This window comes from Undibacterium sp. Di27W, assembly GCF_049340345.1.
GTDB lineage: Bacteria > Pseudomonadota > Gammaproteobacteria > Burkholderiales > Burkholderiaceae_D > Undibacterium.
Map to the genome: position 1 here is coordinate 229,770 of NZ_JBMPOS010000005.1, position 115,343 is coordinate 345,112.

Genomic DNA, 115,343 nt, shown 5'->3' on the forward strand with positions numbered 1-115,343 from the left:
TTATTCAATGACACTTCTTGGCCAGGAGTGTCATTTTCATTTGCGACCATACACCTGATGAGCTGCCATCAGGCATTTCCACATTAAAATACCCGCTTACTTCTTAAAAAATAAAAACACATGGCACACGATTACCCCAGGTTGGTCAGGGCACGCTGGATAGCTGGTTCACTGGCCCTCCTGTCGCTCATCGTATGGCTGAATCATGCTGCTCTTTCCGCCAACCGCATGCCTGCGGCCTTGCCTGTGCATACAGTGCTGGAAACCGTCACTATCGTCATTTTCACTTCTGTATTCATCGTTTGCTGGAACGCCTTTGGAGGAGCTAGAAAAAAAAGCAGCGTCATCCTGGCTGTTGCTTTTCTATGCACTGCCATACTGGGCTTTATGCATGCCATTAGTTTCCAGGGCATGCCTGGCTTTCCCGATGCTGGAGACATGCATAAATCCTTACTGTTATGGCTGCTGTCGCGCTCGTTTATTGCCACTACCTTGTTGGGCCTGGTGCTGGCACCAGAGGATTCCGAGGTTAGCCCGACACAGGCCTATTTTGTATTGATTGCAGGTTTGCTGGCGACTGCCGTCTGGATGACGATAGTGTTCTCCTTGCCACATCTGCTACCGCTAACCTATATCGAGGGACAAGGACAGACTTCTTTTAAAATGGCTTGCGAGGTCGGCCTGATTGCCATTAACCTGTTCACCGCCTATCAGTTAAACAAGCGGGACGACACCATCTCCGGCCCAAATGAGCAGGAGCATCGTTTGCAGATAGAGAGGGCTCCCCTGTTTTTAGCGGCTAGCCTGCTGGCCATGTCGGAAGTGTATTTTGCTATTTATACCGATGGCAATGATGTTTTCGTCGCCATCGGCCATGTTTTCCAATTGCTGGCGGCCATTGCCATTTATCGCGGCATGGTGGCAGTCAATATCCATACGCCTTATGCCAGCCTGGCAGAAACCAGCCAGAACCTGGCCAGCTCTGCCAAAGAACTGAGTATAGAGCGTGAGCGCCTGAGTCGCATGATAGATACCGCCATAGACGGCATCATCACTATCGACGACAGCCAATCCATTATCCTGGTCAACCCTGCCGCCGCTGCCACCTTCGGCTATGAGGTACAGGATTTGATGGGTGCTTCACTTAATCTTGTATTGCCGGAACGGCATCGCAAAGTACATGGGAAACATGTGCAACAGTTCGGTGAGACTGGTGAAACCCGCAGGAAAATGGGGGGCAATTTTGAGGATTTCTATGTCACTGGCGTAAAAGCCAATGGGGAAGAATTTCCTATAGAAGCTTCAATTTCCAGCCAGATAGAAAATGGTAAACGTTTTTACACTGTCATCTTCCGCGACATTACCGAACGCAAGGTCGCCAAGGAAAAAATGGCGCTTTACCATGATGAGCTAACACAATTATCAGCCGCTCTGCAAAGCATACGTGAAGAAGAGCGTAAACATATCGCGCGCGAACTGCACGATGATCTGGGCCAGTTACTGGCTGCGTTACGCATGGATCTATCGTTGCTGCAAAGAGATAGTGTACTAACAGGAAAAACCCAACAAACCCTGAATAGCATGGATCAATTGATACTCACATCCATCACCACCTTGAGGCGGATTGCAAGCGACCTCAGGCCGCGTGCTCTGGATGAAGGTGGCCTTTACTTCGCCTTGCAAAGCTTGCAAAAAGATTTCTCTCAAAGACATGGTATAGACTCTGAATTGCAGGCCAACGAAGAACAACTGGCACTCGACGATGCGCGCAGCACAACCATCTTCCGCATCGTGCAGGAATCACTGACAAACGTGGCCAGACATGCCGATGCCACAGAAGTGCAAATCGTTTTTGAACGCAGTCCCGACATGTTGAGTTTCAGTATTACTGACAATGGCAAAGGCATAGAAGCAGACGAGATGCGCAAGTCACGCTCTTTTGGCCTGGTCGGCATGCGCGAGCGCGTCAAGGCCATGCAGGGAGAATTTCTGGTTGAAAGCCAGCCGGGTGAAGGAACCCAGTTGAAAATTAATTTGCCACTAAGCTAAGTAAATAAATCAAGTCAATAAGTTAAGCAAATAAGTTAAGCCAATACGATAAGCCAATACGATAAGCAAATCAGGTGAGCGTGCAGACTTGCAGAATTCAGTATAAGCTAACGATAAATCGCATCGTACCCGGAGCATCCCATGTCAGTTTCAGCACTCAATAGTGGCCTTTCAGGACTCAAGGCCTATAGCACGGCACTGGACAGTTCTGGCCACAATGTGGCGAATGCCAGTACGGCAGGTTTCATCCCGCAACAAGTCAGTTTTCAGGAGCAGCCTGCAGGTGGCGTCATTGCCAACATCAGCAAGGAAGGCAGCAGTCTGGCCTCTCAAGAATTGAGCAGCACTGATCTGGCAAATGAAATCGTGCAATCCATACAATTCAAAGCAGGTTTTGACTTGTCAGCCAAAATTGTCAAAACTGCAGATGAAGTACTGGGTACGCTGATCGATATCAAGGCCTGATGCCTGCCAGCCTGCCAGTCTTCTATTTCGCAGGCACAAGACATAAGAAGGATGGCATATCCTTCATATCAAAGTAGCAAAGCCCCAGAGTTCCTGTTCCCAGCAAGACTATCGCCGCCAGATTACGCAGGCCTCGCATGATGGTTTTATTCTGCGCTTGCCGCATGACTGCCTGAGTCAATAATAAGTGTGGCAAGGCAAACAAGCCAAAGATCAGCATCAATATCCCGCCCGACCAAGCATCGCCTGACAATAAGGCAAATGGCGCGACGCTATACAAAAGACCACAGGGCAAACAGCCCCAACTCATGCCCATTAAAAATGGATATTTGGTCGCCTGTTGCAGCGATGGCAGCCTCCTGCTAAGACTCACATGTAAATTTGCCAGGGCATTTCGCAGAAAGGCTAATGCTGGCGACAGGCCCAATACGCGCAAACCAAGGAATATCAACATCAAATTGCCGGCCACAAACAGGATTTGCTGGATAGGCAAATAGGGTTTGAACAACATACCTGCAGCACCCAGTCCACCAAAAATGCTACCGGCAATGACATAGGTAAAGATGCGACCACTTTGCAATAAGACTTGATAAAGCAGCCTGTCTGACCAATGATCAAGGGCTTGCCCGGCGACGGTAATCGGAATGATTTTATTCATGGATGCCGCAGGCTGATATCGCACCTGCCCTACCTGTGTCAACAGCATGGAAATACCACCACACATGCCAACGCAATGTACACCACCTATGGCACCGGCAGTCATTGCAGCAAATACCAAAGGCAGGCTCAGCATATCAAATCAGTTTGGAAAACCTGGCACTCGATTGCTGTGACAGATAGCGGTCAAAAACCATCGCCAATGCGCGCACAAACAAGCGCCCCTTGGGCGGGACGCTGATGCTGGCATCATCAATAAGGACGATGCCTTCTTTCGCATAGTCTTGCAGCGTCTGCAATTCAGTGACGAAATAATCAGTAAAAGAAATGCCATATTGCATTTCGATCAATTTGAAATTCAGGGTATTACTACACATCAGACTCATGATGACTTGCCTGCGCAAGATATCATCGGCATCGAGTTGGCAACCTTTTTCGACTGGCAGTATTCCCCGGTCCAGACAGGCATAATATTCATCCAGCGTGCGCAGGTTTTGCCCGTAAGATGCACCTACCTTCGCGATAGCAGACAAACCCAGGGCGATCAGGTCACAATCTGCCCGCGTGGTGTAACCCTGAAAATTCCTGTGCAAAGTGCCGTCCAGCGTCGCCTGTGCCAGGCTATCGTCAGGCTTGGCAAAATGATCCAGGCCTATGTAAACATAGCCCTCTGCCAGCAAGCGTTTGATGGACATCAGAAAAATCTGCAGACGTTGCTCAGCAGATGGCAAATCCGCCTCAGCGATGCGACGTTGTGGTTTGAAGCGCGTCGGCAAGTGCGCATAATTGTAGAGTGCAATACGGGCTGGTGAAAGCGCTATGACTTGATCCAGAGTTTGCGAAAAACTGTCCAGGTTTTGCCTGGGCAAACCATAGATCAAATCGAAATTGATGGATTGAAAACCACAGGCGCGACTGTCAGCTACCGTCTGCGCCACCATCTCATAGGGCTGTAGTCGGTGCACTGCTTTTTGTACATCCACATTAAAGTCTTGCACACCCAGACTGGTGCGATTGAAACCCAGTTCTGCCAATAATTGCAAAGTCGCGGTCGTGACCGTGCGTGGATCTATCTCTATGGAGATTTCTGCATCATCAGAAAAATCAAAGTGCTCGCGCAATAAATGCATCAAGCGCCGCAATTCATCGTGACTCAGAAAAGTGGGCGTCCCCCCACCCAGATGTAACTGGCTCAGAGTTTCACGCGCATGCAAATGACTGGTGACCAGGCTCAATTCCCTGGCCAGATATTCCAGGTATTTGGCAGAACGTCCGTGATCCTTGGTAATGACCTTGTTGCAAGCGCAGTAATAGCAAAGCGAGGCACAAAACGGAATGTGTATGTAGAGCGATAATGGCGGCTTATCAGCCAATCGGCTGCGCTCTTGCAGATAGCGGATATAGGTTTGTGCAGTAAAGCCATCGGCAAACCGGTCAGCCGTCGGATAAGAGGTATAGCGCGGCCCCAGGCTATCGAAACGGCGTATCAGGTCTTCGGGAATTTCTACCGCAGGGAATGCAGCCGCTTCATTCATTTTCATGGTGATGTCTCAATGTGCTTTTTGCACGAGCAAGGCCGTCAAACCACTAGACAAGATTCCTAACAGCCAGAAGGCAAAAAAACCTACTGTATAGACACCGGTTTCATGCATTTGCAGGCGTTGATCCAGTACGATCAATTCCAGAGGATCAACCAGGCTGAAGAACAAACCTGTTGCCGCAGATGCCATCAAAAAAGCGGGCCACAAGACGATCATTAACATAGAGCGTAATTGTGGTTTGTGTTCCTTCGTCGTGTTATTGTCCAAATCTTGTCCCCTTCTAGTGGTTGTCCGGCCTCAGGTAAGCAAGCTTTCAGGGATTACCCTCATTTTGCTGCATTCAGTTGCACCGGTTTTTGTCCTGGATCAAACCAGTCGCCGGTCAAACGCCAGTCTGTGGTTTCCAGTTTGATGTGGAACAATTTCACAGCACCTTGATCGGTATTGGGCATCAGCTTCAAGTCGCCTTCATAATGACCAGGCGCAATCTGTTTCATCGGCAGGCGACGTATGACTTCACTGACCGAATTGCCTCCTGCTGCGGCATTGGCAATGCTGAGTTGCAGGCTTTCTGGCAGCTTGCCCTTGCCACTCAGTTGCAGGCTGATTTTGCCATTGGCAAAGTCGGCATTGATATAGGCATTGAGTTGCAACTCCCTGGCTTTGGCGTCGCGCTGTATGTCTTTATTGATCATCAAGCCTTGCTTGTAGTAATCCTCAGCGACGACCTTGTCGGCGCCGTGCATGGCGATGTAACCCGTGTACAGACTGGCGCATACCACGGTGGCCGGACCACCGACCACCAGTAGCAACCAGGGCTCCTTGTACCAGGCGTCGCGCCTGGATTTTGGGGGCATCAAACTGGCTTCCATTTTATTCTCCTATCGTGGAACGATGAACACGGCTTTTTCTGTCACGGCCACTTCTGGCGAGGCGATATCCTTGATGATGAAACGTATGCGATTAGAGCCGCTACCCAGTACATTGGCCGGTACTCTGACCCGCACAGGGAAAGCCTTGGTGCTCGCTGAACCAACTTCCATATCCCTTGAATTCACTATCATTGCGCCCGCCGCTCCCTGCACTTCCACGCTGAAACGCCGTGGCGACTCCTGGGTATTCATGACTTGCAGGCGGTAGACATTTTCTATCGCACCAGTTTCCGTGACTTTGGGCATTCCTCTGTCCTTGAGTACATCCACTTTCAAGGGTGTATGCAAGGCCAGTGAAACCGCCGACATGACAATAATCATACCCAGCAAACCGCCATAGATCAGGGTGCGCATGCGGAATACTCTTTTCCACATGGCTTTATCGTCCAGTTTTTTAGTCAGCGCATGCTCAGTGGTATAGCGTATCAAGCCACGCGCATAACCCATCTTGTCCATGACCTGATCACAGCCGTCAATACAGGCACCGCAAGCTATGCATTCATATTGCAAGCCTTCACGGATATCAATACCCGTTGGACAAACCTGCACGCAAATTCCGCAGTCGACACAATCGCCCAGGCCCTGAGATTTGTAATCGATTTTCTTGTTGCGGGAACCGCGTGGGTCACCACGTGCCGTGTCATAAGTGACGATCAGCGTATCCTTGTCAAACATGGCACTCTGGAAGCGTGCATAAGGGCACATGTATTTGCAAACCTGTTCACGCATCCAGCCTGCATTGCCGTAAGTGGCAAAGCCATAGAACAGGAACCAGAATGTTTCCCAAGGCCCCAACGTAAAATCGCCCACTGAGATCGCCAGTTCATGGATGGGCGTGAAGTAGCCAACAAAGGTGAATCCCGTCCACAATGCCAATGCTATCCAGATAAAGTGCTTGAGAAATTTAAGTGTGAATTTATGCGCCGACATGGGCGAGGCATCCAGCTTGATCCTGGCATTACGCTCGCCTTCTATCCTGGCTTCTATCCAGAGGAAAATTTCGGTATAGACCGTTTGCGGACAGGCATAACCGCAAAACACCCGGCCCGCAATCGCTGTAAACAAGAACAGGCTCAAAGCAGAAATCACTAGCAAAATGGCCAGGTAAATAAAATCCTGAGGCCACAGGACCAGGCCAAAAATATAAAACTTGCGTGCTACCAAATCAAACAGCACAGCTTGCCTGTCGTTCCAGTTCAACCAGGCTGTGCCATAAAACAAAGCCTGTGTAAAAAACACCAGCACCCAGCGCCAGGAAGAAAACCAGCCTGTTTGTGTACGCGGATAAATTTTTCTGCGTTCTTCAAAAAGCGCCAATTCTGCTTCTTGTATAGGCACCGGGATTATGGGTATGTGCTTCATCGTGATTCTATTTTTCCTGGTTAAGCAAAAAGGCTGCACCTCTCAAGGCAGGCGGGGCATGCTGTATGATCATTTCTGATTGACTATTTGCCCGATGCTGCTTCAGAGGCGCTGACAGCAATTTGTTTGACTGCACTGATATCGGCGTCACTGGCCTGGGCAGAACTATTCGACAAACTCCAGACATAGGCAGCCAGCAAATGTATTTTGCCCTCAGTCAAAATCGCTTTGTGGGCTGGCATCTGGTTATTGCGACCCTTGTTGATGGTTTCCATCACGGTCTCTATACCACCGCCGTACAGCCAGATTTTGTCCGTCAGATTTGGGGCACCCAGGGCTTGGTTACCCTTACCATCTCCGCCATGACAGGCGGCACAGGCTGCAAATTTGGATTTTCCTATTGCAGCCTTGATAGGGTCATGTGCAGAATTTGACAGGCTGAGTACATAGTTGGCGACGTTCCTGACATCATCATCCGTACCCAGTGCAGCACCCATGGGTGGCATCTGGCCATGACGACCTTCACGGATGGTGGTCAATATAGTCTGCGGATCACCACCATACAGCCAGTCACTATCAGTCAGGTTGGGATAGCCTTTACCACCTTGCGCGTCAGAGCCGTGACATTGTGAGCAAGTATTGAGGAACAGGCGCTGACCGATTTCATGCGCTTGCGGATCTTTGGCAATCGCCTTGATATCCATGGCCAGGTATTTATTGAAGATGGGCCCATATTGCGCTTCGCCATCCTTCATTTCCTTTTCATAGGCGCCCTTTTGGCTCCAGCCAAATGTGCCCTGCCATTTACCAAAGCCAGGATAAACTATCAGATAGCCCACGCTATACACCACAGTCAGGTAAAACAACCACATCCACCATTTGGGCAAAGGGTTGTTTTGCTCCATCAAGTCACCGTCCCAGACATGGCCAGTGGTTTCTACAGGCAAGGGCTTGCCGTCACTGCCGACTTTCACCTTGACCTTGGATTGCGACCACAACAGCAAGACACAGGCCAGCATGGACAAGGCGGTGGCAATAGCGATGCCGGTACTCCACCATTCATTAAAAAAGTCTGCCATGGCTATTTTCCATTCTCATTATCAATTGGCAAGCGCGCCATTTTTTCGAATTTTTCCTTATTCCCGGCACTGAATGCCCAGTAAAGAATGCCAAGGAATACGACGAGGCTGATGACCGTCACGACGCTGCTGATTATTGTGAAATTCATGTTATTTCTCCCCGAAAGACTGAGCCGCTCTGGACTCAGTCTTTCCTATATCAATTCTTGTTCTTGATTGCAGTACCCAACACTTGCAAATAGGCGATCACCGCATCCAGCTCAGTCTTGTTGGCCAATTCAGACGGGCCTGCCTTGATTTGCTCTTCTGTATAAGGCACACCCAGGGTTTTCATGGCTTTGAGCTTGGGAGTGATTTCATCAGGAACCAGCTGGGTCTTGCCCAGCCATGGGTAGGCTGGCATATTGGACTCGACCACGACGGAACGTGGATCCGTCAAATGATCCTTGTGCCAGGAATCGCTATAGCGACCGCCTACACGCGCCAGGTCAGGCCCGGTGCGCTTGCTGCCCCATTGGAAGGGATGGTCATAGATGGATTCTCCAGCCACCGAATAATGGCCATAGCGTTCTGTTTCAGCCCTGAAGGGACGGATCATCTGCGAGTGGCAGCCATAACAGCCTTCCCGCAAATAGATATCGCGCCCCGCCAATTGCAAGGCAGAATATGGCAGCATGCCCTGCACCGGTTGGGTGGTTGATTTTTGGAAGAACAGGGGCACGATCTCCACCAGGCCGCCAACACTGATCGTCAGTATCACCAGGACCAGCAACAAGCCCACATTTCGCTCAATCAGATCATGAGTAAAATTACGCATCAAATTTCTCCTTTGATTTCTCTGATTTATGCATGCGCTGCAGCAGCAGGCAGTGCAGGAATTGTGTTGTTCACAGGTTTGGCTGACATCAGCGTTTTGGCAACGTTATAGGCCATGACCAGCATGCCACTGAGATACAGCAAACCACCTGTCATGCGTATCACGTAGTAGGGATAAGTGGCTTTCACACTCTCGACAAAAGAGTAGGTCAAGGTGCCGTCTTCATTCACTGCACGCCACATCAAACCTTGCATGACACCGGCAATCCACATGGAGGCGATGTACAAGACAACACCGATAGTCGCTACCCAGAAATGCACTTCAATAAGACGTTTGCTATACATCTGCGTCTGGCCAAACAGGCGCGGGATCAGGTAATACAGGCTGCCTATAGTGATGAAACCCACCCAGCCCAGCGCACCGGAGTGCACGTGACCAACAGTCCAGTCTGTGTAGTGCGACAAGGCATTCACCGTCTTGATCGCCATCATCGGTCCCTCAAAGGTCGACATGCCATAGAAAGACAGGGACACGATGAGAAAGCGCAGGATAGGGTCAGAGCGCAGCTTGCTCCAGGCACCGGACAAGGTCATGATGCCGTTGACCATGCCACCCCAGGAAGGAGCCAGCAAAATCAGCGAGAACAGCATGCCTATGGATTGCGCCCAGTCAGGCAAGGCTGTGTAATGCAAGTGGTGCGGACCCGCCCACATATAAGTGAAGATCAGCGCCCAGAAGTGGACGATGGACAGGCGATAAGAATAGACGGGACGTTCGATTTGCTTGGGTATGAAGTAATACATCATGCCCAGAAAACCCGCAGTCAGGAAAAAGCCCACTGCATTATGGCCATACCACCATTGCACCATCGCATCCTGCACACCAGAATAGGCAGAATAAGACTTCATGAAAGATACCGGGATAGCAGCGCTATTGACGATATGTAAAACTGCCACGGCAATAATGAAAGCGCCGAAGAACCAGTTGGCCACATAAATATGCTCCACCTTGCGCTTCATCAGCGTGCCAAAAAACACGATGGCAAAAGCTACCCAGACCACCGCGATCAACAGATCGATAGGCCATTCCAGTTCGGCATATTCTTTACCCTGGGTATACCCCATAGGCAAACTGATGGCAGCAGCAACAATCACCAACTGCCAGCCCCAGAAGGTGAATTCGGCTAGACCGTCAGAAAACAGACGCACATTCGAAGTGCGCTGAACGACATAATAGGAAGTGGCAAACAAGGCACAGCCACCAAAGGCAAAGATCACGGCATTGGTATGCAAGGGACGCAAGCGACCATAGCTCAGCCATGGTATTCCCCCCAGAAATTCCGGCCAGGCAAGCTGGGTTGCTATCACCACGCCTACCAGCATGCCGACGATTCCCCACACCACTGCCATGACAGAAAATTGCCGTACAACCCTATAGTTGTATGTGTTTTCTTTAGTTATTGTCATGATCTCACTCTGTTGTAAAAGTACACAGCAAGAATAACAATCAGGTCGCCGGTGACATTGATACACATCAAATATTGCCGGATTCAAAGACGATTACATGCAATAAGCAAAATCCTCAATTTTTTGACAAAAAAAAAGACACTCAGAGAGTGTCTTTTTCCAACCGCAAATTGAACTGGTTTATGGTGCGGCAGTAACCGGTGCTGTAACGGCAGCTTTATTTACCGTGACTTTTGCTCTTTGCTTTAATAATTCAAGATAAGCATACAGATTTTGAGCAGATTGCATACTGGTCAATTGCTGCGCCTCGGAAGCACGACGCTTTTCGTCCGGTGTGCCAGCAGTGACTTTGCCTATGCGGAAAATGACATAGCCAGCAGAACCCAGGTGCGTGCCAACAAAGGCTGGCAATTTCTGCGTATCAGCACGCATCAAATCAACCAAAGCTGCACTAGGAATGTCCTGGTTTTTCAAACGGGATACCATCTTGGCTTCGGTAAATCCTGCTGTTGAATCAGCTGCCTTCAAGGCTGCCAGCTTGGCTATGCCTTCTTTTTCTGCCAGCGCGGCTGCTTCTGTAGCGGTCACTTGTGCAAGTATTGCCGCTTTGACTTCTTCAAACGGACGCTTCGCTGCAGGTTTGTATTCAAGAATACGGCCAGCAATACGCGTGTTCGGAGCAATCTCTACCGCTTCTGTATTGTGCTTTTTCTTGATCACGTCATCAGAGAAAATTGCTTTCAGAAATTTGGAGTTAGTTGCTTCGGCAGCACCCTGCGCACCAGGTTTGCTGTTGCGTGTCAAACCATTCGCTACCTGTATCTTCAGTTTGAGTTTTTCAGCGACAGGTTTCAGGCTATCGGCTTGCTCATACAGGAGATTACCAAAAGTTTCAGCCGCTTCTGTATAAGCTTTGCCAGCCTTTTGTTTTTTGATCTCAGCGGCGATCTGCGTTTTTACTTCGTCCAAAGCTTTCACTGTGGCAGGCTTGATCGCAGTCACGGTAATGATATGAAAGCCATAGTCAGATTGCACCAGCTCACTGATTTCACCTTGCTTGAGCTTGTACGCACTTTCTTCAAACTGTGGAACCATCGCGCCACGTCCAAAGAAATCCAGATCACCGCCTTTTTCCTTGGAACCCGGATCTTCAGAGTTTTCCTTGGCGAGCTTGGCGAAATCTTCTGGTTTTTTCTTCAGCTGCGCCAGAATGCCAGCAGCCTTGGCTTTTGCCTTTTCCTTGTCAGCAGCACTGGCATCCTTGCCAGCGGTGATCAAAATATGGCTGGCACGACGCTGCTCTTCTGTTGTATAGATTTTTTCATTTGCCTTATAGTAGGCTTGAATATCGGCGTCCGACACTGTCGTTTGCTCAGCCAATACATCACTATTCAAAACTACGTATTCAGCATTGATTTGTTCAGGGATTTCAAACTGCGCCGTATTTTTTTCGTAATAGGCCTTGAGCATTTCGTCTGTAACTTTAACGCGTGCAGCAAAGTCTTCAGGTTTGTACATCAACATTTGTACTTCGCGCTCTTGCTCATTGATAGCAGACAAGCGATCCGCTACTGTTTTTGAAACAAAGGCACTCGCCTGAACAGGACTCAGCAATTGCTGGACGATCAAATCCTGGCGCAAACGCTGTTCATACATGGTAGGCGTCAAGCCCTGTATGGACAGCAGGCGATTGTATTCTGCATTATCAAAATGACCGTCAGCCTTGACCAGACCTGGTGTTTGAGAAATATTGTCTCGCAAAGTAATATCTGCAATTGCCAGCTTCTTCACCGCAACCTCGCCAGCCATTGCCTTGCGCGCAATTAAGTCATCCAAAATACTTTGTCTTGCTTCCGCAGTATTGAGCATTTTCGCATCAAATTGCGGACCATATGCCTGGCGCATACGATCTAGCTGATCACGTAATGCCTGATCAAATTCAGCCTGCGAGATAGGAACACCTGCAACTTTTGCAATGCCCTCCTCTTTGCCTATAGACCGCAAAGCGTCAGTGTTGCCGAACAAAACAAAGGACGGCAAGATAAGAACAGCTAACAAAATTTGCATTAAGCGCTGATGGGTACGAATAAATTCAAACATGTTCAACCAATCACGTGGCTAAGTATCACAATAACAATTTGACGAATACAAAAAAAGGCGAACTTTCGTTCGCCTTTTCGATTTTCTGGCGGAGCGGACGGGGCTCGAACCCGCGACCCCCGGCGTGACAGGCCGGTATTCTAACCAACTGAACTACCACTCCTTTTTTTACTGCCTAACTTTATTTTGTCTGATTTTTGGTGGGCGCTGAGAGGCTCGAACTCCCGACCTAAGCCTTGTAAGGGCTCCGCTCTACCAACTGAGCTAAGCGCCCCACGCATACAAACAAATTCCGCGACTCAGTCACCGAGCCACGAAAGAGCGCTAGTTTACCGCATCTTTCAAAGCTTTGCCAGCTTTAAATTTTGGAGCCCAGGCAGCCTTGATCTTGATAGGTTCGCCAGTTTTAGGATTACGACCTGGCCTGGCTGCACGTTTCGCTACCGAGAAAGTGCCAAAGCCAACCAGTGTTACGGTACCTTTTTTCTTCAATGTGGTCTTTACCGCGCCGATCACTGCATCCAGCGCACGCGACGAAGCCGCTTTAGAAATATCCGCTGTCTTCGCAATATGATCGATCAACTCAGTCTTATTCACTTATAGCCCCCTCACAAAAATTTGAATTTCGCGATGATGTATTCGATTATTTTATTGGTCGTGCATCTATCACGGCAAGCAGGAAATCTGCATCCGGTATTAGAGCAAGCCGCAAAGCCTTGTGTCAAGCGGTTTGCATGCTTTCTGTAGAAACTTAAAAAATTTCAGCAATTATCCAGATTTGCTTATTCATTTTTCTTACAGCTTGCTGAATTTTGTCAGAAAAAACCTGCCATAAATCTGCAAGGAATCTGGAATTACAGCATTGCGTAAAAGAAAATCCATGCTCAGTTCTGTCATCTATTTCTATGGCATTTTCTTCAGCTCGCGACAAATGCCGCCCAAGCTCGCCCACCAGATTTCCTGGTCTCTGGCATACTATGACAAATATTGATTAATAGATTGATTAATAGCAGGCTGGATTTTCCACTCGAATGTGACAAATCAAGGTCATCATCTAACCGGGCTGTGCCGAACTGGTCTGCAAACTCAGCACCCCGAGCGTAAATTAACCATCATCACATAATGAAGAATTTTGACGTAGCAATTGTAGGTAGTGGACTGGCTGGCTTATCCGTCGCCTTACATCTGGCGCAAACACGCAAAGTCGCGATTATTTCCAAACGTGAATTACTGGATGGAGCCAGTAATTGGGCACAAGGTGGCATAGCCGCCGTACTCGATTCCCACGATAGCCATGAACAACATATTTCCGACACGCTGATTGCAGGTGGCGGCCTGTGTGATGAAGGTGCTACCCGTTACATCATAGAACATGGGCGCGAAGCCATAGACTGGCTGATAGAACAAGGCGTGCCGTTTACCCGCGATGAAGAGGCGGAGCTGGGTTTTCATTTGACACGCGAAGGTGGCCACAGCCAGCGCCGTATCATCCATGCAGCCGATGCGACTGGCCATGCGGTGCAAGTCACACTGGAACAAAAAGTACGCAACCATCCCAATATTAGCCTGTTTGAACATCACTATGCGATTGATGTGATTACCTCGGCCAAACTGGGGGACAATTCCCCCACCCCTCATTGCCTGGGCCTGTATGTGCAGGACGTAAAAAGCGGCAAGGTCCATACCTTTGCCGCGCAACATACGGTGATGGCAACGGGTGGTGCTGGCAAGGTCTATCTGTACACCACCAATCCAGATACTGCCACCGGCGACGGCATCGCCATGGCCTGGCGTGCTGGTTGCAGGGTCAGTAATATGGAATTTATCCAGTTCCACCCTACTTGCCTGTACCATCCCTTTGCCAAATCTTTTTTGATCACCGAGGCAGTGCGCGGCGAAGGCGGCATCTTGAAATTACCTGCCGAAGCTGGTGCATCAGGGGGCAAGCGCTTCATGACAAATCATGACGCGCGCATGGAGTTGGCACCACGCGATGTAGTGGCCCGCGCCATCGACTTTGAAATGAAAAAACGCGGCCTAGATTTTGTCGAACTTGATATCAGCCATCAACCACCAGAATTTTTGAAAGAGCACTTCCCCACCATCTATGCGCGCTGCCTGGAATTGGGTATAGATATCACCAAGCAAGCCATACCTGTGGTGCCAGCAGTGCACTTCACTTGCGGTGGCATCGTCACTGATACCGATGGCCGCACCGACTTGCCTGGTCTGTATGCCGTGGGTGAAACTGCCTACACTGGCCTGCATGGTGCCAATCGTCTGGCCAGCAATTCCCTGCTCGAATGCCTGGTGGTTGGTCGTGCTACAGCCAAGCATATAGAAGCGCAGGAACGTGCCAGCGTCATTGCCTTGCCAGACTGGGATGAAAGCCGCGTCTCGGATGCGGATGAAGAAGTCGTCATCGCCAATAACTGGGATGAATTGCGCCGCTTCATGTGGAATTATGTAGGTATAGTGCGCACCACCAAACGCCTTGAACGCGCCAAACACCGCATCCGTTTATTGAAGGAAGAGATAGACGAATACTATGCCAACTTCCGCATCTCGAATAATTTACTGGAGTTGCGTAATCTGGTTGAAGTGGCCTCCCTGATCGTCAACAGCGCCTTATCCCGCCGTGAAAGCCGTGGCTTGCATTTCAGCCGCGACTATCCCGACACTTTACCCAAAGCATTGCCTACTGTGTTATCACCAAAACGCAAAAAATAAATCTTTTGCTGACAGCGATGTGGAAGCTGTCAGCATTGAGGCAGCTCCTGGATAGCAGTCGGCCTGGATCTTGGCGTATTTTCTGCACGGCAGGCCGCAGCGACGAACCCAATTGCGGCTTTACGTGCTGACCGTTGATGCGAGATAATCGGCCGCGCTGACGAACGGCTTAATTGCTCGCCTCTGATTATTTCTACAACGGCTACGTCAACTTTTTCATTGACATCACCATATACTATTCACCATCCCATCTCAAGAGATATAACTTTGCTTATTATCCCTTGTCAGAAACTCCTGCTCTAACCCGTTACAATTCTTTTGCGTGCAGGCAAACCAACTTACCTCATTGAACGCGCATTTACCGCCAAGATTATCTTTCAAGAAACTGCAATTTTCAAATTCGCAGTTAATAAACCTGACGCCAGAAAATCCAGTTCCTAGAAAAGTGCAATTTAAAAATTTCACATCAACGAAGATCGCAGTATTGAATAATCCCCAATACCACTCACAATCTGTAAAGCAACATGCCAGAAAAGTCGAAGTGAAGTTACCACCTTCAATTTGCATACCTGCAAATTCGCAATACCGAAAAATATGTTCATCCAGACTGCCTGCTTGCTTCAGCCCGGATGAAAAATCTTGATTTTCGAATAGCATGTATCTGTTTGCGACGTCGCTTAAACTATCCGCAAAGAATAATCCGTCGCCTTGATATCCTTGGTCAGGCTGCCTATGGATATCCTGTCCACACCAGTCTCGGCAATTGCTCTCACCGATGCATGGTCTATACCGCCAGAGGCTTCCAGCAAGGCTCGGCCAGCGGTGATGGCCACTGCTTCGCGCATCATGGTGATGTTGAAGTTGTCCAGCAAAATTGAAGTCGCACCAGCATTCAGTGCAGTCTGCAATTGGTCCAGGGTTTCCACCTCTATTTGTATAGTCACACCAGCATTCAGGCTCAGGGCTTTTTGCATGGCTTCAGCCACGCCACCTGCTGCTGCGATATGGTTTTCCTTGATAAGGATGCCATCGTACAAGGCCAGGCGCTGGTTCATGCCACCGCCTACACGCACCGCATATTTTTGTGCCAGGCGCATGCCAGGCAAGGTTTTGCGGGTGTCGAGTATTGCGGCTTTTGTGCCAGCAATGATGGCGACATATTTGCTGGTGGCTGTAGCCACTGCAGATAATAATTGCAGGAAATTCAGCGCGGCACGTTCGGCTGTCAGCAAGGCCCGGGCTGGTGCCTTGATTTTGCAGACGACGGTGTTTGCCTTCATCCGTTCACCCTCGGCATATTGCCAGTCTACTTCTATGCTTGCATCCAGTGCTGTCATCACGGCGTCAAACCATGGAGCACCACACAGAACAGCATCTTCACGCACGATGACTTGTGCCTGCACGACTTCATCGGCAGGCACCAGCAAGCCTGTCAGGTCAGCAGCGCCGACATCTTCGGCCAGCGCATCGCTGATATTACGTTCAAATGCTTTTTGTAAATCTGCATCAAAAGGGAAATGCGTATTCTTTAAATTACCAGACATGTCCAGATAACCTCAGTGTAATTGTATGGGGCTTGCGCAGCATTCAGGCCGGGCCTATGCCGGAGAACAATTTGGCTTCTTTAGCCAGATCACCGGATGGACGTACATTGGCTTTTTTGGCCGCAGCGAAATCCAGCATGCGGTCTATGCAAACCTTGGCTTTTTGCCCTACTGCCGGGTCAACCTGAATTTCATTATTGCCGTTCTCAAGTACCTGCATCAGATTGCGCAAGCCATTCATCGCCATCCAGGGGCAATGTGCACAGCTCTTGCAAGTCGCGCTATTACCCGCTGTTGGAGCAACGATGAAACGCTTGGTTGGTGCTGCCATTTGCATTTTGTGCAGGATGCCATTGTCAGTGGCGACGATGAACTCATCTGCATCCAGCGTCTGTGCTGCAAGGATCATTTGCGAAGTCGAACCGACCACATCGGCCAGTGCGACGACAGCAGCCGGGGACTCAGGATGAACCAGGATTTTGGCATGAGGATACTCTGCCTTGAGCACATCCAGCTCTATGCCCTTGAATTCATCATGCACCAGGCAGGAACCCTGCCACAGCAACATGTCTGCACCTGTCTGCTTCTGGATATAACCACCCAGATGTTTATCCGGGGCCCAGAGTATTTTTTTGCCTTGTGCATGCAGGTGAGCAACGATGTCCAGGCCTATGCTGGAGGTCACCATCCAGTCAGCACGCGCCTTGACGGCTGCGCTGGTATTGGCATAGACGACGACGGTGCGGTCGGGATGGGCATCGCAGAACGCCGCAAACTCATCTGCCGGGCAACCCAGGTCCAGCGAGCAGGTCGCATCCAGGTCGGGCATTAAAATGGTTTTTTCGGGGCTTAGTATTTTGGCGGTTTCGCCCATGAATTTCACTCCGGCGACGACCAGAGTCTTGGCGGGATGATCTCGGCCAAACCTTGCCATTTCCAGCGAGTCAGAAACGCAGCCACCGGTTTCTTCTGCCAGGTCCTGCAATTCGGCATCGACATAATAATGTGCTACCAGTACAGCCTGCTTTTCTTTCAAGAGCTGGCGTATTCTGGCTTTAAGCTCCAGTTTTTCCATCGCTGAAGGCGCATCCGGGATGCGTGCCCACGCATTAGCGGTACAACTACTGCCCACTTCCATCTGTGGGAGTTCAAATTCGACAACTTTGGTTTCCATATAGCCCTACATATCTGGAGTGCATAGAGTACACATGCAGGCATGCACTCTGATGACAAGAAATATTTGGCAGGCATGGGGTTGCCAGATTTACATCCAGCATCACCCCAACCTGCAGTCTCTACTGCATTTCAGGCCATAGTATACGCTGTTACCAGATATTTACCCGGGTCGTCATTGGACGCAGAGGTGAACGCTCCCCCTTGCACTGGAAAGCATCAGAAAATTCCGTCATATTTGCCAATGGCGCAATGACACGGTATTTGTCTGGTGAGTGAGGGTCAGTTGCCAGTTTCATACGCAACATCTCATCACGGATAAGACTGCGGAAGCTTTGCGCATTGGCGACAAAGAAGCGCTGATCAACCGTCAAGCCATCAATTTCCTTGGCCTGGGGCTTGCGCTCCAGTGATTTGTGCAGCGCTTGCAGGGCTATCTTCATACCACCCAGATCGGCAATATTTTCACCCGCAGTCAGCTTGCCGTTGATGTGCAATTTATCGATAGGATTGAATTCGTCAAACTGCTTTTCTATGGCTTTGACACGGACCAGGAATTTTTTCTCATCTGATTTGGTCCACCAGCTTTTCAGATTGCCTTCGGCATCATATTGACGGCCTTCATCATCAAAGGCATGGGTCAGTTCATGACCAATTGTTGCACCGGTATTGCCGTAGTTGGCCGCCGGATCCGCGTTCACATGATATAGAGGCGGTTGCAGTATGCCTGCCGGGAACACCATTTCATTCATGGTGGGGTTGTAGTAGGCATTCACGGTTTGTGGCGTCATACCCCATTCATTCCTGTCTATGGGTTTGCCCAGCTTGGCCAGATTGCGCTTGAATTCAAACTCAGCGGCGCGTGCCATGTTCGCTGCATAAGGGCCAGTATCGATTTGCAGGCTGCTGTAATCACGCCAGACATCGGGGTAACCAATTTTTACCAGGATAGTGTCGAGTTTTTTATAAGCTTGTTGCTTGGTGGTATCCGACATCCATTCCAGCTTGCCTATACTTTCACGCATGGCCAGTTTGATGTTATCCACCATTTCCAGCACACCGGCTTTGGCTTCAGGGCCAAAGAATTTGGCGACATACAGCTCACCCATGGCTTCACCTGCCATGGCATCGATAGAGCCCAGGACGCGCTTCCAGCGTGGTTGCAATTCCTTGGTGCCTGCCAGTGTTTTGCCATAGAAATCAAAGTTGGCATTAACAAAGGCAGAGCTCAAATCCCTGGCACGTGCGTTGGCCAGTTGCCAGCGCAAATATGTCTTCCATTGATCGAGGCTGACGGCATTGAGCATGCGCCCTGCTTCTGCAATGAACTTGGGATGAGCAAGATTGAATTGACCAGGTTGCGCCAGGCCCAGCTCACTAAAATAAGTCGCCCAGGCAGTTTTATTGTCTGTCTTTTGCAAGGCATTCAAATCAGACAAGTGGTAACTGGCTTGCGGGTCGCGCAATTCCACCTTGGTCAAGGATGCCTTGGCCAAGCGTGTCTCCAGTGTCATGACCACTGCAGCATTTTGTTTTGCCTGGTCTGGTGCATCACCGAGCAAAGTAAAAATTTGAGTGACATAGGCGACATACTTGTCACGAATATCCTTGGTCTTGGCATCAGTCTTCAAATAATAATCGCGGTCAGGCAAGCCCAGGCCACCCTGCATGATTTGCGGGATGTAACGCGTAGTATTTTTAGCGTCCTGATCTACTGCAAAACCAAATAAGGGTGAGACGCCTTGCTTGTGCAAGCTGGCAATCACGGCCAACAACTGCGTACTATCCTTGATGCCACTGATTTGCGCGAACTGTGGTTCCAGCGGTTTGATACCTTCTTTTTCTATCTGCGCTTCATTCATGCCGCTGGCATAAAACGCCCCTACCAGTTGCGCTGCCTTGCTCTTGCCATCACCTTTTGCTGCCGTCTCAGCTAGCAGTTTTAATGCAGCCAGATTTCGTTCAGTCACTTCATCGTAGGCGCTGTAACGCGCACGATCTGAAGGAATGGGATTCGCTTTCAACCATTCGCCGTTTGAATACTGAAAGAAGTCTGTACAGGGGTCGGCTTTTTTATCCATGGTCATGGATTCCAGCACCAGTTGATTTGATGTCGCTGTTTGCGCCATCACTGCATTGCCCATGCATGCCAGGCCAACCAAACTGGCCAGCAGGCTGCGTTTGAAGATATTTTTTGTTTGCATTTTTTATTTCCCTGTTTTTTTAAATTTATTGTGGCAATACCTGCACCGCTATACCTGAATATTGTCCGGGTGAGCGATACACTCTTTGCGTGGCTTTCTGGAAATCTTCAGGATTAGCTTTAGGAATATCCATGAATTTTTGTGGGTTCAAATCCACCAGCGGGAACCAGCTGCTTTGCACTTGCACCATGATGCGATGACCACGGCGGAAGGTGTGCTGGATATCCGGCATGTTATAGCTGATGGCTGCTACTTTGCCTGGCACGAAGGGCTCGGGGGTTTCAAAGCTATTGCGGAATTTGCCGCGCAAAGGCTCGCCCCTGACCAGTTGCTGGTAACCTGCCATGGCAACGGAAGGCGGCTGCACGTCAGTGCCACGCGCCTGCGCTGCCGGTTTTTCCGGGTAAGTCGATGGGTATACATCGATCAGTTTGACGACCCAATCCGCGTCCGTGCCTGAAGTAGACACAAATAATTTGGGATTAACCGGCCCAACAATGGTCACATCTTCTGCCAGTGGCTCTGTCTGGTAGACCAATACATCTGGGCGTGTAGAGGCAAAGCGCTGGTCGGAGACGACATATTCGCGCGGCACACCTGTAGAGGTGTAAGAAATAAAAGGTACTGGTTTTTTAGGGTCGCTGACGTACTCATCAAAAGTATTGAATTCTGTCTGCGGTTCTTTCCAGCTCAGGCTGCCATCATTGCCAAAATACAGCGTACGCTTTTGTGCCTGCTGTGGCGGCCAGCTAGTATATTCACGCCAGACATTGGTACCCGTTTCAAACACGGTCACTTCCGGCAAGGCCTTGCCAGTTGCCCCTTTCAAATGCTGTTCAAAGAAAGGAAAAACAATATTCTTGCGATAGTAATCACCGGTCTTGCTATCAAAGCTGACATTGCCTATGGACTTGCCCTCGGCACCAGCCCAGCCTCCGTGCGACCAAGGCCCCATGACCAGGCCATTGTAATAGCCCTTATTATTGTTTTTGATACTGTGATAGGTTGTGAATGGGCCTTGCGGGTCTTCAGCATCATACCAGCCGCCTACGGTCAGCACAGCCGCCTTGATGTTTTTCAAATGGGCAGCAATATTCCGGCTCTTCCAGAAATCATCATAAGTACTATGCTCTATTGTCGGCATCAGTACTTCACGCTGCTTGTCTGACAGCTGTGCCGTAATATTTTTCAAGCTCATATGCTTGAGAAAATACTGGTAGCCATCCGAAGTGCCAAAATCAAACTCTTCCCAGCGCTTAGGCAAGGTGGTGGGATTTTTTTCCAGAGTAAAATTGGAAAAAAATCCAAAATTGGCGGCCAGCATGAAGGCCCCGCCGTGATAGGAATCGTCCCCCATGAATAAATCAGTCACTGGTGCCTGGGGTGATGCTGCCTTGATCGCCGGATGAGAATCAATGATGCTGGCCGAGGTATAAAAGCCGGGGTAAGAAATTCCCCAGATGCCGACTTTGCCATTATTGCCTTTGACGTTTTTCAATAGCCATTCTACGGTGTCATACATGTCCTGGCTTTCCACGCCCTCGCCTGACCGCCTGTTCGCCTTGATATGCGGCGTCATTTCTTGCCAGGTGCCTTCAGACATATAGCGGCCGCGTACGTCCTGCTTCACGAAAATGTAGCCGCTTTGATCAAACTCCTTTGATGGTCCCAAGTATTGAGGGTAAAAATCCACGCCATAGTGCGACTCCCCACCATCGTGGACGCCACTGCCATAAGGGGAGCGGCTCATCAGGAAAGGGTAAGACTTACTGCCATCCTTGGGAACGTACACAATCGTGAACAAGCGTGTGCCATCACGCATGGGGATTTGGTATTCGTACTTGGTGTATTGTTCGCGTATGGTCGGTTTCGCAGGCTCAGGAGCATCCGCCATGGCCGCTTCAGCAGCGTGGACGGGCAGGCTTACCATTAGGGCAAGAGCGCATAAGGCTGCACATTTTTTCATCATGAATTTCATCATTTCCTTTTTTATAAGACTGCCAGACTAAGTCCATAGGTTTTGCTACGCAAATGGGTCAGCAGCGCCTGCCTCGCCATTGATAAAGAGTGAAATTATCCAGATAAGTTTCCAGATTTCGACCTAAACTGATAAATCCCAGTCAAGTAAAGAACTCGTTGCCGGATTATCATGAAACCATACAAAATATTTGCCGTCATGTTGTTCCTGTTTACATTAAGCACTTCCAGCACCGCCGTATTTGCACGCCCCCATGGATACCGTACTCACTCCAGGGTCAGCATAGGTGTGGCCATCCCGCCACTTTATTTTCACTATGGCAACAGGTATGGCTATGCTGCCAGTTATTATCCTTATGATTACTCCTGGCGCTATTACCCCAGTGTCGTCATTGCCCCCAGCGTGACTTATACCGTCCCAGTGACCAGTACAAGCAATACTGTCTATGTTGATACTTACCAGCAAGGCTATGTAGAAGACAATAATAATGCCAGTCAGAACTACCCTCGCCAGCAAAGCACAACTGGCAGAGATTGGCTGTACTGTCACCAGCCTGACGGGTTTTATCCGGCAATTAAAGCCTGCCCCGGCGGTTGGCAACGCGTCCCAGCCCAAAGCCGCTGATCCCGAGTCAACTCCATGTAATTCTTATTCATTCCAGATACAAAAAGGGTGCAATTATTTCACTAATTGCACCCTTTTTAATACTTTACGGAAAGAATTTATTTTGACAATACATTCCGTATAGTCGCCGCCAGTTCTTCAGCAACAAATTTGGCCACATAGGCATCTGCACCTACGGTTTTGATATGATCTTCATTGGTTGCGCCGGACAAAGATGAATGTATCACCACAGGCAAGAATTTGAACCTGTCATCCTGCTTGATCTTGCGTGTCAGGGTAAAGCCATCCATTTCGGGCATTTCCAGATCCGTCAGCACCATCGCCACCTTGTCGCGCACGCCCTTGCCTTCTGCCTGCGCTGCCGCTGCCAGTGATTGCAGCTTTTCCCAGGCTTCCTTACCCGTCTTTGTCATGATGTACTGTGCCCCCATGGCAGTCAGGGCTTGCTCTATCAAGCCACGGGCCACCGCAGAGTCATCTGCTGCCAGAATGGATGCTCCGGCTTGCATTTTGAGTTTGGCACCTATGGTTTCAGGATCGACATCCTTGGTGTCTGAAGGGGTGATTTGACGCAAAATCTGCTCAACGTCAAGTACCTGGGCCAGGCGTGTATCTTCAGTATCGCCGTCCAGACGGGCAATACTGGTGACCATTCCTCCGGCGGCACTGTTTTCAGCGGACAAGACCTGACTCCAGTCAAGGCGCACGATTTCTTCCACCGATTCGACCGCAAAACCCTGAGTAGTACGCGCATATTCAGTGACCAGCATGATATTCAAGCCGGTCTTGGGTTTGAGCCCAACCACAGAGGGCAGATCAATGACAGGAATAATCTGCCCACGCAAATTCACCACCCCCAGCATATGAGGCATTGCGCCAGCCATGCCGGTAATGGTGGGCATGGCCACTATCTCTCGCACCTTGAAAACATTGATGCCAAACAATTCTGACCTGTCACTGTTTCCATCGGTCCCCAAACGGAAAAGCAATAACTCAAACTTGTTGGACGCAGTCAGGTTGGTACGTTCGTCGACTTCTTGCTGTACGGAACTCATGTCTGTTTTCCTCATAGTGATGGAACAGGATTACACCATTATCCTACTGTTTTACTGCAACACAATTACTTTATAACACGGTAGCAAGGGGTATAAGCTTTACCGGGTAATTTCATGCGATTTTGAGCAACAAAAGATGCCAGCAAGGTATCCATTGATGCCATTATTTCACTATCGCCGCGAATTTCAAAATGTCCATGCTTTTCTATGGCCCGTATGCCCTGGTTTTTCACGTTGCCAGCGACCACACCGGAAAAGGCACGGCGCAGGTTGGCTGCCAGCAAGTGGGTTTCCTGATTCTTATGCAAAGCCAGGTTACGCATGTTTTCGTGGTTAGGTTCAAAAGGCTTCTGGAATTCTGCATCTATCTTCAATAACCAGTTGAAATAATAGGCATCCCCCTTGGCTTTGCGGAATTCTCGCACTTTTTTGATGCCTGCATGCACTTCCTGCGCCACCCTGACTGGGTCATTGACGATGATTTGATAACTCTGCTGCGCCTTTGGCCCCAGGGTAAAGCCAATAAACTGGTCTATCTGGCGGAAATAATCAGCCGCGCCCTCTGGTCCAGTGAAAATCAGCGGGAAAGGCAGATCAGCATTGTCTGGGTGCAGCAAAATGCCCAACAGATAAAGAATCTCTTCCGCCGTACCAGCGCCACCTGGGAAGACAATCACGGCATGGCCCATGCGTACAAAGGCTTCCAGGCGCTTTTCTATGTCTGGCAGGATAACCAGGTCATTGACGATGGGATTAGGCGCTTCAGCCGCAATAATGCCTGGCTCAGTAATACCGAGGTAGCGACCAGTCGTAATCCTTTGCTTGGCATGGCCTATGGTGGCCCCCTTCATCGGACCTTTCATGGCACCAGGGCCGCAACCCGTGCAGATATCCATGCCACGCAAACCCAGTTGATAGCCTACATGCTTGGTGTAATCGTATTCATCACTGGAGATGGAATGGCCACCCCAGCACACCACCATATTGGGATTGACTTGCGGCTTGAGCAAATTGGCATTGCGCATGACGTGGAATACAGCATCACTGATGCCTTCAGTGGTGTTCAAATCAAACTTGCGATCATCTTCGATAGCCGCCTTGATGAACAAGATGTCGCGCAAGACCGCAAACAAATGTTCTTGTATGCCCTTGATCATGACGCCATCTACAAAGGCACTGGCAGGTGCGCCCTTGACATCAAGCTTGATACCACGCTCACGCTGGATGATGCTGATGTCAAAGCCCTTGTACCGCTCCAGCAATTCCTTGCCGTCGTCAAGACCACTGCCGCAATTCAAGACAGCCAATGCGCAACTGCGAAACACCTGGTACAGGCCGCCATGACTATTGTCCAGCAACTGAGCAACCTCGGCCTTGGACAAAACTTCCATACGGCCTTCTGGTGAAATTTGTGTATCGATGACTTCGAATTCCATAACTGCTTTTTCGCTCCTGAAAAATGATCTTTGGCCTGCTGCTGACCCATGGCCATACTGTACTTCCATTATGCATGCAATTTATTCTGTGGATTGCAGCTGTGGCATTATTTTCTGCATTTGTATTGTGAAGAATGGCAAATTGCACCCTTCTGCAAATACTGGATTTTAAGCCCGAGAAAAAATATTTCTATAAATGATTGTAACTATGGCGTCGGCCATGTACAATTCGCCTCCTTCAGACGCGGGGTGGAGCAGTCTGGCAGCTCGTCGGGCTCATAACCCGAAGGTCGTAGGTTCAAATCCTGCCCCCGCAACCAAAGTTTTTGTTCTGGTGCTTTTCGCACAAATTTACCGAGCACAATTATCTTCTCTGGCAAGTGCTTGCCAGAGATTATTATTGTCGCCATTTGTACAAACATCGCCACTACCAACTACCTATACACTGATGAAAGACAACAAAGATCACGCCACCCTGGAATTGCCCGGCTTCGGCGCACCTGCATCTTTATTGCCTGACGTCAGAAAACCAGTCAAGCCAGCACAGCGTCAGCGCGGCAAAAAACAAGAGCAGCTAGAGTTGCTCGACACTCTGGGGCCAACTGACCGCACCGGCCTGCCAGCCTGGATACAGGATGAAAATACTGATTTGACCGGTCTACCGGTCTGGCGCTAAGCTAAACCAGACCCCGGGCTTCATACCCTACACAAATGTTCAAACCCTGACCATGGCCTTGATGACCGGCCATTGTCTGCGTGAGATAGGCAAGCGCTCGGTACAGCCAGTGACGATGACTTGCCAGGACTCAGATACTTTTTCCTGACTGCTCTCGGCATCCACGACTTGCACCGCCCTTTCCACACCATGAATGGCTACGCGTGCAACCAGGGCATTTCTATGTACCCTGACCAACAAATCTCCTAGTTCCAGCTCTATCGAAGTCAAGGACTCTTCCAGCAAATATTCACGCTGTGCAGTATGCAGCGTCACATATTTTTGCTCAGCCTTCAGGAAGAGCACATCTGTGACTGGCACCAGTAAAATCCGCCCCCTCTCCAACACAGAAAAGTGCTTACGCCTGACGCCGGTAGCATCTGTGGCGATGGTGTCAGGCAGGCGATGTTCCAGTCGCAGTTTTTCACAGGCGCGCGTCACCGCGTCCACCAGGCGGCTGGCCCTGACTGGTTTCATCAAATAATCCAGGGCATGGACTTCGAAAGCCTTGACAGCAAATTCATCATAGGCCGTGACAAAAATAATCGCCGGTGTGGCCAAATGCGCCTGGTGATGCGCAAGATGCTGCGCCAGCTCTATGCCATTCATGCCAGGCATCTGCACGTCCAACAAGATAATATCCGGACGCAGGCTAGCGATTTGCTCCAGTGCCTGCATGGCATTCTCCGCCTCACCAACCAGTGTCACTGCACATTCAGCCTGAACATCAGTCAGTAGCGTCTTCAGCCTTATTCTTGCAGGTGCTTCATCATCAACGATCAGTATTCTTGGTGTCATCATCTTTTAGCCGGGAACTGCAATTTAACCTCAAAGGAGGTGCCTACTACGCCATATTGTATGTGCGCTTCAATATCATAAAGCAAACTTAGTCGCTGACGTATATTTTCCAAAGCCATCTGATTACCAGAAACCATACTGGCTTGCTCATGATATGGGTTGCAAATACGGATTTCGACCTTGTCCAGCTGACGCTTTAACTCTACCGTAATGGTAGCCGCATGCACTGAAGGCTCTACGCCATAATGCACCGCATTCTCGAGCAGGGGTTGCAATAGCAAGGATGGGATTTCTATCTCATTCAACTCGCTGGCCGAAATTTTCTCCTTATTCCAGACCACTTGCAAGCGCTCCCCCAGACGTATTTTCTCTATCGCCAGATACTGTTCGCATAGGCGTATTTCATCCTGCAAGCTGGTGACATTGCGCGTGTCGCGCATCAAAACCCGGAATAAATCAGCCAGGTCCTCCAGCACCATTTCTGCCCTGCGTGGCTCTGTGCGTATCAGGGACAAGGCAGTATTGAGGCTATTGAACAAAAAATGCGGGCGTATCCTCGCCTGCAAGGCTTGCAGTCTGGCCTCTCCCAATGCCGGTGAAAAAGCCCTGGTACGCAATTCAAAATATTGCTGACATACCAGCCCCAGGATGCCTGCAGAGGCCACCACAAAAAAAGGATTAAGTCTGGGAAATCCAGCCTCAAACCAGTCTTGCCTGCGCAAATACAAGATGACCAGGCTGGCTACCGCCGTTGGTAACATGCAACATAGTGAGCGCTGGAACCAGCCCGACATGGGAAAACGCATGGCCAGCCTGCGCGTGCCACATAAGAGCATCAGAGATAACAGGCATATGGACTCCAATACCATCGCGCTTTCCAGGAAATTCTGCAAGACCAGTCGCCACTCGTCACCACGCGACCACAGTGCCAGCAAACCGAGTACATTGACGCTGATCAGGATGCGTGAAAACACGCCCAGATTGCAGCAATCCGGTATCAATGGCTCGCTGATACTGTCTTTTTTATCTTTATTCATGCCTGCACTATCTTTATGGTTAAGGGCCTGGATGAGCCTTTGATATTCAATTCACGCTAGGCGGCTTCGAAATCTGGGATAATCAAGGAAATTCTCTCGCAAATGCAGCCAATATGGCAACAATTCACTATGACATCACAATTCAATAAAAAAAGCGAGGCATGGTCTGCCCGTTTCTCTGAACCTGTTTCTGATCTGGTCAAGCGCTACACTGCCTCGGTTTTCTTCGACAATCGCATGGCTGCCTTTGATATTCAAGGCTCCCTGGCTCATGCTGAAATGCTGCAGGCACAAAACATTATCACAGCCCAGGATTATGTCGACATACAACGTGGCATGACGCAAATCAAGTCTGAAATCGACAGTGGCAAGTTTGTATGGTTGCTGGATCTGGAAGATGTGCATCTGAATATAGAAAAACGCCTGACCGAGCTGGTAGGTGATGCTGGCAAACGCCTGCACACTGGCCGCTCACGCAATGACCAGGTTGCCACTGATATACGTTTGTACATGCGTAGTGCCATCGACAATATCCTCGGCTTGCTGCAAGACTTCCGCCTGGCCCTGCTGGATCTGGCAGAAAAAAATGCTGACACCATCCTGCCCGGCTTTACCCATATGCAAGTGGCCCAGCCTATCACCTTTGGCCACCATGTTCTTGCCTATGTAGAAATGTTTGGCCGCGATGCAGAACGCATGCAGGATTGCCGCAAGCGCGTTAACCGCCTGCCACTTGGTGCAGCTGCTCTGGCTGGCACCACCTTCCCGATCGACCGTGAACGTGTCGCCAGGACTTTAGGCTTTGACGAGGTTTGCTATAACTCCCTCGATGCTGTCTCTGACCGCGACTTTGCCATTGAATTCTGTGCTGCCGCTGCACTGGTGATGACGCATATCTCGCGCATGTCAGAAGAACTGGTGATCTGGATGAGCCCGCGTGTCGGCTTCATCGATATCGCTGACCGCTTTTGCACAGGCTCTTCCATCATGCCGCAAAAGAAAAACCCTGACGTACCAGAACTGGCGCGTGGCAAGACTGGCCGCGTGAATGGTCATCTGATTGCGCTCTTGACCCTGATGAAAGGCCAGCCACTGGCTTACAACAAGGATAATCAGGAAGATAAAGAACCCTTGTTTGATACAGTGGACACCGTTATCGACACCCTGCGTATTTTTGCCGACATGGCCGGCGGTATTACGGTCAAACCAGAAGCCATGCGTGCCGCTGCCTTGCAGGGTTATGCAACAGCGACCGATCTGGCTGATTACCTGGTCAAGAAAGGCTTGCCTTTCCGCGATGCCCATGAAGCCGTGGCACTGGCAGTACGCACTTGCGTCGACAAGGCTTGCGACCTCAGTGATATGTCGCTGGAAGAATTGCGTGCTTTCTCCAGCCTCATCAATGAAGACGTGTTCCATGTCCTGACACTGGAAGGCTCAGTTGCCGCTCGCGACCACATCGGTGGCACAGCACCAAATCAGGTTAAAGCAGCGATTGCCCGCTTGCGCAAGCAACTGCAATAACACCACAAACAACAGTTTTCGCCTGAGTCAAGGTATCATGCCAGTCCACTTGCAATAGCAGGTGCTGGCATGTTTTCATTCGTCAGCACTACATTCCCAGATCTTGAAATCACAGACTTAAGTAGTACTACTTAAGTAATCAATATTGCATCGCAGCATGGCGTTTTATTGCTGCTGGGGTTGCGAGCCCATACAATCCTCCGTGACAATAAATATCTAATAAATTTTGCAGCCTGCTTTTTACAGCAATGAACACAACTCAGACACATCTCTGATCCATGTTGCGGGCCACAAAAGCCATAATGTATTTTTCAGGAGAACACAATGTCCTACCGTCTTAAATTGTTAGCCGCTGCCACACTGCTGGCCTATTCCACATTGAACCAGGCTGCTGATATCAAAATTGGTGTTGCTGAAGCCTTGACCGGCCCTGCGGCCAAATATGGCGTCGCCATCAAAAACGGTTTCACCCTGGCTGCAGAGCAGATCAATGCCAAGGGCGGTGTAAACGGCAACAAAATACAATTGGTCGCTGAGGATGAACAGGGCAAAAAAGAAGAAGCCATCAATGTCTTCAAGAAATTACTGTTCCAGGAAAAAGTATTGATGATCTTCGGCCCCACCCTGTCGAACTCTGCTTTTGCCGCGGCCCCCATCGCCAATGCCACCAAGACTGTCGTATTTGGCACCAGCAACACTGCTGATGGCATCACCAATATGGGGCCATTCACTTTCCGCAATTCCGTCATGGAAGCTGACGTATTGCCAGTCACCACGCGCGCAGCAGTCAAGCAATTCAATATCAAGAAAGTCGCCATCCTGTACGGCAACGATGATGCTTTCACCAAGAGCGGTTACGATGTTTTCAAAAGCGCGCTGGCTGAACAAAAAATTCCAGTCACTGATACGGAAACTTACGCCAAGGGCGACGTAGATTTCAAGGCACAACTGACCAAGATCAAGGCCTCCAATCCAGACGCTATCGTTTGCTCCTGCCTGGCAGAAGAAGCAGCGAATATCATCCTGCAAACCCGCTCCCTGGGCATGAAGCAGCCATTCGTAGGCGGCAATGGCTTCAACTCACCAAAATTGTTTGAAATCGCCAAAGACGCTGCCGACAATACCCTGATGGGCAGCCCATGGTCTGCTGAAAACCAGTCCGCTGCCAACAAGAGCTTCATGGCTGACTACAAGGCAAAATTTGGTGCCGACCCTGATCAGTTTGCGGCACAGGCATTTGATGCCATGCACATCGTCGCCGAAGCACTCAAAAAAGTCAGCATCACTGGCAGCCTGGACAAAGATCGCCTGGCATTGCGCGATGCCTTGCCTGCCGTGAAAATTGAAGGTGCAACCGGCAAATTCGCATTCCGCCGCGCCGCCGCCAAGGATGGCAAGGAAGCTGGCTATGATGCGCAGCAAGATGCCATCGTGAATATTGCCAAAGGCGGCAAATTTGTCTTGCTGAAATAAATGCCTGGCCTGCCCGCGACTAAAAAACCGGGGGCAGGCGTATCATGAATTTCATTCCGGGATGAATTGATTTCCATCACATGTGCTGAGGGCTTTTCGCATCAGCACATGTGACCCAAGTAATCCCAAGCAATCCCCATCATCTGGATACCCATGCTGGCACAACAACTCATTAACGCCCTGACCCTGGGCAGCGTATATGCGCTTTTTGCCCTGGGATTCACGCTGGTGTTCGGCGTCCTTGGCGTCATCAATTTATCTCACGGTGCCATCTTCATGCTGGGCAGCTACATGGCCCTGCTATTGGTCAGTTCTTTCCAGATGTCTTTGTGGATGGCGATGTTGCTGTCCATGCTGGCTTGCGGGTTGCTGGGCGTGGTCGTCGATTTCCTGGTCTTGCGCCCTTTACGTAAGCGCAATGCACCGCATCTGGCACCGATGATCGCCACCATAGGCGTGGCGATCATGATCACCAATATATCCCAGGGGATTTTTGGTGCAGAAAACAAGCGTTTCCCCTTTGGCACCATCCCGGAAGAAAGCTTCAGCCTTGGCAATTTGCATCTGACGGCGGTGCAACTGGCGATAGTTGTGATTGCCTTTGTCCTCATGCTGGTGCTGCTGCAAGTCATGCGCCGCACACAGATTGGTCGTGCCTTGCGGGCGATTGCAGAATCGCCTAAAGCCGCCTACCTGCTCGGTATCAATGTCGAGGGCCTGTTCTTCCTGACTTCGTTTGCCGCAGCCGCACTGGGTGGCGCTGCCGGTGTACTGGTCGGCCTGTCGTTCAATGCGATCTCGCCCTTCATGGGGCAACCCATGCTACATAAAGGCATAGCCGTGATTATTCTGGGTGGCATGGGCGATATACGCGGCGCCATGATAGGTGGCCTGTTCCTGGGCTTTGCTGAAGTGATGAGCGTCGCTTATATATCCAGCGATTTCCGCGATGCAGTGGCTTTTGGTTTGCTGTTTATTATCTTGCTGGTACGCCCTTCCGGCATGTTCGGCAGAGTACTGGAAAGAAAGGCGTAAGAATATGCTTGAATGGTGGGATAGTTTTTGGGCTATTTATAGCACAGTCATTTTTGGCATAGGCATCAATGCCATGCTGGCTCTTTCGATTTACCTGACCTTGTCTTGCGGCTTGCTGTCACTGGCGAATGCGGCATTCATGGGCATCGGTGCCTATACCGCTTCCATGATCAGTATGCAGACGGCATTACCCTTCCCGCTGGCTTTGCTGGCGGGTGCCATCATGCCAGCGATTGTTGCGCTGATCATAGGCATACCAACGCTGCGTCTGTCTGGTGTTTACCTGGCCATGGCAACACTGGGCTTTGGTGAAGTGGTACGTGTCGTCGTTTTGAATATGGAAATTACCGGCGGCCCCATGGGCCTGAATGGTATTCCACAAAAAACTGAATGGTGGCATATCGTACTCTTGCTGGCAGCCATATTGTTCATCCTTGCGAGGATGCGGCGCTCCAAGACAGGCCGTGCCTTTGAAGCAATCAAGGAAGATGAGATTGCCGCCCGCCTCATGGGTGTCAATGTCGGCGGCTACAAATTGCTGGCCTTTGTCCTGGGTGCATCCATTGCGGGCATTGCTGGTGGTCTGAACGCGCACTATACCTTTACGATAGGGCCAGGCAACTATGCATTTGAAAATGCAGTGGATATATTGACGATGGCCGTGTTTGGTGGCACCAGCAACCTGATAGGCCCGTTGATAGGCAGCAGCAGCCTGACTCTTTTGCCAGAATTCATGCACTCCCTCAAAGACTTCCGTCTGGCAGCCAACGGTTTGATCTTGATACTGGTCATCCTGTATTTACCTAAAGGTATCTGGGACCCGGCAAGAATCAGAAACTTTCGCAAAAAGTTAACATCGTCAAGCTCCGGAAAGGTTAGCTAAATGCTGGAATTACGTTCTGTCAGTAAAAATTTTGGCGGCCTGCGGGTATTGCAGGATGTCAGCTTTACCATGCCGCAAGGCAGTATCTATGGTTTAATTGGCCCCAATGGAGCTGGAAAAACCACCATCGTCAACCTGATTACCGGCCTGTTGCGCCCCAGCAGTGGCGAGTTGCGCTTCAATAACCATGATCTGACTACGGTCGCCAGCCACAAAATCACGCAACTGGGCGTTGCCCGCACATTCCAGAACATCCGTATTTTCAAGGAGATGAGCCTGCTGGAAAACGTCGTGGTAGGTATGCATGATCATCTCGACTATGGCGTAGCCAGCATGCTGTTCAATCTGGGCGCCTATAAAGACGCAGAAAGAAAAGCCAAGGAACGTGCGCATGAATTACTGTCATGGGTCAGGCTGGACCATAAAGCGCATATGCTGGCAGACAATCTATCATATGGTGAGCAACGCAAACTGGAATTTGCCCGCGCCCTGGCCACCCAGCCCAAACTGCTGTTGCTGGATGAACCTGTAGCAGGCATGAACCCGGCAGAGAAAACTGAACTGATGGCAGAAATCGTCAATATACGTAACCGCGGTTTTTCGATTTTCATGATAGAACACGACATGCGATTTGTGATGGAATTATGCGACCGCATCGCCGTACTCAATTTTGGCAAGATCATTGCAGAAGGCACACCCGAAGAAGTGCGCAATAACCCGGATGTGATTGAAGCTTACCTCGGCAAGGAGGACGCAGAATGAATCAAATCTTGCGCGTCCAGGACTTGCATGTCATGTATGGTCATGTCGCAGCCGTCAAAGGTATCAGCCTGGCCATCAATGCAGGTGAAATCACCGCCCTTGTCGGCGCCAACGGTGCGGGGAAAAGCACAACCCTGCTGGCGATTTCTGGCTTGCTGAAATCAGCATCTGGCAAAATCTTCCTGGAAGATGAAGAAATCAGCCAGACATCGCCGCACCATATCGTGCAAAAAGGTGTGGTACAGGTGGCAGAAGGTCGCGCCATACTGACCACCCTCACGGTCAGGGAAAATCTGGAGCTCGGTGCCTATACCCGCAAGGACAAGACACAGATAGGACAGGACATGGAATGGATATATACCCTCTTCCCTGTATTGAAAAACCGTGCAACTGGCCTGGCGGGCAATTTGTCCGGCGGTGAGCAGCAAATGCTGGCCATAGGCCGTGCTTTGATGGCGAAACCAAAAGTGCTGCTACTGGATGAACCTTCCATGGGGCTGGCACCATTGGTGGTACAAGAGATTTTCCGCATCCTGAAAGAAATCAATGCGACTGGCCTCAGTATCCTGCTGGTGGAGCAAAACGTCAGGCAGGCGCTGAAAATCGCCAAGCATGGCTACGTGCTGGAAAATGGCAATATCGTTCTCAGCGACACAGGGGCCAACCTGCTCAGCAATCCGAAGGTTATAGAAGCTTACCTGGGTGCATAAAAAAAAGACCATCATATAGATGGTCTTTTTTTTGCAATACTCATTGCTAACGCAACAATCTCAGTAAAGACTAGCTACCTGCAATCGTCATGCTCTCTATGAGGATGGAGCCGGTTTCTTTGGTGCCACGCACCAGGCTGTCATTACCAATAGCGACAATTTGCTGGAACATTTCACGCATATTGCCGGCAATCGTGATTTCTTCCACAGCGTATTGAATCACGCCATTTTCCACCCAGTAACCAGATGCACCGCGTGAATAATCACCCGTCACATAATTGACACCTTGTCCCATTAATTCCGTCACCAGCAAGCCCGTACCCATTTTTTTGAGCATGCCAACAAAATTATCTGCACGCTTGGTCAGGCTGGATGTCAATGACAGATTATGCGAGCCACCGGCATTGCCCGTCGTTTTCATGCCCAGTTTGCGGGCGGAATAAGTGGACAGGAAATAGCCTTGCAAGACACCGTCAGTAACGACATTGCGCTTTTGGGTTTTTACACCTTCATCATCAAATGGTGAAGAACCAACAGCGCCGATGACATGCGGGTCTTCTACTACTTGTATATGGGATGGGAAAATCTGTGTGCCCAGCGAATCCAGCAGGAAAGTCGATTTGCGGTACAAAGCACCACCAGAGGTTGCCTGTACCAGTGCGCCCAGCAAACCGGCAGCCAGTGGCGCTTCAAACAAGACCGGGCATTTGCGGGTATCCAGCTGGCGCGCATTCAGCTTGGCCAAGGCACGCTCGGCAGCATAACGACCTATGGCTTCTGGATTTGCCAGTTTTTTAGCACTGCGTTGAGAAGAATACCAATCGTCTCTTTGCATTTTTGCACCCTTGCCAGCAATAGGTGCTACCGAGATGGTATGGCGGGAAATCGGGTAGCCACCCATGAAACCACGTGAATTGGCAGCCACAAAATGCGACTGCTGGGCATGTACGCTGGCACCTTCGCTATTGGTGATGCGCTTGTCAACAGCAAAAGCGGCTGCCTCTGTGCGTTTTGCCAGTTCTATGGCTTCTTCTGCAGTGACCAGCCATGGATAACACAGCTTGAGATCACGCGGTGCCATTTCCAGCAAATCAGCTTCTGGCAGACCAGCGCAGTCATCTTCTGCTGTAAAACGGGCAATATTGTAGGCTGCATCAACTGAGTCACGCAGGGCTTGCTCGGAGAAGTCCGAGGTACTGGCATTGCCGCGGCGTTGACCGATATACACCGTAATACCTATGCCCTTGTCACGATTTTGCTCTATGGTCTCGACTTTGCCCTTGCGTACGCTGATGGACAGGCCACCACCTTCACTGATCTCAACGGCCGCATCCGATGCCCCTTTTTCGCGGGCGAAACGCAACATATCCTGCGCGATTTGCTTTAACTGGTCCTGGCTATGGGTAAAAACTGGTTTGCTCATGAGTGGGGTCTATGTATGTCGATACAAAAAGGCAAAATGGCCAAAGGGAAATATCCTAACTATTTACCTTGATTCACATCTAAATGCGTGTAATCCAGGCTTGATTTTAGGTAATCCTAAGCTAAAAAGGGTATCATAGCAGCCGTTTCATTAAGTTAATAGTAAAGGCGCAGAATTATGCCAAATCCAAATCGCGGCTCATGCGGCTATCAGTCCAGTGAGTTCGAACCAGAATACGACCGTCCATCAAAATCCCAACTGAAGCGTGAAATGACCGCCTTGCAGAAATTGGGGCAGGAATTGGTCGAACAGGCGCGTGAACGTGTCAAACGTGTACCCATGCCAGAAGATGTGCGCGAAGCCATCCTGATTTGCCAGCAAATCAAGGATCATGAAGGCCGCCGTCGCCAGATGCAATATGTAGGCAAGAAAATGCGTACCCTGGATGAGGAAGAAATTGCCCTGATCCAGAAAACCATAGACAGCTGGAAAGGTGCTTCCAAGTCTGAAACTGCCGCCATGCATGCACTGGAACGTCGCCGCGACAAATTGCTGGCAGACGATAATGCGCTGACAGAATTGATGGCAGAACATCCACAGCTCGACGTACAGCAATTGCGCACCATGATACGCAATGCCCGCAAAGAGCAGGCTGAAAACAAGCCGCCTAAAGCTTATCGTGAAATCTTCCAGATTTTGAAGGATTTGCAAAAATCCAAAGCTGCTGCCAATGCTGACGAAGCAGATGATGCAGATCTGGATGAAGAAGACGATGAGTTCGATGACAAGTGAGTCTGAGCAAATGACCAGCACTGATGGCGAAAAACTCAAGATAGGCCTGGTATCGATATCAGACCGCGCCTCTGCTGGCATTTATCAGGACCAGGGCTTGCCCGCCTTGCAGGAATGGTTTGGCAAAGCTCTCTCTAGCCCATGGGAGATGGTGACACGCCTGATCCCCGATGAACGCGCGGCCATAGAACAGGCTTTGATTGCCCTGGTAGATGAAGATCAATGTCATCTCGTGATTACTACTGGAGGCACCGGCCCTTCCAGGCGCGATGTCACGCCCGAAGCGACACTCGCAGTCGCCACCAAGGAAATGCCAGGTTTTGGCGAGCAAATGCGCCAGATCAGCCTGCAATTTGTGCCAACAGCCATCCTGTCACGTCAGGTGGCAGTGATACGCGAGACAGCTGAGCATGCTGCCTTGATCCTGAACCTGCCAGGCCAGCCCAAATCCATCAAGGAAACTCTGGAAGGCTTGAAGGATGCTGAAGGCAAGCAAATCGTCGCCGGGATTTTTGCCGCTGTACCCTATTGCATAGACTTGATAGGTGGCCCGCACATAGAAACGGATGACAGCATCTGCAAGGCATTCCGTCCTAAAAACGCCATACGCGCCAAGACTCCATCTGCCTGAACGGCAAACATCGACAACGATGGCAACCATACTGACGCATCCTGTAGTACCGCTGACTCTGGGCCTGATATTGGGGCAAAAACGCCTGCCCTGGCCTCTGGTGTTAACTGGCATGCTGGCGGCGATCCTGCCTGATCTTGATGTCATTGCCTTCAAGCTTGGTATTGCTTACGAATCTGCCTTTGGTCACCGTGGTTTTAGCCACTCCATCGTGTTTGCCATGTTGATTGCCAGTCTGGCCAGTATTTTTCATGCGCGCCTGCGCAGTTCTGCACTGGTTTGCTGGCTGTTCATTGCCTTCGCCACCATTTCACATGGCCTGCTGGATGCACTGACTACAGGTGGGCAAGGCGTGGAATTTTTCTGGCCGCTGACGGAAGAGCGCTATTTCTTCCCCTGGAAATTCATTGAAGTATCGCCGATAGGCGTAAATCGCTTTCTGACAGCGCGTGGCTGGCGTGTAATACAATCTGAACTACTGACCGTCTGGCTACCCTGTGGCCTGCTATTGCTGTCGGCCAGACTGGCAGCTTATTTTTCATCTTCCCGAAAATCATCATGACACAAGATATTTTAGAAACCGTAGAACTGGAAAGCGCACCGAATCCCACTGTTGCCATCATCTGGATGCATGGCCTGGGTGCGGATGCGAATGATTTTGTCCCCATCGTCAGAGAACTGGATTTGCGTGGCAACCCTGGTATACGTTTTGTCTTCCCGAATGCACCGACCATGCCCGTGACGATCAACGGTGGCTATGTCATGCGCTCCTGGTACGATATTCTGGGTGCAGACATCGCCAAGCGTGAAGATGAGTCTGGCTTGCGCCTGTCACAAAAACGCATAGAGCAATTGATCGCTCGCGAAAATGCACGTGGCATCCCGTCTGAGCGCATCATCCTGGCTGGCTTCTCACAAGGCTGCGCCATGACTTTGCAAACTGGCCTGCGTTATCACGAAAAACTGGCTGGCTTGCTGTGCCTGTCTGGCTATGTACCCTTGCGTGATGTGATTACAGAAGAACGCCATGCGGCAAACCAGGATACCCCCATCTTCCAGGCCCATGGCCGTGGCGACAACGTCATCCAGATACAGCGTGCCGAGCAATCACGCGATCTGCTGAAAGAACTGGGTTATCAAGTGGAATGGCATGAATACATAATGCCGCATTCTGTCTGCCCTGAAGAAGTGGATGACATCAGCCTGTGGCTGAAAAAAGTCTTGCAGGCTTAATGAATCACCTAGCTCAAAATATCGCAGTAACCCTGGCAAGCCAGGGTTTTGTCGTTTTACCCAATTTTCTTGAGCAATCTGAACTCACGCAATTGCAGCAAGCCTGCCAGCCCATCGCTGATCAATATGGCGTGCGCCAGGTCCTGCACAGTTACCCTGCCATACACCATGCATTAAACTGGGGCAAATTGCAGGCACTATTGAGCGCCGTGGATATGGTGCAAGCACAGCCAGTACGCAGTATCTTTTTCAATAAAAATGCTGATCATAATTGGCTGGTGCCCTGGCATCAGGATATGACGATTTGCGTCGACCAAAAAGCCGAACTCCCGGCTTATAGCAAATGGACTTACAAGAAAAATGTCCATCATGTTGAGCCGCCGGCAGCAATACTGGAAACCATGCTGACATGCCGCATCGCCCTTGATGATGCCGGTGTTGATAATGCAGCCCTGAAAGTCATCGCCGGCAGCCACAATGCAGGCAAGCTTAGTGAGGCTCAAATCCAGCATATCAGCCAGACATCCAGGCATGAGACCTGTGTCATGCGCGCGGGTGATATCTTATTGATGAAGCCCCTATTACTCCATGCGTCCGACAAGGCAAGACTCGCCACTCAACGCCGGGTTTTGCACCTGGAATTCAGTGCTGGTATGCTTCCACCACCTTTGCAGTGGGCAGAAGTTGAGCGCAACTCATGAACGACAGGCGCAGGATGTAGCAGCACCGCAATGCGTGCAAGCCACCACCGCACTGTATCCTGGCGTGCGCCTTGGCAGCAGTCGCGGCAAATAGGCCTGCAAGCGCATCACTGTAGCTGACTTCAAAGCCAGGGCTGGTTTTTCTATCCTGTGCCAGGAGAATATGGCCAGTGACATCGTCACAAAAGCCGAGACCAGCACCATGCTCCACACCGCGATACCAGGAAACAAAGCAGCAATTGCCTGTTGCACTGGAAAAGCATAGATATAGACTCCATAAGAATAATCACCCAGGGCGTTGTAACGCCTTATCCATCCTGCGGGCAAATAGGCAAAGCAGACCACCAGATAAGCAATCGCCAGGGTATAGATGGTGAAGAAGACAGATTTATCGATGAAGGCTGCCAGCAATACCAAGGCCAGCAAGGGATAGAAAAAAAGCCTTGCCAATACCAGCTTTTCTTTCAATACAAACAGGCTGGCACCCGAAAAGAACATGAAGAGCAAACGGGTAAACTGGCTATCATCATGCAAATAAAAATGACGCACAAACACCAACACCCCAGCCAACAAAGTCAGCGCAGGCAGCAGATACTTTAAAATCTGCAAGCGTTTTTTCTGCGAGAATGCCAGGCCACACCAAAACACCAATAAGAGCAAATACATCTTGATCTCATTTGGCATGGTCCAGAGTGAACCGTTGACTGCATCTGGATAAGGATTATGCGCAAAGACACCGGGCAATTTATAGGCCATACCAAATAACAAACTGCCGCACTTGAGCAGATATTGCCATGTCTTTGCAGTTGAAAAATAGTCATACAGGGACAAGCTAGTGAAGCAAGGTCCCAGCACAAATACCGTCAGCAACAACATGACTGTCAGCGCCGGAAAAATCCGCAATACCCGTGCGCAGACATAATCGATCACGCTTTGCCTGCTCATCAGACTGGCAGTCACCAGCATGCCGCTGACGATAAAAAATACATCAACGGCGACCGAGCCCGGCGTCATACCAGTCAGTACACCCCAAGGCTCGGGCTGAGCCAGCAAGGCAAAGCTATGGCCGAACAATACGGCCAGTGCCGCGACTATGCGGAACAAATTCAGATTATTGTCGCGGCTAGCTATACAGGCAGACAAACGCATTCAGGCAAACTCTTTTAATACTTCCAGATCGATTTGTACAGGGACATCTCCAGCTGACAGCCAGATTTGCCCATCCTGTAGCATGCATTGCAATTGCATGCTACGTCGTATCAGCTCTTCCTAAGTCCCGTTGACCAACGTCTATCAACATGCGAGTACTGCACCTGTATTTTTGTAATAAACCTCTCCGAATAAGGCTAGGTTGTGCAGAATCAGAAGGCGATTGATTTCCTGACTCAAATAGTCTATTGAGCATGCCTAGTCGGTTTTTTTAACTTGGAGGGCCAATACTTGCGCAAGCGAGCAACTGTTTCCACCCTCAAAGCCAACGAAGGTTTTTCTATTTTGTGCCATGAAAATATGGCCAGCATCAGTGTTACCGTTGCAGATGCGCCCACCATGCCCAAGACAGGAATTCCAGGAAATGAGGCTGCGACAGCCTGTTGCACAGGAAAGGCATAAATATACACGCCGTATGAATAGTCACCCATGTTGTTATAACGCCTTATCCATCCTGAGGGCAAATAGGCAATGCAAACTACCAGGTAAGCAATAGTCAGGTTATACAGTACGAAAAACACAGCCTTATTGACAAATGCCGCCCCCAATACCAACAGCAATACAGGATAAAAAACCTGGCGGGTCAGCACCAGTCTTTCTCTCAACACAAACAAACTGACACCAGAGAAAAACATGAAGAACAGACGAATAAATTGGACCTTATGATTAAGGTAAAAATAATTAACGAATACCAGTATTGCAGCCACTACCGTGATGGGTAATATCAGGTACGGCAGACTGTTTTTTCGTCTCCGGTTCAATAATACTGAACCATACCAAACTACCAACAATATAGCGTACATCTTAATTTCAACTGGCATGGTCCAGAGCGAACCATTGGCAAAATATGGATAGGGATTTTGCTCAAATACTCCTGGCAATCTATATACCACTCCAGAGAATAAAGTTGCGCACTTGAGCAGATACAAGCGCGTCTCTGGTGCCAAGAAATACTTGGCCAAAGGCACAGTGGTGTAAATAGGGAACAATATAAATACTGTCAACAGCAACATAAAGAGCAAGGCAGGATAAATACGCAATATCCTGGAGCACGCATAATCTACTACGCTATTACTCTTGACCAGACTACCCGTCACCAACAAACCACTGATAATAAAAAAAACATCCACTGCAATGTTGCCTAAGGTCGAACCAGTCGATGCCTCTATAGGCTCAGCTTGAAGCAACAGGGAAAAGCTGTGTGAGAACAACACTACCAAAGCAGCAGTGATGCGCAACAAGTTCAAGTTATTGTCACGGCTAGCCAAGCAATCAAACAAGCGCATTTATGTAAACTCCTTAAGGACTTCCAGATCAATTTGTACCGAGGCATCTCCGGCTGACATCCAGATTTGACCATCCTGTATCGTGCATTGCAATTGCATATTGCGTTGCGCGAGTTTTTCCAGTGCCTGGCTTTGCGCAGCAGGCACATTCATGACGCGCAAATTCTTGGCGCGATCAAGACGGCTGTTCATTGCCTTCCACCAGATATCACTGGCACTGGCAAAGCTGTAGACGATGACTTGCTCAGAACGGCCACAAGCCTTCAGCAAGCGCCTGTCGTCTGGCTGACCAACTTCTACCCATAGCTGTATGGCGTCGGTGTAATCCTTGAGCCAGATATCCGGTTCTTCCGTGTCGGATATACCCTTGCCAAATTCCAGGCGCTCAGCCGCATGAATGGCGAAAGCCAGCACGCGTATCATCATGCGCTCATCCGTTTCAGATGGGTGGCGGGCGATAGTCAGGCTATGGTCGGCATAATAGCCGCGGTCCATGTCCGAAATATTCAGGTCGGCTTTATAGATGATGGATTTGAGCGCCATTATTTAAACACCACCGTTTTATGACCATTCAATAAAATGCGATGTTCAACAAAGCATTTAACAGCGCGTGCCAGCACCACGCATTCCACATCACGGCCTATGGCGGTCAGGGTTTCTGGTTCCATGGAGTGATCAACGCGCTCCACATCCTGTTCAATAATCGGGCCTTCATCCAGGTCTCCTGTCACAAAGTGCGCAGTAGCGCCTATCAGTTTGACACCACGTTCATGCGCCTGATAGTAAGGCTTGGCTCCCTTGAAACTGGGCAGGAAAGAATGATGAATATTAATCGCCTTGCCTTTCAGGGCATCACACATTTCCGGTGACAAGATTTGCATGTAACGCGCCAGCACCACCAGCTCGATATCATTGCCAGCAACAATATCCAATACCTTTTGTTCTTGCACGCGTTTGGCTTCTGCTGGCGCACCTGCCGCCAATGGCAGGTGATGAAATGGAATGTTATAGCTGGCCGCCAATTGGTAAAAGTCTGTGTGGTTCGAGACTATGGCCTTGATCTCCACAGGCAATAAACCACTCTTGTAGCGGAACAGCAAATCATTCAGACAATGACCTATCTTGGACACCATCAACATCACACGCGGCTTGTGGTGAGCATCATGCAATTGCCAGTTCATTTGCAAATTTGCACCCAATGCGGCGAACTCTTCGCGCAAGGTACTATCGCTCACGCTGGAATCTTCCACCGCAAAATGCACACGCATAAAAAAAGTTGCGGATTGTGCATCACCAAACTGGGCAGAGTCGATAATATTGCAGCCATGGTTGACCAGGAAGCCCGATACGCTATGCACAATACCGCGCTGATCGGGACAGGATAAAGTCAGGATATATTCGGGTCGTATGCTCATAATTTCAGTGGTTTGGCCCGGATTTGCAGCTTTCCGTGGCCAGAGACAAATTAAATTCGTAAATTTGCTAACAAAGCTTAAAAATTAACCGGGTATTGTCGCATATCGGACGCATAATTCATAATTATCACGCTCAATTAAATAATTACAATAAAAAGCACGATCGTTCTTATTCGTGTATAGTCATTCTTCTGGAAACCCAATTTTGATTTAGTCACACCGTCACAACCTTAGTAACAACCTTAAGCAGACAAAGACCAAGAACACAACATCAAGGAGACAATATGAGCACACTCAGCAATCAACAATATCGCCTCGCCGCCCGTCCGGTTGGCAACCCCAAGCACAGCGACTGGAACTTGACGACGGAAGAAGTGCGCGACATCAGCGATGGTGAAATCGTCGTACAAACCATCTATATCTCGCTGGACCCTGCCATGCGTGGCTGGATGAATGAAGGTAAATCCTATATCCGCCCGGTTGCCATCAATGAAGTCATGCGCGCTGGCGGCATAGGCAAGGTCATCGCATCCAAATCCCCAAAATTTGCAGTCGGTGATTATGTCTCTGGTGGTACAGGTGTACAACAATACTGGGTAGGTGCAGCCGATGACAAAACCGCTGGCTTTTACAAGGTCAGCCCAAAACTCGCCCCTTTGCCAAAATTCATGAATGCACTGGGTATGCCAGGCATGACGGCTTACTTCGGTCTGCTCGATGTTGGTCAACCCAAGGCAGGTGAAACTGTCGTGGTATCTGGCGCAGCAGGAGCGGTTGGCCAGACAGTGGGCCAGGTTGCCAAGCAAAAGGGTTGCCGCGTCGTTGGTATCGCCGGTGGCAAGGACAAATGTGATTTTGTCGTCAATGAGCTGGGCTTTGATGCGTGCATAGATTACAAATCCGGCTCAGTCAAAGATGGTTTGAAAGAACATTGCCCGAATGGTGTTGATATTTATTTTGACAATGTCGGTGGCGAGATACTTGATACCGTGCTGACCCGCATCAATCTGAAGGCACGCATCATCATTTGCGGCGCCATCTCCCAGTACAACAATACTACGCCAGTCAAAGGCCCGGCCAATTATTTGTCATTGCTGGTGAACCGCGCCCGCATGGAAGGCATAGTCGTATTTGATTACGCAGCCCGCTATGGCGAAGCCGTCGCTGAAATGGGTAAGTGGATGGCGGAAGGTAAATTCCAGACGCGTGAAGATATCGTCCAGGGTCTGGAAACTTTCCCTGATACCCTGATGATGCTGTTTGAAGGTAAAAACTTTGGCAAGCTGATCTTGCAAGTAGCTGAAGAATAAATCTCGCGTTGTGCGTCGATATATAAGGCCTGGTTTGGAAAAGATCAGGCCGTTAACATGAGGCGCTTAACTTGTCTTGGGGGTGACTGCCGGAAAACAGAAAAACAGTCTTACCCCCTGATCAATTTCACTATCCAGCCGTATACTGCCCTTGAATATGCCTTGCACCAAATTGTGCACGATATATAAACCCAGACCAGAACCACCCTGCCCCAGGCGGGTCGTGTAAAAAGGTTCAAACACTTTATGCTGTAATGCTGGGGCAATGCCTATCCCATTATCAGCATACTCAAGCTCAATTACCCCAGCATTGCTCTGCGCGCGGATGTTAATGCGTTTTCCCTGTACGCCGTCAAAACCATGAGTCAAAGAATTCATGATGAGGTTATTGATGATCTGCTCAAGATGCCCAGGAAAACTATCCATCATCACCCCTTGCGGGACGCAATTATCGACCATGACTCCAGCACGAGTAATCACGCCACCCAAAGCATTGATACTATCCTGTACTGCAATACGCACGTCGAACTGACGTCTGCGCTGACTGGTCTGATCCACCGAGACACGCTTGAAACTATCGATCAACTCACTGGCACGACCACCACTACGCACTATCAACTGACTGACGCCTGCACACTCATCAAGTGCGTGGACCAGGCCAGAGCGCGTCATTTTTCCAGTATCAATCAGCCCAGCTACTTCCTTTAGTTTTTCCGCCAGAGATGAGGCTGCCAACAGCATATTGCCTATCGGTGTATTGAGTTCATGCGACACACCAGCCACCAGCACGCCTAATGATGCAAGTTTTTCTGACTCTATGATCTGGGACATGGCACGACGCAATTCACGAGTGCGTTCTTCCACCCGCAACTCCAGTTGCTCATTCAGGAGACGCAATTCTTCCTCTGCCTGCTTGCGTTCAGAAATATCCACATGGGTGCAAATCATGCGCGTGCCAGCGCCATGCTCATCATGGCTGACTATCATGCCGCGGTCTATGACCCATTTCCAGCTACCATTTTTACAAAGAATTCTGTGCTCACTATGGTAGCGTGACATGGCCCCGGCAAAATAATCGCTTAAAGCCTGCCTGACCAGTGGTAACTCATCCGGATGCACCAAGTCCATGCCGCCATCCACAGTAGGAGCGATCTCATGGTTGTCATAGCCATGCATGCTGGCCCAGCAGGAGGAGTACAGTACCTGACCAGTCTTGATATTCCAGTCCGATACACCGTAGCCTGCTCCCTCCAGGGCAAAACTCCAGCGCTCCTCACTCTCACGCAATGCTTCTACTGCCAGCCTGTGCGCCCGCCTTTGCGCAGCCTCGCTCATTTCACGCTTGATGGCAAGTGGCAGACGCGCCAGGTTATCTTTCATGACATAGTCATGCGCACCTGCCTTCATCAGGGCGACTGCCGCGCTCTCACCCAGCTCTGCCGAGACAACAATGAAAGGCAAGTCCAGCCCAGACTCTTTTAACAAGGCCAAGGCCTCATTGGTATTAAAGTGAGGCAAATTATAATCTGAGAGTATGACGTCCCATGTACCACTGGCCATGGCCAGGCGCATTTCTTCATCAGTCTCGACGCGCATCATGCGGACATCGAAGTCAGCACGCCGCAGACACAGCATGACCAGCTCTGCATCCATATCAGAGTCTTCAACCATCAGCAAAGCCAGCGGTGTCGCCATGTTCGCCCTACTTTATGTTCATCAGCCAGATCATGATTGATGCGGACTTTCGTTAATCACCAGCCAATACATGCCCAATTGCTTGATGACTTCAGCAAACTGTTGAAAATCAACTGGTTTGCGTATGTAACTATTGACTCCCAAGTCATAGCCGGCTGCCACGTCCTGCTCCTCGCGAGAAGATGTCAGTATCACTACCGGCACCCTGTGCGTGCGCGGGTCCTTGCGAATCTGCCTTAACACTTCCAGGCCATCTACCTTGGGCAATTTCAGATCCAGCAGCACCAACATGGGAGGGGTGACATCTTCCCGGTTGGCATAATTCCCCTGACAAAACAGGTAATCCAGTCCCTCCTGCCCATCCTGGGCGATCACCAGATTATTGGAGATATGACTTTTCTTGAAGGCGCGTTCGGTCAGGCCTATATCACTGGGATTGTCCTCTACCAGCAGGATGGTTCCTATGCTCATTGAAGCTCCTTCAAGGTAAAATAAAATGTCGCGCCCTCACCTGGGCTTGAATCAGCCCAAATGCGTCCGCCATGGCGAAAGACTATGCGCTGCACTGTCGCCAGCCCTATGCCAGTACCACTGAACTCACTGGCTTTATGCAGCCTTTGAAACACGCCAAAAAGCTTGTGGGCATAGCGCATGTCAAAACCCGCACCATTGTCCCTGACATAGAATGCCAGCACCTCGGTCTGCGATAGCGGCTCCTGTATCCGCAGGCTGCCAAATGCAATCTCAGGCGACGCTTTCATTTTAGAAAATTTGGCCGCATTTTCGAGTAAATTAGTCAAAACGACTTCCAGCAAACGTTTGTCGCCCAAGGCATGCAAATCTGGGGCTATAAGGAAATGATATTGACGCTGCCCGCTCACCTCCTGTATTCGCGTCGCAATGCTGAGCGCCAGTTCACTGAGATCGACGTCACGCATAACCAGGGCGGCACGCCCCAGCTTGGAAAATTGCAGCATATCGTCAATCAACTGCCCCATGCGCTGACTCTCAGCCCTGACTCTTTCCAGATATTCCTGCCCTGTCGCATCAAGTTGCGGCCCATAATCTTCTTGTAAGGCCAGGCTCCAGCCATCGATGCCACGCAAGGGGCTGCGCAAGTCATGGGAGACTGAATAGGAAAATGCCTCCAGTTCCTTGTTCGCTGCTTCCAGCTGCGCGGTACGTTCTTGCACCTGTCTTTCCATGCTGTCATTGGCAAGACCTAGTTCCGCCCTGGCCTGTTCATTCTCAGCCAGTAAAGTCCGCATCTCTTCCGCTGCCTGTAATTGTTCGCTGATATCAGTATGCGTACCTATCATGCGTATGGGCCTGCCTTGGGCATTTTTATCCACCACCATGCCGCGTGACATTACCCATTTCCAGCTACCATCCTTGCACAACATTCTTTGCTCTATACTGAAAAAATCCGTTTTCCCCGATAAATTATCTTTCAGCTGCACGACTGCACGGGCGGCATCTTCTGGATGTGCCAAGCGGGTATAAGTATCCAGATTACCAGGCAATTCATCCTCTTTATAGCCCAGCATTTCTTTCCAGCGCCGTGAATAAACGACTTCATTGGTATCGAGATTCAGGTCCCAGACGCCATCGCCAGCACCTTCGAGGGCAAATTTCCAGCGGAATTCACTCTCCTGCAATTCTTCGACAAACTGATCGAGGCGCTGCTGCATGGCATTGAGAGCGCCGACCACTTGCTCTAACTCATCACCAGCCACCCTGGCTCCATCTTTACGATCCAATTGCAATCTGCCAGCCTTGCTGCCCGCAAACAGGCGATCCGAAAACAGGGCGATTTTTTTTAAATGCCTTCCCACCATGTATTGAAACAGCAGCAGAATGAACAAAGACACCAGGAAAGTCTTGATGGTCTGTGTAATCAGTATCACCACGACCTTGTCACGCAAGCGTTGATAAACCCCTTCCAGATTGGCGATGAGCAGCACGCTGCCTATATGTACCTGGCTCTGCCTGTGGGTAAATTGCAAAGGAAACTCATGACGTATGACATGGCTGCTGATCGCCTGGCCCGCTCTGGCAAGCAAAGCCCCCTGATCATTGCGTACCTCGGCATATTGCATATCCGGCAACCTGAGTATGCCGTTCAATTGCAGCTCCAGATCGCGTATGCTGGTTACCCATAAACTTGATGACAGGCTTTCTTCGTAGCTAGCCTGTATCTGTGTCATCTGTGACTCGATATCACCAATTTCGCGCCGATAATCAAGTGCCAGCTGGAAGGCGGTAGCAACCAGGGTCACTACCGAACTGAACATGAGGATGGCAATGGCTATCCTGCGCCCCAGGCTATTGCTGCCAGTGACCAGGAATTTGTTGAAGAGTGAGCGCATTCAAGTACCATCCACGGCTTGATAGCGCTTCAGCACTGAATCAAAAATCCGTTTTTGTGTACCATCCTGTTTCATCTTGCGAATTGCTTCGGTCAGCCTGGGTACCAGCGCCTCATGCTTTTTATGCAAGTATAAAAACCAGTCACCCTCAACGAAAGCCGGTTCCATGATCTTGATGTCTTTCAAGCCCAGACTCTGAATGAAGTGCAGGCCTTCCAGCTTTTCAATGACAGCGACATCTATCCTGCCTTTATCCAGCATGGAAAACAATTGTGCACCGGTCTCCAGTTTCAACAGGGAACGGGTATCGACAATATTACGCTCAAGAATTTTCCAGCCTGTGAGTATGCCTACATCGAAAGGCTTGAGACTGTCAGCTCCGGTTACAGTGAAACGTGGCTTGCGGGTGAAAACCACCATTTGATAAAACATGACAGACTCAGGCACACGCACAAGATTGGGATAGGCTTTGTCTATACCCAGCACGCGCGACACATCGCCATCATCAATGCCACTATTGACATTAAGCAGACTACGCTCGGCTGACATGGGCTGGATCTCCAGCTTCAAGCCTGCACGCTTGAATAATTCGGCGTAAAACAAATCAAGTACGCCATCGCGACCGGGAGAAGTAATCGGTGCGAAAAATGGCGTATTTAATACCAGGGTCGTTTCAGCATGAACTGACCCGGCCAACATCAGCCCCAGCAAAATTGGCAGCCAAATCTTGATGCCCATGCTCATGATCGCCTCCATTACACTACAAGGAGTAAGGACGCAAATAAATCATCTGCCCCCAAGCACTTTCCGCCGTTTTTTTATCTATGTCAATCCATGCTCAAATCACAATACGGCATTGACACGACCAAACGGGGATCAACGCAACCACGGAGCCAGCCAGCCCAGGCCGGCACTGGTGCCAGCTTTAGGCCGGTACTCGCACCCTATCCACCCCTGATAGGCAAGCTCATCGATCAGGTCAAACAAATAAGGATAATTGACTTCACCCAAATCCGGTTCATGTCGGTCTGGCACGCCAGCAATTTGTATATGGCCTATACCAGCATGGAGGCGTGACATATCACGGCGCAATTTGCTCGTGACATCGCCTTCAACAATCTGGCAATGGTAGATATCAAACTGTACACGCAGATTTTCGACGCCAATTTCCAGGCATATCTCTTGCGCCTCATCCTGACGGTTTAAAAAATAGCCAGGTATGTCACGGGTATTGATGGGTTCTATGACGATAGTGATACCCTCTCTGGCAGCCAGCAAAGCCGCATAAGCCAGATTGCGCAAATAGACGGCCCGGTGTCTTTCTCTATCCTGTTCAGGCTGTATCAAGCCAGCCATGACATGCAAAGTACGGTTACCAAGTACGCGGGCGTAATCAAGTGCAGTATCAAAAGCCTGCTTGAATTCTTCTTCACGGCCAGGCACAGAGGCTATGCCGCGCTCGCCCAGGGCCCAGTTGCCGGGAGCAGTATTGAACAGGACTTGCTCAAGTCCATGCGTATTTAATAAGTCGCGCAGGTCTGTGGCAGGATACTCATAGGGAAACAGATATTCAACTGCCTTGAAGCCATCTTTCGCCGCAGCGGCAAAACGCTCAGGAAAAGCAAATTCTGTATACATCATACTGAGATTGGCAGCAAAACGTGGCATGGCTGGCTCCTTATCTTTTGGCGTAATGTTGCGCCATAACGGCGCACACCATTAACTGTAGCTGGTGAAACAGCATTAGTGGCAATAAAACCATGCCCACTGCGTGGCTGGCAAATAAAACTTTGGCCATGGGCACCCCGCTGGCCAGACTTTTCTTGGAACCGCAAAACACGATGGTGATTTCATCTTCCTTGTTAAACCCCATGCGGCGACTGATGATAGTAGTCAGTGCCATGATCAGCGCCAGCATCAAGGCACTGATACCCAGCAAACTGAACAGCATCACCGGTGGCAGTTGCTGCCATAAACCTTGCACGACGGCCTCGCTGAAGGCGACATAGACCACCAGCAAAATCGAACTCTGATCGACCATTCTCAGTGTGCCTTCATATTTGCCCAGCCAGACTTGCAACCAGGGGCGAGCGATTTGCCCCACTACAAAAGGCAGTAGTAATTGATACACAATCTTCAACATGGCATCCAGTGACGCATGGTTTTCACCGTGAGCGACCACGACCATACTGACCAGCAAGGGCGTCAGGAATATCCCCAGCATATTGCTGGCTGAAGCACTGCAGACCGCAGCAGGCACATTGCCACGGGCGACAGAAGTAAAGGCGATGGACGATTGCACTGTCGATGGCAACACACATAAAAATAGTATGCCCACATACAATTCAGGCGTAAGCAGATATAACAACAAGGGTTTCAGAGCTATACCCATCAAGGGGAAGATGGCAAAAGTAAACGCCATCACCAGCAAATGCAGCCGCCAGTGAGTGAGCCCGGCCACCACTGCCTGACGTGACAATCTGGCTCCATGCATAAAAAACAGCAAGGCGATCATCCCGGTAGAGACATGCTCAAAACCCCGGGCTACTGTGTCGCGAGCCGGAAACAGACTTGCCAGAGTGACCACGCCAAACAGCAGGAGGGTCATGTTATCGGGTAGAAAACGCGGGCGCTTCATGTGGGGAAAGCAAGAAATGTAGGTAATTGATTGTACTTGATTAATGCGCAGCAATTTGCGGGCAGCATCAGCTTAAAGTGAAAGCGTAGCCTGATGCCAACAAACACAAGTAGCCTTGTAAAATAAAAATACATTACAACCTAATACCTATTACGCCAGACCTGCACGCCATTAATCAGACCCAGCCAGTGTGGGGACGATGGCAGGCAGGTAAATATCACAAAATTCAGGCGGCATGCGCCGTGCGCGGCCGCTGCTGAGTTCTATGCAAACCAGGTCCCAGCGCCCCCTGAGCACGGTCGCACCATCGCTATCGCGTATCAATTGAAAACGCCTGTCCATGGTGAGTTTGCCATCGCTGGCAAACAGCCAGGTTGCCAGCGTCAGCGATTCACCAAGCAAGGTTGGCAAGACATAATCATATTCCCCACGCCTGATCGCCATGGCGCGATCAAGGCGGTGGTAGTCAGCCAGATTCAAACCCAGCGCTTCAGAATGTCCCCATGCGACTTCTTCACACCAACGCACATAGACTGCATTGTTGGTGTGATTCAAACCATCGATATCACTCTGTTGCGGCGTCACTGCCCGCGTGAAGGCTTGTGGGTAATCCCAAACGATAGAAACACTCATATATATACACGCAAAAATTGAATCGCTAAAACACCGAGTTTACAAACCCAGCTCTTGCCAGATCTGATCTACCTTGGCCTTTACTTCTGGCGTCATCTCTATGGTCGTGCCCCACTCGCGACTGGTCTCGCCTGGCCATTTATTTGTGGCATCTATACCCATCTTGCTGCCGAGACCGCTGACGGGCGAAGCAAAGTCCAGGTAATCAATCGGCGTATTATCGACCAGCGTGGTATCGCGCAATGGATCGACGCGGGTAGTGATTGCCCAGATGACTTCTTTCCAGTCGCGGATATTGACATCTTCATCAACGACGATGATGAACTTGGTATACATGAACTGGCGCAAAAAACTCCAGACCCCGAACATGACACGCTTGGCATGACCAGCATAAGCCTTTTTCATTTGCACCACGGCCATGCGGTAACTACAGCCTTCTGGTGGCAAATAAAAGTCGGTGATTTCACTGAACTGTTTTTGCAAGAGAGGGATAAAGACTTCATTCAATGCCACGCCCAGCACTGCTGGTTCATCTGGTGGTTTACCTGTATACGTAGAGTGGTAGATAGGGTCACGGCGCATGGTGATGCGATCTATGGTAAACACCGGGAACCAGTCTTTCTCATTGTAATAACCGGTGTGGTCACCATACGGCCCTTCCAGAGCATGCTCATAACCTGTGGGATGATTTTCGTCAAGGTAGATATGCCCTTCCAGCACGATTTCTGCTGAAGCTGGCACGCGCAATTCGCTGCCTATGGCCTTCACCAATTCGGTACGACTGCCACGCAAAAGACCGGCGAACTGGTATTCAGACAAGCTGTCTGGCACGGGTGTCACGGCACCTAATATGGTGGCCGGGTCTGCACCAAGTGCCACGGCGATGGGATAAGGTTTACCTTTATTGACGATGCCATGCTCACGAAAATCCAGCGCACCGCCACGATGTGCCAGCCAGCGCATGATGACTTTATTACGCCCCAAAACCTGCTGTCTATATATACCCAGATTCTGGCGTTTTTTATTGGGACCTTTGGTAATCACCAGGCCCCAGGTGATCAGGGGTGCAACGTCACCAGGCCAGCAATGCTGTATGGGCAGACGAGCTAGATCAACGTCGTTGCCTTCCCAGACGATCTCCTGACATTTGGCACCGCGCAGCTCTTTTGGAGACATATCCCAGACCGCTTTGACCAGCGAACCCATGCCTAGAATTTCTTTAAAACCCTTGGGCGGTTCAGGCTCTTTCAGCGCCGATAAAACATGGCCTATCTGGCGCAATTCGCTGAGGTTTTCTGCCCCCATGCCAAGCGCAACACGGCGTGTCGTGCCAAATAAATTACCCAGCACTGGTATGGTATGGCCAACGGGTTTGGTGAATAAAAGAGCCGGACCTTCGGCACGTAATGTGCGGTCGCAAATCTCTGTCATTTCCAAATGTGGTGAAACAGGCAAGTCCACCTGTTTAAGTTCGCCTTTTTCTTGCAGCTGAGAAATAAAATCTCTCAAATCAGAATATTTCATCATTTTTCGCTTTTTCGTATCTCTGCACTAGTCGCACTAGCAATTTCTGCCAAGTGCTTGATTTTATTGAACTTTGCTGCATTGCAGCACAATCCTTTATACATAAAAGTAATCAACTTCTCATTTGATAGTGTTGACTTGATATAAAACCGCCCCTACAATTCGCCCAACTTGATGAAGAGGTTAATGACTTCCGCCACTTTCGACACAAAGAGAGTTTCGCCAAACGGTAACATCATTCACGGGGATCGGGCCCCAACATAACATTGTAAGGATTGTTTTCAAAAGGCGTCTGCCTTAACCCGAAAATAGTTGTTTGTCACTGGACACACCATGAGCAGGTCTGACTGACCTGATTTGACAAACGACTCCGGCGTCTTGCGATCACACTTGTGACGAAGACGATGTTTCTGATTCGTGGATTAGCTGTTTGCATTTGACTTTGAATAAAGGTGGATGTCGCGTCGCGAAAATTCAGGAGGTAACATGTTTCAACGTTTTATTTTAGCTTTACAACAAAGTAGTTTCTCTTCAACGGAAAAGCGCCAGGCGCTCTCCATGGTAGCGCGTGATACCACCAGTGGTTTTTTCACCACCTTGCGCCACTTGCTTATGCTGTCTGGCATCGTTGCCATGGCCATGTTGGTCATGATGTATGTCAAACCAGAACTCACAGACAAATTCAAAGACTTGTCGCCCTATGTCGTTGCAGAAGAAGAGCCTGCCCATGCAGCGCCAGTACCAGCACCTAATCTTGCCCACCTGATGCAAGCACCAAACCAGGCCAATGTTGACCCGGCAATGCAAAAAACGGCCATGTCTGAAGACGAAGCCAAGATGCTGGGTAACCAGCGCCAGCAACAATGGGTCACTACCTGGCTGGCCAAACGCTATCGTGTTGCCAGTGATGCTGCCAATATGCTGGTCTCTGCCGCTTACCTGACGGCCAAGGAAGTCAAGATAGACCCTTTATTGATACTGTCTGTCATGGCAATAGAATCCGGCCTGAACCCCTTCGCGGAAAGCCCGGTAGGTGCACAAGGCTTGATGCAAGTCATGTCCAAAGTACATCATGACAAATTCCAGGACCTTGGTGGCGTCAAAGCTGCGCTGAACCCTGTTGCCAATATCCGTGTTGGTGCCCTGATCCTGAAAGACTATGTCACTCGTGGCGGTTCAGTTGAAGCTGGCCTGAAGATGTACGTAGGTGCAGCTGATTCCGACAATGACTCTGGTTATGGTGCGCGTGTATTGAATGAATATAAGCGTCTGAAAGATGTCTCCGCTGGTAAAAATGTACCAACGGTATTCAATGCGCCAGCGCCTGCCCCGGTACAAGCCCGTCCTGTAGAAGCAGCGCCGGTACACAAGCCAGAGGCAACTGAAGCCAAGGCTACGGTAGAAGCAAAAAAAGACCAGGTTGCAGCACTGTAAATCTGCTCTCCCATAAAAAAGCCGCTTGAACTTCTGGTTCAGGCGGCTTTTTTACTATCAAAGTCAATTATCTGTCGGCCAGGAATTTCTTGAGCCTGGCCACCGCTTCCTGCAAGTTCTCCAGAGTATTGGCATACGACAGGCGCACATAGGATGTTGCTGTCGCCGGGCCAAAATCCAGACCAGGGACAATGACTACGCCAGCTTCATTCAATACCTGTTTGGCAAAGGCATCGGCATCGTCGGTAAAACGGGAACAATCGGCATACACATAAAACGCGCCATCTGGCATGACAGGAATACCAAAACCAAGTTCACGCAAAGCCGGGACTATATAATCTCGCCTGCGCTTGAACTCTGCCTTGCGCTCTTCATAAATGGCAATCGTGGCCGGTTCAAAGCAAGCTAATGCTGCATGCTGGGCTATCGACGATGGGCAGATAAACAGGTTTTGCGCCAGTTTTTCCAGTGCAGGCACGATACGCTCGGGCACGACCAGCCAGCCCAGACGCCAGCCTGTCATATTGAAATATTTGCTGAAGCTATTAATAACGACCACATCCTCATCCAGTGACAAGGCAGAAAATGGCTCCCCATCATAAGTCAGGCCCTGATAAATCTCATCAACGATGCTAAAACCGCCCAATTCCTTGACGGTAGCAAGGATCTTGCTCAGTTCTTCATGCTCTATCGATGTACCAGTAGGATTCGATGGCGAAGCCAGCAAAACACCACTACTGCGTTCATCCCATTGCTGGCGGACGATTTCTGCCGTCAGTTGAAAGCGATGATCCGGCCCGCTGGCGATGAGTTTTGCCCTGCCCTCAAATGCGGCGACAAAATGACGGTTGCAGGGATAACAGGGATCGGGCATCAGCACTTCCCTGCCCGCTTCGACCAGGGCGGCGCAAGCCAGTAACAAGGCAGCCGAAGCACCAGCCGTCACAATAATGCGGGATGCCGGCACATCCAGGCCAAACACATCACGGTAATGCTGCGATATCGCCGTGCGCAAGGCTGGCAAACCCATGGCAGAGGTATATTGCAAACGCCCGGCCGCCATGGCTTTGGCGGCAGCATCAATCACTGCTTGCGGTGCGGTAAAGTCTGGCTCACCTATACCCATATGTATCAGATGGCGGCCCTGTTTTTCCAGTTCCGCTGCCATTTTCATGAGTTCCATCACATGAAAAGGGGCAATGTTGTCCAGTCTTGCTGCAAGATTCTGATGCATGGCACTTCCTAAAAAAACACGGGCTGAAAAAAACCGCCTTATTTATCTTTCAAAATAAGGCGGTAGGTACATGTACAAATATGTTCAGCAAATTACTTACCTGCGGCAACCTCAGTCGCACGCAGTTTGGCTGCCAGTTTGTCGAGTACACCATTGACATACTTGTGCCCATCGAGACCACCAAAGGACTTGGTCAACTCTACCGCTTCATTGATGACGACACGGTAAGGGATTTCTATGTGGTTTTTCAATTCATAGGCACCGATCAGCAAGGCTGCGTGCTCGATAGGCGACAATTCAGCAATGCTGCGGTCTATCAAAGGGGCAATTTGCTCACGCAATTCTATGGATTGTTTGATAGCACCGTGCAACAGGGAGTCAAAATGCTCTCTGTCCGCCTTCTCAAAGCCGTGGGCTTCACGAATATGGGCTTCAATCGCGCCGGAATCTTCATTGTTCAGCAGCCATTGATACATGCCCTGCAAGGCAAATTCGCGCGCACGATGACGTGGCGAACGGTTCTTGCTGGGATTGGCGTGTAGTGTTTTATTATTCATATCTTCTCTTACCGTATCTTACTTAACTTACTTATATTACTTAACTTACCTAATTTAAAGCTAGGTGATCATCGTTCAGACTCAAACTTAAATGCGAATTTAAACTAAAGCCCGAGCAAGACGATCAGGCATCGTAATGCACATCTTCCGTGGCTTCTGCCAGTTCTTCCAGGGCCAGGGTCAGGTTGGCCATTTCTACAGCAACGCGGGCGGCATCACGGCCTTTTTCCTGCATGCGTACTTCCGCCTGTTCATCATTCTCTGTCGTCAGGATAGCATTGGCGATAGGAATGCCTGCATCCAGGCCTACGCGGGTGATGCCAGCGCCGGATTCATTGGATACCAGCTCAAAGTGGTAAGTTTCACCACGGATAACTGCGCCCAGGGCGATCAGGGCATCGAATTGATTGGTTTCTGCCAGTTTTTGCAAGGCCAGCGGCACTTCCAGTGCGCCCGGCACAGTCACGTGCAGGATATCTTCATTAAGTACGCCCAGCAATGACAATTCTGCCAGGCAGGCATCCAACAAGCCCTTGCCGATATTGTCATTAAAGCGTGCCTGCACAATACCTACGCGTACGCCTGCGCCATCCAGATTTGCTTCGTAATGTCCAACTGTCATAATATTCTTTCTTGCGCTTTTCGCGCCTGATGTGATTGAGGTGGTGCAAGCACTGAGCTACAAATCGCTGGCAGTGCCCTGCGTCCTTATTTGTCTGCGCACGGCTTATCGAGATACCCAACAACTTCGAGATTAAATCCTGTCATGGATGGCATCTTACGTGGATTGGCCAGCAATTTCATCTTGCCCACGCCTACATCCTTCAAAATCTGTGCACCTATACCATAATTGCGCAAGTCCATGCGTGCGGCACGGCCGACTGGCTTGGTTTCTGGTGTATCGAGTGCCTTGAACTGGTCAAACAACTGCTCTGCAGTCTCGCCACAGTTGAGCAAGACGATGACGCCGGAATCCGCCTTCTTGATGGCGGCCATGGCTGATGCAACATTCCAGGAGTGCGTAGTGGCCTGGCTTTCCAGCAAATCCATGATGGAAACCGGTTGATGCACACGCACCAGTGCTTCTTTTTCACGGCTGATATCGCCATGCACCAGTGCCAGATGGGCAGAACCGCTAGGCTTGTCGCGATATACCAGGGCCTTGAAGCTGCCATGCACGGTGTGCATTTCACGCTCAGCCACACGGTCAACGATACTCTCTGTCTGGCTGCGATAATGAATCAGGTCGGCAATCGTCCCTATCTTCATATCGTGTTCTTTGGCGAACTCAAACAAATCAGGCAGACGGGCCATGGTGCCGTCGTCCTTCATGATTTCGCAAATCACCGATGCCGGGGTCAGGCCAGCCAGCTCCGCCAGGTCGCAACCAGCCTCAGTATGGCCTGCACGCATGAGGACGCCGCCTCTTTGCGCCTTCAGCGGGAAAATATGACCAGGCTGGACGATGTCAGCAGCAGTGGATTTCTTGTCCACGGCAACCTGTACCGTGCGGGCACGGTCAGCAGCAGAGATACCAGTGGTCACGCCTTCAGCCGCTTCTATCGACACGGTGAAGTTGGTGCCAAAGGAGGTACCATTACGGCTGGTCATCATGGCCAGGTTCAACTGATCGCAACGCTCTTCTGTCAAAGTCAGGCAAATCAGGCCGCGACCAAACTTGGCCATGAAATTGATGGCTTCCGGCGTAACGAACTCGGCAGCCATGATGAGGTCGCCTTCGTTTTCTCTATCTTCTTCATCAACCAGTATCACCATGCGGCCAGCGCGCAATTCGGCAACGATTTCCTGGGTAGTAGACATGCTCATAGGGGGATATCCTGAACCGGGCCACAGACGCAATAACACAAAATCGTCAGGCCACTGGTTTTTCAGTGCAAATGAATGAAGTCGCTATTTTAAAGGATTTACGCCTGCTCTTCCCGTGCTTTATGTCTATTTATATGCTGCCCAGCTTGATTTGAGCCTGATTCAGAAGGATTTTTCTAGATTTGCAGCTGGCCTTGTGCAATTTCTATCACTTTGCCACCTACCTGTATGCTCTTGTCTACAGCCACATCCAGATAAAGCTGGCAGGGCCGTCTGACTTGCGCGCCCTGGGCTATGCGCATGCTGACTGGCAAATCACGACCCTGATGCTGCCACCAGCCGCCCAGATTGGCGCAGGCAGAACCTGTGCCAGGGTCTTCTGCAAAGCCACCAGCCTGCTTGACAAAGAAGTAACGCGCTGTCACGGACAGGCGCTCATCACCTGGCGCCGGATCATCAAATGCAAATACATAGACAGACTTGCGCCCCAGGCTATTGGCAGGCCAGATTGGCAACTTGCTGACGTCTGGTGTGGCCCGCAATACTGCCTCACGCGAATTCAGGGCTAGCAACATTTGTTCGCTACCTGTGTTGATCCATAAAGGTAGTGAATGAACGTCACTCTCATTGAGCCCCAGCAAGGAAGCCGCCTGAGCGATAGACAAGCCACTTGCCCTGACCAAAGGCTCGCCTTTATGCGGCGTTGTCAATGTCCATATGCCATTGTCCAGACGCAGATCTACCGGACCTGCCTTGCATTCCAGATTGACCTCGGTGGACTTGGTAACACTGCCAACCACCTGCGCCGTGCCCAGGCTGGGATGTCCGGCAAAGGGCATTTCTGTATCCGGCGTAAAAATGCGCATTTTTGCAGTAGCAAAGTCAGACTGCACAATAAACACTGTTTCTGACAGATTGAATTGCAGAGCCAGTGCCTGCATTTGCGCATCCGACATGCCCGTGGCATTTTCAAACACACAAAGCGGGTTACCCCCTAGCGTTTCTTCGGCAAACACATTCAAGAGGCGAAATGCGTAGTTAGTCATCGTTTTTCACTATTCTTTCTTCAAATAAATCAGACCAGGGTCGATTTGGCATGGGCGACATTGACTTCTGCCGGTAGCAAAATGCTGTTTTTTACCGCCGTCAATTCAGCCAGTATGGAAATCGCTATCTCGGCAGGCGTCTTGCTGCCTATATACAAACCTATGGGACCGTGAAGTTTTGCCAGTTGCTCATCATTGAGATCAAACTCCTTCAATCTTTCCCTGCGTTTGGCATTATTAATGCGGGAGCCTATGGCACCAACATAAAACGCCTCTGACTTCAAGGCTTCCATGAGCGCCAAGTCGTCAAGTTTGGGGTCATGCGTCAGGGCGACGACGGCGCTACGACTATCCAGTTGCATTTCCAGCACCAGATCATCAGGCATGGCATGAATCAATTGCACACCCTCAACTTGCCAACCACTACGGTATTCTTCACGCGGGTCACAGACTGTGACCTGGTAATCCATACCGACCGCGATACTGGCCAAAAAGCGCGATAACTGCCCTGCTCCTATGATGAGCAAACGCCAGCGTGGGCCATGTACGGTAGTCAAAGCTTCATCACTAATCTGCAATTGCTGGCCTGGCTCGGCCCTGTCCAGCGTCACTTCACCGGTACGCAAATCCAGCCGCCTTGCCAGCAATTCATGCCTTTGCAGGCCCTGCAATAAAATGTCAAGCTTGCTGCGTGAGGACAAGGGCTCTATGGCCAGTTCTATCGTGCCGCCACAAGGCAGGCCAAAACGGTGCGCTTCATCTGCGGTAATGCCATAGGTAACAATCTCTGGCAGGTGACGCTGCATACCTTCACGTTGCACTCTTTCTATCAAGTCGTCTTCTATACAGCCGCCAGAAACAGAACCCACTACCTGCCCATTGCCTGCAATAGCCAGCGTGGCTCCTTCCGGCCTGGGGCTGGAACCCCAGGTCTTGATGACGGTGACCAGCTCACAGGGTTGCCCTGCTTTGATCCAGGCGTCGCAGGTCTTCAGTACTTCGAGGTCTATGCTGTCCATTGTTTCCCAGTAAATTCAAACTGCGCAGGCAAGCTTGGCTACGCCAGCCTTCAGATATTTCAGTTAAACCAGAAGTTCCCCGATATGCTGGGAAAACTTGCTCATGGATCATTTTCGCACGATTTGACTATCCGGCCAGCCCATAGAAATTATCTATACAAATTGCATCAAATCCTGGGTTTCTTTGCATTACAATGCCAACCAGACCACAAACTGGAGACCCCCTTGTCCACCATCAAACAAAGATTAGCCGCCGTACCCGAAGGCGCAGGTGCACTGTTTTTCATACAGATTTTCGCCACCCTCGGTTTCGCCGTCCTGTACTCTACCCTGGTACTGTATGCCACCAAAAAGCTTGGTTTCACCGCCAAGGATGCGACCGCCATTATGGGCGTATTTGGTGCCTTCAATTATGGTCTGCATTTGTTTGGTGGTTATCTGGCGGGGCGCTTTATCAGCAACCGCAACCTGTTTGTCGGCGGCATGATTCTGCAAGTGATAGGTTGCGCGACTATTTCTACAGGCACTTCAGCCACTATGTACTGGGGTCTGGCGTTTTTCCTGACGGGCAGTGGTCTGAACGTCACCTGCCTGAATCTGATGCTGACTCAGCGCTTCAAGCCTGAAGATAATCGCCGTGAAAGCGCGTTCTTATGGAATTATGCAGGTATGAACCTGGGCTTTTTCATCGGTTTCACCGCTGCCGGTTATTACCAGTTGCAGGAAGACTATGCCAGCCTGTTCATCTTCGCTACCATAGGCAACTTCATGGCCATCGTGCTGGCAGCAGTCAACTGGCGCAGGTTATGCGACTTGAACACGACACTGCTCGATGCCACCGCAAACCAGTTCCGCTGGCGTTTTCTGGTCGGTCTGGCGGTCATGGCTGGCCTGGTACCGCTGGTTGAATTCATGCTGCACCGCGCTGAGATAACTGGCAACCTGGTCATGATCATCAGCGTTGCCATTGCTGTCATTTTCATTGTCCTGACTGCCATTCATAAAGAGCCCCGCGAACGCAATAATATGACGGCCTATGTCTTGCTGACGTTGGGCTCGCTGGTATTCTGGACACTGTATCAAATGGCTCCCATGGGCTTGCAACTGTTTGCTGTCAGTAATGTAGACCGCATGGTCTGGGGTTATGAAGTTGCGCCACAATGGATACAAAACATCAATAGCTTCGTCATTATGTTTGGTGGCCCACTGATGGCGATGTTGTTCGACAAGCTGCGTGCCAAGGGATGGAATATTGATATCCCACGCCAGTTCTCTGCTGCACTTATTCTCATCGGCCTGGGTTTTCTGGTTCTGCCCATCGGTATAGCGACTGCTGCCAGCAATGGCCTGGTGGCATTCAAATGGATTTTTATCAGCTACATCCTGCAAAGCATTGCCGAGCTGCTCATTTCGCCTATCGGTTACGCCATGATAGGCAAACTGGCACCGCGCCAATATCAGGGCGTGATGATGGGTACCTGGATGCTGGTCACAGGCACAGCCTCTATCCTGGCCAGCAAATTCTCAGGCTTGATACCTGAGGCGACCGAAGGTCTGGCCTCATCCACCAACCCAACCTTTAACTACATCTTCTCCTTGCTGGGCTGGAGCAGTGTTGGCGTGGGCATCGTCCTCATTATCCTGATCCCTGTCTTGCGCAAACTGATTACTGATGGGCCGGCCAAGGAGGCATCGACAGCAGCAAATCCGTTGACGCAGACTGAGCAGGCAACACCGGCATAACAAGAAAAGCAACAGGCAAGGCGGGCACGAGAAATGTGCCCGCTTTTTTTATTCCTGGATGGGAGTAAAACGCATGACTTCTGCGCCATTGATCTGCAGCATTTCAAAAAAGACGGACCTGGGTCTGGTCCAGATGGACCCATCATGCGAGCGATAGACTATGACGGGGCTTAGGTCAGATTCTTGTGTCGCTTCACACACCAGTTCATAAATCCCGCCTTTGTAGTGGCGAAAGCGTTGCACACCCCTGGTCTTTATCAAGGGCACCGGCTCAGCATCAGCCGCAATCTCAGCCGCTCTGTGCTTTTTTAAAAATGCTGGCACCTTTACTGCGGCCAGCTTGTTAATGTCCTGCAGCAAACGCGGGTCTATCGCAGGATATCCATAACGCTGCCCCAGCTCAGTGGCAATATGCAACATCAGCGCTGATGCGACTTCTGCATCCGCTTCTGCCCTATGAGCAGCACCTTTGAAACGTATACCCATCGAAGCCGCCAATGGCCCCAGAGAATAAGTGCTCAAGCCAGGAAAGACTCTGCGCGCCAGTTTGACGGAACAAATCACGCCATCGTGGGCTGGCCACAAGCCCAGCCTGTCACTCTCGGCCAACAAGAATTTTTCATCAAAACTGGCGTTGTGCGCTGCCAGCGTATCGGTACCGATAAACTCCACGAGCTCAGGCAATACTTCAGATACTGGCGGTGCTTTATCCACCATAGCCTGGGTAATACCTGTCAATTCAGTAATAAAGTAAGGGATACGCACATTGCTATTGATGAGGCTGACATAACGGTCAACTATTTCACCACCGACGATGCGCAAGGCTGCCACTTCGGTAACGCGCCCTCCCTGGTCTGGTGACATGCCGGAGGTTTCAAAGTCAATCATGACTACAGGTTTTTCAAACATCATATTTTTTTCACTAGCGGGAACTTATGAAGAGCAATACAATCTATCAGTATCTGGCGTCAATAAAAATCTGTGACGCTCGTTAATTATTATTCACTTTCAACCCTCAGGACTCGGGTATGCAAACTGCAGCGTCACTAGCAACACCGTGGTGCAGCCAGGCTTTTCAGCACTGGCGACGTAGTTTTGCGCATGTCCCTGGCCCCAGCCCCATTAAGTTCGGCTAGTTCGACTAATCTGCGCTATCTGCCAGATGCCCCCGATGATACGGTAAGAATCGCTGTTCCAGTTTGCTCAGTCTTAAGCAGCATTACCTATCATCCATCTTTGCTTTTTTTGCTCCATCCTGGTTGCGCATAGACGCCCAGACCTGTGTCTTACTATTCATTTCATCAAGAAAAAGGACACGGGCAAATTAATGTGTTGCTCATCATGAAAAATAAAATTTTAGGAATATTTTCACTCCCGGAACGGGATTTATTACGCGATCTTATCTATAGACGTCTGTGGACCTCGATACTGATCAGCTCTTTTGGGGCCCAGGTCACCATGCTGGCGCTACCGCTGACTGCCGCGATTTTGCTGCACGCCAGTGCCACCCAGATGGGGATGCTGACCTTCATGGAAATCCTGCCCTTCGTCCTGCTGTCCCTGCCCTCTGGTGTATGGCTGGATAGGGTACGCAAGTTACCTGTCTACGTCGTTGGCGAAATCATGATTTCCCTCTCTGTCGCCAGTGTGCCTCTGGCCTGGTGGTTGGGCTATCTGAACATGACTTGGTTATATATAGTGGGTTTCATGATAGGCGTGGTCAATACCACGGCTGGTACGGCATCGCAAATCGTCCTGACCCAACTCGTGCCACGCGAGCGTCTGGTCGAAGCACATGCAAAAAATGCCCTGGCCACTTCAGGGGCTGAAGTGGCAGGCCCCGCCACTGCCGGTGCCTTGATCAAACTGCTGGGTGCCCCTATCGCCCTGCTGGCCGACGCCATCCTGTTGCTGACCTCGGCTGTGATCCTGCGTGGCATCCATGTCAATGAAGTCAGGGAGCCGCGTGCTGACGCGCACTTCTGGCGCGATTTGAAGGCAGGACTGTCTTTTGTCGCCAATAAACCGCTGCTGATTGCGCTGGCACTGACAGTAGGTGGCTGGCAGCTTTGCTATAACGCTGCCCTGGTCGTGCAAATCCTGTTTGCCACGCGTGAACTAGGCTTGTCTGAGCAGGCAGTTGGTCTCAGCTATATGGGCATGGGTGTAGGTACCATTATCGCCAGTGTGTATGGCAACCGTATAAGCCGCAATATCGGGCCTGGCCCGTGTATGGTGCTGGGCGTGGCGGTTTGTGGTCTGGGTTGGGGTTTGCTGGCTTTGGCACCGACCAATCACTGGGGCATAGCGGCATTTGGTTTCATGCTGATGTGTTTTTCCATAGGTGGTGTGCTGATTTTCATTAACTTCCTGGCGCTGCGTCAGGCTGTCACGCCTGAAGCCATGCTGGGCCGCATGACCAGTACCATGCGCTGGCTGATCCTGATACCTGCAGGCCCCGGTGCACTCATAGGTGGCTGGCTGGGCGAACACATGGGCTTGCGCTATGCCCTGGGTTTCGCTGGCATCGCCGCTTTGCTACTGGCAATCGTGGCGGCAAAAAACCCTGTAATTCGTGGCATTACTGTCTTGCCACGCTTAAGCAAACAGGAAGAGATGCAGCAAGTTTAAGTATGGCATTGCAAATAGCTTGAAAAAAGCGTGATAATGCGCGGATATTTATGTTTTTTAACAATCCCCCTCAGGAGACGGAGGGGGATTGTTTATTCGCCGCGCTGAAATGGATACCCCCTCTTATTCAGCTTTTTTTGACAACAAATAGGTAGACCAATGCCAAGAGAAATGTCAACGCCTGATGCCAAACCGGGGTTCAAGCCCTATATTCCTGCTTCAGCTCAACTCCCCGAAATGACCGCAAGAGCCCTGATCATGGGTGTATTACTTGGTATGGTCTTCGGTGCATCATCCCTGTATCTGGTACTCAAGGTTGGTTTGACTGTCAGTGCCTCAATACCAGTGGCTGTAATTGCGATTACCTTGTTCCGCATGGGTAACAAGCTGGGCGCGAAAGACGCCACCATCCTGGAAAACAGTATTACCCAGACCGCTGGTTCAGCTGGTGAATCCCTGGCTTTTGGCCTGGGCGTGACCATGCCCGCCATCCTGATACTGGGTTTTGACCTGGAAATTTCCCGCGTCATGCTGGTCGGTTGCCTCGGTGGCTTGCTGGGTATTTTGCTGATGATCCCCATGCGCAGAACCATGATCGTGGAAAAGCATGATGAGCTGAAATACCCCGAAGGCACGGCCTGCGCCGAGGTCTTGAAAGCCGCAGCGACTGACTCTTCGCGCGAAGCAGCCGGTGAAACAAATAATCCAAATGCAGCAGATGATGCCAGCAAACGTGCGGCAATTATCTTTGGTGGCTTTGGTATAGGTTTGTTGTACAAGATCGCCAACGTCGCTTTGAAAGGCTGGAAAGATACACCGGAAGTGGTATTTGGTGCCCCACTGAAAGGTGGCTCGCTGGGTGCTGAAGTCTCTCCGGAATTGCTGGGCGTAGGCTATATCATCGGCCCGCGCATTGCTTCCGTGATGGCAGCTGGTGGTGTCATGTCTTATCTCTTGCTGATACCGATGATCAAGTTCTTTGGTGATGCTTTGAGTGTGCCACTGGCTCCCGGAACCAAGCTGATCAGTGAAATGAGTGCACATGATGTGCGTGGCGCCTATGTTTTGTATATCGGCGCTGGTGCAGTTGCTGCCGGTGGCCTGGTTAGCCTGTTGCGCGCCATGCCTACCATCTGGCGTAGTTTGTCGGCTGGTTTGTCTGGCCTGGGCAAAGGTGCAGCATCAGCAGTTGCGCCGTTGCGTACCGATCAGGACATCCCCATGAAATGGGTAGTCATTGGTGCCCTGGCAATTATCGCCATTATCACTTTTGCGACACCGCTGCATATGAATTTCCTGGGTGCGCTGCTGATCCTGGTATTCGGCTTCCTGTTCGCCACGGTATCTTCCCGTCTGACAGGTGAGATAGGTTCTTCTTCCAATCCTATTTCTGGCATGACAGTAGCGACCCTATTGTTCACTTGCCTGATCTTCCTGATCATGGGTTGGACTGGTGGTCAGTACTATGTAACGGCCCTGTCTGTCGGGGCGATTGTGTGTATTGCTTCCAGCAATGCCGGTACAACCTCGCAGGATTTGAAAACCGGTTACATCGTCGGGTCTACACCGCGTTTGCAACAGTATGCAATTCTGGCTGGTGCGCTGTCTTCTGCGTTGATCCTTGGCCCTATCCTGCTGAAGTTGAATGACTCTGGCACAGTCTATGTCCCGGCTGCGCAAGTTGCTCCTGCACTGGCTACAGATGCATCAAAACTGACAGACACTGCACAATTGCAAGGCCCGCAAGCTGATACAGATAAAGGCACTTACAAGGTTTGGCACAAGAACGACAATGTCGGCGGCCCCGCTGGCAAATACTTTGTCGACAATGCTGGCAAGGCCGTTTATCTGGTTGACCCGGGTATCAACGGTGCTTACAACAAGCGCCCTGATGGTACTGAAGTCAAGAAATACGATGCCCCTAAAGCCGTGCTGATGTCCTATATCATCAAAGGTATTCTGGACAGGCAACTACCATGGACCCTGGTCTTGTTTGGCGTGATGATAGCGCTGGTACTGGAAATGGCTGGCATACCATCGCTGGCCTTTGCCGTCGGCGTGTATTTGCCTTTGTCATCCTCTGCCCCGTTATTTGTCGGCGGCATGATACGCTGGGCGGTAGACCGTCGCAATAACAAGCTGGAGCACAATAAGCATCTCTCTGAAGAAGAGAAACAGGCAGCGGGTGACCGCAGCTCTGGCGTCTTGCTATCGTCCGGCTATATTGCGGGTGGCGCACTGGCCGGTATCGTGATTGCCTTTACTGCTGGCATCCTGACCGATTTCGACAAGAAAATCGGCGACTGGGCAACGCTCAATAACCCCTTCTTTGAAGGCGTCAATGCCAATGCCCTGTCCATGATCCCTTATGTCCTGATCGCGATTGCGCTGTACTGGGTAGGCAGGGAAAAGAAAACAAATTGAAATTGGCATAAGCGTGGTTAAAACGGGAGAATAAGCTGACAGCTCGACCATAGTTAGCTTCTCCAGTTTTATTTAAGCATGTAAGGCTTGATTGTTAATGACAATCAAGCCTTTTTTCATTTCGTGCGGCAGGCATTTGACTACATGAGCAATATCTTTCAAAAAGAATAAAACTTAGCTTGTATTTAGCAAATAACTTACTACTATGCTTGCGAGTAGTTATCTTTTTTGCATTCACATTGTATAAGTTATTGTGTAACAACAGCCCGCAGAATTGCATGTGCAGGATCAGCAGGTTTGATATCCCAGGAGAGTGAAATGCCTACGCGCGAGAGAAAAGACGTCTACAAGCTTCCAGCAGGTGACAATACCCTGGAATGGTATGGTAAAGCCGTCGCAAAAATGCGCACGCGCCCTGCAACCGACCCGACCAGCTGGAGTTATCAGGCAGGCATACATGGTTTTCAAAAGGAAAATCCGTATTGGGCCCATGTAGGGCCAGTGCCCTCGCCTGGTCAGCAAACTGAATACTGGAAACAATGCCAGCATGGCAGTTGGTATTTTTTGCCCTGGCATCGTATGTACCTGGCCTATTTTGAACAGATAGTCGCCAAGACCATTGTTGATCTGGGTGGGCCGCCAGGCTGGTCTCTGCCTTTCTGGAATTACAGCGATACCAGCAACCCTAATGCCACCAAATTGCCACCCGCCTTTATTGCGGGGACTGCCGCCAGCAATCCCCTGCAAATGCCAGCTGCCGGGCAATATCCTGGCCGCAGGCATAATTTTGTCGAGCACAAAGACGTGACTTTAGCTGCCCTCAGAACACTGGTATTCCAGGGTGCTCCCACAGGCGTGCCGCCGGGCTTTGGTGGACCAGTCACGGGGTTTTCCCATAGTGGCAAGACGCATGGTGATCTGGAACATCTCCCGCACGATATGGTGCATGTGGACATAGGCGGTGCCATGGGTGACCCAAGAACGGCAGGCCTGGATCCGATTTTCTGGTTACATCATGCAAACATTGATCGCCTGTGGCAAGTGTGGCTCAATCTGGGTCACTCGCGTCACAATCCTGTGGATACCGCCTGGCTCAATTTTGCTTTCGATTTTCATGATGCAACTGGCACGCCCAAGGCATTAAAGGTTGCCGAGGTCCTTGACACCACCAAAGTGCTTGGTCATGGCTATAGCTACCAGGGTGTGCCCACTTCACCACCAGCTACAGCCGCTGCCGAAACCATGTTTGCCAATAAACTGTTCGCAGCCGCGCCTGGCGATCTTGACGATGGCATGCCACCAGAAGTGGCTGCAGCGACGGACACCAGCCTGACACTGGATAGATCAAACACAACGACCAGCCTGCAATTGATCAGCTCAGGTCGTAAAACTGGTAGCCTGCATCGCTTTAACACAGCACTGCCAGGCCTGGTGGGTGCGACCGCGACAGCCAATACCAGTCATGTTTATTTGAACTTTGAAAACATCACCGGCAAAGGCGTACCACCGGCATATGACGTGTATTTGAATTTGCCTGATGAAAATCGACCTGATGATGCTCACTTTGCCGGTGCACTACCTTTCTTTGGAGTAGAAGCTGCCTCCAGCAAAGACAGTCAACACAATGGCAGCGGCCAGCATTATGTGTTCGATGTCAGTGATATCGTCAGCACGCTCAAGGAAAACAGCCAATGGGACCCGCAACACTTGAAAGTACATTTGCAGCCACGTGAAACTCCAGAGCCAGGCTGCACGATAGAGATTGGGCGTATCAGTCTGTATGTGAAATAAAGCGAAAGGGCAGCGTTCATAGGGTAACTGATGGGTACTGACATGCTTAATAAATTGCTTAGCAATATTTGCCTGGCATGGAAACCGCTATGGACGCCGCCACGTCCCTCACAACTGTTACCTCAATGGCGCTCATACAGGCAGCTAAGCCTGCCGCAAATGGCAGGCAAATTACTCAAGCCAGGATTTTGGCAAAATTGGTTGGCGCGCTACCCGCAAACCTGGTTATGGCTATGGAGTAGTCTGGCCTGGGCTATTCTCATCCGCAGAATGCTGACGCAATACCGCATGCCTGATATATGCCGTAGTACGCCGCAACTGTTTGACGAGCAATTTTTCAATATGGGCATCAATTGGGGCTTGATGATAGCAGCGATGATGCTCCCGCTCTTGAGCGAACAAGTCCAGCATGTTGCCTCACGTATGCCCAGTCGCATGCGTAACACGGCAATACACTGGTTTTTGCTGGCTTACATATTGCAATGGCTGCTTACTGGATTGCTGGTTTATGTACTGTCTGGCAGCGCCTTCACTGCCCTGAGCAATTTGACTGAACAAGTAGCCTGGCAAGCAAAATGGCGCAGCGCCCTGCCCGCCCTGGGATTTGCCCTGGCCGCTGCCTGGGTATATTCACCCATGAAACGTGCTGCACAGCTGAGTTGCAGTCGCACCATACCCATGCGCATACAAGCCTGGGGGGCCAGTGTAGATAGCCTGCGCTTTGGCATATTGATTGCCAATTTTTGCTTGCGTACCTGCTGGACACCCATGCTGGCATTGATGCTGGCTCGACATGGCATATTGCTCATGATGCTGGTAGCATCATTGCTGGCTTACGAACGCTATTTCCTGAATTACCGAAGCCGCGCACTCGCGCATGCCTGGGCCAGCATGGCGCTGGCATTTTTGTTACTGAGCATATTCAAAACTTAGGATACACCTGTCATGAGCAGCCCCAGCACTATTGCCGCAAAAAATGAAATACTAGTGCTAGGATCGGACTTGCTTGACGTGCAACTTGATTTATCCCAGCCCAGAAACTTGCCAGCCAATAAAATTGCCCTGCCCGGCCTGGGCGGCAGCCAAAGCGCTCAATTATTACGTCATGCCTATCTGTGTTTCGAGCACATCACCGGTCATGGTACGCCGCCAGCTTACGACGTCTATCTGAACTTGCCACCTGCCGCGCAAGCCATGCTGAAGCAGCCAGCTCATGGCGACATGGATACTCAGCTTGAAAGCCAGCATTTTGCTGGCACCCTGGGGTTTTATGGACTTGAATCGAGTTCCACACCTGGACTGGAACACAATGGTTCAGGCATGAATATCATTCTTGATATTACGGACTTGCTCAAGGGCTTGCGTAATCGCAGTGACTGGAGTGAGCAAGCCCTGCATGTCAGCTTGTTACCCCGCGAGCCAATGACTGCCAATGCAGCCGCAAGCATAGGACGTATCAGCCTGCAAGTAGTAGCAACATGAAACCTGCATGAAAATACCTGCTGAAATATCGATGAAGTGGCTGCAAATGCGCCAGAGCAAGTACAATATCTGCATATTATTTACCCGGAAGCCGCCATGTCAGCACCCCAAGCCGTTGTCGATTGCAAAAACCAGCCCGTCACCGTCGGCGACATTGTTCGCATTGTCAATCTCGACAAGCGATTTATCAAAAGCTTTCCTGAAGATGAACGCATACTCATAGAGTCGATGATAGGTCAGTTTTTCAAGGTCATCGCCATGGATGAAGAAGGCCAGCCCTGTGTCGTGCGCGAATGGCATGATGAGCGTGGCATCATGCAAACCCATGTGATTGCCCTGGATGCAGAAGATATGGAAAAAGTATAAGCATTTTCCTTACACAAACAAAAAAGCAGCCCAGGCTGCTTTTTTAATATGGTCAAACGATCAAAATCTAGCCTGCCATCATTCCATCAGCGAATATAGTCAAACAATGACAAGCTCGATGTTTTGACAAAGGACTGCTGGGCCGCCTGCAAAGTCACTTGCTGCTGATTGAGTTGAGTAATCGCCTGGGCATAATCCAGATCAAGCAATGAAGACAAGTCTTGCTTGAAGGCCACGCCCTTGGCATCACCCTCACTATCGAGGTCGTCAATTTCCTTGAGACTGGTGCCGAGTTGCGCACGTACAGTCAAGACATTATTAAGTGACTTGTCGACATTGCTATTACCCTGGTTAAGCGCTGCCGTCAGGTCTTTCTTGGCAGCGCCATTACTGGCAGGGGTATTCAAGGCATTGATGATGTCTGTTACTGTTTCAAATATGTTTTGATTGCCAGGTTGCACTGAGAATTTATCACCAGGAGCAGGCACAGCCGATGGGGGCACTGCAGCATCAGTGACACTCAAGTCTATGCCGTCAAAGGTAATCGTTGCTCCACTCACGTAGGGTGTCAACGGTACTACCACAGTACCTGTAGTCTTGTTGGTGACGGTAAACGAAGTACCCAGATTATCAAAGGCGACTTCATAGTTATTACCCGTCAAATTTGCTGAAGTTGCCACATTGATACTGGCAGCGGCCGCTGCCTTCCCAGAATTGGAGGGATTTGGCTGGACATTGAATTGTCCTGGCGAGGTACGGATATTTTCAAAAATTTCAGTGCCTGGCCCGCTCAATGGTATTTGCCTGGAAGTATCTGCCTGGATAAATCGTTGACCCAAGTCGCCATTGTAAGTAGCACCACCAGCTTTTTTGGTATAGGGCGCTGTTGTCGTATTAAAACCAGAAAACAGATAATTGCCTGTGCCATCGGTAGAATTAGCCTGACCAAACAACTGATCCAGATTGCCTTGCAATTGCTGGGCGATAAAGCCACGTTCAGTATCAGAATAAGTACCGTTGCCCGCTTCAACAATCAGGGTTTTAATGTTGTGCAGCGTGTCAGTCACATTACCCAGCACACTTTCGGAAGCACTGAGGTTGTTCTTGGCTGCCTGCCGGTTTGTCGCCAGCTGGGTATTGAGGGAATCGGATTGGGAAATCACCAGTGCCCGCGCCGAGGCAATCGGATCATCAGCGGGGGTCAGCACGCGACGTCCTGCGGCAATTTGCTGCTGGGTCTTGTTCAAGCTGGATTGCAGATCACTGATCCTGGATCCAGCGGTTTCATATATGGTGCTAGTACTGATACGCATAATAACCTCTATCTACCTATCGCCAGTATGGTGTCCAACAATGTCCCGGCTATTTGCATCAATTTGCCTGCAGCCTGGTAAGCCTGCTGGTAGCGCAATAGATTTGCTGCCTCTTCATCCAGATTCACGCCGGACTCTGATTGTTGAGCAGCGACATTTTGTGCCAATAATTTTGTTTCTGACTCGCTGGTAATTTGCACTTCATGTGCCTTGTTGCCAACCAGGCTGACGAACTGGGCATATCCCCCCTGGAAAGTCGTGGTTTTACCGCCTATGGTGTTTTGCGTTTGCAGACTGCTCAAAATGACCGCATTGCGATTGTCACCAGACCCATTGGCATTCGGTCCTATATTAAATACATCGCCATTGGCAGGGCTACCAGATACTGAAAAGCTGATGCCGTTATAGCTGATGGTGGAGCCAGCGGTATAAGGTATTGCGGAACCTGCCGGGTAACTTGTCGAGGTATTGCCATTAGTCACCGTCACATTGGCAGTTGCCGGGAAACCTGTCAGTGTATTGGCTACCGAGTTATAAGTCAGCTTGGTAGCTGCCACCGGCAAGGCAGCCGACAAGGTAAAGGTATCGCCATTGGCTGGCGGTGCCGCACCATTAGTAATAGCAAAACTGATACCACTGAAACTGATGGTCGCACCACTGGTATAAGGTACGGTTGCAGGTGGTGGATAATTGGTCGTTACCGCCCCCACTTTTACAGAAACAGTAGCACCAGCCGGAAAGCCGGAAATGGTATTAGCTGGCGAAGCAAATGTCAGATTGACTGGTGCCGCCAAAGTCGTTCCCAGAAAGGAATCGTCCGCTGTGGCAGCGCCTATGGTCGCCGTGGCAGAATTACTGGCAGATGACACTTGTGAATTCGCTACGCCTACACTGATCTTGCCGCTACCTGTATTGGTGGTCGGGAAAGACGTAGTCAAAGGCCCTGCTGCTGCGAGTTTTGCCGGATCTTGAATCGCAACAGATAAACTGGAACCGCCAGCGGCCGTTGGCCTGATTAAAAATTCATCACCGGCAGCAGGCACAGCCGCAGCTGGTGGCGGTGCCAGCTGGAAATTAATCCCGTCAAACTTCAATGGCAAGCTTGCCGTTGTCTGTGAGACACCGTCGGACAAACGGGTGATCTTGTAATTACCACCTATGAATTGCAAGCGATAATCACTTGTGGTCAGAGCAGTAGTATCAGTAATGCTGGCATTAATCGCCGCGGTGGAGACGTTCAGCGAGCTTGGGGTGGAGACGGGCCCAGCAATATTAAAGAAATTACCACCAACCTGACCATTCAAGTCCAGCCCCAGTTTTTGCTGGTCATTGAACTGCGTTGCCAAACCTATGGCGATCCTGCCTATGCCGTTTTGCGCCGCATCCAGGGTATTCGCCCTGAAATCAAACAAACCACCCAGCTGACCACCAGCAAAACTATTTTCAGGCAACAACACCGAACCGCCATTGGTCACATAAGAAACCTCAGTACGGGTAGGGTCAGTCCGCGACTGGCTGACTTGCAATTGATTGACAATACTACCCAGCACCAAAGGCTGGCCATTACCAATAAATACATTGTATTTGGCACCTTGCGGTACCACGCTGACCTTGGTCAACTTGCTTAACTCGGTCACCAGTTGATCACGCTGATCCAGCAAATCATTAGGACCGCTACTTGATGAGCCTTGTGCCTTCTCAATAACGTCATTTAAATTAGCCAGCTCAGTCGCATAACTATTGATTGAGCCGACTACTGTGCCAATCTGACCATTCACATCAGCAGAGATTTGATCAAGACGGGTTTGCAATCCATTGACGCGCCCCGCCAGCGACTGAGCCGACGACAATGCCGCCTGGCGCGCAGCAGCACCGGCTGTGCCATTGGGACTGGCAGCCAAATTCTGGAAAGCTTTGAAAAAATCCTGTAGGGCTGGCGTCACGCCCGATGTCGGATCCGCCACCAGATTATTGATCTGGCTGATCTGGTTGTAATACACATCTGCCTGATTTTTAGCAGATTGCGATGCATTGACTTGCCCGCCTAAAAAAGCATTGTACTGTCTCTGTATCGTGGTAACCGACACCCCTTGCCCTATGAAAGAGCCACCAAGATTTTGTGGCTCATTGGCAGCTTGCAAAATGGTTTGTCGGTTATAACCAGGAGTTGATGCATTGGCAATATTGTGGCCCGTGGTAGAAATACCCAACTGCGCTGCATTCAGCGCCGATTGCCCAATACCAAATATATTTGAACCCATAATTGAACCTGCTCTTTTGCTAAGTTAGCTACCCAGTGCTATCAATCATGTTGTCGGTGCGTTTCAGTAAAACTTTAATCTGATTGCACTTTCATTGGGGCAACTTACATTGATTTATGTTGAAAGGGAGTTTTTGATGATCTTTGTTAGCTTATTAGCATACTCAGGATCTGTGGCATAACCTGCTTTTTGCAAGCCCTGGGCGAAACTTGTTGCATCTTTCGCATTGGCAAGCACATTTTCATAGCGTGGATTCTTGGTGATCAATTTTGCATAATCCTTGAAAGCATCTGCATAAGTATCATAAGACTTGAATTTTTCCACTTTGCGCTGGGCCACGCCATTCACATACTCTGTAGTGACAGCATCGACTGTCTTGCCTTTCCAGCCCTTGGTCGCCTTCATGCCAAAGATATTATGGCTGCTTGAACCATCAGCAGTCTTGATTTCACGACGCCCCCAGCCACTCTCCAGAGCCGCCTGGCCCAGCATGAATTTGGCGGGAATACCTGTTTCCTGGCTCGCCTGCTCGGCATGAGCCGCCAGTTTTTCCTGGAATTCACGGACATGATTGGGGCCAGTGTATGCTGTTTTAGGCGCATTGGCTGGCATTTGCTCAAACTTCAGGTTATCCAGATAAGTATTAATACCGCGCATGCTGGCCGAAGTGTTGGCATTATTAGCATTGCTGCCAGCGCCAGTATCCGTTTCCAGTGCCTGGTTCATGGCATTATTGGAGAGTTGCCTGACCAGAACATCTGCCAGACCTACCCCCTTCTTGGCCATGGTCTGTGACAATTGCTGGTCCAGCATGGAAGTGTACATGCGGCTTTGTTCGCTATCAAAGGGGCCATCCTGACCACCAGCCTGGCGCATGGATTTCAGCATTATGTTCATGAACAGTGCTTCAAACTGCTGCGCCGCACCCTTGATTGCATCTGGCGAATTATTTCTGGCCGACTGTTTCAGCTCATCAAGGCCTTTGCTGTCGAAGGCCGTTTTATCAGTGAAATCGGTGCGCCCTATCATCACGATTCCTTAAATGATTTCCAGGTCTGCACGCAAGGCACCAGATGCCTTGATCGCCTGCAGTATGGCAAGCAAATCTTGGGGCGTTGCACCTATGGCGTTCAAGGCTTTCACCACGTCAGCCAGTGATACGCCAGCCTTCAGCATCAATAATTGCCCGGCGTCTTTGGTAATCGTGACCGTAGAATTAGCATTGGCGGCAGTCTGACCAGCCGCCAGGGCATTGGGCTGGCTGACGGCATTGTCTGTATTGATGACCACTGACAGGTTGCCATGTGCCACGGCACAGGTTTCCAGCGTCACAGCCTGATTCATGACGATAGAGCCAGTCCTGGCATTCAAGATGACCTTGGCAGCCATTTGTGCTGGTGTCACGTCTATATTTTCCAGATTACCCAAAAATGCCACGCGCTGGTCCGTCACGAGTGGCGCTTTCACCTGGATGACACGCCCGTCCATGGCAGCCGCAGTATCCGGACCAAAGCGACGGTTGATTGCATCGACAACGCGGCTCGCGGTAGAAAAATCCGAGGTATTCAATTCCAGTTGTATGGTGCTACCCTGCGCAACCGAGTTTGGCACTGCCCTTTCCACCGTTGCGCCAGATGAAATTTTACCTACGCTTAAATGATTGACTTGTGCCTTGCTGCCATTGGCTGAGGCGCCAACGCCACCAACCAACACATTCCCCTGCGCCATTGCATAAATCTGGTTATCTGCACCTTTCAAAGGCGTCATCAGCAAAGTGCCACCACGCAAGCTTTTGGCATTGCCCATGGACGATACGGTGATATCCAAAGTTTGCCCTGGCTGGGCAAAGGGAGGTAAAGAAGCCGTGACCATCACGGCTGCCACATTCTTTAATTGCAGACTGGTACCAACAGGAATAGCCACACCCAGTTGCTGTAACATGCTGATGATACTTTGCACCGTAAATGGTGTTTGCGTAGTCTGGTCACCACTGCCATCCAGCCCCACCACCAGACCATAACCCAGCAACTGATTTTGCCGTACGCCCTGTATGCCAGCCAGATCCTTGATACGCTCGGCTCGGCTTTCCGTCGCGATCAGGGCAGCCATAAAGGCTGAGGCAAGAAAAATAGCCTTGATCAATCGGGAGATGGAAAGTACGTTCATAAAACTATCCTGAGCATGCGCTATAAAGGAAGGAAACTAAGAAAAAACCGGGTCAGCATGGAATTCATTTCTGCCTTATCCAAACGCGATGTGGAGCGATATTCAAAACGGGCATCGGCCACCTGGGTAGAAGCCACGACATTACCGGCAGCGATGGTAGTTGGATTGATCACGCCGGAAAAGCGTACAAACTCTGCCCCTTTATCAAATGCCAGCTGCTTCTCGCCACTGACCAGCAGATTCCCGTTAGGCAGCACATCAATTACCGTCACGGCGATAGTGCCAGTGAAGCTATTGCTGGCAGTTTCTGCCCCTTTCTCATCAAACTTGGTAGATGAAGATGTGGACAAAGCTGCCTGCGCCGTCGTCGTGGCTGGAATGCCAAATACGGTCGGTGCTGCAAAAGAAGCTGCCCCTGTCTTGCTGCCAGAAGCGGCAGCAGCTTTACCAGCAGACGTTTTTTCTGCAATGGTAATTGTCAGTACGTCGCCGACCAGGCGCGCCTTGGCATCTTCATATAAAGGGCGATAAGTCGCTTGCTGGAAAATCGCTCCATTTGCCTGCCTTTGCGGCCTGGCCGATTGCGCAGGGATGGAGCTAGGCTGGTGCACGATAGGCGGCGGCGTTACCGCGCATGCAGTCAAGACCAGCAGTGGAAGCAATAAGTATAATTTTGTATATTTCATGATCAACTCTTCAGCCGGTTCAGTCCGCAATCCACGCTTACAATTGAGACAGGCGTTGCAACATCTGATCAGAAGTCGTAATCGCCTTGCTATTGATTTCATAGGCGCGCTGGGTCTGTATCATGTTGACCAGTTCTTCTGCCACATTCACATTCGAAGTTTCAACAAAACTTTGCACCAGCAAACCCGCGCCATTCGTACCCGGTGTATTGGTGCCAGGATTGCCTGAGGCAGCTGTTTCCACGTACAGGTTTTCACCGAGCGCCATCAAACCGGCAGGGTTAATAAAGGTAGCAAGTTGCAAGGAGCCAACCTGTACAGGAGCAACCGAGCCTGGCTGCGTCACAGACACTGTGCCATCGCGCCCCACGGTAATCGACTGCGCGTTGGCAGGAATCGTGATCGCTGGCTGGATAACAAAGCCGCTGGAAGTCACCAACTGCCCCTGGCTATCGGTCTGAAATGAACCATCTCGGGTATAACCTGTTGTACCATCAGGCATCAGTACTTGAAAAAAACCTGCTCCTGAAATCGCCACATCCTTGCTATTGCCAGTCTGTTGCAAATTACCTTGCGTGAACAGTTTTTCTGTCGCTACCGGGCGAACACCAGTACCCAGTTGCAAGCCTGAAGGCAGTTGGGTTTGTTGTGAGCTTTGCGCCCCAGGCTGGCGTATATTTTGATACAGCAAATCTTCAAACACGGCGCGTGAGCGCTTGAAACCATTGGTGCTGACGTTGGCCAGATTATTGCTCACCACGTCCATCTGCGTTTGTTGCGCATCGAGGCCAGTTTTGGCTATCCATAGTGAACGTATCATTGCTTTCCCCTTTTTTGCCTTATTGCGTTTTGCCTTATTTGATTTATCAGCAAAACTTTATACAAGGCTATTGTGCTACATATACACTCAACTCAAAGTCAGGATCTGACTGGCTTTAGTGGCGTTATTCTCGGCGTTCTGCAACAGCTTCATTTGCATTTCGAAGCTGCGCGCCAGATTGATCATGTTGACCATGGAATCAACCACATTCACATTGCTGTTTTCCAGCATACCCCCTGCCACGGTGACAAGAGGATCAGCATCTGCAGCCACACCATCCTTGGTTTTAAATAAACCATCATCGCCACGCACCAGATTTTCTTCCGGCGGATTAACAAGTTTCAATCTGCCTATGACTTGTACGGCATTGGGCTTGGTACCACTGGGAACAGCCGACACCGTGCCGTCTTTGGCGATGGCGATGGCGACGTCTGGCGGCACAGTGATGGGGCCACCATCACCCACCAGGTTCAAGCCATTTTGGGTTTGCAGAATGCCGTTTTCACTGACTTTCAAACTGCCATGTCTGGTGAGGGCCTCGGAACCATCGGCTTTTTCCACGACCAGCCAGCCCTTGCCCTGCACTGCCACATCCAGTTCACGGCCAGTATTCTGCAAGCTACCTGTCGAGAAATCCGTACCCACCGTGGCATCAACCACAAACGTCCGGGTGGGCAAGCCATCACTCTTGACAGGCACAGCCCGAAAAGAATCCAGTTGCGCCCGAAAACCAGTAGTCGAGACATTCGCCAGGTTGTGCGAGACCGTAGCCTGCTGCTCAAGGATATGCTTGGCACCGGTCATCGCCGTGTAGACAAGTCTATCCATGAGCTACCCCTGTTTGACTAAGAATTGAAAACACATATCAATGCAAAAAACCAAAACCATTAACGCAGGTTGACCAGTGTCTGCAACACCTGATCCTGGGTTTTAATCGTTTGTGCATTGGCCTGGTAGACACGTTGGGCTGTAATCATATTCACCAGCTCACCTGTCAAATCGGTATTTGAATCTTCCGTCGCAGATGCAGTCAGCGTACCCAGGCTGCCAGAATTTGGCGGGCCTATCAGCGCATTACCAGAAGCTGCGGTTTCTATCCACTGGTTATCACCGGTCGATTGCAAGCCATTCGGATTAGTAAAATTGGCCAACACCACTTGCGCCAGCACCGCTGTCTTGCCATTGGTATAACTACCCACAATGGTGCCATCTTTCGCTGTATTGAATTTGGACAGTTTGCCGGAAGCATAACCATCCTGGGTATTTTTACTGACACTGAAATCAGAACCAAATTGGGTAGTGCCATTAAAATCGTATTTGATGTCGACCGCAGTATTAATTGGCGTCACAGCGCCGGTGTTGACAGGTACGGTCAACTTCATTGCTTTGGGATCGGTGGCTGAAAATGGTGGCGTTGCGACTGTCAGCTTGCCCAGGTTATTAAAACCTATGCGGCCTATGGAATTGGTAGTAGCACCAGTACCTGCGATCAAGACACCGTCTACCGTGGCAAACACATCCCATTCTATGGTGGCTGGCGCAGTAGGTGGTGTGGCAGGATTCAAATTATCCACTTTCACAAAGAAAGACTGGACCACATGTGAATTACCCAGGCTATCAAACACGGCTATCGAGGTAGAACTATTGTAAGTCGTAGGATCAGTCGCACTGAAAACAGTCGGCGTAATGACAGGTGGAATGGCAACCGGGGTCTGTGTACCTGGCACCAGTTTGCGCGAATCCAGGTTCATCACGGCATTGATCAAGGTAGTCTGGGCTGGCGCTATATCAGATGTATTGATATTGATGGTGGAAGCTGCACCGGTGGACAATACCCCCGACGCGTTAGCCACATAACCAGTTAATTGCGCACCCTGCGCATTGACTATATTGCCCTGCTTGTCCAGCTGAAACTGACCATTGCGCGTGTACGTCACTGCACCATTGGTCGACATGCGGAAAAAGCCACCGCCATTGATGGCGATATCAAGGGGATTATTCGTCGTCGAAATATTACCCTGAGTGAATTGCTGCACCACGGCGGCGACTTTAGTACCAATACCTACCGTACCAGCAGAAGAACCGTTCAGTGAGTTGGCGTAGACGTCAGCAAACTGTGTTTGCCCTTGTTTGTAACCCACGGTGCTGGCATTGGAGATATTGTTACCGATAACATCCAGTGACTTGGAAGCCGCATTCAATCCACTCAATCCTTGTTGAAAACCCATGATATTTCTCCCTTACTTTTGTCTAGTTCATTAATGCTTGATTACTACAGGATTTGATACAGGATTACTCCAAGGATCAATAAATTTGCCTGACATCACTCATGCTGACATCACCCACATTGGCCAGGCTGAGTTTCAAGCCCTGTGAGCCTGAGGTGATGCTCGATACCACGCCAAATGCCAGACTGGTGGCATCGAGTTTTTTATCGCCAGAAGTCGCCGTCATTTCCACCTTATAGACGCCATTGGCAGCTGCAGCACCAGCATCAGTCTTGCCGTCCCAGGTCAGGGTGTTGACACCTTGCGGCAATGTACCAGCACTGAATTTCCTGACAACGAGGTTATTACTGTCGCGTATGACCACATCTACATTGCTGGCCGCTTGTGGTAATTCCACCCCGTAAATACCCTTACCATCGGTCATCGTCATGGTACTGCCGGGCGCAATCACGCCATGGCCTATCATGCTTGCAGCTTGCAGGTTTTGCCCGGTCTGGAAGCTGGCATTCAAGGCAGTCACCGTGGCATTGAGTTTGTCTATACCTGATACCGTCGATAACTGCGCCATCTGACTGGTTACCTGGGCGTTATCCATAGGGTTCAAAGGATCCTGATTCTTGAGCTGGGTTACCAGCAAGGTCATGAAACGATTTTGCGCATCCGCTGTTGAGGATGTCGCGGTTTTACTGGCATTCATGGTCGCCAGCAAGGCTGGGTCGACAGTATTACTTTGTACGCTGCTGGTAGCCATCATCTTTTCCTTCTAGAAAATATTATTGCCCTAAAGTCAAGGTTTTCAACAACATGGTTTTTGCTGCATTCATGACTTCGACATTGTTTTGGTAAGAGCGAGAAGCTGAAATCATATTCACCATTTCTTCCACCACATTCACATTTGGCATGGCGACATAGCCTTTTTCATCCGCCATCGGGTGCTTGGGGTCATACATCAGTTTAGGTGGTGCGCTATCTTCTACAACCTCATTTACCTTCACAGCAGTAGCAGCGGTGCCAGCAACAGGTACGGCGCTGAAAACCACTTGCTTGGCCTTGTAGGGTGTCCCGTCTGAACTGGTGACGCTATCGGCATTCGCCAGGTTACTGGTTACCACGTTCAAGCGCTGCGACTGCGCACTCATTGCTGAACCGGCAACATTGAAGACATTAAAGAGCGACATGATGATTATCCCTATGCTTAATTCAGTATTTATCCCTGTATCGCCGCCAACATGCCCTTGATCTGCATATTGATCAAAGTCAGGCTGGCCTCATAACGCAGGGCATTATCCGTAAACTGATTACGCTCCACATCCATATCCACGGTATTTCCATCGATACTGCCCTGCACTGTCGGCCGGTACTGCGCAGCTACACCAGCCACCGTACCTGGAGTATCGATGTGCTGGCTGGACGTTTTATTCAAGGTGGTGGGCGACTGATTCAGGTTCTGCCCCAGAGCATTGCTCAGGGCACTGGAAAAATTGATATCCTTGGCCTTGTAATTTGGCGTATCTGCATTGGCAATATTCGATGCCAGCAATTGCTGGCGTTGCCCCCGAACTGACAATGCAGCCTCATGAAACCGGAAAAATTCGTCTAATTTGCCAACCATCTTTATCTCCTCCGCCGCCAGGCCCTGGCCCATCAGGCACTCAAGGGTTTTCTATACCTTGCATCATATTCGCCGAGGCACAAGTTTGATCAGGCAAGCAGAAAGGGAAATACCCGCTTATTCACGCTTTCAAAAAAGCTGGCGAATCCTAGAATGGAGTGAAGTACAAACCCATCAGGAAACATGATGAAAGCCGCAAGAAAACTCAGCAAGTTACTGATTACCCTGTGCCTGACAGGCACGACAGGCTATAACCAGGCCGCTGTCGTGGGTACAGCGCAGGACCCAGCTCAGTTACGCCAGATAGCACTGGATTTTTTGACCACCCAGGCATCGGGTCAAAGCGGCGAAGTCCAGGTCACTGTGGGTGAAGTGGATAAACGGCTCAATTTGCAGGCTTGCGACAATCCCAGCCCTTATATGTTGCCGGGAAGCAAACCATGGGGTAAGGTCACCCTGGCGATACGTTGCACATCACCCGCCCCCTGGCTGGTCTATCTGCAAGCCAATGTACAAGTCACGGCTGATTATTATGTTGCAGCAAATGCATTGGTGCAGGGACAAGTTATCAGTCTGGCTGACTTGAGCAAGATCAAGGGTGATATCTCAAAATTACCTGCAGGTGTCATTACTGCACCAGAACAGGCCATTGGTAAAAGCATGCAGGTTTCCATCCCGTCTGGCAGTGTCATGCGCATGGATGCCTTGAAAAGCCCTGCCGTGGTGCAACAAGGCCAATCCGTGCGGGTCATCAGTTCCGGCCCTGGTTTCCAGGTAGCAACTGATGCTATTGCGCTCAATAATGCAGCAGATGGTCAAATTGCCAAGGCAAAAACCAATTCGGGACAGACTGTCAGTGGCATCGCAAAAAACGGTGGCATCATAGAAATAGTTTACTAATAGCAAGGTTTTAAGCTGACGGCATTAAGCAGATGCAATATTTTTTTACAGTAAGGTTAAAGTTTAAAATTACACGGCCGATAAACTGGATGTAGATGTTTGTAAGTCCCACACTAGAGGGTATCGCTGTGAAAATTGATGACGCATTGAATAAGACTGCGGGGCTACCAGTAAGCCCGCAACAGGCTCGCACGGAAAAACCCGCGGAAAACGCGGTACCCGCAGCGAATTCTTCGAAAGTACAGATTTCGACTCTGTCCACACAATTGCAAGCCTTGCAGAATACGCAAGCTGGCAGTGCCGTGTTTGAGACGAAGAAGGTGGAAGCAATCAAGCTGGCCATTTCCGAGGGGCGCTTTCAAGTGAACTCGGAAAAAGTCGCTGATGGGCTTCTGGAAACAGTTAAAGATTTGCTCAACGCCAGAAAACGCTAACATGAACACAAGAAGTTCCGGACACACCGCCATCGAACTATGCCTGCAAGAAGAAGTCAGCATGATGTCTTCGCTTGCCGATTTGCTCAAAAAAGAGCAAGCCGCATTGATAGAAAGCGACGTGATCCAGCTCAATGATTTTACCCAGAGCAAGGGACAACTTGTAGTCCAGATAACGGAACTTGAAAAAAAGCGCAATGCCTATTTGCAAGAATTAGGCTACAAAGCCGATATCGACGGCATGCAGGCCTATTTGCAAGCAGCAGATATGCAAAATAGCGCCCAGCATTGGGATGCGCTGTTACAACTAAGCTCGCAAGCCAAAGAAGACAATCGTGCCAATGGCTTATTGATCAATCGCAGATTGTCGCTAAACCAGGCGACTTTGAACTTGTTGCAGCAAAATACCAATCAGGCCGGGTCCATGTATGGCCCGAACGGCCAATCCACTGTCAAAAGTGTGCCAGGCAAGGGGTATATTGCCACTTAAGCCTCATCAAAGCGGTCAATTAAGTCTCTCGACCAGCCCAATTTTCCCAGATCTGTAGCGAGCGTCGGCGCTTGAAGAATTACACATGAACCTTGATCCCGCTCGCATTCAAGATCGTCGCCAACAAGTTCTTTATCACTAGGGATCTGGCGAGGTATCGGGTGCCGGTGTCACTACGGGCCGGGCAGCAGGCGCAGGCAATGATGTTGCCGCGGCAGCAGGTGCAATCGGCACTTCCACTACAGGTTCAGGCAACACTGCCAATATAGTCACCGACACGCGCCGGTTTCTGGCTCGCCCTTCAGGCGTGTCATTGTCACTCACTGGCAGTTTTGCCCCCTGCCCCACCGCGGTTACCCGGTTTTCATCCACGCCATTCTCGGTCAGCAGACGCGCCACCGTGCTGGCACGTACCGCAGATAATTCCCAGTTTGAAGGGAAGATGGGATTATTGATGGGCAGGTTATCCGTATATCCTTCTACCTGTATAGCATGGGTATCGATTTTAAGTACGCCTGCAATCGCTCTTAGTGCCTGTATGGAATCAATATTCAAGCGCGCATCACCCGGCGCAAACAAGAGGCTGGCATTGATTTCTATTGTAATGCCACGACTGGTCTGGGTCACCCTGACCTTACCTTCCCTGACCAGCGGTTCAAGTACGGTCAGGATATCCTTGGCCATGGTGGTCATTTGCGCACGCTCCTTGCGCAAGCCCTCGCTGCTGCGATTCTTGACCAAAGGCAGAGGATCAAGTTTGATTACTTGTTCATTTGGCGCATCCACCGGCTTGGGATTGATGGTCATGACCTTGCCAAAAGCCCCGGTCAGTGAATTCGACAACACCCGGTATTTACCCTCATTTAGCGAGGAAATGGCATACATGACAACAAAGAAGGCAAACAGCAAAGTAATAAAATCCGCATAAGAAACCAGCCATCGCTCATGGTTGTCCGGCTCTTCATGGTATTTTTTTCTCGCCATAGATAGTTTTTATATCTTCAATTCCGGTGATTGGTCAGTCTTTCTTCCACCACGCGTGGGCTATCGCCGAGGGCGATGCTATAAAAGATATCAGACAGCATTTCGCGACGTGTCACTTCACGACCTATGATTTCCTTGAGTTTATTACTGACAGGCAAGAACAGTAAGTTCGCCATGCCCACGCCATAGATAGTCGCAACAAAGGCAACCGCAATACCGCCACCCAGTTTGGAAGGATCGCTGAGGTTTTCCATCACATGGATCAAACCCAGGACGGCACCAAGTATCCCTATGGTGGGGGAATAGCCCCCCGCTGCTTCCCAGATCTTGGCGGCCTGGCGCTGTTCCATTTCATACAGAGATATATCGACATCCAGTATGTCCTTCAAGCGTATAGGGTCTATGCCATCGATGACCAGACGCAAGCCCTTGCCGATGAAAGGATCGGAAGAGGCATTCATATAGCGTTCCAGGCTAAGAAAGCCCTCGCGTCGTGCCACCACACTCCAGATCAGGGCATCTTCAACATTCTTTTTGCTGCTGTCAGGCGGCTCCGAAACTACCCAGCGCAACATGCGCACACCACGCCTGAACGTATTGAGGCGACTTTGCAGCAATACTGCCCCCAGGGTGCCAACAAAGACAATCACAAATGCGGCTGGCTGCACCAGCGATGACAAGCGCCCTCCTTCAATCAATTGACCGGACAGGATGCCAAATACCACCAGTATTAATCCAACTATGCTAGCCCAGTCCACGCCTTCTCCCTTAAGTAAGCCCTGAGCCTGGCGACTGCCTGACTATGTAATTGTGATATGCGTGATTCAGACACGCCCATGACGGCACCAATTTCTTTCAGATTCAGCTCTTGCTCATAGTACAAACCCATGAGCAATTTCTCTCGCTCGGGCAAGCTGTCTATCGCACCGATGACGGCATCCCGGAAATCGTCATTGAGCAAATCCTGCAAAGGGTCGCCAGACAAGTCTGAGCAATAGTGATCGAGAAAATGTTCCTTGGTATCGGAATCATGAAAGTCTTCGTAATACACGAGTTGATGCCCGCCACTGTCCGTCAGCAAGTCCTGGTATTCTTCCAGGCTCAGCTTGAGTGACTTGGCGACCTCGGTTTCCAGAGGTGGCCGCCCCAGCTTTTGCTGCAACACATTCATGGCATTTTCTATCTTGCGCATATTCTGGCGCACGCCCCGCGGCAACCAGTCACTGCTACGCAATTCATCCAGCATGGCACCCCGTATGCGTTGCACCGCATAGGTTTCAAATTGTGCGCCATGGGTATCTTCGTAACGGTTAACGGCGTCCAGCAGGCCTATCATACCGGCCTGCACGAGATCATCGACCTCCACGCTGGGAGGCAGGCGCGCCTTCAACTGGTAAGCAAGACGCTTGACCAGGGGCGCATGCTCCCTCAAAAGGAAGTTTTTATCTGATTTTCCGCTAGCGGTGTACATTTTTAATTAAATTCCAAGACCGACACCCAGCTCAGGTACTCCTTCTACACATAATGTGGAACGCGCAGTCTTTGCCAACTGCTCGGCCAGCCGTGAAAATGCCAATGAAGCAAGCGCCTTGGGGAAAGCATCAATCACAGAACGTCCCAAATGCGCCGCCTTTCTTACATGTTCATCTTCCGGCACATTACCAACATAATGCAATGGCACCGCCAGATACCGGCTGGCTGCCTGCGCCATATTTGTATAAATCAATCTTGCCTCTTTGTCCGATGCTCCTGAGACCAAGATACCATAACCACGCCTGCCCACTCTGTTGCTGACCCGTTTGATCAATCCATATGCTGCCTTGATCATGTCGGGATCTGCCGACACCTGTATCACCAGCTCACTGTCATCCAGCGTCGCCAGTGGAAAAGTGTCGTCACGATTGATATCGCTATCAACAATAACCAGGTCTGCACTATTGGCCACGGTGTCAAAAACCCTGGACAACTGGCGCGCACTTTCTGATGGCAACCAGGCGTGCCTGGCCAGCATCGTCACCGACAAGCCAGAAGCTACCAATTTGACGGCTTCCTTCATTGTACGCTGTTGTCTCGCTACATCCAATAAGGTCTGATCATGCCGGGCATTCAACCATGCACCTATACTGTTTTCTGAGGCACGCGCATCGACCATCAGGACCTGGCTACCCTGGCGTGCCAGTGACACGCCAAGATTGACCAGCATGCCACTTTTCTCATCTTCTCTCAATGCGGATAAAAAAGTAAACACTCTTGGTTTTGGTCCTGCCAGCATGCGGCGCAGGCCTTCTGCCTGATCAAAACTAGCCAAGGGACACCTCCTGACCTCTACGTCCAGCCACCTTGGCAACTGATGCAGCACCCGCCATTAGCAGTGGCAATTCTTCATCCAGATAGCGGAAAGCCGCCGTCTCACGCTTGAGTTTGAAGGCACGGTCTATCAAATATAATTTGTTGGCAATATGCAGATCTTCGGGCACACGCTGGCCACTGGCCACGTAGTACACCATGAGCTTTTGGCGTATCGCAATATCAAGTGCGCCACCTATGGTGGCTGCTTCATCGAGCTTGGTAAAAATACAACCAGCCAGTCCATTACCCTGATAGGCACGCACCACTTCGCTCAAAGTTTCACCCGTCGATGTCGCATTCAGGCATAACAAACGTTTTACCGGAGTGTCTGTTCCAGACAACATTGCCACCTGCTCGGTGACCATCTTATCGCGCTGGCTAACACCGACAGTATCGATCAATACTGTATGTTTGTTCTTGAGCTCGGACAAGGCAATGCGCAAGTCTGCCTCATCCTTGACGGCATGCACCATCACGCCCAGGATTTTGCCGTAGATACGCAATTGTTCAAAACCGCCGATACGATAGCCATCAGTCGTGATCAGTGCCAGCTTGGATGGGCCATGACGCATGACGCAACGCGCAGCCAGCTTTGCAGTGGTCGTGGTTTTGCCAACGCCGGTAGGACCAACCAGGGCATACACCCCTCCCTTTTCCAGCATTTCATTTTCATTATTAATGGTCGACAGATTGCGGACCAGGACATTCTTGATCCATTCCAGGCCATCTTCAGGCTTGTCTGCTTCTGGCAGTTTTTCGACCAGATAGCGAGACAGGCTGGCGCTAAAGCCGGTGGCCAGCAATTCTCGCAGGATTTCTGCTTTTTGCGGATGGCGTTTCTGAGTCTGGGTCCAGGAGATTTCTGCCAATTGCGATTCCAGCATGCTGCGCATGGAGCGAATTTCAGACATGACATCATTGAGCTCATTGGCGCTCACTGGAGCTTCAATCTCGCTGCCGAAAACGCTGGCGCTTTTTTGTGGCTTGAAGACTGGCACGTCGATAGGACGTTCCAGCGCTCTTTCCACTGGCCTGTGCAAAGAGCTGGACTGTTCAGTTTGAAAACGTGGTGCAAAGCGAGGCACTTCAGGCACAGAGGCCTGTTCACCATGATCTGGTGCGATGGCACTGATGGCTTCATCTGCCATCGCCAGAATCTCCACCTTGCCGCCCACATTGCGATTCGACAGGATCACGGCATCTGCCCCCAAAGCATCACGCAACATGCGCAAAGCTTCGCGAGAAGTATTCGCGGTAAATTTTCTGACGTTCATGATTGACCTCCGACCAGACTGGTGACTCTAATTGTTTTTGTTTCGGGTACTTCTGCGTGTGACAAGACTTTCAACTGCGGTAAATTACGGCGCAAGAAACGCGACAGTAAGGCGCGTAGTGGTGCTGGCACCAGCAATACAGGTGTCAAACCCATTTGTTCCTGATGTTCAGCGGCAGCCTGGGTTTGGCTGGCCAGGGTGTCAGCCAGCCCAGGCTCTATGCCTGAACCATCTGCACCACTGGTTTGCAGCGCCTGCATCAATAAGCGTTCAAGGCGGTTGTCCAGTGTCATGACCGTCATCTCATTGCCGGTTGGGTAGATTTGCTGCACGATGGCACGGCCCAGGGCTATCCTGACTTGCGCCGTCAACTCATTGGCATCCTGGGTATGCATGGCTTGTTCAGACAAGGTTTCTATGATGGTGCGCATATCACGGATATGCACGCCCTCAACGAGCAGGTTCTGCAAGACTTTCTGCAGCGTCGACAAGGGCATGGATTTTGGCACCAGTTCTTCCACCATTTTTGGCATGTCTTTGGCCAGGTGATCCATGAGCAGTTGCACTTCCTGGCGGCCCAGCAATTCAGCAGCATGGCTGGTGATCAGATGATTCAGATGGGTAGCAATGACGGTACCGGAGTCCACCACGGTGTAGCCCATGGCTTGTGCCTGCTCACGTATGGCCGCCTCTATCCATACTGCTGGCAAGCCAAAAGCCGGATCATTGGTCACGGCACCAGGCAGATTACCCGTGACCATGCCAGGATTGATCGCCAGATACTGCCCACTCAAGGCTTCACCAGCACCGACCTCCACCCCTTTCAACGTAATCCGATACGCCGAGGGTTTCAATTCCAGATTGTCGCGAATATGCACGGGAGGCGAGAGGAAACCAACTTCCTGGGCAAACTTTTTACGTATGCCTTTAATGCGGCGCAAGAGCTCACCACCCTGGTTTTTATCCACCAGCGGGATCAGGCGATAACCGACTTCCAGGCCCAGGGTATCGACAGGCAAAATGTCTTGCCAGGTTGCCTCTTCCATTTCCTGGGGAGCCGCAGTAGGTGCTGTTTCCACTTTGGCATCCGCGGCAGGTGCTGTCTCATTGCGCTTGGTCAGCATATAGCCACCACCACAAAGCACCGCTGCCAGCAAGATAAAAGCAATATGTGGCATGCCAGGTATCAAGCCCATGCCGCCGATGATACCGCCGGTAATCAGCATGACCTGGGGCTTGGCGAACAACTGCCCTATCAACTGCCCGCTGATATCCTGATCGCTGGCGACGCGCGAAACCACGACACCGGCTGCGGTAGAGATAATCAGGGAAGGAATTTGCGCAACCAGGCCATCACCAATCGCCAGCAGCGTATAGTTTTTCAGGGCCGTAGCAAAATCCAGATCATGCTGGACCATACCCACTACCAGGCCACCGACAATATTGATGACGGTCACCATGATGCCCGCCACTGCATCACCACGTACATATTTACTGGCACCGTCCATGGCACCATAGAATTCAGCTTCTTGTGCGACTTCGGTACGACGACGGCGTGCTTCCTGCTCTGCAATCAGACCTGCATTCAAATCGGCATCAATCGCCATTTGCTTGCCTGGCATCGCATCCAGGGCAAAACGTGCACCCACCTCGGCAATACGGCCTGCACCCTTGGTGACGACGGTAAAGTTAATGATGGTCAAAATCACGAAGACCACGATACCAACGGTGTAATTACCACCAATCAAAAAATGGCCGAAGGCTTCAATCACTTTACCGGCAGCGTCCGGGCCAGTGTGGCCCTCAGTCAAGACCACGCGCGTAGAGGCCACGTTCAAGGACAGCCGCAGCATGGTACTGACCAGCAGCACAGTTGGAAACACCATGAAATCCAGCGGCTTGATGGTGTACAAACTGGTCAGCAAGACGATAATCGCAATCGCGATATTGAAACTGAAAAATACATCCAGAATAAATGCTGGCAAGGGCAATATCATCATCGCCAGCATCAGGATGATGAGGAAAGGAGCCGCCAGCGCCCTGCCGTTGAGGCCATTCATCCAGGCAGGTAAGGTAAGGCTATTCATGCTTGTGCTCCTGCAGGATTATTTGGATCAAGTTCTGGTGGTACAGGTAAGTCATTTGGCACTACAGGTTTATTACCGCCTGCCTTGCTGTAGCTACGCAGCTGATAGACATAGGCAAGTACTTCTGCCACGGCGGCATACAGTGCTTCCGGTATTTCATCACCAAGCTCGCTATGCTTATACAGCGCGCGTGCCAGTGGCGGAGCTTCGAGCAAGGGGACTTTATGTTCTTTCGCCAATTCACGTATCTTGGCAGCGACAGCATCTGCACCCTTGGCAACCACTTTAGGTGCGCCATTGCCACCTTCGGTGTATTTCAAGGCAACGGCAAAGTGGGTCGGGTTGGTGACGACAACATCGGCGGTCGGGATTTCAGACATCATGCGGCGACGTGCCATTTCACGCTGCTGGGCACGAATTTTTGCCTTGATTTGCGGATTACCATTCGCTTCTTTGGATTCCTGCACCACTTCCTGATGCGTCATCTTCAGTTTTTCAGCGTATTGCCACATCTGGTAAGGGGCGTCGACGGCGGCTATCACTGCCAGTGAACCAACGATGGCCAGAAAACATACGCCCATCATGTGACCAACGTGAGCCGGGCCAGATTTCAGCGACTCCAGCGGCAAGGCAAAGATGGCATTCTTTTGCCCCATAATGACTATCCAGGCTACCGTACCCACCAGGATGGTTTTAATAATGGCCTTGATCAATTCCACGCCTGCGCGGGTAGAAATCATGTTGCCCAGGCCGGATATAGGATTCATGCGCGAGAAATTCGGCGTCAGCGCTTTGGCACTGAATAGCCAGCCACCAATCAGCAAAGGCGAGCCCAGCGCCACCACCAGCAAGAGCCCGGCGATAGGGGCAAAAGCCATCAACACTTCCCATAAACTGGCGGCTATTTTTGAGAACAGCAATTCATTGTCGTAGATGATCGCTCGTTCCAGCGACAGCCCGGCAACCAGGGCATGGTTGAGCTGGCGCACCAGTCCGTCACCCATGCCCCACAGAGCCCCACCCGCTGCCAGCAAGATGGTGCAGGTAGATAGTTCGCGCGAACGTGGAACATCGCCCTCTTCCCGCGCTTGTTCAAGGCGCTTGGGCGAGGCCGGTTCGGTTCTTTCGAGATCGCTATCTTCGGCCATTGCCGACTCCTGTTATTTCCACAAAGCAATCACTGCTTTGATTACGCAAATGTACAGGTGTAATTATTGGCTATGACAGAAGCACAAGATGCGTGGAATAAGGGAGGAAATACCCCCTTCCTCTTGGTAAGGAATGGGAAAAGGGGCAAGGAGAAGTAAATACCGGACTTTGCAGGTGCAAAAATACCAACTAAACAAGCCAAGCCTGGCTTGCGCATAAAACGACAAGGCAATGCTGACTAGCCTTCAAAAACGACCAGCCAGGCCTTACAAGCTCATGTCCTGAGCTTGTATAAAAATTTACTCTACAGCCACGCGCGTACCGCATTCTCCACAAAAACTGGCATCCACATCCACTGGCACGCCACAGGCACGGCAAGCCACGGCTGATTTGATCTTTTCCATGACTGCGGCGAGTTGCGCCTGCTCTTTCGCAGTATTGTCCGGCAATTGCTTGTTTTCTTTGGCCAAAGCTGCCACAGGATCAGCAAGGACTTTATTCATCATGCCAATTTTTTCTGCACGCTCTATATCTTTCGCAGATGTCGGTGCCACTACCATGGAATTTTGCTCGGCAAAAATTTTCAGGCTTTGCGCCAACTCTTCCGCATCTGTTTGCAAACCCCGCATGCCCGTCAATTGACGCGGTGAATTGCGTCCAAAAATGACGGTGTCGATTTCAGATACCCAGACGCGCAAACTCATGGATTCTATGTTGATGACTTTCTTGTTGGTTTGCAGATTGCCTGAAATCTGATTACCCATTTGCACGCTGGCAGTTTCAAAACTCCCTTGTATATCCACCCACATCAGTTTCGAGACAAAATCAAAGCGGCCCCAGAGTACATGGGCAGCGCGATAGCAATACATACCAACACCAAACAAGCTGCAAGTCAGGGCAATATTGGTCCAGATCGCCTCTCCTGCTAAAAGGGCGCGTGTCAATATGACAGCCACCAGGGTGCCGCTGACAACCAAAACAAATGCCAGCGCCGTCAAACAAGTCAGCCAGAAAAATTCCTTGCTTGCCAGTGCATGCTTAAGCCCTTCAGCCACCCGACCAGCTTGCGGGCAAGGCTGACTTTCTTCAAAAATCTCAGCTGTGAATTGTCCTTGCTGGCCTTCGATGATGGGTGAGCGACGCGTATATTTACGGTTGGGAATACGGCTAAACCATTTCTCCATCAAGATCCTGTCCAGCTCTTCCAGCATTTTATTCGGATGGGCGTTCATGGTGACGGTATCGACCACACGGGCCGCGCCTATCACTTGCGGTATGGGTTGCAACTGGTTTTTCAAAGCCAGGCCAAACACGGCGCAGGCCAGCAAGGCGCACAGCAAGGTAATCAATACCACACCGTTAATGGATAAATTGTCGATCTGCGGCAAATGCGATGCAAACAAACCCAGCACTACAGGCCCCAGGACAGCCAGTACGATAAGGATGATGAGACTAGTGATGCCAATATTGGCGGTTTCCTTGATGGGCCCGGTTGTGGTATTTGTCTGCGTCACCATGGGGCGCATGATCTGAAAAAAAGTAAAAGCCCCATACACCAGACCTATCCAGGCATTTGCTGCGCTTTGCCCAAATACCAGCCAGCAAAATAAAAAGCTGATCAGTGTCGCCGCCAGGGAAAGAAAATTATAAAACTGGGTCTGTGCAGAACTCTGTATCACCCAGGGGGCAAATATCAGTCGCGGCATCCATGAATACAATAAACCATTTAGTGGCCCGGTAGGTTCCTTGAGCAAAATTGCATTTTGTCGCAGGGTTTCCTTATAGTGACGCGCATCCACCGAGTCACCGTCCTTGTCATTGGCAAGCAGAGGTGCCAGGCTATCCGGTCGGTTGCGTCCAAAAAAATAGCGCAATTGTGTAAATGCGCGCGCCAGCAATAATATCCCTAGCAATAGCAGGATGATGGAAATGGCCACGACACCAAATACCGACAAGTCTGGCCCATGCGCCAAGCGCCCGCGTACGTCAAACATCACCCAGGTGCCAGCAAGCAGCATCAAGCCGCCAGAAATGATGCTGGCCAGATTTTCTACTTTATAAGGATTAGGAAACTCAAATACCTGGCTCTCAGTATTAAATTCATAGCTCATGCGCGCAACTCTTTATTTGAAAATTGTATAGAAACAGATCGTAAACTCCAGATGCAATACCTGGTGCATCATGAATTACTCGCCTTGCAGTCGCCTGGCTTTTTTTATCTTTGCCCTGGCCGCCGCATTATTTGGGTCCAGTGCCAAAGCACTTTGTGCAGTAGCAATGGCACGGTCATAATCGCCACTGGCCATGAAACTGTCGGAGCGCGCCAGCAAGGCGCTCACCTGCCCTCTGCCCATTGCTCCCATGTCTCCACCAAATGGTGCTGCACGCACAAACTCCTGGTTTTGTGCATGCAGGCCGCGTTGTCGTTTCCCTTGTGCAGACATGTCATTGTCGTAGTCATCTTCCTCATCAAAATCATCATCACCATTTTTTCTGGCTTTCTTTTTGACGTTCGGTACATTCGCCGTAACGATATCCGGCACCGCTGGCGGTATTGCCGCAGCAGGCGCTACTGCAACTGGCTCAGCCACGCTTGCTGGTGCTGGAATCACTGACGTCTCTGGCAGAGATGCGGGCACTACGTCTTTTATCACTGCAGTATTTGCAGATGCAGTTACAGGCATATCTGCTGCCACAGGCTGATTCACTGCAGTGGTTTTCTCATTCAAAGCCAGCTCATTTTTTGGCTTGGTTGAAGAAAACCAAAAATAGCCACCAGCCGAGGCAGCGATTACCAGCAGCACCGCTATTCCAGCAGCAATCACATGGGATGGCTGCATACTGGATTTGATGACATCACCAGAAACCGCAGGTATAGGGTTATGTACTTTGTTCTGTTCTACGACAGGGCTTACAGCAGGCCCGGATTGATCTGGCAAACTTGCAGTAAACGCCTCGGGCGGCACAGTTAAAGGAGGGGGTGATGAAGATGGCGATGCTGCCGCTGCCAGCAACGAGGCTGGCGGTGCTGACGAGACTTGATCATCGCCAAGATCAAGCGACGCAAGTGATGACGTGTTGACCTCATCGAGGGATATTTCTGTTATCTGATGTGAATCTGGTGAAGCCAGATCAATTGACACTGGCCTTGTGCTGTCTTTAAAGATCTCATCGTATTTATCGGCTACAGCGACTTCTGGTGCAGACGAAGAAACGGGACCAGCAACGCCAGTCCCGCATTTCTTGCAGAATTTTGCATCTGCTGCCAGCGGTGCCTGGCAGCTCGCACATGCTACCGGGTCACTGAGCACAGGTTTGGCATCCACACCCAGCGCCATTGTCGAACCACAGGATGTGCAAAATTTTGCTTCATCCTTATTTTCAATACCGCAGTTTTTGCAATTCAGCATACGTGTACATCCTGGTTGAGTGACATGGCATGATCTCAGAAAATTGCCATATGTTCAACCAGGTGTGCAAAACCCGGTCAGCTCAAAGCTTTAAGCCGTGCGGACCAGCGCTGGCACCGCAACCAGACGGTGTATGAAATACATCATGACTGCAGTGATCAGGACTGTACAAACCAAAATATCACCCAGCAAATCAAAGTGCAGGATAGCTCCGCCGGCAGGCTGGCTGACTATCATGCCAGCAACTACTGAGCCTACGCCGCCAGCGATTTGTTGCAGTGATGAGTTAATCGCCATGAAAGAACCGCGACTATCTGCTGTCGGCACTGCTGACATCATGGCCTGCGCAGGGATGATGCGGGAAAAAATACCCACAAACAGCAAGACATTGACCAGGATTACTATAGGCAAAGGTGTGACGCCAAGACGGGTATAAATGACCGCCATCACTATCGTCATTGCTGCACCGAATAAAAACACGCGGTACTTACCAAACTTGTCGCTCAGTTTGCCAACCATAGGGCCAGTCACGATGGCACCCAAGCCTGTCACCAGATAAATCATCGGCAAATCATGCATGGAGATACCCAGATTATTGACAGCAAAAGCACTACTAAATGGCATCAGCATATAACCACCTATGCTCAACAAACCAGTGGCAGCAAAAGCCAGCAAGTACCTTGGTGTAGCTATTGTGGTTTTCAAATGGTGAAAAGGACTGCGGTCAGGATGCAGTTGCAAATGCGCATCGATGGGTTTCAAATTCATGACGATGATCACACCCACAATGGCAGCTATTCCCACTATCATCATGAAAGGTGCATGCCATCCCCAGTGAGCGGAAAGGAAGAGGCCAATAGGCAATCCCAAAATCTGGCTACCTGCAAAAGCCGTTTGCAATACACCCATGACCCTGCCACGCATACTGAAAGGGAACAAGTCTGTTGTAATCGCCATCACGATAGAACCAATCACGCCACCAAACAAACCAGTGACAATGCGGGCGAATAACAGGAAGTAGAAATTAGGTGCAATACCACACAAGAAAGTACCCAGAATGAAGCCACAGTAAAAAAACATTAACAGCTTTTTGCGGTCAAAGCGGTCAGCAAAACCTGCTGCCAGAAAGCCCGCAATACCCGCACTAAACGCATAGGCAGATACGACGACACCGAACTGCGAAGGCGTGATATTCAAAGCCGGCATCAGGATCGCACCCAGCGGGGACATGATCATGAAATCGAGGATGATGGTGAACTGTAAAAACGCCAGTATGGCGAGGACAAATTTTTGATAGCCAGTGAATTGCACTGGCGCTTCTGTCGATGTAGCTTGAGTCATAGTTTCTTTCTTTGGGATCGAAGCTCAGATTTTTATGTTTACCTGAGCTCAAATTATTATGTAGCTCGTGTTGATTAAGCAGCTTCTCTATAGCTGTCTTTTTGTAGTAATACATCCTGGTTACCGGAAAAAAATTCCCTGAAAAACGGCACCGCTTCATAGGAATGAAAGATCTCAGTAAATTTCAGAGTCTCTGCTGCAGTCTGTGCATTCCGTTCGCGCATCTCGGCTTCATAGGCAGCAATTGCTGTGCGCATGTCTGTCGCCGGATCCAGTAACTGATTGGCCAGCACCAGGGCATCTTGCATGGCCATGTTCACACCCTCACCCGCATAAGGCGGCATGACATGGGCAGCATCACCCAGCATGGTCAGGTTAGACAAAGATGGCCAGCTTTGATCCAGCGGCGCACAAAATTGCGGACGCGGGATAAAAGGAAGCATGGCATGCCTGAATAATTCTGCCCAAATATCACTCCAGCCCTTGAACTCTTGCCTGAACCAAGTCAGGACCTGCTCGCGGTCAGAAAAATCTATCCCGCATTGTGTGCACCAATGTTGATCTGCTTTGTGCCCGGTATAAAAAGCGACACTGCCATCGCCCTTTAACACAATGAACAAAGTCTTTTCATCGTCGAGTACACAAATTTTTCCACCATCAAGCAATTCATATAATTCTGGAATAGTGCCTTGTATGTCAGCGACACTACCTTCAAGTACAGTCACGCCAGAATACTCAGGCTTGAGTGATGTGATGTAGGGACGCACTTTTGAATTCGCCCCATCGGCAGCGACGAGCAAATCAGCAGTAAATTTGTCGCCGTTTTCAAAGACAATTTCAACTGAGTCTTCTGATCTTTGCAAGGATGAAAAACGGGCATCCCACACCACCGTATCTTCTGCCAGTGCAGCCAGCAGCATGTCCCTCAAGGGGCCGCGATCTATTTCTGGCCTGTCACTGCTCTCAGTCTCAAGCTCGTCAATAATGACCGCAGCCTGCGCATCCACAAACAGCATTTTGTCGGCGCCAGGACGATATGCCTGCTCAAATACCTCCATCAAGCCAGCAGCTCGCAAGGCAGACAAACCCGAGCCTTCATTCAAATTCAGGGTTGCGCCCTGTACTCGGGCAAATTGATTGGCGTCCCTTTCAAATACCTTCACCTTCGCACCATGCATTTGCAACAGGCGAGCCAAAGTCAAACCGCCTGGCCCCGCCCCTATGATGGCAATCTGCTTGTCTTGTATTGAGCTTTGCTTGTGGATTTGTGTCATTACAATCGTCCCGGTTTGTTATCCATCTCATTGCCTGCTTTTATCGCATTATTTTTTGCCAAAAATGCATGCTTAATGGATAGACGTTTTGAAATTAGAAATATTGCAGAAGTCTCAGGATTTTTTTCCTGCTAAAAAAACTGACGTGTATCACTGACATGGATATCACTCGATATCACCAAACATTTCCTTGATTCGCATCATAATTTAACCAAGTTAAAAAGTAAAGTCACTTAATTTATTTATTCAAGTAACAAATCTGTTAAAATAAGGCATGAACACTATGTGGAGTCTTTGATGGGACTGAGGGAGTTAAAGAAAGCGAAAACCAGGAAGATGATTTCTGATCTGGCTACCGGGCTATTCATGGAAAAAGGCTATGACCAGGTCACGACAGCAGAAATTGCCCGACTGGCAGAGGTATCCGTACCTACGCTATTCAAGTATTTCCCTAGCAAAGAAACCCTGGTATTTGACGAAGAAGATGAGCGGGAAGAAAAATTGATCGCTGCCGTCACCGACAGGAAAGAAGGCGTGACCATCCTGGACGCCCTGCTTGAGCACTTTTCAAGCTATACGGTTTTCGACGCGAGTAAGAAAAAGCATGTGGCCGCCTTCAAGAAATTGATTTACAACACGCCAGATTTATATGTCTACGCAAAACAAATCTGGACGCGCTATGAAAAATCATTGGCTGTCACCCTACAGCAAGAAACAAAGCATCAACTTGAACAAGTCGAAGCCGAGGCTATCGCCCATTTCATACTGGATGCTTTCCATCGATCAAAAAGCGCGGATGACCCTAAAGCGTCCTTGTATGCCTTGTTCAATATCATCAAGAATGGCTGGAAAGAATAAGGCTCTTGAGTATTATTTTTTCAGGCAGGTAGTTGCGCCGCCAGGCTATTTTCTATGAATGCCCGGGCAGTGGTCGCTGCATAGCCTTGCGGCATGATATCGCCAGCAGCGCTGGCAAGTTGAAATGCTCCCTCCATAAATGCCAGCAAACCGGCAGCCAGTTCAGCCACACCATCCAGGGCCTTCTTCTGCGCTTGCAGGCATGCCGTCAGCAAGCCTTGTATCAAGAGCAGTTCAGCAGCAATGGCTTCCTGAAACACCGCACGCACCTCTGGCTGCCTGACAGCTTCAGCACCGATTACCACCCAGGCCGAGACAGCCTCAGGCATCGCGCCCTCTCCTTTTGCCAGACGGGCATTAATATATGCCAACAGCTTCTCTTGCGGTGTGCTTGCCGTTGCTGCCAGCAAGTCATAGCGGGCACGTGACATGGCCGCCAATAACTTGACCAGGTAGATCAGTATCTCACCCTTGCTCTTGAAATGATAATGTATCAAGCCCGGTGCCAAGCCAGCCTGCCGGGCGATTGCCAGTATGGTTGCCTTTTCATAACCATGCTCGGCCATGACAGACAGTAAGGCAAACACTATCTCTTTACGGCGCTGCTCGGTATTGGATTTTCTTGACATGAGAAAGGCTTGCTCATTATTTTGGTTATCAAACCAAATTCTACTTGTTTTCAAGTTAGTGCAAACACAATACAAGCACAAGAATGCAAACAAAGTTTTCCTAACTTAAGAACAAACAAAATTCGGACAATTGCAGACTACAATTTGCGCGCATTAAAACAGGAATTTTGAGACAGCATTTATATATCCATCTTCATGGCACAAGACACTGCCATGATGTCTATACAAAAAAACAATCTGCCTATCAAAATGCAAAAGCTGCGCCTTGCGCCGCATTTTTAGCAATACCATTTGGCAGTTGAGCTGTCGTTGAGAATATATATGTTGCACCGCTTCCCACGGTTTATCTGCCTTATCTTTTTATCTGTGTTGAGCTATTTGCCTGGCCCTGCTGCAAGTGCCGCAATTGCCACCAAAAAAACCGTCACAGTGAAGCTTTTCCTGCAAGAGAGCCTGGACATCCATGGTCGCCAACTCCCCCTGGACCGCGACCTGGAAGCCATACTGATTTATTTTGAACGCGAATCTGGCATACACTTTGATAAACAGTTATTGCCATGGAACCGTGCGCAACTCATGGCGCAAAATGGCGAAGGCATTATTTTTGGCATTTCAAAATCACCTGAACGCCTGAAGCTTTATCACTTTTCCATCCCCGTCGTCAGCGAAAAAATCTGGGCCATCACCTATGGTGACCCACGCCCTAACTTCCTTTCCCCGGAAGACTTGCGCGGCAAGACTGTCAGCGTAGGCCGAGGTTTCAGCCACGGCATGGATTTTGAAAAAGCCAAAAATGTGCTCTTCCAGGTACAGGAAGACTCTGCCTCATCCGCTGCCCGCTTTAAAAAACTGATGAACCATCGCAGCGATATCATGCTCTGGCCCATACGCCAACTACAACGCTCTGACCAGGTAGAAACCTATCTGCGTGAACAATTAATCCCCAGCTTCAATGACCCTGAGCTGACTGGCAAGACTTTCTATGTCTCTGCCAAGCCGGTGTTTTATGACACTACCCACTTCGCTGCCGCAAATGAGACTTACGAAGCAGAGATGACGAAATTAAATGAAGTCATACGCAGGGGAACAGCAAGCGGCAAATTGTCAAAATTGCTGGCGAAGTTTTATTGAGCTCTATGCTAAAAAAAAACGTAAAAAAACCCGCGAAAAAAGTCTAAAAAATTTCTAAAAAAATGCCGCACCAGCTTTCACATGGTGCGGCATTTTTTATAAGGAAGATCAAATCAACGACTGAATTCTTTCAGGCGCTCTTCTATCGTTTTCCCAGCTACCCAGTTACCAGAACCAAAACGCGATCTCATCGCCTTGTCTAGACTATCAATCCTGTCATTTGGTGAAGGATGGGTAGAAAATAGCAAACTGAAGTTACTGTCCTGCGCACTCTGGGATTGCAGGGTCTGGAGCACTGCGGGCAAGCCATAGGGATCATAGCCAGCGCGCGCTGCGATCACCACAGCGATGCGGTCAGCCTCGTATTCATCCCCCTTATCCAGGCCTTTGGAATACATTTCCCTTGCTGCCTTCAATGCCATTTCCTTGAATTCAGAAAAATTACCCTTTGCGTAGTTGCTGATCAAAAGATCGCCACCTATCCCTATAAACGCCTTGCTCTTCATCGCCGTCAAATAATGCTTGCGCAAAACATGTGCAATCTCATGGGATAAAACACCTGCCAGCTCACTCTCATTATGCATGCGCGCCAGTAAGCCCCTGGTCACAAAAATATTTCCACCTGGCGTGGCAAATGCATTGAAGCCATCATCATCCAGGACACCAAAAGTCCAGGGTAAATCTGGCCTTTCAGTTTGCAAAGTCAACCAGCGTCCCAGCGCATTCACATATTTTTGCGCAGCCACATCATTCCATAATGGCTTGGCACCCAGCAAAGTTGCAGCAAATTCCTGGCCTAAGGCGATTTCTTTTGGCTCGTCTATATCCTTGGTTTGTTCAAACAGGTTTTTCGCAGCGTCCACGCCCTTTCCTAGTCCACCACCCACGCCTTTCAAAAAATCGAATTGGGCAAAGGCTGGCAGACAACATGAAATCGCGAGACTGGCGATCAGTACTTTCTTCAAGGTGCGCATCTTAGTTATCTCCCTGCCTGGAATTTCTGGCTTGGTCCAAATACTCCATCTTGCTGCCAGATACTTGCGATCGTTGCGCAAAAGATTGTGCCGTACTCCTGTCTGCCGCAGCTCTTTGCATTTTTTGGTATTCAGGATAATTCGGTGTAGCCCGCGCCAGATCCGACTTGTCCAGGCCATTGACACCAGTACCAACGGAACCAGTATTGGAAGTGCGTCCAAGAATTTTTAAGGTGTTCACTGAATTGGCAGAACCATTGCTATCAAAGCGCAAAGACATCATTTCCACCCATCCCAATTGTCCGTTGGAAGTTTTAACCTGGTACCAGCCATATTGGTGCTGTATGGTATCGAGCCTGGTCTGGCTAGCCAGAGTTGCCAGGACAGCCGCATCAGCACTGGCTTTTTCTAACAAGGGTGTAGATCGTGTCGTTGATGCAGAATCTGCATAGGCAACACCGGCAGATGCCAGCATGGCTAACAACAAAATGGGGATTCTCATGCACTTGTCCTTTTGGGTTCATATAACTCAACTTCAGCAGCCCGCCCTTTTACAGGGAATGCACCACGAAAAATAAAATCAATGCCTGAATTTTGACAAGCCAGCATAGTGTCTTTGGTCACCAGGATACGTGAGACATCTTTGGTTAATCCCTCGACGCGACTTGCCAGGTTAACCGCGTCACCAATAGCTGTATAGTCAAGCTTGCGTTTTGCACCAATAAAGCCTACCACAGCAGACCCGGTGTGTACACCTATGCCAACATCAAATTCTGGCAAGTTAGCATCATCTGCCAGCAATTCTTGCTTAAAGGCAAGCAAATTATCTTCCATCTCCAGCGCCGCAGCGACGGCCCTTTTGGCGTGTTCTGGGTCATCCAGTGGTGCGCCCCAGAAAGCCATAATACAGTCGCCAATAAACTTGTCCAGCGTGCCGCCATGCCTCCAGACTACTTCCACTTGTCTTTCAAAATACCTGTTAAGCAGCCTGACCACTTCGTCAGGAGGCCGGCTTTCCGAGAGTGTAGTGAAGCCGCGTATATCAGAAAACAACAGACTGATTTCACGCGTCTGCCCCGAAAGACTCTCTACAGTCTCGCCATGATCGACAATTTTCCGCACTATCTCGGGATTCAAAAAGCGACCAAACAAAGATACTGTCCTGTCGCGTGTGCGACGCTCACGCAAAAACCCCGCAATTGCTGCTGATAAAAACCAGGCCCAGGCAAAAACAAGTGGTGTTGCTACAGGCAATATCCAGTACCTGACAACTAATTGGTCAGCCCCTATGATCGCCAGGCTCGTTACGACAGCAAGCCCGGCCCCAGTTAACACCGGGTTGACCCGACGCCGAAAAGCCAGCGCCAGCAAAGCAATTAATACCAATCCAAACATAAACAGCCATCCCGCAGCGACCTGATGCAGGCTACGGCCATTTTTCAGATTGTCCAAGGCAATCGCCAGAATATCTACGCCTGGATAATTCGGCCCCAGCGGTGTCAGATGATGATCAAACAAGCCACCTGCAGAAGACCCAATGACGATGATCTTGTTACGGAATAACTGATTCAATTGCGCTTCAACTGCAGGCGTCAAGTTTCGCCTGTCCTCGGTGAGTGTCTTGAACAAATCTGCATAACTAAACCTTTGATGACCTTCCAGCGGCCAAAACATTTGAATATTCTTGCCAGAAACCAGGGGCCAATTGAGGCCACGGGCAACCCTGGCAGGCAGGGAAGGCAAATGCCAGCCTGCCACGTCCGTGTACAGACGGTATCGTCGCAGGACACCATCGTCGTCATCAAGGCTATTGACCAAACCCAGACGCCAGGCCTTGCGTTCTATTGCCAGTGGCAATTGCAAGGCAACCCTGGCATCGGGCTTGCCCTTGTGCTGTATGGCAAAACTATCCGCAATGTCAGCCACGGGTATGGCTTCATTAGCTGCAGCATCCTGCAGCCGCAGGGCCAGCATATATGCATGCGGAAAATCCCTGATCTGGTCGGACAACATGGCGTCACTTTTGGGAGCAGCCAGATCAGGCACATTGAAATTGATATCAAATACCAGGGCCCGGGGTGACATGCCTAGCAATGCAGCCGTCAAAAACCCATGCACTTCGCGTTTCCAGGCCCACAAGCCAGCGATCTTTTGCATACCCAGCAAACTGGCATCATCGATATCAACGATGACGATGTCAGGATCAGCCTGGTAACCAGACGCATGACGCCGCAAATAAACATCCCCCAGGCGCGACTCTGTCGTTGCCAACAGGTGCAAGCCAAACAATTCGACACCCATCATCACGACCAATAACAGAGTCAGCGCGGCATACCAGCGCAAACTGGCACTACTGATGAAGGGAAAAAGTTTTTTGAGCATGCCGTAAGGGTGAGGTAATACACGCTGTCTGATTGTGAGTGAGTTTATACGGGATTTACCCGGACATTTACCAGCAAAAGGGGCAAACAGTCAAAAATGCAACAATCGGCGTGGATAGGTGTAGCATCAGGTAGACAAGCGAGCCTGTCCAGCAGTTGATGTCAGTTAAAAAACCACCATCTTGTTTCCCTGCAAAGGCCTAAACAGTTCTGCTATGATACCGCCGCCCTGCTTGCTTACTGCATGGCACAGGCGCTATTTTTCCTTTCATCCGCTTTCCAAAATCACTATGCCAGTTTTTCATCGCCTCCCTCAATTTTGTCTGTCACTGCTTTTGGCTAGTGCGTCCACAATATCTCAGGCACAACAAATTGTGCCCGGAGAGTACTTGAGTGAAGGTGCCTACAGTAAACTTAACATCGCCGCGGACAGCGCAGGCAAACTTATTTTCACCCTTAACTCCAAGGGTGAAGGCTCTTGCTCTATGAAGGGCGAAATCATAGGCGGTAAGGCGACGCTGCGCAAAAGTGGCATGAAACAAAACTGTGTTTTGCGTTTCACACAGAAAAAGAACGACATAGAGGTGGATGGCAATATTGATGTTTGCGAACAAAATTATTGTGATCTGGCCAGCATAGCCAGCCAGTATTTCCGCCCACCAGGCTGCAGCGCCCCGGAGCGCAGCCAGGCACGTAAAGAATTCAAGGTCCTGTACGACAAAAAAGACTATTCTGCAGCCATGGCCAAGCTTGACCCCGTCTTCGTCAATTGCGGCAAAATCCTTGAACCACTTGAGATGGGTTGGCTGCGCAATGACCTGGCATTGGTGCAATACAAATTGCAAATGCCAGAACGTTGCCTCGCAACGCTGCAACCGCTAGCAGAAGAAGCGGTGCAGCCAGACAATGTAATCATCAATAATTGTGAAGCATGTACTGATGAATTCAATCAAAAATATCTGTCCATGATTAAGGCTACCCGCACCAATCTACGCATGTGCAAATCAGGCAAATAAATATTCCAGGACTCACAGACGAAGAAGCCGAGGCAAACTTCAAGCTAAGTGATTACATTCAAGCCCAGTGGCTCTTGGGACAGGGGCAGGCTCAGCCACCATACCCCTGCCCCGGCTGATACCATACAGCGATTCATGCACACTATCTGCAAGGCAGGGCCGCTTCCAGCACTTGCGCGGCATTGGCTTTCTGGCCGACTTGTCTGAAGATTTTTTGAACTCCAGCAACTTAAATTTATACGACTGGTCGAAGACATGGACAGCAAGTTGAAACGAAAAATCAAGAAGAAATCCTCAACACCAAAATCGTGTTTTAAACCCATACCTACAATCTGATTTCATGCAAGCCAAAAGAATCAATGGCCTCGACACCCTGCGCGCCATCGCCATATTATTTGTACTCATGACGCATTACTGCGGTTTTGTCAGCAGGAAGCAAACTTTTGGTTTTTGGGGAGACATAGGCTGGGCAGGTGTCGATTTATTTTTTGTGCTGAGTGGCTATCTGATCGGTAACCAGATCATGTCTGCCGCAGCCAAGGGGCAAGCACTATCACTAAAGAATTTCTTCGCCAAACGCCTGCTACGCACCCTCCCCAACTATTACGTCGTGCTGGCAGCTTATTTTATTTTCCCCGTAGCGCCACTGACTGGACGCAGTACTTCATCCTTATGGCAGTTCCTGACATTCACGCAAAACATAGGTCTGGAATACGGTCAGACCTTCACTCATTCCTGGTCGCTATGCATAGAAGAACAGTTTTACCTGATACTGCCCATAGTCAGCCTCGTCCTGATCAGACTCAAGAGCCCGCTGTGGCTGGCCTGGGGCCTGCTCATTGCAGCGATAGGCGGCGGCATGCTTTTTCGTGGCATGGCATTTATGGATGGTCATCCTGCATTTGATGCACAAGTTTACTACTCCAGCTTTGGCCGCTTTGACGAATTGCTCCCCGGCGTCGCCATCGCCATGCTCAAAAACTTTCATGCAGGTTTATACGACAGACTCATGCGCCACGGCCAGGCCCTGCTCATCACCGGCCTGCTGGCCGCTGGCGGCATACTGTATTGCATCAGCAGCGATGACTACAGCAAACTCATGATCGTCAATACAATGGGCTTCTCACTCGTGGCCATCAGCTTCGCCATCCTCACCCTGGCCGCCCTCAGCCCCAACAGCTACCTGCACCGCCTGCGCCTGCCCGGTGCCGCGCAATTGGCGCTATGGTCGTATGCCATTTATCTGGTGCACAAACCTGTGTTCATGCTGATTGGTGTGGAATTGGGCAAACGGCACATAGATGCGAATGCGCCGCTGACTGTTGCCCTGGTTACTGCCGTGGGGGTGTTTGGTGGATGGTTGTTGTATCGACTGGTGGAGACACCGTTTATGAAAATACGAGCCCGCTGGTTTCCGAGTGAAAGCCAGTAAACTCAAACAAGTCGCGACATGACTTACGGTGATGGCAGAATTAGCGCATCCAGATAAAGTAAGGCTTTAGCCTCCGGCCAACTTCGCCAGGAAAGCGATGAATACAGCAATGACAAGTACTTTCCAGATCAAGCCACGCTGATACCAGGGCAAAGCATCTGTCATATCATTGCTGGTCGCTTTACGATTTGCAAGACGAAATTTGACGGCGTAATCCTCGTCAAGAAATCGAATCGAAATCACATCCATGTCCGGGTCAAATCGCATGGGCCAGACGCTACTGACCCTCCTCGCCCATACGATACCAGCGACGCCCAGCACTCCGATAAGAGGCAGCAGAGCGTACCAACCAACATCAGCAATAAAAGCCTTGGGACGGGTGATCAGCGGCAAAGTGAATAAGGCTGCCATAAATATCATCATATGCAGCAAACGCATCAAAGGGCTCTTATCAAGGATGATGTTAGCCAAATCAGTTTCTGAAGCGTGCTTCTCGCAGCCAGGGAAGGTCAAATACAGGACATCACTTTTCACCGTCATACCACCCAAAAGATTGGGCCTCACCGATTTCACCCGACCTAAGCGACTCGTTGTTTTATACAGTTTCCCCGTAGCCCCGCATTTGGGGCAGCACTGTGGCCAAACCAGTGGCGGAATATCTTCCTGAATTGCTACGCGTACGATTTGTGACACTTTATTTACTCCGTTTCAAATTGATATTTTCTTGCCCAGGCACACAAGACGTTTGGCAAGTCCAGGCTTGGCCTCATATTGGGCGACAGCATACCAAAACCATGAAGATAGTAAAAGAATAGCCTTTACTCAGCCCCTCAATGCCCAGGGAACGATTAATCACTTGCAAGGTTCAAATTTGCCAAAATTGAGAACTGACAGTACCATCGACTGCTTTTTTACCTGCAAGCGACCCAGCAACATGAAAAAAATCAGCGCCTACCTGGCTTTACTATGCATCACTGCATCAGCCCAAGCCCTTCAAGTTCACAACCTTGAACTCAAGGAAACCCCACCACTAAAACCACTGAATACCTGTAAAGGTTCAGATGGAGTGACCCGGAGCCAGATTGAACCTTGTGGGCCCGGCGAAACGGCCATAACCGGCTACGTCGAGGTAGGAGGAAGCGACAGCACTGCCAAACCCGCCCAGAGTAACGAAGCACAGGTCAAAACCGGCGAATCCAGAGACAATGCTAGGGCAAAAAATGAATCCAGCATTGAGAGTCAAAGTGAATTAAAAAGTAATTTATGGAAACGACTTGGCAAATGGCTAGGTTTTGCGCTGGTTATAGGCCTGGTGGCGATCTTTTTAAAGAGATCGTTTTTTGTTTGGTTTATTCTGGGGCTGCTATTAAGGATGGTTCTGGTGGCACTGAATGTGATGCAGCTGTAGATTACCGCAGATGAAAACACGATATTGCCAACTTCGACCAAGCGCATTTTTTCCTTTATATTGCTCGGGTCGGACAAAGTAATACTGCCAGGGATTAAGGTTTTTCTGATTTAACCGGGTTCAGCATCTTTGCGACATCTACAAATTTTTCAAACGCTTTGGGGTCAAATTCAGATGGAGCAGCTTTTGAAAACGCGCTTTCTGTAGCAATGTTCCAGTTCTCGAAAATATCCAGAAGCTCTTTTCGCTCTACCGTGCTACCGTAAATTTCCAGGTAAAGCTTGCCGAAGTTAATCGCATGCGCTCTGTCAGATCGTTTGATTGCCTCATGAATGTAGGCATTGCTAACCGCAAAAGCGTGTTTAGCCCATAGACTCAAAACTCCAAGAACAATCAATCCTTTAAAAGCAATGAATAACATCATAGGCCAGCTTATTTCTTGCTCTGTTTTCCCAAAAACTCCACTGCCAAATATAGCAATTCCTATAGTTACAACAACGGCGGCGAATAATATGAATGATCCAAAAATACTCCACCAAAATGCTTTTTTTTTGTATTGTTGAGTACTGAGTTCTAATCCAGCAATAGAAAACGTTACATATTCAGGGACTTTTTGCTCAATCCTTTTTTGAACAAGTTCCTTATTAGCCTCTTCAATTTCGGCGAGTCGCTTCGCGAGTTCTGCTTCCTTCAGATTCAAATCTGCTTGCCGTTGGTGTAGATTCTCTTCAATTGCCATTTGATTCGAATTAGGTGACTCCAAAGACAATCGCTCATTGCCTGACCGCCATTTTTGATCAGATGGAAATAGAATTGAATGCCTGAACGAGTCCAAAAATTTGTATGCTTCACCCGTTTGTTTTCTTGAACTCGTCTTTACATTAGTTATTCCCAATGCATCATCGACACTAGCGCTTTCTAAATTCTCAACTCGAAATTTGGACAAGCTTCTCTTGACATCGAAATAATTTTTCCAATTTGCATACCGTTCACGTTGCATTTCGGAAATAAGTAGTTCTACATTTTCTAGCGGCAATCCGGATTCGGCGATACTAAGGATTAGCCTGTCACTCAAGAACACCCCTAACACAGCTAGTCTGTTTGGACTCATCAAAGTGAGGAAATTTGCTATTTGACTAATTTCGAACTTTTCCATGAATCGCCCTAGTTCTTGGGGCGAAATAAATTCAATAAGCTTCGCAATTCCATCCGCACCCGCGAAATCAAGAATTCGCGTCCACATACTGGCATCAGAAGTCACAAGTAAATTGTTTAGATCGTACCCTTCACTATTCAAGATCCATTCTTTCACACCCTTTGGATCCATAAGAAATAGTTTCTCTCTTGTCATTAACTCTGTTGACATTCCTCGCTCCGATTGTAATTCGTCGTAACACACCAAATAGATTCATAAAAGCGAAGAGTCGTCAACTGCGCCATGAATCAAACAATTGCTACAAAGATAGTATCAATCAACATTGAAATTATCAATCAATCAACCTTAAATAGCGATAATTCATAACTCCCGCTGGCCATATCTTCCTCCCCCTCCCCATCCACTTCAGGCACAGTCTTTGACTGCACCACCACCGTAGTAATTTTGCGAATATTCACGATAGATTCTGCCCGCAACTCTATCCATGCCCGCACTTCAACCTCGCCGTCTGCCAGGTTTGCTGCCTTATCTTGTTTTGTACTCAAACGCCCTACTTTATTCAGTAAATTCCTCGCCCGAGCCAGCCCAGCTACGTATGAATTTCTTTAATCTCGATACCATGGACCGTTTACATCAAGTGCCGCTTGATCTTGTATCCTACTATCAGTTTACCCTTCATGTCCTTAACGGTCTTGCTGCTGATCTAGACATACGAAAAATCGAAGTTGTCACTTGCTTTTGTGAGCCGGGTCAACATCGTCTGTAAGCGCGCCTTACCCATTCACCGTCAGCAAGATGCGAACTGCGTTTGGTAATGCGAGGAAAACTGCATCTGCAAAATACCCAGGGCTAGCGGAAGAAATAAAGGTGTTCCAATTTAAAGATTTAGGAGCAAAAGCAGAAAGTGATAAAGAAGAGAGTCCGGGAATGCCAGCCGCGCAGGCATAATTAGGGCACACGACATCAATGATGACAGCCAATTATGCACGACCTAGAAAAGGGAAGTTAGTGCCACCAACAAAATAGTTTTGCGGAACTGACGAGCGTCAGAAAGTTAGTGAGTACTATCAAGGAAATGTAATGTGGTGCCCGAGGCCGGAATCGAACCGGCACGCCCGCTATTAACGAAGCGGCGGATTTTAAGTCCGATGTGTCTACCAGTTTCACCACTCGGGCCCACTACTACAACCTGCTTAGCGAAACGCTAAGTCGGGTTCTGGAAAAAAAGCGCTCTAAAGCGCTTTTTGTATTTGGAGGCGGGGGTCGGGATCGAACCGGCGTCTACGGCTTTGCAGGCCGCTGCATAACCACTTTGCTACCCCGCCAGGGGTGCTATCTCTGCGTCTTCTCTCGTGTGATTTTATCACGCTTGATGCTCGCTGAAATGCGGTGCAACTTGAACAAAAAAGGGAAGCTTTGCTTCCCTTCAGAATCTGGAGCGGGAGAAGAGTCTCGAACTCTCGACCTCAACCTTGGCAAGGTTGCGCTCTACCAACTGAGCTACTCCCGCAGATGTGCTACTGATACTTCTGGTACTACGCCATTTTGGAGCGGGAGAAGAGTCTCGAACTCTCGACCTCAACCTTGGCAAGGTTGCGCTCTACCAACTGAGCTACTCCCGCATTTTTACTACCGTGCTACTTTACTGCTTTTCGCTGCCATTCCAAAAACTTTGGAGCGGGAGAAGAGTCTCGAACTCTCGACCTCAACCTTGGCAAGGTTGCGCTCTACCAACTGAGCTACTCCCGCATTGCGAAGACCAGAATTATATATCATCCAGCCATTCTGTCAACCACCCATTCGAAGATCATTGCACGCTTACTTCACGTTTATCCCATTCTGTCGGTCGTTTCCTTGATCAGGGGCCATGCTTTGCGCAGGTAATAGAACATGGACCAGACTGTCAGAACTGCAGCAATCAGCAATAACCATGAGCCCAGCAGCTTGGTATCAACGCCAAACAGCATGTCGTAATACAGCAGCATGGGGATGGCCACCATTTGTGCCGTGGTCTTTATCTTGCCCAGTGAGCTGACCGCGACAGATTTGGATGCACCTATCTGCGCCATCCATTCGCGCAAGGCAGAGATGGTGATTTCGCGGCCTATGATGACAAAGGCGATCACGGCATTGACGCGGTCCAGCTGCACCAGCACCAGCAAAGCACCAGCCACCATGAGTTTGTCAGCCACGGGGTCAAGAAAGGCGCCAAATGAGGATGTCTGGTTCCACCTGCGTGCCAGGAAACCGTCAAACCAGTCAGTCACTGCCGCAACTATAAAAACCGTGGTGGATGCTAAACCTTTTTCAAAAGGGTTGAGCCAGAGATCAGGCAGGTAAAAAACACCGACTACCAGCGGTATCAATGCAACACGTAACCAGGTCAGCAGGATAGGGAAATTGAAAGGCATGTCTTTTTATGGTTTTTATCTGAGGTTTGCTGCAAAAGCACTGACGACAATGTCAGCGCTTGTTGCAATTATATTTCTCTATCGCAGCCGCTTGTAAATTTCTTCTGCCAATTGGCGGGAAATACCTTCGACACTGGCCAAATCGGCGACGCTGGCATCACTGACCCCTTTTAAGCCACCAAAACGCACCAGCAGACGCTGGCGACGTTTTGGGCCTATGCCCTCTATCTCTTCCAGTTGCGAAGTCTGCCTGGCCTTGTCGCGCTTGGCACGCATGCCCGTGATGGCAAAGCGATGGGCCTCGTCACGTATGTGAGCGATCAGCATGAGTGCGGCGGATTCCTTGCCCAATTCTTTTTCGGCACGGCCATCAACGAACACCAGGGTTTCGAGGCCAACCTTGCGGCCCTCGCCTTTTGCCACACCAACGATGAGGCTGATATCGAGACCAAGCTCAACAAAGACTTGCCTGGCTATCTCGACCTGACCTTTACCACCGTCGATTAAAACGATATCAGGCATACGGCGTTCACTAAGCTCGTCACTGTTTGCGACTTTTTCATAGCGGCGGAACAGTACCTGGCGCATGGCGGCATAATCATCGCCGCCGGTAATATCCTTGATATTGAAACGGCGATATTCACTATTTTGCATGGCGTGATGATGAAACACCACGCAAGATGCCTGCGTGGCTTCGCCCTGTGTATGGCTGATATCAAAACACTCAACACGCAATTCTTCAAGGTTTTCTACCTCCAGCTCCAGTACGCTTGCGAGGGCACGGGTGCGGGCCTGTTGCGAGCCCTGCTCTGAGAGCATGCGGGCCAGTGCCAGTTTGGCACCCTTGACAGCCATATCCAGCCAGGCGCGACGTTGCTCTTGCGGCTGGAAGGACAAGTGGATGCGGTGACCACATTGCTCGGCCAGTGCCAGTATGAGATCAGGCGCATCGAGTTCCACATTCATGACCAGTGTCGACGGAATGAATTGATCGACATAGTGCTGTGCCAGAAATGCAGAGATCACCTCGACTTCAATTTCATTTTCTGCAACGCTGAGGGCATCATCGACATGGGTAGGGAAATAAGCGCGGTCCCCCAGATGTCGCCCTCCTCTGACCATGGCCAGGTTGACGCAGGCACGACCGCCCTCCACGACCACGGCCAGGATATCGATATCGACATCGCCGGCGGTTTCCATGCTTTGCTGGTGTAAGACTTTGGACAAGGCCTGCATTTGATTGCGTACCGAGGCTGCCTGTTCGAATTTGAGTTCCATGGAAAAATCCAGCATCTTTTTTTCCAGGGTCTGCATGACTTCGAGCTGGCGACCACGCAAAAAGTCGGCGGCATTATTGACGTCTTGCTGGTAGTCTTCTTTCGCAATGATATCGACACAAGGAGCACTGCACCGACCGATCTGGTGCAACAGACATGGGCGGGTGCGGTTGGCAAACACGCTGTCTTCGCAACTGCGCAGCAAAAAAACCTTCTGCAAAATTTGCATTGATTCCTTGACCGCCCAACTGGATGGAAATGGCCCGAAGTATTGATGTTTTTTATCGATCGCACCACGGTAATACATCATGCGTGGTGTTTTCTCTGTGGTGATTTTCAGATAGGGATACGACTTGTCATCACGGAACAGGATGTTATAGCGCGGCTTTAATGCCTTGATGAGATTGTTTTCAAGGATCAGTGCCTCAGCTTCGCTGCGGGTGACTGTCGTTTCGAGCTTGGCGATTTTCTCTACCATCATCGCGATGCGCGGGCTGGAGAGGTTTTTGAGAAAATAACTGGAGACGCGTTTTTTCAAGTCACGCGCCTTGCCGACGTACAGTACCTGGTCATTGCTATCGAAATAGCGATATACACCCGGCAGGTTGGGCAATTTAGCAACCAGATCGAGCACTTGCTGGCGCGCTTCTGAGATATTTGGTTCAGTCATGATGCAATCAATCTGCGGCGCTGATAGGAAGTAGAAGTCGCTACTTTAGCAGGGATTGTTCAATTCAATGATGACGAAGGCTATGGCGTAATCAGTTTCATCACTGACGGAGATACTCGCCTTCAGGCCACGCTCTTGCATCCATTGCCGCATATTGCCGTTTACCTGCACGACGGGCTGGCCCTGATCGTTATTCAGTGTCTGCATGGCATGCCAGTTCATGGGGTCGCGCATGCCCATACCCACGGCTTTGGAGAAAGCTTCTTTTGCGGCGAAACGGGTAGCCAGATAACGCAGGCCACGCGCCTCCACCAGAGCTTTACGCTCGCGATAAATCGTCAGCTCTTCTGGACCCAGGATTTTTTCAGCAAAGCGTTCACCGTTACGCGCAATGGCTTCTTGCATGCGCGAGATTTGTACGATGTCGGTGCCTATGCCGTAAATCATGTCAGGCTGCTCTGTGTAATGTAGTCAGTCTGGCTTTGACCATCAAGGCCTTCATATCGCTGATGGCTTTTTGCCAGCCCACGAACAAGGCCTGGGCGACGATGGCGTGGCCTATATTCAATTCTGAAATTTCTGGGATAGCCGCAATCGCAGCGGTGTTAGTCATGTGCAAGCCATGCCCCGCGTTGACTTTCAAACCATGACGTATGCCTGCGATAGCGGCTTGTGTTATGCGCGCCAGCTCCAGTGTTTGCACCACGGGATCATGCGCATCCGCATAACGTCCAGTATGCATTTCTATGACGCTTGCGCCTGCTTCTGAGCTGGCCTGTATCTGCTGCTCATCTGCATCGATGAATAGCGACACACGTATGCCTGCCGCCTGCAATTGCCGGACTGCGGCCTGCACTTTGGCAAAATCACGGGCAACATCAAGGCCACCTTCTGTCGTCACTTCTTCACGTCGCTCTGGCACCAGGCAAACATCCTGTGGCAGGATGCGGCATGCCAGATCCAGCATTTCATTATTGACTGCGGTTTCCAGGTTCATGCGCGTCAAGATGCGCGGACGCAACTGTTCTACGTCTGCATCGCGGATATGCCTACGGTCTTCACGCAAATGCAGGGTGATGCAATCTGCGCCTGCCTCTTCTGCCAGCAAGGCGGCTTGCAAGGGATCTGGGTAAGTCGTACCGCGCGCATTGCGCAGAGTAGCAACGTGGTCGATATTCACGCCCAGTTCTATCAACTGGCTTTGTTGATGGATATTCATAGATTTTGCAAATCGATCAGTATTTGCCGTGTGTTCAGTGCAGCGCCATGCAAGTGATGAGCAAGCAAAAAGCGCATCAGCAGCTTGCTTTGTAATTGTGTGCTTTGCTCAGTATAGTCGCCGCGCTGCATGGCCAGCAAAGTCTTGCCACTGACCCTGGGCACATTGTCCGCAGGCATGGCTGGCCTGGGGCCGCGTTCGGGGTCGAGTACATAAAATTGTTCAACCTGTACACGCTCACGTTGTTGCGTACAGCGCGTCAGGTCGCCCAGCAAGCCGGACTCTCGTAACAATGCCAGCTCAAAACGACGCAAGACGATGGTGGCAGGCTCATCATGAGCAAGCTGGTTCAGCGTGGAGACGTACAGGTCAAACAATTCCGGGTGCGCTTCATCGCGCATGAGGAACTTGACCAATAATTCATTGAGGTAAAAACCACATAACAAGGCAGATTTTTCCAGTGGCAGCATGCCGCCTACCCAGTCTGCCGTAGTCAGGGTGCGGATTTCACCCTTGCCTGTCCAGCCCAGTTGCAAGGGCTGAAAAGTTTGCAAGACACTACGCAATTGTGAATGCGGGCGCTTTGCACCCTTGGCAACCAGGGCAATGCGGCCATGGTCACGCGTCAATACATCGATGATGAGGCTGGTTTCTTTGTAGGGCCAGGAATGCAGGACAAAGCCTGGCTGTTCCAGTATGCGTAAGTCTTTGGCGGGGGATTTGCTGGCAGCACGCGGAGTTGCTGAAGTTGCTGAATTTGCTTTGGGAGCACGTGGGCGTGCAGCAGTTTTTTTGACAGCAGGCGGCGCTGGCGGTACAGCCGCCGCATCTGCTACGGCGCTGTCTTCCTGCACGGCGACTGCCTGCTCATCCATGGATGATTTTACTCGTAACCGTAGGCACGCAAACCAGCTTCATTGTCTGCCCAGCCAGATTTGACCTTGATCCAGATTTCCAGATATACAGGTCCGCCAAACAGTTTTTCCATATCCTGGCGTGACTGGGTGGAGATATCTTTCAGACGTGCACCTTTATTGCCAATGACCATGGATTTATGGCCATCCCTGTCTACCAGGATAGCGACGAAGACGCGACGAAGATTGCCTTCTTGCTCAAATTTTTCTATCAGCACGGTGCTGGTGTAAGGCAATTCATCACCAACAAAGCGGAACAGTTTTTCACGAACGATTTCTGCTGCCAGAAATTTTTCGCTACGGTCTGTGATATCGTCTTCACCAAACATCGGTGGGTTCAGGGGCAGGTATTTGCGGATTTCGCTTTCCAGGTTTTCCAGCTGGAAACGCAAAGTGGCCGATACCGGCACGATCGCTGAAAAATTATGTAGTGCTGCCACTTTCTGGGCAAACGGCATCATCACGGCCTTGTCTTTAACGCGGTCTGATTTATTGATGACGAGGATACAAGGTACATCTTTAGGTAA

Annotated in this window: 109 protein-coding genes and 8 tRNA genes (1 of these 117 only partly in view); 34 read left to right on the forward strand and 83 right to left on the reverse strand. The window is 50.1% G+C overall.

Annotated elements, in window-relative coordinates; translation table 11 throughout:
- Positions 1-120 precede the first annotated feature (120 nt).
- A complete protein-coding gene (locus tag ACO0LF_RS12605) occupies positions 121-2,049 on the forward strand; it encodes an MASE3 domain-containing protein (protein WP_423014419.1) in 1,929 nt (642 codons plus the stop codon).
- A 141-nt stretch (positions 2,050-2,190) separates the two neighbouring features.
- Complete coding sequence (locus ACO0LF_RS12610; RefSeq protein ID WP_423014420.1) at positions 2,191-2,514, forward strand: flagellar basal body rod C-terminal domain-containing protein; 324 nt, start codon at positions 2,191-2,193, stop codon at positions 2,512-2,514.
- A gap of 22 nt (positions 2,515-2,536) precedes the next feature.
- Here ACO0LF_RS12610 and ACO0LF_RS12615 read toward each other — a convergent pair whose 3' ends face one another.
- The 14 genes from ACO0LF_RS12615 to ACO0LF_RS12680 form a co-directional block, all read right to left on the reverse strand.
- Entirely contained in the window at positions 2,537-3,307 is a 771-nt protein-coding gene (locus ACO0LF_RS12615; protein WP_423014421.1) for a sulfite exporter TauE/SafE family protein, read from the reverse strand.
- A 1-nt stretch (position 3,308) separates the two neighbouring features.
- Positions 3,309-4,712 carry an oxygen-independent coproporphyrinogen III oxidase gene (gene hemN / locus ACO0LF_RS12620; protein ID WP_423014422.1) on the reverse strand — a complete coding sequence of 468 codons (1,404 nt, stop codon included), beginning with the start codon at positions 4,710-4,712 and terminating at the stop codon, positions 3,309-3,311.
- Between the two features lie 9 nt (positions 4,713-4,721).
- Positions 4,722-4,979 carry a hypothetical protein gene (locus ACO0LF_RS12625; protein WP_423014423.1) on the reverse strand — a complete coding sequence of 86 codons (258 nt, stop codon included), beginning with the start codon at positions 4,977-4,979 and terminating at the stop codon, positions 4,722-4,724.
- A 59-nt stretch (positions 4,980-5,038) separates the two neighbouring features.
- Positions 5,039-5,584 (reverse strand): FixH family protein, encoded by a 546-nt coding sequence (locus ACO0LF_RS12630; protein ID WP_423014424.1) that lies wholly within the window; start codon positions 5,582-5,584, stop codon positions 5,039-5,041.
- A 9-nt stretch (positions 5,585-5,593) separates the two neighbouring features.
- Positions 5,594-7,006, reverse strand: a complete 1,413-nt coding sequence (gene ccoG / locus ACO0LF_RS12635) for a cytochrome c oxidase accessory protein CcoG (RefSeq protein ID WP_423014425.1) — start codon at positions 7,004-7,006, stop codon at positions 5,594-5,596.
- Between the two features lie 83 nt (positions 7,007-7,089).
- The gene (gene ccoP / locus ACO0LF_RS12640; RefSeq protein ID WP_423014426.1) at positions 7,090-8,085 is read right to left on the reverse strand and encodes a cytochrome-c oxidase, cbb3-type subunit III; all 996 of its coding nucleotides are present in this window, start codon (positions 8,083-8,085) and stop codon (positions 7,090-7,092) included.
- 2 nt (positions 8,086-8,087) lie between these two features.
- Positions 8,088-8,234 (reverse strand): cbb3-type cytochrome oxidase subunit 3, encoded by a 147-nt coding sequence (locus tag ACO0LF_RS12645; RefSeq protein ID WP_423014427.1) that lies wholly within the window; start codon positions 8,232-8,234, stop codon positions 8,088-8,090.
- Between the two features lie 50 nt (positions 8,235-8,284).
- Positions 8,285-8,902, reverse strand: coding sequence for a cytochrome-c oxidase, cbb3-type subunit II (gene ccoO, locus ACO0LF_RS12650; RefSeq protein ID WP_423014428.1), 618 nt, complete (start codon positions 8,900-8,902; stop codon positions 8,285-8,287).
- Positions 8,903-8,928: 26 nt separating this feature from the next.
- Positions 8,929-10,368 carry a cytochrome-c oxidase, cbb3-type subunit I gene (gene ccoN / locus ACO0LF_RS12655; RefSeq protein WP_423014429.1) on the reverse strand — a complete coding sequence of 480 codons (1,440 nt, stop codon included), beginning with the start codon at positions 10,366-10,368 and terminating at the stop codon, positions 8,929-8,931.
- Between the two features lie 180 nt (positions 10,369-10,548).
- Positions 10,549-12,468 (reverse strand): SurA N-terminal domain-containing protein, encoded by a 1,920-nt coding sequence (locus ACO0LF_RS12660; RefSeq protein WP_423014430.1) that lies wholly within the window; start codon positions 12,466-12,468, stop codon positions 10,549-10,551.
- A gap of 86 nt (positions 12,469-12,554) precedes the next feature.
- A tRNA-Asp gene (locus ACO0LF_RS12665) sits at positions 12,555-12,631 on the reverse strand.
- A 35-nt stretch (positions 12,632-12,666) separates the two neighbouring features.
- A tRNA-Val gene (locus tag ACO0LF_RS12670) sits at positions 12,667-12,742 on the reverse strand.
- 50 nt (positions 12,743-12,792) lie between these two features.
- Positions 12,793-13,065: an HU family DNA-binding protein gene (locus ACO0LF_RS12675; protein ID WP_423004025.1), complete on the reverse strand. Its 273-nt coding sequence runs from the start codon at positions 13,063-13,065 to the stop codon at positions 12,793-12,795.
- A 154-nt stretch (positions 13,066-13,219) separates the two neighbouring features.
- Positions 13,220-13,420 (reverse strand): hypothetical protein, encoded by a 201-nt coding sequence (locus ACO0LF_RS12680; RefSeq protein WP_423014431.1) that lies wholly within the window; start codon positions 13,418-13,420, stop codon positions 13,220-13,222.
- 170 nt (positions 13,421-13,590) lie between these two features.
- On the opposite strand from ACO0LF_RS12680, the gene nadB reads away from it, so the two are divergent.
- Positions 13,591-15,198, forward strand: coding sequence for an L-aspartate oxidase (gene nadB, locus ACO0LF_RS12685; protein WP_423014432.1), 1,608 nt, complete (start codon positions 13,591-13,593; stop codon positions 15,196-15,198).
- A gap of 252 nt (positions 15,199-15,450) precedes the next feature.
- On the opposite strand, the gene ACO0LF_RS12690 is transcribed toward nadB, so the two are convergent.
- The 5 genes from ACO0LF_RS12690 to ACO0LF_RS12710 form a co-directional block, all read right to left on the reverse strand.
- Positions 15,451-15,855, reverse strand: coding sequence for a pentapeptide repeat-containing protein (locus tag ACO0LF_RS12690; protein WP_423014433.1), 405 nt, complete (start codon positions 15,853-15,855; stop codon positions 15,451-15,453).
- Between the two features lie 20 nt (positions 15,856-15,875).
- A complete protein-coding gene (gene nadC / locus ACO0LF_RS12695; protein ID WP_423014434.1) occupies positions 15,876-16,742 on the reverse strand; it encodes a carboxylating nicotinate-nucleotide diphosphorylase in 867 nt (288 codons plus the stop codon).
- A gap of 43 nt (positions 16,743-16,785) precedes the next feature.
- Positions 16,786-17,916: a quinolinate synthase NadA gene (gene nadA, locus ACO0LF_RS12700; protein ID WP_423014435.1), complete on the reverse strand. Its 1,131-nt coding sequence runs from the start codon at positions 17,914-17,916 to the stop codon at positions 16,786-16,788.
- A 151-nt stretch (positions 17,917-18,067) separates the two neighbouring features.
- Positions 18,068-20,119, reverse strand: coding sequence for a M13 family metallopeptidase (locus tag ACO0LF_RS12705; RefSeq protein ID WP_423014436.1), 2,052 nt, complete (start codon positions 20,117-20,119; stop codon positions 18,068-18,070).
- A gap of 25 nt (positions 20,120-20,144) precedes the next feature.
- Positions 20,145-22,088: a CocE/NonD family hydrolase gene (locus tag ACO0LF_RS12710; RefSeq protein ID WP_423014437.1), complete on the reverse strand. Its 1,944-nt coding sequence runs from the start codon at positions 22,086-22,088 to the stop codon at positions 20,145-20,147.
- Positions 22,089-22,268: 180 nt separating this feature from the next.
- Between ACO0LF_RS12710 and ACO0LF_RS12715 the strand changes: the two genes are divergently transcribed.
- Positions 22,269-22,721 carry a hypothetical protein gene (locus ACO0LF_RS12715; protein WP_423014438.1) on the forward strand — a complete coding sequence of 151 codons (453 nt, stop codon included), beginning with the start codon at positions 22,269-22,271 and terminating at the stop codon, positions 22,719-22,721.
- A 98-nt stretch (positions 22,722-22,819) separates the two neighbouring features.
- On the opposite strand, the gene ACO0LF_RS12720 is transcribed toward ACO0LF_RS12715, so the two are convergent.
- Together ACO0LF_RS12720 and ppnN are read right to left on the reverse strand one after the other, a co-directional pair.
- The gene (locus tag ACO0LF_RS12720; RefSeq protein WP_423014439.1) at positions 22,820-23,776 is read right to left on the reverse strand and encodes a chemotaxis protein; all 957 of its coding nucleotides are present in this window, start codon (positions 23,774-23,776) and stop codon (positions 22,820-22,822) included.
- A 65-nt stretch (positions 23,777-23,841) separates the two neighbouring features.
- Positions 23,842-25,212 carry a nucleotide 5'-monophosphate nucleosidase PpnN gene (gene ppnN / locus ACO0LF_RS12725; RefSeq protein WP_423014440.1) on the reverse strand — a complete coding sequence of 457 codons (1,371 nt, stop codon included), beginning with the start codon at positions 25,210-25,212 and terminating at the stop codon, positions 23,842-23,844.
- 243 nt (positions 25,213-25,455) lie between these two features.
- On the opposite strand from ppnN, the gene ACO0LF_RS12730 reads away from it, so the two are divergent.
- Both ACO0LF_RS12730 and ACO0LF_RS12735 read left to right on the forward strand, forming a co-directional pair.
- Positions 25,456-25,532, forward strand: a tRNA-Met gene (locus tag ACO0LF_RS12730).
- An 80-nt stretch (positions 25,533-25,612) separates the two neighbouring features.
- On the forward strand, positions 25,613-25,888 hold the full coding sequence (locus tag ACO0LF_RS12735) for a hypothetical protein (RefSeq protein WP_423014441.1): 276 nt from the start codon (positions 25,613-25,615) through the stop codon (positions 25,886-25,888).
- A gap of 39 nt (positions 25,889-25,927) precedes the next feature.
- Here the strand turns inward: ACO0LF_RS12735 and ACO0LF_RS12740 are convergent, their stop codons facing one another.
- Positions 25,928-26,728 (reverse strand): LytR/AlgR family response regulator transcription factor, encoded by an 801-nt coding sequence (locus ACO0LF_RS12740; protein WP_423014442.1) that lies wholly within the window; start codon positions 26,726-26,728, stop codon positions 25,928-25,930.
- Positions 26,725-27,762: a sensor histidine kinase gene (locus tag ACO0LF_RS12745; RefSeq protein ID WP_423014443.1), complete on the reverse strand. Its 1,038-nt coding sequence runs from the start codon at positions 27,760-27,762 to the stop codon at positions 26,725-26,727. The genes ACO0LF_RS12740 and ACO0LF_RS12745 overlap by 4 nt, the downstream gene beginning before the upstream one ends.
- A 129-nt stretch (positions 27,763-27,891) precedes the next feature.
- Between ACO0LF_RS12745 and argH the strand changes: the two genes are divergently transcribed.
- The 6 genes from argH (at position 27,892) to ACO0LF_RS12775 (ending at position 34,149) form a co-directional block, all read left to right on the forward strand.
- A complete protein-coding gene (gene argH, locus ACO0LF_RS12750; protein WP_423014444.1) occupies positions 27,892-29,286 on the forward strand; it encodes an argininosuccinate lyase in 1,395 nt (464 codons plus the stop codon).
- A gap of 324 nt (positions 29,287-29,610) precedes the next feature.
- The gene (locus ACO0LF_RS12755; RefSeq protein WP_423014445.1) at positions 29,611-30,759 is read left to right on the forward strand and encodes an ABC transporter substrate-binding protein; all 1,149 of its coding nucleotides are present in this window, start codon (positions 29,611-29,613) and stop codon (positions 30,757-30,759) included.
- A gap of 153 nt (positions 30,760-30,912) precedes the next feature.
- Positions 30,913-31,794 (forward strand): branched-chain amino acid ABC transporter permease, encoded by an 882-nt coding sequence (locus tag ACO0LF_RS12760; RefSeq protein ID WP_423004063.1) that lies wholly within the window; start codon positions 30,913-30,915, stop codon positions 31,792-31,794.
- Positions 31,795-31,798: 4 nt separating this feature from the next.
- Positions 31,799-32,677, forward strand: a complete 879-nt coding sequence (locus ACO0LF_RS12765) for a branched-chain amino acid ABC transporter permease (protein ID WP_423014446.1) — start codon at positions 31,799-31,801, stop codon at positions 32,675-32,677.
- A complete protein-coding gene (locus ACO0LF_RS12770; RefSeq protein WP_422952067.1) occupies positions 32,678-33,439 on the forward strand; it encodes an ABC transporter ATP-binding protein in 762 nt (253 codons plus the stop codon). It begins immediately after the preceding gene.
- Positions 33,436-34,149, forward strand: a complete 714-nt coding sequence (locus tag ACO0LF_RS12775) for an ABC transporter ATP-binding protein (protein ID WP_423014447.1) — start codon at positions 33,436-33,438, stop codon at positions 34,147-34,149. The genes ACO0LF_RS12770 and ACO0LF_RS12775 overlap by 4 nt, the downstream gene beginning before the upstream one ends.
- Before the next feature lie 70 nt (positions 34,150-34,219).
- Here ACO0LF_RS12775 and pmbA read toward each other — a convergent pair whose 3' ends face one another.
- The gene (gene pmbA / locus ACO0LF_RS12780; RefSeq protein ID WP_423014448.1) at positions 34,220-35,572 is read right to left on the reverse strand and encodes a metalloprotease PmbA; all 1,353 of its coding nucleotides are present in this window, start codon (positions 35,570-35,572) and stop codon (positions 34,220-34,222) included.
- Positions 35,573-35,749: 177 nt separating this feature from the next.
- Here pmbA and yjgA point away from each other — a divergent pair, with 177 nt between their 5' ends.
- Genes yjgA through ACO0LF_RS12805 form a run of 5 tightly spaced genes read left to right on the forward strand, consistent with a single transcriptional unit; the run spans position 35,750 to position 38,929 of the window.
- Positions 35,750-36,364 carry a ribosome biogenesis factor YjgA gene (gene yjgA / locus ACO0LF_RS12785; protein WP_423014449.1) on the forward strand — a complete coding sequence of 205 codons (615 nt, stop codon included), beginning with the start codon at positions 35,750-35,752 and terminating at the stop codon, positions 36,362-36,364.
- Positions 36,345-36,995 (forward strand): molybdopterin adenylyltransferase, encoded by a 651-nt coding sequence (mog, locus tag ACO0LF_RS12790; RefSeq protein WP_423014450.1) that lies wholly within the window; start codon positions 36,345-36,347, stop codon positions 36,993-36,995. Before yjgA ends, mog begins: the two co-directional genes overlap by 20 nt.
- A gap of 19 nt (positions 36,996-37,014) precedes the next feature.
- Complete coding sequence (locus ACO0LF_RS12795; protein ID WP_423014451.1) at positions 37,015-37,557, forward strand: metal-dependent hydrolase; 543 nt, start codon at positions 37,015-37,017, stop codon at positions 37,555-37,557.
- The gene (locus ACO0LF_RS12800) at positions 37,554-38,228 is read left to right on the forward strand and encodes an alpha/beta hydrolase (RefSeq protein WP_423014452.1); all 675 of its coding nucleotides are present in this window, start codon (positions 37,554-37,556) and stop codon (positions 38,226-38,228) included. Before ACO0LF_RS12795 ends, ACO0LF_RS12800 begins: the two co-directional genes overlap by 4 nt.
- Positions 38,228-38,929 carry a phytanoyl-CoA dioxygenase family protein gene (locus tag ACO0LF_RS12805; RefSeq protein WP_423014453.1) on the forward strand — a complete coding sequence of 234 codons (702 nt, stop codon included), beginning with the start codon at positions 38,228-38,230 and terminating at the stop codon, positions 38,927-38,929. The genes ACO0LF_RS12800 and ACO0LF_RS12805 overlap by 1 nt, the downstream gene beginning before the upstream one ends.
- Here the strand turns inward: ACO0LF_RS12805 and ACO0LF_RS12810 are convergent.
- From ACO0LF_RS12810 to purU, 4 genes are all read right to left on the reverse strand, one after another.
- Positions 38,924-40,078, reverse strand: a complete 1,155-nt coding sequence (locus ACO0LF_RS12810; RefSeq protein ID WP_423014454.1) for an acyltransferase family protein — start codon at positions 40,076-40,078, stop codon at positions 38,924-38,926. The genes ACO0LF_RS12805 and ACO0LF_RS12810 overlap by 6 nt on opposite strands.
- Positions 40,079-40,323: 245 nt before the next feature.
- A complete protein-coding gene (locus tag ACO0LF_RS12815) occupies positions 40,324-41,424 on the reverse strand; it encodes an acyltransferase family protein (RefSeq protein ID WP_423014455.1) in 1,101 nt (366 codons plus the stop codon).
- A complete protein-coding gene (locus tag ACO0LF_RS12820; RefSeq protein WP_423014456.1) occupies positions 41,425-41,967 on the reverse strand; it encodes a YaeQ family protein in 543 nt (180 codons plus the stop codon).
- A complete protein-coding gene (purU, locus tag ACO0LF_RS12825; RefSeq protein ID WP_423014457.1) occupies positions 41,967-42,839 on the reverse strand; it encodes a formyltetrahydrofolate deformylase in 873 nt (290 codons plus the stop codon). Before purU ends, ACO0LF_RS12820 begins: the two co-directional genes overlap by 1 nt.
- 284 nt (positions 42,840-43,123) lie before the next feature.
- On the opposite strand from purU, the gene ACO0LF_RS12830 reads away from it, so the two are divergent.
- Positions 43,124-44,149 carry an NADP-dependent oxidoreductase gene (locus tag ACO0LF_RS12830; RefSeq protein WP_423014458.1) on the forward strand — a complete coding sequence of 342 codons (1,026 nt, stop codon included), beginning with the start codon at positions 43,124-43,126 and terminating at the stop codon, positions 44,147-44,149.
- A gap of 66 nt (positions 44,150-44,215) precedes the next feature.
- Here ACO0LF_RS12830 and ACO0LF_RS12835 read toward each other — a convergent pair whose 3' ends face one another.
- From ACO0LF_RS12835 to ubiD, 8 genes are all read right to left on the reverse strand, one after another.
- Positions 44,216-45,844 (reverse strand): ATP-binding protein, encoded by a 1,629-nt coding sequence (locus tag ACO0LF_RS12835; protein WP_423014459.1) that lies wholly within the window; start codon positions 45,842-45,844, stop codon positions 44,216-44,218.
- A gap of 30 nt (positions 45,845-45,874) precedes the next feature.
- Entirely contained in the window at positions 45,875-46,315 is a 441-nt protein-coding gene (locus ACO0LF_RS12840) for a response regulator (protein WP_423014460.1), read from the reverse strand.
- On the reverse strand, positions 46,312-48,213 hold the full coding sequence (locus ACO0LF_RS12845) for a PAS domain-containing protein (RefSeq protein ID WP_423014461.1): 1,902 nt from the start codon (positions 48,211-48,213) through the stop codon (positions 46,312-46,314). Before ACO0LF_RS12845 ends, ACO0LF_RS12840 begins: the two co-directional genes overlap by 4 nt.
- Positions 48,214-48,957 (reverse strand): substrate-binding periplasmic protein, encoded by a 744-nt coding sequence (locus ACO0LF_RS12850; RefSeq protein ID WP_423014462.1) that lies wholly within the window; start codon positions 48,955-48,957, stop codon positions 48,214-48,216.
- 132 nt (positions 48,958-49,089) lie between these two features.
- Positions 49,090-49,881 carry a 2-oxo-tetronate isomerase gene (gene otnI / locus ACO0LF_RS12855; protein ID WP_423014464.1) on the reverse strand — a complete coding sequence of 264 codons (792 nt, stop codon included), beginning with the start codon at positions 49,879-49,881 and terminating at the stop codon, positions 49,090-49,092.
- A gap of 10 nt (positions 49,882-49,891) precedes the next feature.
- The gene (locus ACO0LF_RS12860; RefSeq protein WP_423014466.1) at positions 49,892-50,851 is read right to left on the reverse strand and encodes a bile acid:sodium symporter family protein; all 960 of its coding nucleotides are present in this window, start codon (positions 50,849-50,851) and stop codon (positions 49,892-49,894) included.
- A gap of 171 nt (positions 50,852-51,022) precedes the next feature.
- Positions 51,023-51,484 carry an acyl-CoA thioesterase gene (locus ACO0LF_RS12865; RefSeq protein WP_423014468.1) on the reverse strand — a complete coding sequence of 154 codons (462 nt, stop codon included), beginning with the start codon at positions 51,482-51,484 and terminating at the stop codon, positions 51,023-51,025.
- A gap of 39 nt (positions 51,485-51,523) precedes the next feature.
- Positions 51,524-53,008, reverse strand: coding sequence for a 4-hydroxy-3-polyprenylbenzoate decarboxylase (gene ubiD / locus ACO0LF_RS12870; protein WP_423014683.1), 1,485 nt, complete (start codon positions 53,006-53,008; stop codon positions 51,524-51,526).
- A gap of 486 nt (positions 53,009-53,494) precedes the next feature.
- On the opposite strand from ubiD, the gene ACO0LF_RS12875 reads away from it, so the two are divergent.
- Positions 53,495-54,442 (forward strand): transglycosylase SLT domain-containing protein, encoded by a 948-nt coding sequence (locus ACO0LF_RS12875; protein WP_423014470.1) that lies wholly within the window; start codon positions 53,495-53,497, stop codon positions 54,440-54,442.
- A 67-nt stretch (positions 54,443-54,509) separates the two neighbouring features.
- Here the strand turns inward: ACO0LF_RS12875 and ACO0LF_RS12880 are convergent, their stop codons facing one another.
- The 6 genes from ACO0LF_RS12880 to ACO0LF_RS12905 all read right to left on the reverse strand — a co-directional run bounded on the left by ACO0LF_RS12880 (position 54,510) and on the right by ACO0LF_RS12905 (position 60,125).
- A complete protein-coding gene (locus ACO0LF_RS12880; RefSeq protein WP_423014472.1) occupies positions 54,510-55,676 on the reverse strand; it encodes a pyridoxal phosphate-dependent aminotransferase in 1,167 nt (388 codons plus the stop codon).
- Between the two features lie 92 nt (positions 55,677-55,768).
- The gene (gene nusB / locus ACO0LF_RS12885; protein WP_110253024.1) at positions 55,769-56,233 is read right to left on the reverse strand and encodes a transcription antitermination factor NusB; all 465 of its coding nucleotides are present in this window, start codon (positions 56,231-56,233) and stop codon (positions 55,769-55,771) included.
- A gap of 124 nt (positions 56,234-56,357) precedes the next feature.
- On the reverse strand, positions 56,358-56,855 hold the full coding sequence (ribH, locus tag ACO0LF_RS12890; RefSeq protein ID WP_110253023.1) for a 6,7-dimethyl-8-ribityllumazine synthase: 498 nt from the start codon (positions 56,853-56,855) through the stop codon (positions 56,358-56,360).
- Between the two features lie 86 nt (positions 56,856-56,941).
- On the reverse strand, positions 56,942-58,060 hold the full coding sequence (gene ribBA, locus ACO0LF_RS12895; RefSeq protein WP_423014475.1) for a bifunctional 3,4-dihydroxy-2-butanone-4-phosphate synthase/GTP cyclohydrolase II: 1,119 nt from the start codon (positions 58,058-58,060) through the stop codon (positions 56,942-56,944).
- Positions 58,061-58,236: 176 nt separating this feature from the next.
- Positions 58,237-59,106 carry a PhzF family phenazine biosynthesis protein gene (locus tag ACO0LF_RS12900; protein WP_423014477.1) on the reverse strand — a complete coding sequence of 290 codons (870 nt, stop codon included), beginning with the start codon at positions 59,104-59,106 and terminating at the stop codon, positions 58,237-58,239.
- A gap of 29 nt (positions 59,107-59,135) precedes the next feature.
- Positions 59,136-60,125, reverse strand: coding sequence for an XdhC family protein (locus tag ACO0LF_RS12905; RefSeq protein ID WP_423014479.1), 990 nt, complete (start codon positions 60,123-60,125; stop codon positions 59,136-59,138).
- Between the two features lie 225 nt (positions 60,126-60,350).
- On the opposite strand from ACO0LF_RS12905, the gene ACO0LF_RS12910 reads away from it, so the two are divergent.
- Entirely contained in the window at positions 60,351-61,868 is a 1,518-nt protein-coding gene (locus tag ACO0LF_RS12910) for a peptide MFS transporter (RefSeq protein WP_423014481.1), read from the forward strand.
- A gap of 48 nt (positions 61,869-61,916) precedes the next feature.
- Here the strand turns inward: ACO0LF_RS12910 and ACO0LF_RS12915 are convergent, their stop codons facing one another.
- Positions 61,917-62,780 (reverse strand): DUF1653 domain-containing protein, encoded by an 864-nt coding sequence (locus ACO0LF_RS12915; protein WP_423014483.1) that lies wholly within the window; start codon positions 62,778-62,780, stop codon positions 61,917-61,919.
- Between the two features lie 429 nt (positions 62,781-63,209).
- On the opposite strand from ACO0LF_RS12915, the gene ACO0LF_RS12920 reads away from it, so the two are divergent.
- The 6 genes from ACO0LF_RS12920 to ACO0LF_RS12945 all read left to right on the forward strand — a co-directional run bounded on the left by ACO0LF_RS12920 (position 63,210) and on the right by ACO0LF_RS12945 (position 70,562).
- Positions 63,210-64,499, forward strand: coding sequence for an MFS transporter (locus ACO0LF_RS12920; RefSeq protein ID WP_423014485.1), 1,290 nt, complete (start codon positions 63,210-63,212; stop codon positions 64,497-64,499).
- 171 nt (positions 64,500-64,670) lie between these two features.
- Complete coding sequence (locus tag ACO0LF_RS12925; protein WP_423014487.1) at positions 64,671-66,923, forward strand: OPT family oligopeptide transporter; 2,253 nt, start codon at positions 64,671-64,673, stop codon at positions 66,921-66,923.
- Between the two features lie 318 nt (positions 66,924-67,241).
- Positions 67,242-68,714 carry a tyrosinase family protein gene (locus ACO0LF_RS12930; RefSeq protein ID WP_423014489.1) on the forward strand — a complete coding sequence of 491 codons (1,473 nt, stop codon included), beginning with the start codon at positions 67,242-67,244 and terminating at the stop codon, positions 68,712-68,714.
- Between the two features lie 42 nt (positions 68,715-68,756).
- Positions 68,757-69,647, forward strand: coding sequence for a DUF2182 domain-containing protein (locus ACO0LF_RS12935; RefSeq protein WP_423014491.1), 891 nt, complete (start codon positions 68,757-68,759; stop codon positions 69,645-69,647).
- 12 nt (positions 69,648-69,659) lie between these two features.
- Positions 69,660-70,196 (forward strand): hypothetical protein, encoded by a 537-nt coding sequence (locus tag ACO0LF_RS12940; protein WP_423014493.1) that lies wholly within the window; start codon positions 69,660-69,662, stop codon positions 70,194-70,196.
- Between the two features lie 96 nt (positions 70,197-70,292).
- Entirely contained in the window at positions 70,293-70,562 is a 270-nt protein-coding gene (locus ACO0LF_RS12945; protein WP_423004126.1) for a hypothetical protein, read from the forward strand.
- 86 nt (positions 70,563-70,648) lie between these two features.
- Here the strand turns inward: ACO0LF_RS12945 and flgL are convergent, their stop codons facing one another.
- The 11 genes from flgL to flgB all read right to left on the reverse strand — a co-directional run bounded on the left by flgL (position 70,649) and on the right by flgB (position 81,648).
- Positions 70,649-71,875, reverse strand: coding sequence for a flagellar hook-associated protein FlgL (gene flgL / locus ACO0LF_RS12950; RefSeq protein WP_423014495.1), 1,227 nt, complete (start codon positions 71,873-71,875; stop codon positions 70,649-70,651).
- Between the two features lie 8 nt (positions 71,876-71,883).
- Entirely contained in the window at positions 71,884-74,136 is a 2,253-nt protein-coding gene (gene flgK / locus ACO0LF_RS12955) for a flagellar hook-associated protein FlgK (RefSeq protein ID WP_423014497.1), read from the reverse strand.
- A gap of 114 nt (positions 74,137-74,250) precedes the next feature.
- Positions 74,251-75,165 carry a flagellar assembly peptidoglycan hydrolase FlgJ gene (flgJ, locus tag ACO0LF_RS12960; protein WP_423014499.1) on the reverse strand — a complete coding sequence of 305 codons (915 nt, stop codon included), beginning with the start codon at positions 75,163-75,165 and terminating at the stop codon, positions 74,251-74,253.
- Positions 75,166-75,174: 9 nt separating this feature from the next.
- Positions 75,175-76,245: a flagellar basal body P-ring protein FlgI gene (locus tag ACO0LF_RS12965; protein WP_423014685.1), complete on the reverse strand. Its 1,071-nt coding sequence runs from the start codon at positions 76,243-76,245 to the stop codon at positions 75,175-75,177.
- A 77-nt stretch (positions 76,246-76,322) separates the two neighbouring features.
- A complete protein-coding gene (locus ACO0LF_RS12970; protein WP_423014501.1) occupies positions 76,323-76,988 on the reverse strand; it encodes a flagellar basal body L-ring protein FlgH in 666 nt (221 codons plus the stop codon).
- 37 nt (positions 76,989-77,025) lie between these two features.
- Positions 77,026-77,808: a flagellar basal-body rod protein FlgG gene (gene flgG, locus ACO0LF_RS12975; protein ID WP_423004136.1), complete on the reverse strand. Its 783-nt coding sequence runs from the start codon at positions 77,806-77,808 to the stop codon at positions 77,026-77,028.
- Between the two features lie 87 nt (positions 77,809-77,895).
- Complete coding sequence (gene flgF, locus ACO0LF_RS12980; protein ID WP_423014503.1) at positions 77,896-78,636, reverse strand: flagellar basal-body rod protein FlgF; 741 nt, start codon at positions 78,634-78,636, stop codon at positions 77,896-77,898.
- Positions 78,637-78,695: 59 nt separating this feature from the next.
- Positions 78,696-80,036 (reverse strand): flagellar hook protein FlgE, encoded by a 1,341-nt coding sequence (flgE, locus tag ACO0LF_RS12985; RefSeq protein WP_423014505.1) that lies wholly within the window; start codon positions 80,034-80,036, stop codon positions 78,696-78,698.
- 76 nt (positions 80,037-80,112) lie between these two features.
- A complete protein-coding gene (locus ACO0LF_RS12990) occupies positions 80,113-80,790 on the reverse strand; it encodes a flagellar hook assembly protein FlgD (RefSeq protein ID WP_423014507.1) in 678 nt (225 codons plus the stop codon).
- Positions 80,791-80,809: 19 nt separating this feature from the next.
- A complete protein-coding gene (gene flgC, locus ACO0LF_RS12995; protein WP_423014509.1) occupies positions 80,810-81,214 on the reverse strand; it encodes a flagellar basal body rod protein FlgC in 405 nt (134 codons plus the stop codon).
- 29 nt (positions 81,215-81,243) lie between these two features.
- A complete protein-coding gene (gene flgB / locus ACO0LF_RS13000; protein ID WP_423014511.1) occupies positions 81,244-81,648 on the reverse strand; it encodes a flagellar basal body rod protein FlgB in 405 nt (134 codons plus the stop codon).
- A 183-nt stretch (positions 81,649-81,831) separates the two neighbouring features.
- On the opposite strand from flgB, the gene flgA reads away from it, so the two are divergent.
- The 3 genes from flgA to ACO0LF_RS13015 all read left to right on the forward strand — a co-directional run bounded on the left by flgA (position 81,832) and on the right by ACO0LF_RS13015 (position 83,472).
- Positions 81,832-82,548, forward strand: a complete 717-nt coding sequence (flgA, locus tag ACO0LF_RS13005; protein WP_423014513.1) for a flagellar basal body P-ring formation chaperone FlgA — start codon at positions 81,832-81,834, stop codon at positions 82,546-82,548.
- A gap of 128 nt (positions 82,549-82,676) precedes the next feature.
- A complete protein-coding gene (flgM, locus tag ACO0LF_RS13010) occupies positions 82,677-82,982 on the forward strand; it encodes a flagellar biosynthesis anti-sigma factor FlgM (RefSeq protein ID WP_423004150.1) in 306 nt (101 codons plus the stop codon).
- 1 nt (position 82,983) lies between these two features.
- On the forward strand, positions 82,984-83,472 hold the full coding sequence (locus ACO0LF_RS13015) for a flagella synthesis protein FlgN (RefSeq protein WP_423014515.1): 489 nt from the start codon (positions 82,984-82,986) through the stop codon (positions 83,470-83,472).
- A 138-nt stretch (positions 83,473-83,610) separates the two neighbouring features.
- Here the strand turns inward: ACO0LF_RS13015 and motD are convergent, their stop codons facing one another.
- The 11 genes from motD to ACO0LF_RS13070 all read right to left on the reverse strand — a co-directional run bounded on the left by motD (position 83,611) and on the right by ACO0LF_RS13070 (position 97,340).
- Positions 83,611-84,456, reverse strand: a complete 846-nt coding sequence (gene motD / locus ACO0LF_RS13020; protein ID WP_423014517.1) for a flagellar motor protein MotD — start codon at positions 84,454-84,456, stop codon at positions 83,611-83,613.
- Positions 84,457-84,473: 17 nt separating this feature from the next.
- The gene (locus tag ACO0LF_RS13025; RefSeq protein ID WP_423014519.1) at positions 84,474-85,214 is read right to left on the reverse strand and encodes a flagellar motor protein; all 741 of its coding nucleotides are present in this window, start codon (positions 85,212-85,214) and stop codon (positions 84,474-84,476) included.
- Positions 85,196-85,927 (reverse strand): RNA polymerase sigma factor FliA, encoded by a 732-nt coding sequence (locus ACO0LF_RS13030; RefSeq protein ID WP_186955464.1) that lies wholly within the window; start codon positions 85,925-85,927, stop codon positions 85,196-85,198. Before ACO0LF_RS13030 ends, ACO0LF_RS13025 begins: the two co-directional genes overlap by 19 nt.
- Positions 85,928-85,933: 6 nt before the next feature.
- Entirely contained in the window at positions 85,934-86,764 is an 831-nt protein-coding gene (locus ACO0LF_RS13035) for a MinD/ParA family ATP-binding protein (RefSeq protein WP_423014521.1), read from the reverse strand.
- Positions 86,757-88,079, reverse strand: coding sequence for a flagellar biosynthesis protein FlhF (gene flhF / locus ACO0LF_RS13040; protein ID WP_423014523.1), 1,323 nt, complete (start codon positions 88,077-88,079; stop codon positions 86,757-86,759). Before flhF ends, ACO0LF_RS13035 begins: the two co-directional genes overlap by 8 nt.
- Positions 88,076-90,166 (reverse strand): flagellar biosynthesis protein FlhA, encoded by a 2,091-nt coding sequence (gene flhA / locus ACO0LF_RS13045; RefSeq protein WP_423014525.1) that lies wholly within the window; start codon positions 90,164-90,166, stop codon positions 88,076-88,078. The genes flhF and flhA overlap by 4 nt, the downstream gene beginning before the upstream one ends.
- The gene (gene flhB / locus ACO0LF_RS13050; RefSeq protein ID WP_423014527.1) at positions 90,163-91,314 is read right to left on the reverse strand and encodes a flagellar biosynthesis protein FlhB; all 1,152 of its coding nucleotides are present in this window, start codon (positions 91,312-91,314) and stop codon (positions 90,163-90,165) included. The genes flhA and flhB overlap by 4 nt, the downstream gene beginning before the upstream one ends.
- Before the next feature lie 300 nt (positions 91,315-91,614).
- A complete protein-coding gene (locus tag ACO0LF_RS13055) occupies positions 91,615-93,426 on the reverse strand; it encodes a hypothetical protein (protein ID WP_423014529.1) in 1,812 nt (603 codons plus the stop codon).
- Positions 93,427-93,501: 75 nt separating this feature from the next.
- The gene (locus tag ACO0LF_RS13060) at positions 93,502-94,725 is read right to left on the reverse strand and encodes a zinc-ribbon domain-containing protein (RefSeq protein WP_423014531.1); all 1,224 of its coding nucleotides are present in this window, start codon (positions 94,723-94,725) and stop codon (positions 93,502-93,504) included.
- Positions 94,726-94,815: 90 nt separating this feature from the next.
- A complete protein-coding gene (locus ACO0LF_RS13065; protein ID WP_423014533.1) occupies positions 94,816-96,066 on the reverse strand; it encodes an MFS transporter in 1,251 nt (416 codons plus the stop codon).
- A 74-nt stretch (positions 96,067-96,140) separates the two neighbouring features.
- Positions 96,141-97,340 carry an FAD-dependent oxidoreductase gene (locus ACO0LF_RS13070; protein WP_423014535.1) on the reverse strand — a complete coding sequence of 400 codons (1,200 nt, stop codon included), beginning with the start codon at positions 97,338-97,340 and terminating at the stop codon, positions 96,141-96,143.
- A 297-nt stretch (positions 97,341-97,637) separates the two neighbouring features.
- Between ACO0LF_RS13070 and ACO0LF_RS13075 the strand changes: the two genes are divergently transcribed.
- Positions 97,638-98,198, forward strand: a complete 561-nt coding sequence (locus tag ACO0LF_RS13075; protein WP_423014537.1) for a TetR/AcrR family transcriptional regulator — start codon at positions 97,638-97,640, stop codon at positions 98,196-98,198.
- Positions 98,199-98,218: 20 nt separating this feature from the next.
- Here ACO0LF_RS13075 and ACO0LF_RS13080 read toward each other — a convergent pair whose 3' ends face one another.
- Complete coding sequence (locus tag ACO0LF_RS13080; RefSeq protein WP_423014539.1) at positions 98,219-98,827, reverse strand: TetR/AcrR family transcriptional regulator; 609 nt, start codon at positions 98,825-98,827, stop codon at positions 98,219-98,221.
- Between the two features lie 321 nt (positions 98,828-99,148).
- Here ACO0LF_RS13080 and ACO0LF_RS13085 point away from each other — a divergent pair, with 321 nt between their 5' ends.
- Positions 99,149-99,958: a substrate-binding periplasmic protein gene (locus ACO0LF_RS13085; protein ID WP_423014541.1), complete on the forward strand. Its 810-nt coding sequence runs from the start codon at positions 99,149-99,151 to the stop codon at positions 99,956-99,958.
- A gap of 113 nt (positions 99,959-100,071) precedes the next feature.
- Here ACO0LF_RS13085 and ACO0LF_RS13090 read toward each other — a convergent pair whose 3' ends face one another.
- Genes ACO0LF_RS13090 through ACO0LF_RS13100 form a run of 3 tightly spaced genes read right to left on the reverse strand, consistent with a single transcriptional unit; the run spans position 100,072 to position 103,314 of the window.
- A complete protein-coding gene (locus ACO0LF_RS13090; RefSeq protein WP_423014543.1) occupies positions 100,072-100,932 on the reverse strand; it encodes a M48 family metallopeptidase in 861 nt (286 codons plus the stop codon).
- A gap of 1 nt (position 100,933) precedes the next feature.
- Complete coding sequence (locus tag ACO0LF_RS13095) at positions 100,934-101,434, reverse strand: SH3 domain-containing protein (protein ID WP_423014545.1); 501 nt, start codon at positions 101,432-101,434, stop codon at positions 100,934-100,936.
- Positions 101,431-103,314: a CHASE2 domain-containing protein gene (locus ACO0LF_RS13100; RefSeq protein ID WP_423014547.1), complete on the reverse strand. Its 1,884-nt coding sequence runs from the start codon at positions 103,312-103,314 to the stop codon at positions 101,431-101,433. Before ACO0LF_RS13100 ends, ACO0LF_RS13095 begins: the two co-directional genes overlap by 4 nt.
- A gap of 388 nt (positions 103,315-103,702) precedes the next feature.
- Here ACO0LF_RS13100 and ACO0LF_RS13105 point away from each other — a divergent pair, with 388 nt between their 5' ends.
- Together ACO0LF_RS13105 and ACO0LF_RS13110 are read left to right on the forward strand one after the other, a co-directional pair.
- Positions 103,703-104,329 carry a hypothetical protein gene (locus ACO0LF_RS13105; RefSeq protein ID WP_423014549.1) on the forward strand — a complete coding sequence of 209 codons (627 nt, stop codon included), beginning with the start codon at positions 103,703-103,705 and terminating at the stop codon, positions 104,327-104,329.
- A 340-nt stretch (positions 104,330-104,669) separates the two neighbouring features.
- Positions 104,670-105,761, forward strand: coding sequence for an acyltransferase family protein (locus ACO0LF_RS13110; RefSeq protein ID WP_423014551.1), 1,092 nt, complete (start codon positions 104,670-104,672; stop codon positions 105,759-105,761).
- Positions 105,762-105,827: 66 nt separating this feature from the next.
- On the opposite strand, the gene ACO0LF_RS13115 is transcribed toward ACO0LF_RS13110, so the two are convergent.
- Complete coding sequence (locus ACO0LF_RS13115; RefSeq protein ID WP_423014553.1) at positions 105,828-106,454, reverse strand: hypothetical protein; 627 nt, start codon at positions 106,452-106,454, stop codon at positions 105,828-105,830.
- Positions 106,455-106,695: 241 nt separating this feature from the next.
- Here ACO0LF_RS13115 and ACO0LF_RS13120 point away from each other — a divergent pair, with 241 nt between their 5' ends.
- Complete coding sequence (locus ACO0LF_RS13120; RefSeq protein WP_423014555.1) at positions 106,696-107,169, forward strand: hypothetical protein; 474 nt, start codon at positions 106,696-106,698, stop codon at positions 107,167-107,169.
- 94 nt (positions 107,170-107,263) lie between these two features.
- Here ACO0LF_RS13120 and ACO0LF_RS13125 read toward each other — a convergent pair whose 3' ends face one another.
- The 13 genes from ACO0LF_RS13125 to era all read right to left on the reverse strand — a co-directional run.
- On the reverse strand, positions 107,264-108,535 hold the full coding sequence (locus ACO0LF_RS13125; RefSeq protein ID WP_423014557.1) for a hypothetical protein: 1,272 nt from the start codon (positions 108,533-108,535) through the stop codon (positions 107,264-107,266).
- A gap of 125 nt (positions 108,536-108,660) precedes the next feature.
- A complete protein-coding gene (locus ACO0LF_RS13130; RefSeq protein ID WP_423014559.1) occupies positions 108,661-108,870 on the reverse strand; it encodes a hypothetical protein in 210 nt (69 codons plus the stop codon).
- Between the two features lie 538 nt (positions 108,871-109,408).
- Positions 109,409-109,501 (reverse strand) — tRNA-Leu (locus tag ACO0LF_RS13135).
- Positions 109,502-109,576: 75 nt separating this feature from the next.
- Positions 109,577-109,650: transfer RNA gene (locus ACO0LF_RS13140), tRNA-Cys, on the reverse strand.
- Positions 109,651-109,759: 109 nt separating this feature from the next.
- A tRNA-Gly gene (locus tag ACO0LF_RS13145) sits at positions 109,760-109,835 on the reverse strand.
- A gap of 36 nt (positions 109,836-109,871) precedes the next feature.
- Positions 109,872-109,947, reverse strand: a tRNA-Gly gene (locus ACO0LF_RS13150).
- 51 nt (positions 109,948-109,998) lie between these two features.
- A tRNA-Gly gene (locus ACO0LF_RS13155) sits at positions 109,999-110,074 on the reverse strand.
- An 80-nt stretch (positions 110,075-110,154) separates the two neighbouring features.
- Positions 110,155-110,736 carry a CDP-diacylglycerol--glycerol-3-phosphate 3-phosphatidyltransferase gene (gene pgsA, locus ACO0LF_RS13160; protein WP_423014561.1) on the reverse strand — a complete coding sequence of 194 codons (582 nt, stop codon included), beginning with the start codon at positions 110,734-110,736 and terminating at the stop codon, positions 110,155-110,157.
- 78 nt (positions 110,737-110,814) lie between these two features.
- On the reverse strand, positions 110,815-112,683 hold the full coding sequence (uvrC, locus tag ACO0LF_RS13165; protein ID WP_423014563.1) for an excinuclease ABC subunit UvrC: 1,869 nt from the start codon (positions 112,681-112,683) through the stop codon (positions 110,815-110,817).
- Positions 112,684-112,728: 45 nt separating this feature from the next.
- Positions 112,729-113,130, reverse strand: a complete 402-nt coding sequence (acpS, locus tag ACO0LF_RS13170; protein ID WP_423014565.1) for a holo-ACP synthase — start codon at positions 113,128-113,130, stop codon at positions 112,729-112,731.
- Between the two features lies 1 nt (position 113,131).
- Entirely contained in the window at positions 113,132-113,902 is a 771-nt protein-coding gene (gene pdxJ / locus ACO0LF_RS13175) for a pyridoxine 5'-phosphate synthase (RefSeq protein ID WP_423014567.1), read from the reverse strand.
- Positions 113,899-114,777, reverse strand: coding sequence for a DNA repair protein RecO (gene recO, locus ACO0LF_RS13180; RefSeq protein WP_423014569.1), 879 nt, complete (start codon positions 114,775-114,777; stop codon positions 113,899-113,901). Before recO ends, pdxJ begins: the two co-directional genes overlap by 4 nt.
- Positions 114,778-114,785: 8 nt before the next feature.
- A protein-coding gene (gene era, locus ACO0LF_RS13185) for a GTPase Era (RefSeq protein WP_423014571.1) crosses the window boundary here: on the reverse strand, positions 114,786-115,343 show its 3' portion. 345 nt of this gene lie beyond the right edge of the window; only the last 558 of its 903 coding nucleotides appear in the window; its start codon lies off the right edge, out of view — the gene reads right to left on this strand; its stop codon occupies positions 114,786-114,788.

Excerpts from the sequence above, each read along its gene's own strand:
- ACO0LF_RS12605 (WP_423014419.1), top strand. The coding sequence starts at position 121 with ATGGCACACGATTACCCCAGGTTGGTCAGGGCACGCTGGATAGCTGGT.
- ACO0LF_RS12610 (WP_423014420.1), top strand. The coding sequence starts at position 2,191 with ATGTCAGTTTCAGCACTCAATAGTGGCCTTTCAGGACTCAAGGCCTAT.
- ACO0LF_RS12615 (WP_423014421.1), bottom strand. The coding sequence starts at position 3,307 with ATGCTGAGCCTGCCTTTGGTATTTGCTGCAATGACTGCCGGTGCCATA.
- hemN (WP_423014422.1), bottom strand. The coding sequence starts at position 4,712 with ATGAAAATGAATGAAGCGGCTGCATTCCCTGCGGTAGAAATTCCCGAA.
- ACO0LF_RS12630 (WP_423014424.1), bottom strand. The coding sequence starts at position 5,584 with ATGGAAGCCAGTTTGATGCCCCCAAAATCCAGGCGCGACGCCTGGTAC.
- ccoG (WP_423014425.1), bottom strand. The coding sequence starts at position 7,006 with ATGAAGCACATACCCATAATCCCGGTGCCTATACAAGAAGCAGAATTG.
- ccoP (WP_423014426.1), bottom strand. The coding sequence starts at position 8,085 with ATGGCAGACTTTTTTAATGAATGGTGGAGTACCGGCATCGCTATTGCC.
- ACO0LF_RS12645 (WP_423014427.1), bottom strand. The coding sequence starts at position 8,234 with ATGAATTTCACAATAATCAGCAGCGTCGTGACGGTCATCAGCCTCGTC.
- ccoO (WP_423014428.1), bottom strand. The coding sequence starts at position 8,902 with ATGCGTAATTTTACTCATGATCTGATTGAGCGAAATGTGGGCTTGTTG.
- ccoN (WP_423014429.1), bottom strand. The coding sequence starts at position 10,368 with ATGACAATAACTAAAGAAAACACATACAACTATAGGGTTGTACGGCAA.
- ACO0LF_RS12660 (WP_423014430.1), bottom strand. The coding sequence starts at position 12,468 with ATGTTTGAATTTATTCGTACCCATCAGCGCTTAATGCAAATTTTGTTA.
- nadB (WP_423014432.1), top strand. The coding sequence starts at position 13,591 with ATGAAGAATTTTGACGTAGCAATTGTAGGTAGTGGACTGGCTGGCTTA.
- ACO0LF_RS12690 (WP_423014433.1), bottom strand. The coding sequence starts at position 15,855 with ATGCTATTCGAAAATCAAGATTTTTCATCCGGGCTGAAGCAAGCAGGC.
- nadC (WP_423014434.1), bottom strand. The coding sequence starts at position 16,742 with ATGTCTGGTAATTTAAAGAATACGCATTTCCCTTTTGATGCAGATTTA.
- nadA (WP_423014435.1), bottom strand. The coding sequence starts at position 17,916 with ATGGAAACCAAAGTTGTCGAATTTGAACTCCCACAGATGGAAGTGGGC.
- ACO0LF_RS12705 (WP_423014436.1), bottom strand. The coding sequence starts at position 20,119 with ATGCAAACAAAAAATATCTTCAAACGCAGCCTGCTGGCCAGTTTGGTT.
- ACO0LF_RS12710 (WP_423014437.1), bottom strand. The coding sequence starts at position 22,088 with ATGATGAAAAAATGTGCAGCCTTATGCGCTCTTGCCCTAATGGTAAGC.
- ACO0LF_RS12715 (WP_423014438.1), top strand. The coding sequence starts at position 22,269 with ATGAAACCATACAAAATATTTGCCGTCATGTTGTTCCTGTTTACATTA.
- ACO0LF_RS12720 (WP_423014439.1), bottom strand. The coding sequence starts at position 23,776 with ATGAGTTCCGTACAGCAAGAAGTCGACGAACGTACCAACCTGACTGCG.
- ppnN (WP_423014440.1), bottom strand. The coding sequence starts at position 25,212 with ATGGAATTCGAAGTCATCGATACACAAATTTCACCAGAAGGCCGTATG.
- ACO0LF_RS12740 (WP_423014442.1), bottom strand. The coding sequence starts at position 26,728 with ATGATGACACCAAGAATACTGATCGTTGATGATGAAGCACCTGCAAGA.
- ACO0LF_RS12745 (WP_423014443.1), bottom strand. The coding sequence starts at position 27,762 with ATGAATAAAGATAAAAAAGACAGTATCAGCGAGCCATTGATACCGGAT.
- argH (WP_423014444.1), top strand. The coding sequence starts at position 27,892 with ATGACATCACAATTCAATAAAAAAAGCGAGGCATGGTCTGCCCGTTTC.
- ACO0LF_RS12755 (WP_423014445.1), top strand. The coding sequence starts at position 29,611 with ATGTCCTACCGTCTTAAATTGTTAGCCGCTGCCACACTGCTGGCCTAT.
- ACO0LF_RS12760 (WP_423004063.1), top strand. The coding sequence starts at position 30,913 with ATGCTGGCACAACAACTCATTAACGCCCTGACCCTGGGCAGCGTATAT.
- ACO0LF_RS12765 (WP_423014446.1), top strand. The coding sequence starts at position 31,799 with ATGCTTGAATGGTGGGATAGTTTTTGGGCTATTTATAGCACAGTCATT.
- ACO0LF_RS12770 (WP_422952067.1), top strand. The coding sequence starts at position 32,678 with ATGCTGGAATTACGTTCTGTCAGTAAAAATTTTGGCGGCCTGCGGGTA.
- ACO0LF_RS12775 (WP_423014447.1), top strand. The coding sequence starts at position 33,436 with ATGAATCAAATCTTGCGCGTCCAGGACTTGCATGTCATGTATGGTCAT.
- pmbA (WP_423014448.1), bottom strand. The coding sequence starts at position 35,572 with ATGAGCAAACCAGTTTTTACCCATAGCCAGGACCAGTTAAAGCAAATC.
- yjgA (WP_423014449.1), top strand. The coding sequence starts at position 35,750 with ATGCCAAATCCAAATCGCGGCTCATGCGGCTATCAGTCCAGTGAGTTC.
- mog (WP_423014450.1), top strand. The coding sequence starts at position 36,345 with ATGAGTTCGATGACAAGTGAGTCTGAGCAAATGACCAGCACTGATGGC.
- ACO0LF_RS12795 (WP_423014451.1), top strand. The coding sequence starts at position 37,015 with ATGGCAACCATACTGACGCATCCTGTAGTACCGCTGACTCTGGGCCTG.
- ACO0LF_RS12800 (WP_423014452.1), top strand. The coding sequence starts at position 37,554 with ATGACACAAGATATTTTAGAAACCGTAGAACTGGAAAGCGCACCGAAT.
- ACO0LF_RS12805 (WP_423014453.1), top strand. The coding sequence starts at position 38,228 with ATGAATCACCTAGCTCAAAATATCGCAGTAACCCTGGCAAGCCAGGGT.
- ACO0LF_RS12810 (WP_423014454.1), bottom strand. The coding sequence starts at position 40,078 with ATGCGTTTGTCTGCCTGTATAGCTAGCCGCGACAATAATCTGAATTTG.
- ACO0LF_RS12815 (WP_423014455.1), bottom strand. The coding sequence starts at position 41,424 with ATGCGCTTGTTTGATTGCTTGGCTAGCCGTGACAATAACTTGAACTTG.
- ACO0LF_RS12820 (WP_423014456.1), bottom strand. The coding sequence starts at position 41,967 with ATGGCGCTCAAATCCATCATCTATAAAGCCGACCTGAATATTTCGGAC.
- purU (WP_423014457.1), bottom strand. The coding sequence starts at position 42,839 with ATGAGCATACGACCCGAATATATCCTGACTTTATCCTGTCCCGATCAG.
- ACO0LF_RS12830 (WP_423014458.1), top strand. The coding sequence starts at position 43,124 with ATGAGCACACTCAGCAATCAACAATATCGCCTCGCCGCCCGTCCGGTT.
- ACO0LF_RS12835 (WP_423014459.1), bottom strand. The coding sequence starts at position 45,844 with ATGGCGACACCGCTGGCTTTGCTGATGGTTGAAGACTCTGATATGGAT.
- ACO0LF_RS12840 (WP_423014460.1), bottom strand. The coding sequence starts at position 46,315 with ATGAGCATAGGAACCATCCTGCTGGTAGAGGACAATCCCAGTGATATA.
- ACO0LF_RS12845 (WP_423014461.1), bottom strand. The coding sequence starts at position 48,213 with ATGCGCTCACTCTTCAACAAATTCCTGGTCACTGGCAGCAATAGCCTG.
- ACO0LF_RS12850 (WP_423014462.1), bottom strand. The coding sequence starts at position 48,957 with ATGAGCATGGGCATCAAGATTTGGCTGCCAATTTTGCTGGGGCTGATG.
- otnI (WP_423014464.1), bottom strand. The coding sequence starts at position 49,881 with ATGCCACGTTTTGCTGCCAATCTCAGTATGATGTATACAGAATTTGCT.
- ACO0LF_RS12860 (WP_423014466.1), bottom strand. The coding sequence starts at position 50,851 with ATGAAGCGCCCGCGTTTTCTACCCGATAACATGACCCTCCTGCTGTTT.
- ACO0LF_RS12865 (WP_423014468.1), bottom strand. The coding sequence starts at position 51,484 with ATGAGTGTTTCTATCGTTTGGGATTACCCACAAGCCTTCACGCGGGCA.
- ubiD (WP_423014683.1), bottom strand. The coding sequence starts at position 53,008 with ATGAAATATTCTGATTTGAGAGATTTTATTTCTCAGCTGCAAGAAAAA.
- ACO0LF_RS12875 (WP_423014470.1), top strand. The coding sequence starts at position 53,495 with ATGTTTCAACGTTTTATTTTAGCTTTACAACAAAGTAGTTTCTCTTCA.
- ACO0LF_RS12880 (WP_423014472.1), bottom strand. The coding sequence starts at position 55,676 with ATGCATCAGAATCTTGCAGCAAGACTGGACAACATTGCCCCTTTTCAT.
- nusB (WP_110253024.1), bottom strand. The coding sequence starts at position 56,233 with ATGAATAATAAAACACTACACGCCAATCCCAGCAAGAACCGTTCGCCA.
- ribH (WP_110253023.1), bottom strand. The coding sequence starts at position 56,855 with ATGACAGTTGGACATTACGAAGCAAATCTGGATGGCGCAGGCGTACGC.
- ribBA (WP_423014475.1), bottom strand. The coding sequence starts at position 58,060 with ATGAGCATGTCTACTACCCAGGAAATCGTTGCCGAATTGCGCGCTGGC.
- ACO0LF_RS12900 (WP_423014477.1), bottom strand. The coding sequence starts at position 59,106 with ATGACTAACTACGCATTTCGCCTCTTGAATGTGTTTGCCGAAGAAACG.
- ACO0LF_RS12905 (WP_423014479.1), bottom strand. The coding sequence starts at position 60,125 with ATGGACAGCATAGACCTCGAAGTACTGAAGACCTGCGACGCCTGGATC.
- ACO0LF_RS12915 (WP_423014483.1), bottom strand. The coding sequence starts at position 62,780 with ATGATGTTTGAAAAACCTGTAGTCATGATTGACTTTGAAACCTCCGGC.
- ACO0LF_RS12920 (WP_423014485.1), top strand. The coding sequence starts at position 63,210 with ATGAAAAATAAAATTTTAGGAATATTTTCACTCCCGGAACGGGATTTA.
- ACO0LF_RS12925 (WP_423014487.1), top strand. The coding sequence starts at position 64,671 with ATGTCAACGCCTGATGCCAAACCGGGGTTCAAGCCCTATATTCCTGCT.
- ACO0LF_RS12930 (WP_423014489.1), top strand. The coding sequence starts at position 67,242 with ATGCCTACGCGCGAGAGAAAAGACGTCTACAAGCTTCCAGCAGGTGAC.
- ACO0LF_RS12935 (WP_423014491.1), top strand. The coding sequence starts at position 68,757 with ATGCTTAATAAATTGCTTAGCAATATTTGCCTGGCATGGAAACCGCTA.
- ACO0LF_RS12940 (WP_423014493.1), top strand. The coding sequence starts at position 69,660 with ATGAGCAGCCCCAGCACTATTGCCGCAAAAAATGAAATACTAGTGCTA.
- ACO0LF_RS12945 (WP_423004126.1), top strand. The coding sequence starts at position 70,293 with ATGTCAGCACCCCAAGCCGTTGTCGATTGCAAAAACCAGCCCGTCACC.
- flgL (WP_423014495.1), bottom strand. The coding sequence starts at position 71,875 with ATGCGTATCAGTACTAGCACCATATATGAAACCGCTGGATCCAGGATC.
- flgK (WP_423014497.1), bottom strand. The coding sequence starts at position 74,136 with ATGGGTTCAAATATATTTGGTATTGGGCAATCGGCGCTGAATGCAGCG.
- flgJ (WP_423014499.1), bottom strand. The coding sequence starts at position 75,165 with ATGATAGGGCGCACCGATTTCACTGATAAAACGGCCTTCGACAGCAAA.
- ACO0LF_RS12965 (WP_423014685.1), bottom strand. The coding sequence starts at position 76,245 with ATGGCTGCCCTGATCGCGACGGAAAGCCGAGCCGAGCGTATCAAGGAT.
- ACO0LF_RS12970 (WP_423014501.1), bottom strand. The coding sequence starts at position 76,988 with ATGAAATATACAAAATTATACTTATTGCTTCCACTGCTGGTCTTGACT.
- flgG (WP_423004136.1), bottom strand. The coding sequence starts at position 77,808 with ATGATACGTTCACTATGGATAGCCAAAACTGGCCTCGATGCGCAACAA.
- flgF (WP_423014503.1), bottom strand. The coding sequence starts at position 78,636 with ATGGATAGACTTGTCTACACGGCGATGACCGGTGCCAAGCATATCCTT.
- flgE (WP_423014505.1), bottom strand. The coding sequence starts at position 80,036 with ATGGGTTTTCAACAAGGATTGAGTGGATTGAATGCGGCTTCCAAGTCA.
- ACO0LF_RS12990 (WP_423014507.1), bottom strand. The coding sequence starts at position 80,790 with ATGATGGCTACCAGCAGCGTACAAAGTAATACTGTCGACCCAGCCTTG.
- flgC (WP_423014509.1), bottom strand. The coding sequence starts at position 81,214 with ATGTCGCTCTTTAATGTCTTCAATGTTGCCGGTTCAGCAATGAGTGCG.
- flgB (WP_423014511.1), bottom strand. The coding sequence starts at position 81,648 with ATGGTTGGCAAATTAGACGAATTTTTCCGGTTTCATGAGGCTGCATTG.
- flgA (WP_423014513.1), top strand. The coding sequence starts at position 81,832 with ATGATGAAAGCCGCAAGAAAACTCAGCAAGTTACTGATTACCCTGTGC.
- ACO0LF_RS13015 (WP_423014515.1), top strand. The coding sequence starts at position 82,984 with ATGAACACAAGAAGTTCCGGACACACCGCCATCGAACTATGCCTGCAA.
- motD (WP_423014517.1), bottom strand. The coding sequence starts at position 84,456 with ATGGCGAGAAAAAAATACCATGAAGAGCCGGACAACCATGAGCGATGG.
- ACO0LF_RS13030 (WP_186955464.1), bottom strand. The coding sequence starts at position 85,927 with ATGTACACCGCTAGCGGAAAATCAGATAAAAACTTCCTTTTGAGGGAG.
- flhF (WP_423014523.1), bottom strand. The coding sequence starts at position 88,079 with ATGAACGTCAGAAAATTTACCGCGAATACTTCTCGCGAAGCTTTGCGC.
- flhA (WP_423014525.1), bottom strand. The coding sequence starts at position 90,166 with ATGAATAGCCTTACCTTACCTGCCTGGATGAATGGCCTCAACGGCAGG.
- flhB (WP_423014527.1), bottom strand. The coding sequence starts at position 91,314 with ATGGCCGAAGATAGCGATCTCGAAAGAACCGAACCGGCCTCGCCCAAG.
- ACO0LF_RS13055 (WP_423014529.1), bottom strand. The coding sequence starts at position 93,426 with ATGAGCTATGAATTTAATACTGAGAGCCAGGTATTTGAGTTTCCTAAT.
- ACO0LF_RS13060 (WP_423014531.1), bottom strand. The coding sequence starts at position 94,725 with ATGCTGAATTGCAAAAACTGCGGTATTGAAAATAAGGATGAAGCAAAA.
- ACO0LF_RS13065 (WP_423014533.1), bottom strand. The coding sequence starts at position 96,066 with ATGACTCAAGCTACATCGACAGAAGCGCCAGTGCAATTCACTGGCTAT.
- ACO0LF_RS13070 (WP_423014535.1), bottom strand. The coding sequence starts at position 97,340 with ATGACACAAATCCACAAGCAAAGCTCAATACAAGACAAGCAGATTGCC.
- ACO0LF_RS13075 (WP_423014537.1), top strand. The coding sequence starts at position 97,638 with ATGGGACTGAGGGAGTTAAAGAAAGCGAAAACCAGGAAGATGATTTCT.
- ACO0LF_RS13080 (WP_423014539.1), bottom strand. The coding sequence starts at position 98,827 with ATGTCAAGAAAATCCAATACCGAGCAGCGCCGTAAAGAGATAGTGTTT.
- ACO0LF_RS13085 (WP_423014541.1), top strand. The coding sequence starts at position 99,149 with ATGTTGCACCGCTTCCCACGGTTTATCTGCCTTATCTTTTTATCTGTG.
- ACO0LF_RS13090 (WP_423014543.1), bottom strand. The coding sequence starts at position 100,932 with ATGCGCACCTTGAAGAAAGTACTGATCGCCAGTCTCGCGATTTCATGT.
- ACO0LF_RS13095 (WP_423014545.1), bottom strand. The coding sequence starts at position 101,434 with ATGAGAATCCCCATTTTGTTGTTAGCCATGCTGGCATCTGCCGGTGTT.
- ACO0LF_RS13100 (WP_423014547.1), bottom strand. The coding sequence starts at position 103,314 with ATGCTCAAAAAACTTTTTCCCTTCATCAGTAGTGCCAGTTTGCGCTGG.
- ACO0LF_RS13110 (WP_423014551.1), top strand. The coding sequence starts at position 104,670 with ATGCAAGCCAAAAGAATCAATGGCCTCGACACCCTGCGCGCCATCGCC.
- ACO0LF_RS13120 (WP_423014555.1), top strand. The coding sequence starts at position 106,696 with ATGAAAAAAATCAGCGCCTACCTGGCTTTACTATGCATCACTGCATCA.
- ACO0LF_RS13125 (WP_423014557.1), bottom strand. The coding sequence starts at position 108,535 with ATGTCAACAGAGTTAATGACAAGAGAGAAACTATTTCTTATGGATCCA.
- pgsA (WP_423014561.1), bottom strand. The coding sequence starts at position 110,736 with ATGCCTTTCAATTTCCCTATCCTGCTGACCTGGTTACGTGTTGCATTG.
- uvrC (WP_423014563.1), bottom strand. The coding sequence starts at position 112,683 with ATGACTGAACCAAATATCTCAGAAGCGCGCCAGCAAGTGCTCGATCTG.
- acpS (WP_423014565.1), bottom strand. The coding sequence starts at position 113,130 with ATGATTTACGGCATAGGCACCGACATCGTACAAATCTCGCGCATGCAA.
- pdxJ (WP_423014567.1), bottom strand. The coding sequence starts at position 113,902 with ATGAATATCCATCAACAAAGCCAGTTGATAGAACTGGGCGTGAATATC.
- recO (WP_423014569.1), bottom strand. The coding sequence starts at position 114,777 with ATGGATGAGCAGGCAGTCGCCGTGCAGGAAGACAGCGCCGTAGCAGAT.